Here is a 111822-nt window from a genome sequence, read left to right as displayed (position 1 = left end):
AATCGCTGCCGCATGAGCTTCGAGCTCGAAGCCCTGCCGGGCCATGCGCTGCTCGCGGAGCTTGCGCCCGAAGCCATGCCGCGCCTGGGTTCGCAGGACATCTGGGTGGCCCTGCCGCCGCAGAGCCTGCAGGTGTTCGCCTGAGATGGCCGCGCCCATGACCCTGCCGCTCACTCACGGCAACGACAGGCCACGCAACGGCGTCGCCCTGGGGGACCGACTGTTCGTCGTCGGTGGCAAGAGCCTGTTGCTGGGCCTGCTGGTGCTGGCGGTGCTGCTGCCGTTGCTGGCGATCTTCTGGCGTGGCTTCAGCGCTGAAGCCGGGCAGGGCGGGGGGCTGCTCGCCGCCCGCGAACTGTTTGCCAGCGCGAACTTCCACTGGTTGCTCGGCAACAGCCTGTCGGTAGCTCTCACCGTTGCCGCCATCGTTGTGCCGCTGGCCTATCTGTTCGCCTATGCCTTGCAACGCACGCTGATCCCGGCCAAGGGGGTGTGGCGCGGCATTTCGCTGTTGCCGTTGCTGGCGCCGTCGATGCTGCCGGCGATCGCGCTGGTCTATCTGTTCGGTAACCAGGGCCTGCTGCGCGGGCTGCTCAGCGACAACATCTACGGTTTCTGGGGCATCGTGCTTGGCGAGGCCATCTACACCTTCCCCCATGCGTTGATGATCCTGCTCTCGGCGCTGTCACTGGCCGACGCACGGCTGTTCGATGCCGCTTCGAGCATGGGCGCGGGGCCGGTCCGGGCATTCTTCAGCATCACCTGGCCGGCCACGCGTCAGGCGGTGTTCGCGGCGTTCTGCCTGGTGTTCACTCTGACCATCACCGACTTCGGCGTGCCGGTAGTGGTCGGTGGTGATTACCAGGTGCTGGCGCTGGAAGCCTACAAGGCAGTGGTCGGCCAGCAGCAGTTCGGCCGCGGTGCGCTGATCGGCATGGTGCTGCTGGTGCCGGCGCTGCTCAGTTTTGCCGTGGATGCCTGGCTGCGCCGCCGCCAGGGCGAGGCCATGAGCGGTCGCGCCCAGGTGTTCGAACCCAAGCCTTCGAAGCTGCGTGATGGCTGCTACCTGGCCATCGTGTTGCTGGTGTGCGCAGCGCTGCTGGCGGTGATCGGCATGGCGGTGTACTCGTCGCTGGTCAAGTTCTGGCCGTACAACCTGTCGCTGTCGCTCAAGCACTACATGTTCGAAGACACCGCTGGCGGCGGCTGGCTGGCCTATCGCAACAGCGTGACCATGGCCATCGGCACCGCGCTGATCGGCAGCGTGGTGATCTTCACCGGTGCCTACCTCATGGAGAAGACCCAAGGCCAGCGCCTGCTCAATCAACTGCTGCGCCTGCTCAGCTTCATCCCCATGGCGGTGCCCGGCCTGGTGCTGGGCCTGGGCTATGTGTTCTTCTTCAACCTCAACGGCAACCCGTTGCACGTGTTCTACGGCAGCATGGCGCTGCTGGTGGTGTGCACCATCGCCCACTACCTGACCACCGCGCAGATGACCGCCACCACCGCCCTGCGCCAGCTCGACGGTGAGTTCGAAGCCGCCGCGCTGTCGCTCAAGGCGCCGCTGTACAAGCACTTCGTGCGGGTCACCGTGCCGATCTGCCTGCCGGCGCTGCTGGACATCATCCGCTACCTGTTCGTCTCGGCGATGACCACGGTGTCGGCGGCGATCTTCCTCTACAGCCCCGACACCATCCTCGCCGCCGTTGCCGTGCTGAACATGGATGACGCCGGCAACGTTGGCGGCGCCGCTGCCATGTCGACCCTGATCCTCTTGACCAGCGCCGCCGCCTCCCTGCTGTTGGCCGGTGCTTCGCGCGGCCTGCTGCGCCGCTCCCAGGCCTGGCGCCAACGCGCCCCCGGCCATTGACCGACTGCCCACACCGATAGGAACCGCATCATGTTCAAGCCCCTCGCACTTGCCGCTGCCGTATCCGCCGTGTTCAGCCTGCAGGCTTCGGCCGCGACCCAGCTGACCGTCTACACCGCCCTGGAGGCCGAGCAGCTCAAGAGCTACAAGCAGGCCTTCGAGAAGGCCAACCCGGACATCGAGATCAAATGGGTGCGCGACTCCACCGGCATCATCACCGCCAAGCTGCTGGCCGAAAAAGAGCGCCCACAGGCTGACGCCGTGTGGGGCCTGGCGGCCTCCAGCCTGGCCATCCTCGACCAGAGCGGCATGCTCGAAGCCTATGCGCCGAAGGATCTGGGCAAGATCTCGCCCAACTACCGCGACGCCGCCAATCCGCCGGCCTGGGTAGGCATGGACGTGTGGGCCGCGACGATCTGCTTCAATACCGTCGAGGCCGAGAAGCAGGGCCTGAGCAAGCCGGTGAGCTGGCAGGACCTGACCAAGCCTGAGTACAAGGGCAAGATCGTCATGCCCAACCCGGCCTCGTCCGGTACGGGCTTCCTCGATGTGAGCGCCTGGCTGCAGACATACGGCGAGCCTCAGGGCTGGGCCTACATGGACGCACTGCACCAGAACATCGGCCAGTACGTTCATTCCGGCTCCAAGCCATGCAAGCTGGCGGCGGCAGGTGAATTCCCGATCGGCATCTCGTTCGAGTACCCGGCCGTGCAGCTCAAGCGCCAGGGCGCACCGCTGGACATCGTCCTGCCCAAGGAGGGCCTGGGCTGGGAGATCGAGGCCACGGCGGTGATCAAGGGCTCGCCGAAAGCCGATGCCGCCAAGCGCCTGGCCGACTTCTCCGCCAGCCCTGCCGCCATGGAGCTGTACAAGGAGAACTTCGCCGTGCTCGCCGCCCCCGGTATCGCCAAGCCGCAGACCGAACTGCCGGCCGACTATGAGCAGCGCCTGATCAAGAACGACTTCGCCTGGGCCTCGAAGAACCGCGACCAGATTCTCGCTGAGTGGCGCAAGCGCTACGACGGCAAGTCGGAGAAAGTCGCCCAGCAGTAAGGCCCTCATCGCGGGGCAAGCCGGCTTCTATACTCAAGCTGCCCCGCGATGGCGTCAGACCAGGCAACGCAGGAGCCCACGCAATGCCAACTTCTTCCCGGATCATCGACGACACCTTCGCCCTGTACGAGCGCCATGGCAACGCCGACTATATCGGCGAGGCCATCACCCAGATCGAGCACATGTCACAGGCAGCCCAGCTGGCCATGGCCGAAGGCTACGACGACGAAGTGATCCTGGCCGCCTTCTTCCATGACATCGGCCACCTGTGCGAGGGCGAGGACATGGGCGGTTATGGCGTCGTCAGCCATGAGCGCATTGGTGCCGAATATTTGCGCCGGTGTGGTTTCAGCGAGCGGCTGGCCAGGCTGGTGCAGTACCACGTCGAGGCCAAGCGCTACCTGACCTTGCGCCAGCCCGGATACTACGACCGTTTGAGTGAAGCCAGCCGACGCACCTTGGCGTACCAGGGTGGGATGATGAACGATGCCGAAGCCGATGCGTTCGAGGCCGACCCGTTGTTCGGGGTCAGCCTGCGCTTGCGCGAGTGGGACGAGATGGCCAAGCGGGTCGGGGTGCCGGTGATTGATATGCAAGTGTTGAAGGCAAAGGCATTGGCCGTGCTCTGAACAATCTGGCGATTCTCCCTGCTGCAAGATCCCGCATTACTTCTCCCGGTCCTTGCACCGTTCCTCTCCCCATACTTCTCCTCCTGGTAGCCCGCTTGTCGTAACGGTGGGTATGGTGTTGATAATTGTCTTTTGGTGGTTATACTAACCACCGATCGGCCGGCCCAAGGAATGGGTGAATGAACAGCCGTGAAATGATTGCTGTGATCGAGGCGGATGGCTGGTATCTGGTGCGCTCCAAAGGCAGCCACCATCATTTCAAGCATCCTGAAAAAGCCGGGCTGGTCACCATCCCGCATCCCAAGAAAGACCTGCTGCCCGCGACTGCGGCCAGCATTCTGCGCCAGGCACGCATCAGCTACGCCAGCTGACGAGGAGACCATCACCATGTTGTTCCCTATCGCGATCCTCCCCGGTGACGACCAGCACGCCTGGGGCGTGGAAGTCCCGGATATCCCCGGCTGCTTTTCGGCGGGCGAAGACCTCGACAACGCCATCGCCATGGCGCGTGAAGCGATCGAAGGCCACCTCGAACTGCTGGCCCAGGACCAGCAGGAAATCCCCAGGGCCAGCAAGGTCGGCGTGCATGCGGCCAATCCCGCCTATGCCGGCTGCACCTGGGCATTGATCGATATCGACATCACCCGCTACCTGGGCAAGGCCGAGAAGCTCAACATCACCTTGCCGGCGTACCTGCTCACCCGCATCGACAGCTACGTACAGAACCACCCGGAGCACAAGAGCCGTTCGGGCTTCCTGGCCGAGGCGGCGCTCAGGATCCTGCAGGGTGACGGCAAATGATCAGGCGATTTTGCCCTTGGGCAATCGCACGCTGACCCGCAACCCGCCCCCTTGGCGGTTCATCAGCTGCAGTTCGCCGCCATGGCTGGCAACGATGCGCTGGGCGATGCTCAGCCCCAGCCCATAGCCGCCAGAGGCCTGGTTGCGTGAGCCCTCGCCGCGCACGAAAGGCTCGGTGACAGTCGCCAGCAAGCCCGGGTCGATGCCCGGGCCGCGATCGTCGATGTGGATGTAAGCATCGGATGGCGTGCTTTCCAGCACCACCGCGACCTCCCTGGCATAGCGCAGGGCATTGACCAACAGGTTTTGCAGGCACCGCTGCAGCAGCAGAGCGTCTACCTGGGCCAGGCCCACCTGGCCATGGATCGGCAAGGGCTCTTCGGCGCTGGCCAAATCCGCGCATTGGCGTGCCACCAGACGGTCGAGGTCGACCGTTTGCAGGTTCTGCTGCTCGCCCGCCCGCAAGTAGTCGAGCACCTGGCCGATCATGCCGTCCATCTGCGCGATGTTCTGGCGCAGGCGTTCCTTGTGTTCGCTGTCCTCCAGCCGTTCCAGGCGCAGGCGCATGCGCGTCAGCGGCGTACGCAGGTCATGGGACACGGCGGCGAGGAAGTAGGCCTTGTCGTTGACCATGCGGATCAGCCGTTGCTGCATGGCATTGAAGGCTTGGGCGGCGTGCCGCACCTCCTCGGGGCCTTCCAGCGGCAACGGCGCCTGCTCCAGATTGCCACCCAGGCCACGGGCGGCATCGGCCAGGCGGCGCAGCGGGCGCAGGCACAAGCGTACCGCCACCAGGCACACCACAAGCACGGCGGCGATGCGCAGGGCATAGACCCGCAGCAGGTAGTCGCTGATCAGCACCCACGCCGACTCGCCGCTCCAGCCCTGCAACTCCTGGCCATCGATGACCAGCCAGTGGCCATCGGCGAGGGGCACGGCAAACTCGATATGCGCCTGGGCGGTGCGCAAGCCGAACAGGCTGCGCCAGACGATAGGCTGGCCCAGTTCGTCAGTGAGCCGGACCTTGAGCAACCTCGGCCGCGCATCGCCCCCCAGTTCATAGGCCAGTGCCTGATGCAGCAACAGCTCGATGCGCCGCCAGCCTCGCCGTTGGTCATGCTCACCCTCGGGCGGCGCTTCGGCGCAACGCAGCTGGTAATGCTTCGGTACCTGGCGTGCCGTGCCATGGCACTCGGCCTGGGCGATCAGGGGCGCGCTGCGCGCCGCGATCAACCGCACCGGCGCTTCCAGCACCTGGGCGAAGCGTACGTCGAACCAGATGCTGCTGGACATCAACTGGATCACCAGGGTGCCACTGATCATGATCAGCAGCAGTTGGCCGAACAGCGTGCGCGGCCACAGCCGGCGAAGCAGTCGCACCTCAGGCGCCCAACGCTTCGCGGGCCAGGCTCAGCAGATAACCTTCGTTGCGGATGGTGAGGATCTGCACGCCTTGGCCTGGTGCCCGGCGCAGTTGTTGGCGCAGGCGGCTGATGCACATGTCTACCGAGCGGTCATCGGGCAGATGGTCGCGGCCGAACGCGCTGCGTGTCAGGTGGTCCCTCGAGACCACGCGGTTGTTGGCGTCCAGCAGTTCACGCAGCACGCGGTAGTCGGAGCGTGGCAGGTTGAAGGCTTGGCCGTCCGGGTGAACGAGCAACCGTTTGACGTGATCGAGACGCAAGCCTGCAAACAGTTGTGCCTCGCTGGTCGACGCCTCGGGTTCTGCCTCCAGGCGCTGGGGGCGTCGCAGCACAGCCTTGATCCGGGCGACCAGTTCGCGCGGCTCGAAGGGTTTGGCCAGGTAATCGTCGGCGCCTACTTCCAGGCCGATGATGCGGTCCAGGGTGCTGCCCCTGGCCGACAGCATCACCACCGCCAAGCCCGGCTGCGCCTGCAACTGCCGGCACAGGCTCAGGCCGTCCTCGCCGGGCAGCATCAGGTCGAGTACCACCAGGTCGACCTTGTGCCGGGCCAGTTGTTCGCGCATCTGCTCGCCGTTGGCGGCGGCACATACCTCGTAGCCGGCTTGCGCCAGGTAATCGCAGAGAAGTTCGCGGATCTCGTCGTCATCGTCGACGACCAGCAAGGTCGTGCTCATGGTTTTGGGGTACCTGTGCAAAGGGGAACCGTGAGGCTCATTACGTTCGATTACATCCCCGTACATGCCGTCCATGGAGCCGAAGGGGCAGATGCCTAGAATCGTAACAAAAAATCATCTGCGAATACGAAGCCTTCCCAAATGGTATGCAAGAGCATCATGACTGACACAACCCCCTTGGTCCGAGGCGGCAGTCGCCTCTCCCCGCTTGCCTTCTTCGTGGCCCTCGGGCTTAGCGGCACCGCCTTCGCTGACGGCCCGGTGCTGGAACTGGGCGCCACCAACATCGACAGCAGTGCGCTGCCGCTGGCTGACGACAGCGGCCAGATCGGCTACACCGTGCAGAACACACGCAGCTCCACGGGCTTGCAGCTGACACCTCGGCAGACGCCACAGTCGGTCACCAGCATTACCCGCCAGCAAATGGAAGACCGTGATATCCACACCCTCGAGCAGGCCCTGGACACCACGCCGGGCGTGAGCATGAGCAAGATGGAAGTGGGCGGGCGCACCGACTTCCGCGCCCGTGGCTACTCGATCAGCAACTGGAAGATCGACGGTTTGCAGTTCCCCGGCGGTTCGGACTTCAGTGGCGGCGGCAACGCGCTGAACATGGACCTGTACGAACGCATCGACATCGTCCGTGGCGCCAACGGCCTGCTCGGTGGCACCGGCGACCCTTCGGCTACCGTCAACCTGATCCGCAAGGCGCCGACCCGGACCTTCGGCGGCAGCGCCTACGCCACCTACGGCAGCTGGGACAAGCGCCGCCTCGGTGCCGACCTGAACCTGCCGCTGTCCGAGGACGGCCGCCTGCGTTCGCGCCTGGTCATGACCCAGCAGGACGCCGGCTCGTTCCGCGACAACCAGTCCGAACGCTCCCGCGCGGCCCTGGCCAACTTCGAATTCGACCTGGACGATGCCACCACCCTGGGTGCCGGCTACCAGTATGAGTACAGCAAAGTGGTCGGCGGCGGCTGGGGCGCCAACATCCCGATCTGGTACGGCGACGGAAGCAAGACCGACCTGCCGCGCAGCACCAACGTGGTACCCAGCTGGAGCTTTGGCGAGTACATCACCCGCACCGCCTTCGGCTCGCTGGCACACCGTTTCGACAACGACTGGAGCCTGGACCTGAAGGTTGCCCAGAGCAGCGGCGAAGCGCTCAACCACCGTGGCCTGGCCAAGGTCAACTCGTCCGGCCGTGGCGTCTACGGCGGCTACTGGAACCAGGACGGCAGCGGCGCGGTGCTCAACGGTCTGCACAGCTCCACCGACACCACCCAGCAATCGGCGCAGATCGACCTGTCCGGCCCATTCCAGCTGTTCGGGCGCACCCATCAGGCGATGGTCGGCTACAACGACAGCCGCACCGTGGCCTGGTCACCGCAGTACACCTGCAGCATGGTAGGCGGCGGCAAGGCAGTGAACAGCGGCGTGGGTTGCCAGTTCCGGGCGAACAATGGCCTGGGGCTGGGCAACTGGCTAGACGGCGTGGACGACGACTACGCCATGCTGGCCTCGAAAACCGGCCTGCACAGCAAGACCACCACCCGTTTGCAGGGCATGTATGCCGCCACCCGCCTGAGCGTCACCGACCCCCTGTCGCTCATCCTCGGTGTGCGCAGCACCGACTATTCGGCCACTACCGTCAGCGTCAACGGTACGCGCAGCAACCAGCAGAACAACGGCATCGTCACCCCTTACCTGGGCGCGGTGTACGACCTCGACGACAACTACTCGCTGTACGCCAGCTACACCGACATCTTCAACCCGCAGACCGAAGAGAGCGCCAGCGGCACCAAGGTCGAGCCGATTCGTGGCCAGAGCTACGAAACCGGGATCAAGGGTGAATGGTTCGATGGTCGCCTGAACGCGTCCGCGGCCTACTTCCGCACCAGGCAGGAAAACAAGGCGGTGATGGATGGCGACCTGCTGACGCCGACCGGCGCCACTGCCTACAAGGCCGGTTCCGGCCAGGAAACCGACGGTATCGACCTGGAAGTCGCCGGCGCCCTGACCCCGAACTGGAACGTCTATGCCGGCTACACCTACCTGCACTTCCGCCGACTGGACAGCGACGGGCGCAGCGACCCCTCGCACCTGTTCAAGGCCTCGACCACTTATCGCCTGTCTGGCCCGCTGGACCGCCTGACCCTGGGCGCTGGCGTGACCGCGCAAAGCAACATCCGCGCGGTGTCCACCCCTGCCGGGCAACCGAGCAACGGCGTCAGCCGCAGCGCAACCGACGTCAACTGGTCGGGCTATGCGATCTGGAACGCCATGGCCAAGTACCAGCTGACCGACGACACCAGCGTCAGCCTCAACGCCAACAACCTGTTCGACAAGCATTACTACACCCGTTACGGGTTCTATGCCGGGGCAATCTATGGCGACCCGCGCAACCTGGCGGTGACGGTGAGCACGGCGTTCTGATGTCTGCGATGAGGCTGGAGCAGGAAGTCCAACCCTGTGGGAGCCGGCTTGTCCGCGAAGGGCTGCATGAGCAGCCCTGGTTGGCAATCAAGCAACTATGTAGGTTCAGGCCAGTGGATAGATGAGGCAGTAACGGACAAGCGCCTGCTCGATGCTTTGCTTCTGCCTCACCACCAGTTCCACGGCCACCACGCGCCCGTCCTCCACGATCTCGTAGAACACGCGATACCCTTCGAGATTGAGTTCTCGGTAATGGATTACGCCTAGCTCGCTGGCCTGAGGGCTGATGGGGTAGGCGATGGGCGCCATCGAGAGCTTTCGCTCAATGGCATCGATCAGCCGTGTGATCGTTTCGAGTGCTGCAGGGGTGCCGTTATAGATAGCCAGATGATGAATCTGGTCCTCAAGGCTTTGGGACGCGGAGTCGGTGAATCGAATACTTGGCTTGACCATGCGCTGTCGCTTAATCCTCGGCGAACTTCCTGGAAAGACGCGCCTTGAGATCGCCCGCAGAGCTATGTTTGCCTTGCGCGTACTCGTGTGACCCCATGGCCAGGAGCTTGATCAGGGCGATGGCTTCGTCGCGACGCTTGCGATCAGCATAGGACTCGATCACATAGGCAGGGGTGCCATTCTGGGTAACCACCATGGGCTCTTCCAGATCGAGATCTGCAGCGTGGCGCTTGAGGTAGCTGATGGTTTCGACTCTCATCTGAGTGTCCTCGAATGCAATGACATGCATCGTAGTCCAAATTCAGACTGAATCAAGACCGTGCGTCAGCGCGCTTCGAGTCACTACTGCTTGTCTTGCTGTAGATCCTGGCGTTCCGATATGGGCTGACCTAGCCGATCTTCGAGCTGTTCCCAATCCTCGCCGAACAACTCCACCGGGTGCATGGTCCGGTCCGCACCATTGCCGCAGGCCAGCGCCTTGGCCGGGCAGTACAGGTCGCAGCCCCAGCAGATCCGTTCGGGATGGCTGGGGTTCGTGGGAAATCGCTTGGCCATGGTCTCCCTCCATGAAGTGGATGCCTGCGCTCAGGCTATGCCGCGCATGGCCAAGTGGCTTGATGCGGATCAATACCGCTAGCGGATCGGCCCAGGTGCCTGCACCTGTTTCATCAGGTCGTCATTCCACTGCCCCTCCACCTGCACATGCGCGGCGGCGCCGAGCATTACCGCCTCGATCAGGTTGTGGTTGAGGTAGGTGTACAGGCCGGGCTGGCGGAAGGTGTACAACGCCGCCCCCGCCGCGCCGCCGGGGATGAACCAGGTCTCCAGGTTGCGCTGCGGCGGGTTGGCGAACTTGCCCGAGGCCCAGACGTAGTCGCCGTGCCCGCCGATCAGGTGCGGGCGGGTATCACGGTTGGCCTGGGAATGAACGATCAGCACGGTCTCGCCCACCTTGGCGGTGAGCGCCTGCTTGCCGGTCAGGGCGCCGACGCTGCCGTTGAACACCACATGGCTGGGCACCAGCCCCTTCATCAGCTGGCTCATGTCACCGAAGCTGGCCATGGGGTTGGCGTAGCGCTTGTACTTGCCGTCCTTGTCGCGGGGGATGTAGTAGTCCTGCTCGCCGATGTACCAGGCCTTGTCGTACTGCAACGGGCGGCCCTCGGGGTCTTTCAGGCCGTCACGGGGCAGCACCATGATCGCGCCGTTCATGCCGCACACCACATGCCAGGGAATCATCGCCCCGCCCGGCGCGCAGTGATACACGAACACCCCGGCACGGTCGGCCTTGAAGCGCAGCACCACCTGCTCGCCCGGCTTCACATGGGTCAACTCACCGCCGCCGAGGGCGCCGGTGGAGGCGTGGAAGTCGATGTTGTGCATCATGCTGTTGCTGGCCGGGTTGACCAGCGTGAGCTCCACGTAGTCGCCCTCGTGCACCACCATCAGCGGGCCGGGCACCGAGCCGTTGAAGGTCATGGCGTGGATATAGGCGCCGGCGCTGTCGACAGCCAGTTCCTTCTCCTCGATGACCATTCGAAACTCGACAATGCGCGGCTTGCCGGGAGCGCGCTGGCTGTGGGGGTGCACCTGCGGCGGCGCCACCAGTTCTACGCTCACCCGCTCCAGTTTCGCCAGGTCAGGCACCGGGTCGGCGGCGGGCGAAGCGGTCGCGGCCTGGGCCAGGCCACTGCCAAGCGCCGAGGCACCGACGCCCAGCAACACAGTGCCGGCAAGCATGCCACGCCGGGTCAGGGACACGCCTTCTTGCTCGTTCATGGGACTTCTCCTTAAGTCGACGAAAGTCGTCGGGCACAGGAATAGCCGCTTTGAAAGTAGGGTTTATTGAGCGAAAACAAGAAGTGGAGAGGGTGGACAATGTGTCGCAGGAGCGGAAACGAAAAAGCCCCGACATTCGTCGAGGCTTTTGAGGATGGTGCGCACCAGGAGTCGAAAAAGTATTTAACTATCTGATTTATAGGTCTTTTATTTTTATGTGATGATTCGTCTATCTCTAAAACTATCCCGGCACCTGGGGCTTTCTAAGCATTGATAGAGGGCGGAAAGCCAGAATGGGAGCGATCACACTCCGTGCATGGCTGCCTCTCATGCGTTCCTAAAACCGGGGGCTCGTGCTCCAACTACGGTAAGCGACAGCCAACGATGAAAGATTACCGTTGCCAGATGGTGGCTGTCGGTCAAAAGCGGACACTTTAGGGCTCCACGCGCCCAATTACTGGCGTTCGGACTCTTATATCTCAAGCACTGAGCACTTCCGCTAATAAAGATCAGCCACCGTGAAGAGGATAATCGCTACTGACTTTTAACTCTAAATGACTGCGGCCATTTCCATAATCTCACTCATGACATCGTCGCTTACATGAAGGGGGAGTTCGTAGTGTTTATATAGTTTGCGCTCTATAGGGAAATCGCCAGGCACCAATCTGGTGTATTGTATTTTTGGCGAAAATTCATTCAGCTGAGGTATTCTCATGGTTTTATAAATAAGGCTTTCGCGGCCTTCAGAAAGTTGCGGAGGGTGCAATAGGTAGGAGCTGATATTATTTAGTAGTTCTTCGTAGTTCTCGTACAGCTTAAACCACGCCAGATGATGAAATTTACCTTCGCGTTTTACTGATATTAATGGAAATGTATTTGAGCTAAAATATCTGGCTAGAATTTGCTCATCCACAACTGGAACACAATTGACGGGGAAGCCAGAATGAATTTTATTGCTGTTTAGTACTACTGGAAGTGACTGGTATTCGATGCTAGGATCATAAGCCCAGCCAAAGGAATCAAATATTTCTTCGATATTGCTTGAGAAGAAAAGAGATTTTCTTTTTGCTTGGTCGGCAGCTCCTTTTAATGTGCTATATGTACGGTGATAGGAGATTGAAGAGTCCGTGGTTACAATGGACTTAGCCTCTCCGATCAATATTACTTTTCCAAGGTTTAAGATTAAATCAATTTCCTCCTCTGCTCCTGATTTAAGTTTTAATCGTTTTGAAAATGCTGAAATAGGATGAGGCAAGAATTTATTAGAGAGCAAATTTTGATTTATCTCAATCAAAGATACCTCTTCGTAATGTGTGCCTTTTATCGTGAGCTCCACTTCAAGCTCTGCAAGCCAATGCTCGACAACTCGAACTAAAACCGGAGATGATAATGCACTGGTTAAAAATATTAATTTGTCGTGTGATACTTCCAGAATCGGATGGCTCCATAAATCCCTGGTCTGGTCGTTGAAAATTATGAAATCTAGTATGAGCTTGGCTTTGGCGTACTTGATTCCTGATGCCTTGATTATCGCCAGTAACAAGTCCTGTTTGCTGGCCTTGGAGCTAAATTCTGCGAGTTTTTTGTGGTTGTAGACACTGTTGTCTTCTGGGTATTTATTTTGGAATTGTTTGGATAACAATATGAGCAGTCTTAAAACATCCAAGGCTTCCTTGATTGAGAAGCCAGCAGGTAGTTGGTTCTCGATAAGACTATCTGGAAAGTCATCAGCTAGGAAAAGTATCTCGCTTTTTATTTTTGAGTTAAAGAATCTTATTTCATCTGAGGCGTGAGTCAATTTAGATATCTTGAGCGATTTTTTCTTTCCAGCTCCCACTGGTAAAATATATTTATCATTATCGTTAAGTTTGACAATGGCTGGATTGCTATGAAGCATAATAGACTGCATGCCAAGTCTGTTTTTGCGCAAGCTTGTTAGCTCATAAGACACCTCTCTATCAGTAGAGAGCTGGCGAATCTCATAAATACTCTGATCGGTATCCTGCACGAAAAACTCGTAGTCCCCCCATAAGAGAGCTTTCCAATATTGATCGTATAAGCCATACAATTGCGAAAGTTCGGCCTCCATTCCAGCGAATTCCAGAATAGAAATAGGAGTTTTTCCAGGCGGAATTAGAGGGCTTTGCTTGATGGCTTTAATGCTTCCCAGGATAGCGAGCTCAACCCCATCAACAGCACCGTGAGCAATTTCCTCTAGTGATATTTCAGACTCATATCGATTTGCTTTGCTCAAAACACTGTGAATATTTTGTCCTGCCCTGATACCTGTTCGCTGTATGCCTTTTAATACTGCGATATCTCGATTGGATATTGCGCTAAGCAACTCTAGGTGTGTTGTTCGCGATATAGCGGGAGCCTTGTCATTGTAAAGTGATGCGAGCACCGCTCGAATTTCGCTGAAAATTGTATGAAAAACCTTACCCGCCTCAAAAAAAAGCTGATCGTGAGCACTATGAGCTTTTACCTTTTCCCATTCCGCCTGCCACAATGCCAATGTAAATTTTCGATCAGTAGGGCCAAGAATTTCTTTAGTTCTTACTTTTTCTTTGAAACTCAGCAATTTTCATATCTCACTATTTAGTTGTAGGTTTCTGTTTGCTTTAGTGTAAAGTACGTCACTATAAATCACCCTGCTTATGCAAACAGTTTTGATTGGCCGATCGCTCCGCTTACGGAGGGCTGCAGTCGGCCCTCTGCAGCCGTTCGCGTTAGGCAGCAACCTGTACCGGCAGCCAATCTAAGATGAATCAACTATTATTCAATCAAACGCTCTTCAATTGCCATGGTTGGGTTAAATGAGATGGAAAAACCACCTAAACTTCCGAAGTCGCTAAGCATATCAAATCCAAGAAGAAGGAGCTTTTCGCCGGTAACATCCGAAATATACATGGTGCGAGAAACGAACCTATTTGCGATGCAAATCTGAGCGTGCCCGCCAATTGTTGATGATGAGGAGTTTTTAATTATTTGCTGCAATGCAATAATCGGCGCTCTACCTTTCCAATATTGCTCTTCTGCGCATATTTTATTTTTGCGTTCAATCTCTTTTCGAACATCCTCCTTCCGGTCTCCCAAAATCACGTATTCTCCACCCGAAACATTTTTCTCTTCAAAACTAATTTTTGCTGGCTGTTCTGGAGAGTTCTTTAGGACATATATTTTAGAGTCGTTGTGTTTTTTGCAGAAGCCGAAAATTACTATTTCACAGCGAGCATTATTCGGATGGTAAGCTCCCATAGCTAGCAGATATTTTTGTGCTATTTTCTGCGTTAATTTAGCAATCTCCTCAATGCTTGGGATTCGCTCTTCAATTGACTTAGATACGTCGCCGCTCTCGTCGTAATAATTCATCTCGGTCAGGTTGTCCAAGCACAACGCCAAGATGTCTTTTACGCTAGTGCCGATGAGTGTGCTGCCCGCAAACCCGTAACAAATACTCAAGATTTTATGAGAATGCGCTCGAGTTACCTTGTCTTCACCCTGATATATATTCACTGGTAGAACAAATAATTTTTGCAGGCTATCCGTCATTGTGCCTGCGTCACTTGAGACCTTAGAGTCTGCAACAGCCCAGAGACCTGGGTACCAATCTTCGTTTTTGTTATTCCAGCATATGATTGAAGTCATTAATCCTCGCGTCCCTTCTTCGATGTGATACCCCATCAACGGCGATGAGCTTCGAAGGGCGAGCCTATCTCGGCACACTCGCTACTGACAATCATCATTGTTGAGTTGATCACGCTGCCTCACAGGATCAATCGAGCGGATTGCTTCCTGTTGCGTAACTGCCCTCCGCATGACCGCTAATGGCCGATTACAGCCGATCATGATTCTCTGGATCAGGTCCTCTTCAAGAGCTTGAAAACCCATGACGTTCCTAGACGTCGAGCTAACAGTCGGGCCGTCAGCACGTAGTAATACTGTGTTGCCTGACTGTGTTCGCTCAAGCGATTCTCAAGGAACCACACCAGATGCTTCTTTTGCCAAGCCCAAGGGTTTTCCCGCTGCCAGCGCTCTGCGATAGCAACCTGAGTCATCTTCGCCTGGCGCACATGGCGTTGCTGCGTTGCGTGCGAACCAATCAGCACGCCAGCCAAGAACAGCTCCATATCGAATGGCTTACTCATGTCCGTCCTCCGATATAGGAGGCGACCACATCGATCCGACGGTGCCCCAGCTCATAGCTGACTTGCTTCCGCGCCTCACGATCAAGGCGTCGATTCAACTGGTAACATTCACCACCGTTGATAGGTGCAAGATGTAGGGTGATCTGCTCGTAGCGCTCACATGCGTACGCGGCTCGTAGCTCATGGAAGCCTTTGAGGTTGTGTGCATGCAGGACGCCCCGCGCAGGGCGGATGATTTCTTGCAGAGCATTCACGTAGCTTTCATGTGGTGCAACCAGGTTGCGGCTGCTTCCGGGCGACACCCGCTGTGCAAATCCAAGCGCGCTTTGAACATATTCGTCCACCGCAATCCAGCGGGGTGCCGAGGCACCGGCGCGGCCACCTTTGGTGCCATCCTGGATGTTGATCTTGCCGTAGGCTTCAGCCTCACGGATAAGCCGTGGCAGGTCAGCCAAGATGGCCTCACGCAAGCGCATGCCGGTGGCTCGCGCCAACAGAATGATCGCTGCAGCCCGCAACTGATGTTGGCGGCAAAGCGCATCGACGATCTGCTTCACCTGCGCACGGTCTTGGCCCTGCGGCACTAAATGCCGGACCCCGGTGCGCTGCATACCCAACGCCTTGCTCGGACTTGGCAACTTAACGTACTGATCACCGCGAAGCGCCGCCATGGTCCTGTTAACGCTGGTTAGCCGATTTTGTGCGGTGCTGACGGCGAGGTCACCGCGCCCGACCATGTCGCGAAGATACGCCGCATAGTCGCCCACCACCTTGCGATCAATCTGCCGCGCATCATTGATACCGGGCCCCTGTTCTGAGCGGCACCACTTCACGAATGCCTGCCACCGATCACAGTGTGCCTTTACCGTGCCGTAGTGGCCGCCGCCAAACATGTCTTTCAGCGCCTGCGGTCCTGCGTAGCTCAGTTGCCTGCCGTAGCCGAAATTGCGGCCATCGCGTCTACCCACCAATGCCATGTCGGTCACCTCATCGTCCGATCTCCGATCCTCGCCCCACGTCATCCCGCCAAGAATGCTGAGTGTTATCAGGGATCAAGGCCCCTGCGACCTGTGGGGAACGTCCACTACGCGGGACTGGCGGCTCCTTACGTCCGGGAGCTAGGGCATCTCATGATCTGGCCTCCTGAACACCGTTGCCGGTGGGCGGGTGGAGGCAGTGCTGGCTGACTAAACCAGCGCCTGAAGATCCTGAGCCGGGTGAACGCAGCAGTGCGATGACCGGGGCATGCCTGACTGTCAGTCAGGTGCAGTCCATTCCTTGGTCTGCGGCACCATCATCTACAGCGCTGTTGCTGGTGACATCGGCGTTTGTCACGCCGATTGTCACGAGGGGGAATGCCGCAAAGCCTTGTGCGATCAGGGCTGCAGCAGTGGTAGAAGTGCCCGTCTCTTTCCAGAAGAAAGAGACGGGCACAGGTTGGCGCAATAGTCGGCCAAGCGGATAGGTTGCTGCAGGGCAGCGAGGTACGGTGTATCTGGCACACGAGCGCCATATGTGTAAGAGCATCCATCACCTGGGTAGTGACCGGGCGAGCTGCCGGATGCGAATCGCCCTTGGGGAGAACCACCGCCAGAGCGGCGTGACCTTTAAGGTTCGGGTCACCTGGGTTGCTGTCATCGACAGCTCTTGCGACTTCCGGTCTACGTCTGTGGACAATATTCGTCAAGCAAAGAGATTTCAGGGATTTAGCGCCTGTGGATAAAACTATCCCCCGGTTGACATCTGTGGTTTTCCACAGACGTACGCTGTGCCAGCAGTTTTTTTCTTAAGTATGGTCCTTTCAAACGGGGCGGCTTTGCAGCCCCGTTTGAAAGGACCCGCGTGGAGGAGCTTCATGCGGTGCTGTGGGTAACTTCACAGCGAGTTGAGGTGGTGTTGCGGCGGGTTACTCGGTCCTCTTGGCACTGCGAAGGCGCGTGACGTTCTCGCCCGTCTGCTTGGCAAACTCATGCGGCGTCACATGGTCCTCACGGTTCGCCTCCAGAAACCGGCTCCACCAGGTCATGATCATCCGGCGCTCTTCGAGGAACTCGGCCTTGTGGGTATAGGCGGCGCGCACGTTGTTGCGCTCCTTGTGGCTCATCTGCCGCTCGATAGCCGTCTCCGACCACAACCCGGACTCGACCAGCGCACTGCACGCCATGGCTCGGAACCCGTGGCCGCAGATATCCACCTTGGTGTCGTAGCCCATCGTCCTGAGCGCGGCATTCACCGTGTTCTCGGACATCGGTTTCCACGGTTTGGCATCCCCCGCGAACACCAGCTCGAACTTGCCGGTGATCGTGTGGATCTGCTCAAGCAAGGCCACTGCCTGCGGCGATAAGGGTACAACGTGAATGTCCCCGGCCATCTTCGTACCTCTTGTGGAAAACGGCACACCGTCCAGCGCCGGGCGGGTGTCGGGGATCTCCCAAATTCCGCGCTTGAGGTCGAACTCATTCCAACGGGCGAAGCGCAGTTCACTGGAGCGTACGAATACATGCAACGACAGCATCACCGTGAGCCGCGTGAGCGGGCGACCTCTGTAATCCTCAATGCATGCCAGTAGCTCTGGCAGCCTCGATAAGGGTAGTGCTGGTCTGTGAGTTACCCGTGGTGTCTTGATCGAGCCATCGAGGTCGTGAGCTGGGTTCGCCGTGATCAGTCGCAGCCGTTTGGCTTCGCGCATGATGCTTTGCAGGTAGTTCTTGACCCTGAGCGCCACGTCGATGGTGCCGCGCTTCGTCACGGCTTCCAGTGGCTGCATGAGGTCGTGGGTGTCCAACTCAACGATTGCTCTGGCACCGATCAAAGGGAACACGTGAGTCCTCAATCGGCTAAGTACAGTCTTGGCGTGGCCGGGCGCCCACTTCGGCACCATGCTCGCATGCCAGTCGAGCGCAACGCTTTCGAAGGTCCGCCCATTGATCACGGCCTGGGTCTTGGTTTGTTGCTTGTACTGGATGGGGTCTATGCCGTTGGCGAGCTGCTGCTTGATCTCGAAACGCTTGCGGCGTGCGTCGCCCAGCCCGACCACCGGATAACTGCCGAGAGCGGTCAGGCCTTCGCGGCCATCGGGTTTAACGTACCTGAGCCGCCAGCCTTTGCGGCCGTTGGGTTGCACAAGCAGGTAAAGACCGTCGCCGTCGAAGAGCTTGTACTCGCGCTCTCTGGGCTTTGCCGTGCGACAGGCGGTATCTGTAAGCGGGGCAGTGGTGCGGGCCATAAGGGTAGTCTCCGATATCGAAACGGACCTCTATCCTTAAAACTACCCTTATTAGCGCTGGCTACCCTCGGAATCCGACGGAACGCCAAAACGAAAAAACCCGCCAGAAGGCGGGTTTTTCGGGGGTTCCAGAGATTTTGAAAGCTTTCTATGGAACCTTGAATGGTGCCGGCACCAGGAATCGAACCCGGGACCTACTGATTACAAGTCAGTTGCTCTACCATCTGAGCTATACCGGCACAGGGGCGTCATTATAGCGATGGATTCGGCGCTGTAAACCACTTCGTTGCATCCAGCGCACAAAACCCTAAGTCACCGAACTGAAAGGAGAATTTTCCTACCAGCCGCGGTGGATGGAGTTGACGCTTGGCTCGGGCTGGCCGGGGTTGAAGAACAGCTTGCCGTTGTCGCAGCCGCGCTTGCGGCAGCTGCCGTCGGCGTTGTGCAGGGGCAGGCCGCGGTCACCGCCCAGCTGCATGCCGGGCATGTTCCAGTTCAACGGGGCCGGCTTGCTGCTTGGCAGGCTGTTGGCGCAGCCGGTCATGGCCAGGGCGAGGGTCAGCAGGGCGAAAGGCTTGGTGTGTTTCACGATGTTCGAGTCCGTTCCGGGATCAGTCTTTGTTCAGGATGCGCTGGATGGTGCCGCCGCAGGCCATGTAGCAGGAGTCGTAATCATTGCCGCAACTGTAGCTGCTCCCCGTATTGAAGGGGTAGCTCGGGTAGTGGCAACTGTGACGCGCTTCCTTCTTGCTCTTGCCGTTCTGGCAGTACTGGTAGGCCCTCATCTCGGCCTGGTACAGCGCACGTTCGCTGTTGTCCTGCAGGCGGGCCATCTGCTGGCAGTGGTTGCGCTCCGTCGAACAGCTGTTGATGCAGTTCATGCCATGCGCGCTGGGCGGTGGTGAGTATCTATAGGTGTAGCTCGGGCCGCAGCCGGTCAGGGCCAAGGCCAGGCAGGCCAGCACGAGGGCGGCCAGACCATTGTGGAAAAGTGCCATGGGTGTTGCAGTCCTTGATCATTCGTCGCTGAACTCCAGCAAATCGCCGGGCTGGCAGTTCAGGGCGCGACACAGCTTCTCCAGGGTCTCGATCTTGAAACCCTTGATCTTGCCGTTCTTCAGCAGCGACAGGTTCGCTTCCGTGATACCGATGATTTCCGCCAGGTCCTTGGAACGCATCTTGTTCCGGGCCATGACGACGTCGAGGCGGATGATTATCGGCATAGGAAGCAGTCAGACATAACAGTTGTGTTCATCGCTGATGGTCTTGGCGTCACGCATGAGCAGCGAGAAGGCACACAGCAGGATGCCTTTCATGATCTCGTAGACAGCCTGCGATGATACACCGATCGAGAAGCTGAAGCTCCTTTCCCCGGCCGGCAGGTCGATGGCCAGGGCCAGGCCTTGCAAGGTGTAGGTCACCGGCCACAGCAGTGGGGTGAAGATGCACAGCAGGCCGACCCACCACAGCAATTTGATATTGGCCGAGGTCCAGGTCTGCCCACGCGAGAGGCGGTGGAAGAACAGGCCGGTCAGGCCGAGGGCCACAACGGAAATCAGCGTGGGAATCATGTCCACCGCCAGTACCAGGCCGACGGCCAGGGGGGATGCCTGGTAGCCGGGTTCGAGCAGGAGCGGCATCTGGTCGCCGTAGGCTTGCAGGTAGCCGTTGAAAATCTCGGGGAAGTCGAAGATGAAGAGCAAGGGCGTGATGGTCAGCTCGACGACCGCGGTTGTCCAGGCCAGGTAGGCGGCGAATGCGCCGATGGTGCGTAGGCGCGAACGCGCATAGGCCACGGATCTACTGTTCATGGGGTGCCTCCGTACAGTGATGAACGGAGCGGATTATTCTTGAATAATTATCGTAAAACAATAATTAATTTTTAGTTTGCCTCGATGGCGACGGTTTGTCGCAGGGGGGGCCTTGCTGGTGATCGCGGGGCAAGCCGGCTCCTGCAAAGACAGCGTGGGGATTATAATTTACGAAGCTTTCAGCAAGCTTTACGGGGGTTTCTTTTGAAAAGTCCATTTTTCCCGAGAAATAATTAGTCTCAACCTATCATTTTGACTAAATCGATCAGCTAAGCTAATCTTGTGTTCATTATGTTGAACAGTAAAGCTTTCAAGCTCCTCTCCTCCTCCCGCCTGGTCTCCCGTGAACGTCACTGGACCGGCGACCTCTAGCGCCACCCTCCCTTTACAGCCGTAAACGTCTCTGTCTGGCGCCGATGCCTGTGCGCTCGGCCGCTGTCGCCCATGGGAGGGCACCATGCGTTCCTGGATCTACCTGATTGTCGCCATCACCTTCGAAGTGATCGGCACGGCGTCGATGAAACTCGCCGCCACTCATTTCCCCGTGATGGGGCATGCCGTCATGTACGTCATGATCTGTCTGTCGTATTTCTTCCTGGCCCTGGCGGTCAAGCGCGTGCCGGTGGGTGTGGCCTACGCGCTGTGGGAAGGTTTCGGTATCGTGCTGATCACCTTGATCAGTGTGCTCTGGCTTGGCGAAAGCCTGGGCTGGACCAAGGCCCTGGGCCTGGCGGTGATGATCGCCGGCATCCTGCTGGTCAAGGCCGGTACCCGCGCCAAGCCCGTCGAGCGTGAAGGGGAGGCCGTGCCATGTTGATTCCATTTGCCTGGCTGGGCCTGGCCATCGTGCTGGAGGTACTGGCCAACCTGCTGCTCAAGTATTCCGACGGTTTCCGCCGCAAAGGCCTGGGCCTGGCCTCGATCCTCTGCGTGCTGGCGGCGTTCACCGCGCTGGCGCAGGCGGTTAAGGACATCGACCTGTCGCTGGCCTACGCCATCTGGGGCGGCTTTGGCATCCTTGCCACCGTGGCCATGGGCTGGGCCTTGTTCGGTCAGCGTCTGGCCGGGCGTGGTTGGTTGGGGCTTGCGTTGCTGCTGGTAGGCATGGGCTTGCTCAAACTGGCTTGACAACTGCCCTTCCAAAGCGCTTGGCAAAATTGCTTATGCACAAGTGGCATTGGCCGCTTGCGCGAAAGGCATGCCGACAGGGGCTACCACCGGTCTTTGCGCAAAGGCCTGTTTTTACTGGCTTTGAGGCCCATGACGGAATAAGCAAAGCAGCGCAAATAGCCCACGGATCCAAGATTTCGCGATTTTCATCACAAGCTTGTACACAGAGTTATCCACAGGCTGTCAACCGCGCTGCGGCGTGGCGTCGCGTTCACCCAGCAACAACAGGTTGCGCGGGGTCAGCGGGTAATCGCAGAACACGCCCAGGCGTACCTTATAGCCTTGCTCCTGCAGGAACAGGGCGCGATCGAGCACCAGCCACATCTCCAGGGGGCGGCGGAACAGGTTGCGTACCTGTTCGAGGTTGCGTACCTGGGCCAGGCGTTGCTGGCCGGCTGCCTCCAGGGCGACCCAGTCGGGTTGGCCGTTGATCGTCAGCTGCTTGAGCTCGGCCAGGTCGCGACAGTAGTGCTCGAAAGGCTTAGCCAGCCAGCTGACCGGCAGCGAAGGAGTGGGCAGGTATTCGTCCACGTCCCGTTGCTGGCGCTGCAGCAGGTCGAACCCGAGGCGGCGGGCCATGGACTGGTCGCGCTGGCGGCGGGTGCGCTGGCTGGAGGTGACTGCTTCGCTCAGCGGCAGGCCCAGGTCTTCCTGGGTCAATGCCAGGGCCGAGGCCTGGGCGTCGCCGGAGAGCGGCTGATAGCGCTTGCCCTGGATGCGGTTGTAGCAGCAGGGCGCGACGGCGATCTGTCGGCATCCCTGCTGGCTTGCCAGTTGCAGCAGCCGCACATGCAGGTCGCCGCAGGCGTGCAGGGCGACCGCGCTCTTGCCGCCATCCAGATGCCGGGCGCTGTCCATGGCCATGACGTCCTGCTGGACATGGGTGGCAGCCAGGTGGTGATGTTCGCTCAGAGCCTTGCCGGCGCTGACCAGCTCGGCGTCGTACTCCAGGCAGGTCAGCTGCTGACCGGGTTGCAGCAGGCGCCTGCCCAGGTGGCCTTTGCCGGAGCACCAGTCGAGCCAGTGCCGCGCAGGCTGGCTGAACGCCAGGCGGCGGCTGAAGGCTTCGATCTGCTGCCACTTGCGGCCGGGGACGTTGACGTCGAGACGGTGGCCGGCGGGGTGCAAGCCGGCATCGGGCAGCTCGCCGACGACGGACAGTGCCTGCGCCTGTGCGGCCAGTTGTGGAAATGGGGCCGGGGCCGCAGGTTGCTCGGGGGCTTCGGCTTGCTCAAGGGTACGTTGGCGCAGCCAGCAGGACAGCTCGGCGTGCTCGTCTTCCCAATCCAGGCGCAAGTGGTTGAACGGGCGCGGGCGCCACAGCTGCTGGTGCTGCAGCAGGAAGTGGTCGAGAGCCTGGAAGCGCTCGAGCAGGTGCTGGTCGTGGAGGTAAGGCGTGGTCGGCATGCAGGCACCGCAGCGCTATCGACAGGGGCCGCCAAGCGGCCCCGATGGTGTTTACAGCCTTAACGCCCTTGGCAGGCATCCACGCGCAGCCAGCGCTCCAACAGCTTGAAGCCCTGCACCAGCACGAACGAGATCAGCAGGTAGAACACCCCGGCGGCAAAGAAGATCTCCACCGGCAGGTAGGTGCGGGCAATGATGGTCCGTGCCATGCCGGTCAATTCCAGCAAGGTCACGGTACTGGCCAGGGCACTGGCCTTGAGCATCAGGATCACTTCGTTGCTGTAGGCCGGCAGGCCGATGCGCGCGGCGCGCGGCAGCATGATGTAGAGCAGCGTCTTGCCCCGCGACATGCCCAGTGCTCGGGCCGCTTCGATCTCGCCCTTGGGGATCGCCTGCAAGGCACCGCGCAGGATCTCGGCGATGTAGGCGGCGGTGTGCAGGGTCATGGTCAGCACCGTGCACCAGAACGGATCGCGCAGATACGGCCACAGCGAGCTGTTGCGCACCACGTCGAACTGGGCCAGGCCGTAGTACACCAGGAACAGCTGCACCAGCAGCGGCGTGCCGCGGAAGAAGAAGATGTAACCGAAGGGCAGGGCGCGCACATACCAGTGTCGCGACGAGCGCGCCACGCCCAGTGGAATGGCCAGGATCAGGCCGGCGATGACGGCGATGGCTACCAGCTCCAGGGTCAGGGTGGCACCCTGGGCCAGGCGTGGCAGCCACTTGATGATGACTTCCCAGTTCATTTATTCGGCCCTCATGAAGCCGCGAGCGGCGCGCTTTTCCAGGAAGTGCATGCCGGTCATGGCAATCACGGTCAGGCCCAGGTAGATGCAGGCGGCCACGGCGTAGAAGGTGAACGGCTCCTTGGTGACGGTCACGCCGATCTGCGCGTGGCGCATGATCTCTTCCAGGCCGATCACCGACACCAGCGCAGTGTCCTTCATCAGGATCATGAACAGGTTGCCCAGGCCCGGCAGGGCGATGCGCCACATCTGCGGGAGGATGATCCGCGACAGGATGCGGCCCTTGGACAGGCCCAGGGCCAGGCCCGCTTCACGATGCCCCTTGGGGATGGCCAGGATCGCGCCGCGGAACACTTCCGTGGCGTAGGCGCCGAAGCACAGGCCGAGGGCGATCACGCCGGCGGTGAAGGCACTGAGCTCCAGGCCAGGCATGTTCAGCAGTTCGCCAAGGCTGTTCATCAGCCCGACGGTGCCAAAGTAGATGAGCAGCACCCAGAGCAGTTCGGGTACGCCGCGCACCAACGTCGAATAAGTACCACCAAGCCATTGCAGCGGCTTGATCGGTGAGGTCTTGGCCAGGGCGCCAAGCAGGCCCAGGACCAGCCCCAGCAGCAAGGCGCAGAGCGCCAGTTTTACGGTCATCAGGGTACCGGCCATCATGGCCGGGCCGAATCCGTGCAGGTCGATATTCATGGGTAATTTTGTTCAAGGGACAGGCATCGCCAGGGCGGCGATGCCTGTCGGGGCGAATCAATAGATGCTGAACGGGAAGTACTTGTCGTTGATCTTCTTGTAGGTACCGTCGGCGACGATTTCCTTCAGTGCGGCATTGAGCTTGTTACGCAGCTCGTTGTCGCCTTTGCGTACTGCGATGCCGACCTTGTCGCTTTCGTTGACCGGTTCGCCCTTGAACTCGTAGTTCTTGCCAGCGTCGGACTTCAACCAGTCGTAGTTGGCGTACTTGTCGGCAAGGATGGCGTCGACACGGCCGGAGGTCAGGTCCAGGTAGGCGTTTTCCTGGTTGTCGTACAGGCTGACCTTGAACTCGCCGTCCATGCCACCGTTGTCGTCCAGCCAGGTCGCGGCCTGGGTGGCGCGCTGTGTGCCGATGGTCTTGCCCTTGAGCGAGGCGCGGTCAGTCTTGAAGTCGGCGCCTTTCTTGGCGATGAACTGCTGCTTGTTCGAGTAGTACGGGTCGGTGAAGTCCACCGCCTGCTTGCGCTCATCGGTGATCGACAGCGACGAGATGATGAAGTCGAACTTCTTCGCGTTCAGCGACGGGATGATGCCGTCCCAGTCGGAGGTGACCACTTCGCATTCGACCTTCATCTTGGCGCACAGGGCGTCGCCGATGTCCTTGTCGAAGCCGACGACCTGGCCGCTGGCATCCTTGTTGTTGAACGGTGGGTAGGCAGCTTCGATACCCATGCGCAGTTTTTCCGCGGCCATGGCGTTGGCCGACATCACCAGCGTGGCAGCAGCTGCCAGGAGGAACTTCTTGTAGGTCTGCATGTATTGCTCCGTTAGCGGTGGCTGGACATGAATTGCTTGCAACGCGCCGAGGTCGGGTTCTCGAAGACCTGCTGCGGCGATCCTTGCTCTTCGACCAGGCCCTGGTGCAGGAAGACCACTTCACTGGACACCTGGCGGGCAAAGTTCATCTCGTGCGTCACCAGCAGCATGGTACGGCCTTCTTCGGCCAGGGCGCGGATGACGTTAAGCACTTCCTGGACCATTTCCGGATCGAGCGCCGAGGTTGGCTCGTCGAACAGGATCACCTTGGGCTTCATGGCCAGGGTACGGGCGATGGCGGCACGTTGTTGCTGGCCACCGGAAAGCTGGGCGGGGTAGCTGTGGCGCTTGTCGAAGATGCCGACCTTGTTCAGCAGCGCCTCGGCATGCTCGATGGCCTCGGCCTTGCTCTGGCCGAGCACGCGGCGCGGCGCCTCGATGATGTTGTCGAGGATCGACATGTGTGGCCACAGGTTGAAATTCTGAAAGACAAAGCCGATCTCGCTGCGCAGGCGGTTGATCTGGCGATTGTCGGCGGCGATCAGGTCGCCGTTTTTCTGCGCCTTGAGCTTGAGGGCTTCACCGGCGACCAGGATCTCGCCCTGGTGCGGGTTCTCCAGCAGGTTGATGCAGCGCAGCAGGGTGGACTTGCCAGAGCCGGACGAGCCGAGGATGGAGATCACGTCACCGTCGCGCGCGGTCAGCGAAATGCCCTTGAGAATTTCCTGCTCGCCATAGCGTTTGTGCAGGTTGCGGATTTCCAGCGCGGGCGTGGCCTGAGCCATTTGCGGTCCTCATGTGTTCGGGTGCGTTCCCAGCTGTTGGCGGCCTTCCTGGCGAGCGCCACGCTAGCATAGCGGCGCAACGGCGGCCAACCGGGTCGCGGGGTGCTCGGGTCGCTGGTGGGACAGTTTGTCGCATCGCTGCAGTGGACTGTCGCCAGGATGTCCGCAATAGCGTTTTGCCCAGCACCGGAGCCTTGATGAAAAAAGGCGCGATGGTGCCAGCTTTGGCCCGGTCTGGGAAGCCGTTTTTAGCCGGGTGGCACTGTGTCGCGGACTAGACGGGGGCAAGGTTGCGCCTGTTGGTTGCGCTTTCTGTTGCGCAGAATTCGTGCGCAGGTGTTACCGAGGAGCACCTTTGGTGCGTTTGTAAGTGGGTATTTCCGTAATCCAGACTTGGCATGGGGTTTTGGTGGCCTTTCGGTCAAAGCTTGGCACAATGCCCTGCAAGCCGCGCCGTTATTGGTGGCAGAAACATTTCAGACGAAAGTCATTCTCAGGTGGCCCGCTTATTGCCCTCTGGAAATCACTGAATGCGGCGTCGCCTATCCACACCCCGGCGCGCTGGCCAGTCATTCGTGTAGTCCACCTCCTTACAAAGGTAGTTTTATGAGCGGTAACAATTCCAATGACCTCGCTCAGGGGCTCAAGCAACGGCATGTGACCATGCTGTCCATCGCCGGCGTGATCGGCGCAGGGCTGTTCGTAGGCTCCGGCCACGCCATCGCCGCCGCCGGCCCCGCCGTGCTGCTGGCCTACGCCGCGGCCGGTACCCTGGTCGTGCTGGTGATGCGCATGCTCGGCGAAATGGCCGTCGCCTCGCCTGACACCGGTTCCTTCTCCACCTACGCCGACCGCGCCATCGGGCGCTGGGCCGGTTTTACCATCGGCTGGCTGTACTGGTGGTTCTGGGTGCTGGTGATTCCGCTGGAGGCCAACGCCGCCGCCGCCATCCTGCATGCCTGGTTCCCCTCGGTGGACCTGTGGGCGTTCTCGTTGATCATTACCCTGGCGCTGACCATCACCAACCTGTTCAGCGTGAAGAACTACGGTGAGTTCGAGTTCTGGTTCGCCCTGCTCAAGGTGCTGGCGATCATCGGCTTCATCGTCGTCGGTTGCACGGCCATGTTCGGCATGGTGCCGAGTAGCCAGATCAGCGGCGTCAGCCACCTGTTCGACACCCAGGGTTTCATGCCCAATGGCCTGGGCGCGGTGCTGGCCGCCATGCTGACCACCATGTTCTCGTTCATGGGGACCGAGATCGTCACCATCGCCGCCGCCGAATCGAAGGATCCGGGCAAGCAGATCAGCCGCGCCACCAACTCGGTGATCTGGCGTATCTGCCTGTTCTACCTGGTGTCGATCTTCCTGGTCGTGGCCATGGTGCCGTGGAACGATCCGGCCCTGGCCGAGAAAGGCTCCTACCAGACTGTCCTCAGCCTGATCGGCGTGCCGAACGCCAAGCTGATCGTCGACATCGTCGTGCTGATCGCCGTGACCAGCTGCCTGAACTCGGCGCTGTACACCTCCTCGCGCATGCTCTTCTCCCTGAGCAAGCGTGGCGACGCCCCGGCGGTTGCCCAGCGCACCACCAAGGCCGGCACCCCGCACTGGGCCGTGCTGCTGTCCACTGCCGCAGCCTTCCTGTGCGTGTTCGCCAACTTCCTGGCCCCGGCCGCAGTGTTCGAGTTCCTGCTGGCCAGCTCCGGTGCTATTGCCTTGCTGGTGTACCTGGTGATCGCCGTGTCGCAACTGCGCATGCGTGCCCAGCGTGAAGCCAGCGGTGAGAAGATCTCGTTCAAGATGTGGCTGTTCCCAGGCCTGACCTGGGCGACCATCGCCTTCATCGTTGCCATTCTGGTGGTGATGGGGCTGCGCGAAGATCATCGTGCCGAGATCATCGCCACGGCAATCCTCAGCATTGGTGTGGTGGCAGCTGGTCTGCTGGTGCACCGCAAGCGTGGCGCTGCTGCGCGTGTGGCGTTGGATAGCTGATCCACAAGTGAAATGAAAAGGCCGCGTCCTGTGAAGGGCGCGGCCTTTTTTGTCTGCACGGGTTGTGGAAGCGGGTGCGGTTCGACTCAGCCGAACTGCTTCTGCTGTTGCTGCTGCTTGGCCACGACCTCCGAGGCGGTGACATAGGCGTCCTGGAACTCGTCGCTCTCCAGCCAGGCCATGGTCGTGTCCTCGTCGGCGCCATCCAGCCATTTGCGGTAGGCGGTGAACACCATGACGATGTAGTCGGTGGCGTGCTCTTCCTTGTGGCCCTTGAGCACCAGCGCCAGCAGCGGGTCGACAAGGAACACCGAGATCATCGGTACCAGGCCGTTTTCCTGGGCTTCCTTCATCTTCTCGAACAGGCTGTTGTAGCTGCCCGATTCCATGGCCTTGTTGAACACCTGCTCGACACTGGCACTGTCGCCAGCGCTGGTCTTGACCGCCTGGCCGCTGCGCACCATGCGGTTCTGCTTGGCCTTGGTGGCGGCGCGCTTGGCGCGTTTCTGTTGCTTGGTGCTGGTGGCCATGGGTGGATCCTTGGGCTGACTGGTAAAGGCGCGTATTGAAGCGTAGTTGCGCGAGAAACCCAAGAGGCCGCCCAGCGGCCCCAAAGTGTTCAGCTCACCAGCGCCGCCGGCTCATCTTCCTCAAACCCCCGCGAAGCCCGCCCGACCAGTAACGGGTCCGGCGCATGCGCCACGCTGTGGTCCTTGCCTGGATAATCCAGCGAGTGCAGGAAGTGACGAATGCAGTTGATCCGCGCGCGCTTCTTGTCGTCCGACTTGATCACCGTCCATGGCGCATCGGCCGTGTCGGTATGGAAGAACATCGCTTCCTTGGCAGCGGTGTAGTCCTCCCACTTGTCCAGCGACTTGATGTCGATGGGTGAGAGTTTCCAGTGCTTGAGCGGGTCGTCGCGGCGGGAGATGAAGCGGCGCAACTGCTCCTCGCGGTTCACCGAGAACCAGAACTTGAACAGCAGGATGCCACTGTTGCACAGCATGCGTTCGAGGTCAGGTGCCTGGCGCATGAACTCCAGGTATTGCAGGGGCGAGCAGAAATCCATCACCTTCTCGACCCCGGCGCGGTTGTACCAGGAGCGATCGAAGAACACCATTTCACCGGCGGTGGGCAGGTGCTGCACATAGCGCTGGAAGTACCACTGGCCCTTTTCCTGCTCGGAGGGCTTCTCCAGTGCCACGATCCGCGCACCGCGCGGGTTCAGGTGTTCCATGAAGCGCTTGATGGTGCCGCCCTTGCCCGCAGCATCACGGCCCTCGAACAGCACGACGATGCGCTGACCGGTTTCCTTCACCCAGTTCTGTACCTTGAGCAGCTCGATCTGCAGGTCGTGCTTGGCCTTCTCGTAGTCCTGGCGGCGCATGCGCGTGCGGTACGGGTAGCTGGCCGGCAGGCGTGCCGAGGTGCTGTCCTCGCTGCTGCCCTTGCGCGCGTTGGCCACTTCCAGAGCGGCGGGCTGCTGGCTGACCTGGGTAATGGTCTCTGGTGCGGCGGCGCTGGCGGCAGGCTTGCGCTGGCGCGGGCGACGGGTGCGAGGGATGGGCTTGGCGCTGCTGTCGGCCTCGGCAGGCGATGGCAGGAGGAGGGTGGCGGATTCTTCGCTCATGGAGGTCCTTGCGGGGTCGTTCGAATGTCCACCTTCCATCCTATGAGCGCATGGCAAGTGGCTTTTTGATATCGATCAACCGGGCATGAAGGAGCTAGAAGAAAAATCGCAGGCAACAAAAAACCCGCACTAGGCGGGTTTCTTGTGTCGCTTCGGGTAACTTTGCAACCACCAGAAGCTGAAGGTGGTGCCCAGAGACGGAGTCGAACCGCCGACACGAGGATTTTCAATCCTCTGCTCTACCGACTGAGCTATCTGGGCGACGGGGTGAATTAAATAGATTTTCTCAGAGGCCGTCAACGACTTTTTCAAAAAAATTTAAATTAATTCCGTCGCTTACGGTTTTCGTGGTCAATTCGAGGGTGGAACGTAGCCTTCAGCCTGGGCGTAATCCTCGCCGGCGAAGAACTTGTCCATCTCGGCCTGGATGAACTTGCGGTCCTCGGCATTCATCATGTTCAGGCGCTTCTCGTTGATCAGCATGGTCTGGTGGTCCTGCCACTCCTTCCAGGCCTTCTGCGAGATGTGCTCGAAGATGTCCTGGCCCTTGGCGCCCGGGTAGGGTGGGCGGTCGAGGCCTGGGAGTTCTTCGTTGTACTTGCGGCACTTCACGGTGCGGGTCATCGCTTCTCTCCTGCAATCAGTTCGTCGGCCGCGCGTTGCAGCAGCTTCTTGACCGGGGCGGCGAGGCCCAGGCGCGGCGGGGTGGCGAGGTTATACCAGAGCCAGTCGGGCTCGGCCACGTGCGCGCCGACGGGGTCGACACGCACCAGCCAAGGCTCGATGGCCAGCTGGAAATGGCTGAAGGTGTGGGTCAGGCCTGCCAGGGCCTGGCTGCCAGCCAGGCGCAGGCCGTGCTGGTAGGCGAGGTCTTCGAGCTGCTCGAGGCTGTCCAGCTCCGGCAGGCTCCACAGGCCGCCCCACAGGCCGGTGGAGGGCCGGCGGTAGAGCAGGATCGCGCCTTCGTGGTTGGTCAGCAGCGGCATCAGGGTCTTGCGCTGGGGCAGGGCCTTGCGCGGCTTGGGCTCGGGGTAGCGGGTCTCTTCGCCGTGCAGATGGGCTTCGCAACCGCGCTGCAACGGGCAGATCAGGCAGCTGGGCTTGCTGCGCGTGCACAGCGTCGCGCCCATGTCCATCATCGCCTGGGTGTAGTGGTTGGCCCGGGTCATCGGCGTGAAGCGCTCGGCGCTGGCCCACAGCTGGTTGGCTACCTTCGGCTCGCCCGGGTAGCCGGCCTGGGCGGTGAAGCGGGCCAGTACGCGCTTGACGTTGCCGTCGAGGATCGGCGCGCGGATGCCCATGCTGATGCTGGCGATGGCCCCGGCGGTGGAGCGGCCGATACCGGGCAGCTCGGTGAGCTGCTCGACGCTGCGCGGAAACTCGCCGCCATGTTGCTCGACGACGATCTTCGCGGCCTTTTGCAGGTTACGGGCACGGGTGTAGTAGCCCAGGCCCGTCCACAGGTGCAGCACCTCGTCCTCCGGCGCCTCGGCCAGCGCCTGCACGGTGGGCAGGGCCTGCATGAAGCGGTCGAAGTAGTTGAGCACGGTGCTGACCTGGGTCTGCTGCAACATGATTTCCGACACCCACACCCGATACGGGGTGATGCCCTGTTGCCAGGGCAGGTCATGCCGACCGTACTGGTCGTACCAGTCCAGCACGGCGCTGGAGAACTGCTGGGGTGTCATCGCTTGAACAGCCCCTTCAATGCATCTTTGAGTTCAGGGCTCACCTTGTCTCCGAGTTTCTCTTCGAGCTTTTCATCGATCTTGTCTTTCAAGCGGTTGCCGGCCAGCTTGGCGGCCACCTTGCCCAGGCCGTCCTGGTCCAGGCGGCAGGCCTTGGCGCCCAGCTCCAGCGGGCCGCGGCAGCGCAGCGGCACTTCGACGCCGACATAGCGCTCGTTGACCTGGCAGGCCGGGTCGGGCATGGCGCGCTGGTCGCCTTCGACGACCACGCCGACGTTGTAGTCCATGCCCAGCACGCGCAGGTCGAGGTCGCCGTGGCCGTTGACGGTCAGGCCTGGGATACGCACCTTGAGGTCTGGGTTGCTGGCCACGCCGTTACGCATTACCAGGCTGCCGCGCAGCTCCTGGAACGGCGTGTCCTTGCCACGGGGTTCGCCGCTGAGTTGCTTGCGGTTGAGGGTGGCGATGGCCTGGCACAGTTGCTGTTCCAGGTTGGCGTTGACCAGCACGCCGTCGTTGATGGTGAAGCTGGCATTGCCATTGAGCGTATCGACCAGCGCCTTCTGGCTGTTGCCGGTGGCGGTGAGGTCGCTGTTCAGGGTCAGCAGGCCCTTGACCGGCGGCGCCTGCTCAGGGGATTCACGCTTGATGAAGTGTTCCACTGGCACGCGGTTGATCTTGGTGTTGACGCCGATCTGCGGCACGGCAGGGCGTACATCCACGGTGCCCTTGGCCTCGAAGGTGCCGTTGTACAGGGCGCCGCGCAGGGTTTGCAGGGTGATCAGGCCGCCTTGGCCGCTGGCGGTCAGCTGCGCATCGCTGATCGGCAGCTTGTCCAGCGTCAGGGCGCCGAACGACAGGTCGGCCTGCAGATCGAGGGCGCGCAGGCGGTCGACCGGCAGCAGCTTGTCGCCGCTCCAGGCAACTTGCGTCGGTGCGTCGGGCAGCGGCGTGGAGCCGGCGCCGGCGACGGCAGTGGCTTCCTGCTGCTTGACCTCGGCCTGGCGCGCTGCGGTGGCACCCTTGGCTTCCTCGCTCTTGGCCGGCAGGTAGCGGTCGGCGTCGAACTTGTCGCCCTTGAGGCGCACGCGCAGGGCCTGCTTGGCGAAGTCTTCCACGGCGACCCGGCCGGTGAAGGTGCTGTCGTCCAGCTTCACCGCCAGGTCTTCGAGGGCGAGGCTGTTCGGCGTGCCTTGCAGGCGGGTGACCAGTTCCAGCTTCTTGAACGCTGCCGCGTCGGCGGTGGCGGGCAGCGGGTGGCCGATACCGTCGAGGAAGGTGCGCAGGTCGAACTGGGCGATGGATAGGCCGCCGCTGACCTGCGGCGTCTTGTCGAGGTCGCGCACGTTCAGCTCGCCCAGGGCACGCAACTGGTTGGCCGAGACCTTCAGGCCGCTCCAGGAGGCGACATTGGCCGCCAGGTCGACCAGCACCTGGCCTTGGGCGGCGAAGGTCATGGTCTTGCCGGCCAGTGGCTCGCCCGAGGTTTCGCCAGACAGGCGCATGTCCTCGAGGTTGTAGCGCTTGAGACGGCGGTCGAAGCGCAGTTCGCCGGTCAGCTCGGTGCGCGCCTTCAGGTTCGGCTGGCTGGCGCTGAGGAAGGCGCTGGCCTTGAGCGGGATGTTCACGCCTTCGTGCACGGGGCCGGTGCTCAACTGAATGCTTTCGGCGCCGTAGGTCTGGCCGGCTTTCTCGTCGGTATAAAGTACGCGGGCGTTGTTGACGGTCAGGCTGTCGATATCGAGCTTGACCGAGCGCTCGCCACTTTCCGGCTTGGCAGGTTCCGTCGCTGAGCGTGCATCGGGCGTGCTCGCCGGTGCGCTGGCGATCGCCGGGTCCGGCAATGGCTTGCCGATGTCTTCCCAGTTGCCATGGCCGTTGGCATCGCGGGTCAGCGTCAGGTTGAGGCCTTCGACCCGCACGTCGCTCATCTGCACTTCACGGCGCAGCAGCGGCAGCACACGTACCGACAGGCCGAGCATCTGCAGGTCGGCGAAAGGCACCTTGGGGTTGTTCAGCGTGGCGATGCTGGCCTCGTGCAGCTCCAGGCCCAGCCACGGGAACAGGCTCCAGCCAATGTCGCCGTTGAGGGTCAGTTCCACGTGGGCCTTGTCGCGGGCCAGCTGGCGGATTTCTTCTTTGTAGTCGTTGGGATCGAAGAGGTGGGTCAGGGCGAAGCCCAGCGCCACGATGATCAGCAACAACCCGAGAAGCCCCAGCCCCAGGATTTTGCCGAACGCTTTCATGGGCGAGTCCTTGTAGTCCGATTATGAATTTCAGCGGCGAGTATAGCGCTGTGGGTATAGGCACTGCGTATCCGACATTTCGACAGTGGGATTGACGGCAGTTCATTTATTGCTTGTCCGGGCCTCATCGCCGGCTTGCCGGCGATGCAGGCGCCACCGATAGTGGATTGATCGTTTCAGTTGACGAAAAAAACACGATATCAGATTGCTTTCATGTCACCCGCTGCTGGTAATCTTGCGCCCGCCCGTGGAGCCCCGCGACCCATTGTCGCGGGTGATGCCTGAAGCGGCCGGGCTGCCTTGCGTGCAGCCATACAGAGCCGTCCACGCGCACAGCCCACCTACAAAAGGATCAATCCATGAACAGCAGTATCACGGCGGGGGCGGCGGCAAGCACGCCGGGCTTCCTGTCGAAGGAGCGCATCATCGCCCGCCCGGGCTTCAACCGCTGGCTGGTGCCGCCGGCGGCCCTGGCCATTCACCTGTGCATCGGCATGGCCTATGGCTTCTCGGTGTTCTGGCTGCCGCTGTCCCAGGCTCTGGGTGTCAGCGCGCCAGTGGCCTGCGCCGCCGACATGGGCTTCGTCGCCCGCCTGTTCAGCGCCGAGTGCGACTGGCCGATCTCCATGCTCAGCTGGATCTACACCCTGTTCTTCGTGTTCCTCGGCTGCTCGGCCGCGGTGCTCGGTGGCTGGCTGGAGCACGCCGGCCCGCGCAAGGCCGGCCTGGTCTCGGCACTGTGCTGGTGCGGCGGCCTGCTGATCTCGGCGATCGGCGTGAAGACCCACCAGCTGTGGCTGATGTGGCTGGGGTCGGGGGTGATCGGCGGGATCGGCCTGGGCCTGGGCTACATTTCGCCGGTCTCGACCCTGATCAAGTGGTTCCCGGACAAGCGCGGCATGGCAACCGGCATGGCGATCATGGGCTTTGGTGGAGGTGCCATGGTGGGCGCTCCTCTGGCCACCGCGCTCATGGGCCACTTCGGCAGCGCGACCGAGGTGGGTGTATGGCAGAGCTTTGTCGCCATGGCCGCGATCTACTTCGTGTTCATGACTGCGGGCGCCCTGACCTACCGCGTGCCGCCAACCGGCTGGAAGCCCGAAGGCTGGACACCGCCGGCGAAGAAAGCCAACGCCATGGTCACCGACCGCCACGTGCATGTGAGCGTGGCCTGGAAAACCCCGCAGTTCGCCCTGGTGTGGCTGGTGCTGTGCCTGAACGTCTCGGCCGGTATCGGCATTCTCGGCATGGCTTCGCCACTGCTGCAGGAAGTGTTCGCCGGCAAGCTGCTGGGCAACGAGCTGACCTTCAGTGAGCTGAATGCCGCGCAGCTGGCGCAAATTGCCGCGATCGCCGCCGGTTTCACCGGTCTGCTGAGCCTGTTCAACATCGGCGGGCGCTTCTTCTGGGCGTCGTTCTCCGACTACATCGGCCGCAAGAACACCTACTTCGCCTTCTTCGCCCTGGGCGTGGGTCTCTACAGCCTGGTGCCGAACATGGGCCACATCGGCAACGTGGCGCTGTTCGTGGCGGCGTTCTGCATCATCCTGTCGATGTACGGCGGCGGCTTCGCCACCGTGCCGGCGTACCTGGCCGACCTGTTCGGCACGCAGATGGTCGGTGCCATCCATGGTCGCCTGCTGACTGCCTGGGCGGCGGCCGGCGTGCTCGGTCCGGTGCTGATCACTTACTTGCGCGAGGCGCAGCTGGCGGCGGGCGTGGAGCGGGCCGCGGCCTACGACATGACCCTGTACATCCTGGCCGGCCTGCTGGTGCTGGGCTTCATCTGCAACATGCTGGTGCGCCCGGTGGCGGACAAGTACTTCATGACCGACGCCGAACTGGCGGCCGAGCGCGCGCTGAGCCATGACAAGGGCGCCGATTCCGCGCGTTCGCTGGAGTGGCACGCGGCGCCGGGCAGCCTGCCGCTGGTGCTGGTGGCCTGGGCGGTGGTGGTGATTCCGCTGGCCTGGGGGGTGTGGATCACCCTGCAGAAGACTGCGGTGCTGTTTCATTGATGGATGACACGGCTGGCTGACTGGCTGGCTTCAAGGGCCCTGTCGCGGGGCAAGTCGCATCGGCGCACCGCGATGGGGTCAACAGAAAAATCTGCTTGTATAGACCTGTAGGTCTCTCCCACCCCCGTAATTACTAGCCCTGCCATATGTCATCCGCGTTTCAAGCTGGCGCGTTCTGGGCCTATAATGGAGCCCTTTTCGCCCAATGATTTTGCGGAGCTGGTGATGGTCGAACGTAAGGCTTCCGTCGAGCGCAATACCCTGGAAACCCAGGTCAAGTGCTCGATCAACCTCGATGGCAGCGGCAAGGCCCGATTTGAAATCGGCGTGCCTTTCCTTGAACACATGCTCGACCAGATCGCCCGGCATGGGCTGATCGACCTGGACATCGAGTGCAAGGGCGACCTGCATATCGACGACCACCATACCGTCGAGGACGTCGGCATCACCCTGGGCATGGCGTTCGCCCAGGCCATCGGCGACAAGAAAGGCATCTTCCGCTACGGCCATGCCTATGTGCCGCTGGACGAGGCCCTGTCGCGCGTGGTCATCGACTTCTCCGGGCGTCCGGGCCTGCAGATGCACGTGCCGTATACCCGCGCCACCGTGGGCGGCTTCGATGTCGACCTGTTCCAGGAGTTCTTCCAGGGCTTCGTCAACCATGCCCTGGTGACCCTGCATATCGACAACCTGCGTGGCCACAACACCCACCACCAGATCGAGACCGTGTTCAAGGCGTTCGGCCGCGCGCTGCGCATGGCCGTTACCCTCGACGAGCGCATGGCCGGGCAGATGCCGTCCACCAAGGGATGCCTGTAAATGCAGACGGTAGCCGTAATCGACTATGGCATGGGCAACCTGCACTCGGTGGCCAAGGCCCTGGAGCATGTGGGCGCCGGCAAGGTGTTGGTGACCAGCGACGCCGCGGTGATTCGTGAAGCCGACCGCGTGGTGTTCCCGGGCGTCGGCGCGATCCGCGACTGCATGGCCGAGATCCGCCGCCTGGGCTTCGACAGCCTGGTGCGCGAAGTCAGCCAGGACCGCCCGTTCCTGGGTATCTGCGTGGGCATGCAGGCGCTGCTCGAGCGCAGCGAGGAAAACGACGGTGTCGACTGCATCGGCTTGTTCCCCGGCCAGGTGCGCTTCTTCGGTAAAGACCTGAAGGAAGACGGCGAGCACCTGAAGGTGCCGCACATGGGCTGGAACGAAGTCGGCCAGACCATCGACCACCCGCTGTGGCATGACATCCCCGACCGTGCGCGTTTCTACTTCGTGCACAGCTACTTCATCGAGGCCGGCAAGCCGGGCCAGGTGGTCGGTCGCGGCCACTACGGCGTCGATTTCGCCGCCGCGCTGGCCGAAGGCTCGCGTTTCGCCGTGCAGTTCCACCCGGAGAAGAGCCATACCCATGGCCTGCAGCTGCTGCAGAACTTCGTCGCCTGGGACGGGCGCTGGTAAATGAGCCGATCGAAGACCAAGGCCCCCGTCATCACCCTGACCCCGGAGCAGGAGCGCGAGGCGCTCGACACGCTCAAGCGCTTCCTCGAAGACCGCTTCGAGCTGGAGCTGGGGTCGTTCGAGGTGGCCGAGGTCCTCGAGCTGTTCAGCAAAGAGATTGCACCCCATTACTACAACAGGGCGATTGCCGATGTTCAGCTGCACCTCAAGGAGCGGTTCGAGAGCATCGAAAGCGACCTGTGGGCGCTCGAGAAGCCCTGAATTCCAACGATTAGACAGGTTCCTCACATGCTGATTATCCCCGCTATCGATCTCAAGGACGGTGCCTGCGTACGCCTGCGCCAAGGCCGCATGGAAGACTCCACGGTATTTTCCGACGACCCGGTGAGCATGGCCGCCAAATGGGTCGAGGGTGGCTGCCGCCGCCTGCACCTGGTCGACCTCAACGGCGCTTTCGAAGGCCAGCCGGTCAACGGTGAAGTGGTCACGGCTATCGCCAAGCGCTACCCGACCCTGCCGATCCAGATCGGCGGTGGCATTCGCTCGCTGGAAACCATCGAGCACTACGTCAAGGCTGGTGTCAGCTACGTGATCATCGGCACCAAGGCGGTCAAGCAGCCTGAGTTCGTCGCCGAAGCGTGCAAGGCGTTCCCTGGCAAGGTCATCGTCGGCCTGGACGCCAAGGACGGCTTCGTCGCCACCGACGGCTGGGCCGAAGTGAGCAGCGTGCAGGTCATCGACCTGGCCAAGCGTTTCGAGGCCGATGGCGTCTCGGCGATCGTCTACACCGACATCGCCAAGGACGGCATGATGCAGGGCTGCAACGTGCCCTTCACCAAGGCCCTGGCCGAAGCCACGCGCATTCCGGTGATCGCCTCGGGCGGCATCCACAACCTGGGCGACATCAAGGCCCTGCTGGACGCCAAGGCACCGGGCATCATCGGCGCCATCACCGGCCGTGCCATCTACGAAGGCACCCTCGACGTCGCCGAGGCCCAGGCCTTCTGCGACAACTACCAAGGCTGAGGAGCGATCATGGCACTGGCCAAGCGCATCATCCCTTGCCTGGACGTGGACAACGGCCGGGTGGTCAAGGGCGTCAAGTTCGAGAACATCCGCGATGCCGGCGACCCGGTGGAGATCGCCCGGCGCTACGATGAGCAGGGCGCCGACGAGATCACCTTCCTCGACATCACCGCCAGCGTCGATGGCCGTGACACCACCCTGCATACCGTCGAGCGCATGGCCAGCCAGGTGTTCATCCCGCTGACCGTGGGTGGTGGCGTGCGTACCGTGCAGGACATCCGCAACCTGCTCAACGCCGGTGCCGACAAGGTGTCGATCAACACCGCCGCGGTGTTCAACCCGGAGTTCGTGGGCGAGGCGGCGGACCGTTTCGGTTCGCAGTGCATCGTCGTTGCCATCGACGCCAAGAAAGTCTCCGGCCCGGGCGAAACCCCGCGCTGGGAGATCTTCACCCACGGCGGGCGCAAGCCTACCGGGCTGGATGCGGTGGAGTGGGCGAAGAAGATGGAAGGCCTGGGGGCTGGCGAGATCCTGCTGACCAGCATGGACCAGGATGGCATGAAGAATGGCTTCGACCTGGGCGTGACCCGCGCCATCAGCGATGCGCTGGGGATTCCGGTGATTGCTTCCGGCGGCGTGGGTAACCTGCAGCACCTGGCCGAAGGCATCCTGGAAGGGCATGCCAGCGCGGTGCTGGCGGCGAGCATCTTCCACTTTGGCGAGTACACGGTACCGGAAGCCAAGGCCTACATGGCTTCGCGCGGTATTGTCGTACGCTGAAAAAATGATTGGGGCCGCAACGCGGCCCCAATTGAATCACCCGTGATTCTTGCCCAGCAAGGCATGGTAAAGCTCGGTATCCCCGAGTATCCCCACTACCTTGTCGTTATCCTGCAGCACCAGCTTGTTGCCGGTCTGGTAACGAATCTGCAGCGCCTCGCGCATGCCGATATCGGCGTGCACCACGGTCGGCCTGCGTTCCAGCAAGCCGACGTCCTGCCCCGGCGCCCAGTTCTGCATGTCCAGGCCATTCTGGCCCTGGCGTGCGCGCTTGAGCGAGCCGCCCTCGCCAAGGTCCAGCCATGAGTCGATGCCAGGGTCCAGGCACACCGAACCGTTGACCCGCCGGCAATTGTCCAGGCTGCGCATCAGGCTGCGGCCGCACAGCACGTTGAGCGGGTTGGTATGGGCAACGAAGGTACGCACGTATTCGTCGGCCGGGTTGAGCACGATCTCTTCCGGCTTGCTGTACTGGATAATGCGTCCGTCCTTCATGATGGCGATGCGGCTGCCCAGTTTCAGCGCCTCGTCCAGGTCGTGGCTGACGAACACGATGGTCTTGCTCAGCTTGCTCTGCAGGGCCAGCAATTCGTCCTGCAGGCCCTGGCGGATCAGCGGGTCGAGGGCCGAGAACGGCTCGTCCATCAGCAGGATGTCAGCGTCCATCGCCAGCGCCCGGGCCAGGCCCACGCGCTGCTGCATGCCACCGGAGAGTTCGTCCGGTTTCTTGTTGCGCCACTGGGTCAGGCCCACCAGCTCGAGCTTTTCATCCACCAGCTTGCGCCGTTCCTTCTCCGGCCGGCCCTGCATTTCCAGGCCGAAGCTGATGTTCTCGCGCACCGTCAGCCAGGGCATCAGGGCGAACTTCTGGAACACCATGGCGATGCGCTTGGTGCGCATCATCTTCAGCTCTGCCGGGGTGCAGTGGGCGATATCGATGTGCTTGCCTTCGTGCTCGACGAACAGCTTGCCGCGGCTCACGGTGTTGAGGCCGTTGATGCAGCGCAGCAGGCTGGACTTGCCCGAACCGGACAGGCCCATGAGCACGCAGATCTCGCCTTTGTTGATGTCCAGGTTGGCCTTTTCGACGCCGACCACCAGGCCCGTCTGCTTGAGGATCTGCTCGCGGGTCTTGCCCTGGTCGAGCAGGGCCAGCGCTTCGCGCGGCTTGCTGGAGAAGATGACGTCGACGTCTTCGAAACGAATGATGCTCATGCCTCACCCCTTACCGGCAGCTCCGGTTGCTTGCAGATACGGTCGAGCATGATCGCCAGCAGCACGATGGCCAGGCCCGCTTCGAAGCCCAGGGAGATATCGGCGGTGTTCAGTGCGTTGACCACGGGTTTGCCCAGGCCGTCGGCGCCGACCAGGGCGGCGATCACCACCATCGACAGCGACAGCATGATGCATTGCGTCACCCCGGCGGCGATGCTCGGCATGGCGTGCGGCAGTTCGATGCGGGTCAGCAACTGGCGGCGCGAGCAGCCGAAGGCCTTGCCGGCGTCCATCAGTTCCTGCGGCACGTCGCAGATACCCAGGTAAGTCAGGCGGATGGGCGCGGCGATGGCAAACACCACGGTGGAGATCAGCCCCGGCACCACGCCCAGGCCGAACAGGGTCAGGGTCGGGATCAGGTAGACGAAGGTGGGCACGGTCTGCATCAAGTCCAGCACCGGGCGCATGGCGGTGTAGAACATCGGCTTGTGCGCGGCGGCGATGCCCAGCGGCACGCCGATGACCACGCAGACCACCGTGGCGAAGGTGACCTGCGCCAGGGTTTCCATGGTTTCCTGCCAGTAGCCCAGGTTGAGGATCAGCAGGAACGACAGGGCGACGAAGACGGTGAGCGCCCACTTGCGCTGGATCAGGTGCGCGAGGCCGGCGAACAGGGCGATTAGCACGAACGGGTTGAACCAGGTCAGGGCGCTGGTGACCCCATGGATCATGAATTCCAGGCCTGCGGCGATGGCGTCGAAGTAGCTGGCGCCATTCTGGGTCAACCATTCGACGAATGAGGCGATGTACTGCCCCAGGGGTATTTTCTGATCGATAAGCATGATAGCGAGCTTCCACCTGCAAAGATTGAAATCAGTCCGGGGTGGGCACGGTCCCACCCCGCGGTGTTGCCATGGCGTCTTGCGTTATTGCGTCAGTTTGGCCTTGGCCGCCTCAAGGCCGGGTTTGCCGTCCACGGTGGTCACGCCGGCGAGCCAGGCGTCGAGCTTGCCGGGGTTGTCCTTCAGCCATTTTTTCGCGGCCGCCTCGGGCTTCATCTTGTCGTCCAGGACATAGCCCATCATGGTGCTTTCATCCTTGAGCTCGAACGACAGGTTCTTCAGCAGCTGACCAACGTTGCCGCATTCCTGGGCGTAGCCCTTGCGGGTGTTGGTCAGCACGGTGGCCTTGCCGAAGTCGGGACCGAAATAGGCATCCCCGCCGGTCAGGTACTGCATCTTGAAGCGGGTGTTCATCGGGTGCGGTTCCCAGCCGAGGAAGACGATCGCGTCTTCACGCTTCTGCGCCCGGTCGACCTGGGCCAGCATGCCCGCCTCGCTGGACTGCACGATCTGGAAGCCGGCGTCCTTCAGGCCGAAGGCGTTGTCGTCGATCATCTTCTGGATGGTGCGGTTGCCGTCGTTGCCAGGCTCGATGCCGTAGATCTTGCCCTTGAGCTCCTGCTTGAACTTGGGAATGTCGGCGAAGTCTTTCAGGCCCTTGTCATACAAGGCCTGGGGCACGGCCAGGGTGTACTTGGCGTTTTCCAGGTTGGCGCGCACGGTCTCGACGGTGCCGGCATCGCGGTACTGCTTGATGTCGTTCTCCATGGTCGGCATCCAGTTGCCGAGAAACACGTCCAGGTCCTTGCCGGTGGCCAGCGACTTGTAGGTCACCGGTACCGAGATCATGGTGGTGTGGGTCTTGTAGCCCAGGGCTTCGAGCACGACGCTGGTGGTCGCGGTGGTGACCGTGATGTCGGTCCAGCCGACATCGGAGAAACGCACCGTTTGACACTGCTCGGGTTCGGCGGCCTGGGCCAGCAGCGGAGCGGACAGCAACGCGACCAGCAACAGCTTGGGTGAACCTTTCATGGATGGACTCCTGTGATTTTATCTTCGGGTTCGCGTGGGCCGCCGGGCGTTCTCAGGGCTCCGGTCGACCAGGCCTGCAGAGGGCAGGATGCGAGGCCGTGCAATACGAGTCGCTTTCGATAATCCTCCAGCGTTCGGCAATCGCCTACTGGTGGCGTCGTATCCAGTACAGGACGGGTCGTATCCAGTACGGACGATGTCGCAACTGGATTTTTCCACCCCCATACCTCGGTTTTTGCGTCGTCCCGCCGCTGGAAAACGGCGCACGAAAGGCCCGTGCAGCGGCGGCGCTGCTGGACAAAAGTACGTCGGTTGCAGACGGCGAAGGGCTGGGCAAAAGCCCGATGATGCGAGCATTCAAGGCGGCTCGACTGTTTCAGCCTAGCAGTTGCTCCGCCCTGCGCCTGGCGCGCAGAGACAAGCCCAGCAAGAGGTGATTCGACAATGGCCATCAGCGTGTTCGACCTGTTCAAGATCGGTGTCGGGCCTTCCAGCTCGCACACCGTCGGCCCCATGCGCGCCGGTGCGCTGTTCGTCCAGGGGCTGCGTGAGCGTGGCGAGTTGGAGCAGGTGCGGCGCATCGAGGTGAGGCTGTATGGCTCGCTGTCGGCCACCGGCGTCGGCCATGGCACCGACAACGCCACGATCATGGGCCTGATGGGCGAATGGCCGGACGCCATCGACCCCAGCCAGATCACCCCACGCATCGCCGACCTGCGCGAAACCAACGTGCTCAAGCTCGACAATCGCCTGCCCATCGATTTCGTCTGGGCCCGCGACATGCTGCTGCTGGACGAGAACTTGCCGTACCACCCCAATGCCATGACCCTGATTGCCGAAAGTGAGGCGGGCGAGTTGCACCGCGACACCTACTACTCGGTGGGCGGCGGTTTCGTGGTCGATGCCGCCCAGGCCGCCAGTGGCGTGCTGGACGCGGACCAGACCGTGCTGCCCTACGACTTCGACAGCGCCGCCGAACTGCTGCGCCTGTGCAAGCAAAACGACCTGCGCGTGTCGCAATTGATGCTGGAGAACGAAAAGGTCTGGCGCAGCGAAGCCGAGATCCGCGCCGGCCTGCTCAAGCTCTGGCAAGCCATGCAGGAGTGCGTGAACAACGGCCTCAAACATGAAGGCATCCTCCCCGGCGGGCTCAATGTGCGTCGCCGCGCCGCCCGCCTGCACCGCAGCCTGCAGGAGCTGGGCAAGCCCAACGTGATCGGCTCGACCATGAGCGCCATGGAGTGGGTCAACCTGTTCGCCCTGGCGGTCAACGAAGAGAACGCCGCTGGCGGGCGCATGGTCACCGCGCCCACCAACGGCGCGGCGGGCATCATCCCGGCGGTGTTGCACTACTACATGCGTTTCTCCGATGCGGTGGATGAGTCCAACGTGGTGGACTTCTTCCTCGGCGCGGCTGCCGTGGGCATCCTGTGCAAGAAGAACGCCTCGATCTCCGGCGCCGAGGTTGGTTGCCAGGGCGAGGTCGGTTCGGCCTGCGCCATGGCTGCCGCGGGCTTGGCCGACGTGCTTGGCGCCACCCCGGCGCAGCTGGAGAACGCCGCCGAGATCGCCCTGGAGCACAATCTCGGCCTGACCTGCGACCCGGTCGGTGGCCTGGTGCAGGTCCCGTGCATCGAGCGCAACGCCATCGCCGCAGTGAAGGCGATCAATGCCGTGCAGATGGCCTTGCGCGGTGATGGCGAACACTTCATCTCGTTGGACCAGGTGATTCGCACCATGCGCGACACCGGCGCCGACATGCACGACAAGTACAAGGAAACCTCCCGTGGGGGGCTGGCGGTCAGCGTCATCGAATGCTGATGCGCCGTTCTGGCCCACACGTGACCGATGCGCCACATTCTGGCGCAGCGGTTGTCATCTACCGGCCGTCGCCTGTCGTTACCAGCAGGTTGGTTGTCGGTGACACTTAAGTCTGTCGCATCTGGGCAACCTTCCCACAAGTGCTACCGAATTGCTCAGGGGTGACGCGCAGAGGCGCTGGCGCGCCTGTTTGCGTTTGACCTGACGCTCATCACCCAGGCCGCTGGAAGGCGCATGCCGACGTCGCTTTTGGGTTTTATTGGATGGGCGTTCAAATTCAGGCATGCCATTTGCGTTGAGATTGGCAAAGCCCCTGCATACGAAACGGGGCCATTACAAGAACAGTGCTCGCCTGAAGCACACCCTGCATTGTGTGAGGAGAAATCGCGATGACGTCGTACACCTCCGGGACCCCAACCCAGAACCGCACAGCACCCCAGTCCATCGGCTTTCTCCTGCTGGACAACTTCACCCTCATTTCCCTGGCATCGGCAGTCGAGCCGCTGCGCATGGCCAACCAGCTGTCCGGTCGCGAGCTGTACCGCTGGCACACTCTGACCGTCGATGGTGGCCAGGTGTGGGCGAGCGACGGCCTGCAGATCACCCCCGACGCGGCCATGCACAGTGCGCCGCCGATGGACACCGTGATTGTCTGCGGTGGCGTTGGCATCCAGCGCACCGTCACCCGCGAGCACGTCACCTGGCTGCAGGCCCAGGCCCGCCAGTCGCGTCGCCTGGGCGCGGTGTGTACCGGCAGCTGGGCGTTGGCCTGCGCCGGGCTGCTAGACGGCTTTGACTGCAGCGTGCACTGGGAATGCCTGGCGGCAATGCAGGAGGCCTACCCGCGGGTGAACATGAGCACCCGCCTGTTCACCCTCGACCGCAACCGCTTTACCAGCTCTGGCGGTACCGCGCCGCTGGACATGATGCTGCACCTGATCAGCCGCGACCACGGCCGCGAGCTGTCGGCGGCGATCTCCGAGATGTTCGTCTACGAGCGCATCCGCAACGAGCAGGATCACCAGCGCGTGCCGCTCAAGCATATGCTCGGCACCAACCAGCCCAAGCTGCAGGAAATCGTCGCGCTGATGGAGGCCAACCTCGAGGAACCTATCGATCTCGACGAACTGGCGGTCTATGTGGCGGTGTCGCGGCGCCAGCTCGAGCGCCTGTTCCAGAAGTACCTGCACTGCTCGCCGTCGCGCTACTACCTCAAGCTGCGGCTGATCCGCGCCCGGCAACTGCTCAAGCAGACGCCGATGTCGATCATCGAGGTGGCCTCGGTGTGCGGGTTCGTCTCCACGCCACACTTCTCCAAGTGCTACCGCGAATACTTCGGCATTCCGCCGCGTGACGAGCGGGTGGGCTCGAACACCACCCAGCAGGTGGCAATGATGCCGATCCCGCAGGCAATGGCGCTGTCGCCCCACAGCGGGCCGATGGCGGCGCTGAGCCAGGCGCGCAATGAGTCGACCTTTGCCAGCGTGCGCCTCTAGACGCAGGCGGATTTGACGAGCTTGTGGGAGCGGGCTTGCCCGGCGATGGTTCAATCGCGGGGCAAGCCCACTCCCACAAATCTTGCGCCCACTTTTTCCGATGCCCTCAAGCGCGCGTGTTGTACTGCGCCAACGCCGGTAACAGCTGCTTGTCGATGGCCTGGCGCACCGCTGGCAGGATCGTCGCGCTGCCGGTGTACATCTGCTCGACCATGCCCTTGAGTGCCCGCGCATTGGGCTCGGTCAGCCCCCGCACCACCACCTCGCAGGCCTGCTCGGCACTGGCGCCGGCCGGAATGTCGAAACCCCGCGAGCGCAGTTGGCCCAGCAGGTCGTCCTGGTCGATCAGATCCGCATGCATCATGGCTGTTGTCCTTTGCTGCTGTTGTTTTAGACCGATTCTGTGGCGCACACGACAGGGCGGCAAGGACAGATTGCCGCAATGGCCGCTTTGGCTAAGAACAGGTCGTTTACGGCTAAATCGAGGGGGCGGGAAGGACGCACACTGAAGCCATTCACGGCACCGAAGGTTTGGTCACCTTCGCTTCATGCACAGTGGATGTTGCTCGCTCTCAATCCCGGATGCTCACGGCTTTCCGGGATTTTTTTTGCTGACTGAAAGCGCCTGGTAATTTTGTCAGTTGCCGGCTGACTGCTTTTGAAGTGTCATTGTGCAACATGTCTTCGAGGCGGATTATTGCCGGGACAACGTTACCACGTAGTAAGAAACAGGTGGCTCTGTAAGATAAAACTATATAGTCGTAGTCAACATAAGGAGAAGGGATATGGCTACATCCATTCATGTAGATAAAGTTGCCCTGGTGAATTTCACCATGGCGGACGGAAAACCCCGGCTTTCTGCTGGGGGCAACTGTCAAACGAACCATGACCTCGGGGCCAATATCTTTATAAAACCCTATAAAGATGATCCCTTACTCTGGAAGGCCTCCCACGGGCGTTTTAATGGCCGTTTCCTTTTTACGCTATTGCAGACTCTAGATGCAGTTGATGATAAAAACAAGTTGACTTTTGTTGCTTCGCCTTCTGAAGACGGAAGACTCGACCCCAGCTCCCCGGAGTCTTTCGAGATGGATCTTGTCATACCGGCTCCGGAAATCAGCAGCACACAAGGGGGAAAGAACACTGCCAGTATATTAGGTACCGGCATTAGTGGAGGCCGGGTGAATGTGACTCTTGATGGCCTGGTATTGCAGTCGATCATCAACAGCAGCGGTGGATGGTCGGCCTCATTCAGTGAAGTCACCGCCGGAACCCATACCGTGACAGCAGTGATCATCGATATTACCAGTACGCTGTCGGATTCTGCACCAGCTACAGACTCCGTGACCGTGACGGAGCCGGTCGTACGTCCCCTGCAAATTCTCTACCCTCCCGAGGCGTGGCCGGTTACGCGGGAGACGGAAGTTCACGGCGTCGCATCGCCTCAAAAAGGGGATGTGCAGGTAAGCCTGAGGGCCGGCGGTGTGGACATCAGCCCTGTTGAGATCGCATCAGTTTCCGCTGCTGGTGACTGGCGCACCAAGGTCAGGGCATCAGAGTTCAGGGGGGAGGATGTTGAAGTGATCGCCAGGCTTCCTGAAACGGGTGAAGAAGTTTCGGTGAAGGTGAAAATGAAAGAGTTTTCGCTTGCCAAGCTCTCACGGGCTGTTCAATATATTAATCGTGATGATAATGATATTATTTATATCCTTATTCAAGGGGTGAGCCGCTGTGATGATGTAATTGAGTATTATGGAAGTTCGCGTGATGATCCGAAGTTGCGCTGGCTTGAGATTGCTACGGCCGACAAAAATGGGTTCTGGGATTATAATCTCTCCCATATGGTGAAGAGACCGGATTTTTTTGTTCGACAGGTGGATGGCAAACGCCTGCTTTTTTTTAAACTTCGCCTTCAGGGAAATAATGAGAACACGAGCGAGGCTTTTCTTCCCTTTGGTAGTGTCGAGGTATTATCGCCCGCGGAAGGCATTCCGGTAACTTCGCCGGTTGTTTTTAGCGGGCGTTATGCATATCGATCTGATACGGTCATTACAATGACACTGCCTGATGGGACGGAAATAGCTATCCCCCCCCACGGAGGATAAAATCAACTGGACTTCTCCTCCGGTGGAACTGCCGCTGGGCTATGCAACTATTTCTTTCATGGTGGACAGTCCGATAACTATCCATGAGCTCGTAAACTTCAGCGTGTTTGTTGTTAATCCAGAAGTAGAGGCTTTATATCTCTGACCTCGATAGGGCAAGGCCGTCGTTCATGCGACGGCCTTGCGTTAAAATCAAGCAAGAGGCAGTCGGATCAGCCTGCCGACGAAAGCGGGGTGGGGAAGTGTCTTGTGGTCTACAAGCAGATTTTCCAAGAGGCTAATGGTTTGTGCACCAAACGCCGCCGACCTGGGGCCCTGCAAGTCCACATGCAGCAGCATCTGCTCACTGGCCGATAACGCATCTTCAACCCCTTCCCGGTGCAGGCTGTGGTACAGGTGCAGGCGTTTCTTGTCGAAGCCGATGATCTGCGTCTGCACCCACACCTCCGTATCGAGTTTCACCTCATGCAGGTAGTTGATGTGTGCCTCCAGGGTGAACAACGAATGCCCGCTCTGCCCCCGTGCGTCGGCATCCAGGCCGATGCGCTCCATCAGCGCATCGGTGGCATAGCTGAAAATCAGCAGGTAATAGGCGTCGCGCAGGTGGCCGTTGTAGTCGACCCACTCGGGCAACACTCGGGTGCGGTAGGTGATCAGGGCGGGCATCGTTTTCTCCTCAGTCGCTGAAGGCCATGCCGTGCTTGGCCTTGCTGGTTTTCACCGCTTCCAGCACCGCCAGCAGGGTGTCGTCACGATAACGCTCCAGCGCGGCGATGCTGCGTTCGCCCAATTGCTCCGAGGTGCCTTCCACCACATCGTCAATCAGCTTGTCCGTCAGTTCCGGCGCTGGCAGGTAGGTCCAGGGTAGCTTCAATGCCGGGCCGAACTGGGCCATGAAGTGGCGCATGCCGGCATCGCCTCCAGCCAGGGTGTAGGTGAGGAACGTACCCATGAACGACCAGCGCAGCCCAGCGCCAAAGCGAATCGCGTCGTCGATCTCGCCGGTGCTGGCGACACCGTCGTTGACCAGGTGCAGGGCTTCGCGCCATAGCGCTTCGAGCAGTCGATCAGCGATGAAACCGGGGACCTCCTTGCGCACATGCAGCGGGCGCATGCCCAGGCTGGTGTAGATGCTTTTCGCAGCTTCGATGGCTTCAGGGCTGGTCTTGCGACCGCCGACGATTTCCACCAGTGGCAGCAGGTAGACCGGGTTGAACGGGTGCCCCACCACGCAGCGTTCGGGGTGGGTCGCCGACTCGTAGAACTCGCTGGGCAGCAGCCCCGAGGTGCTGGAGCCGATGATCGCGTCGGGCTTGGCGGCGGCGCTGATCTTCGCGTGCAGGTCGAGCTTGAGGTCCAGACGTTCGGGGGCGCTTTCCTGGATGAAGTCGGCATCGCGCACACATTCCTCGATGGTGGCCACGAACCTCAGGCGATCCTGCGATGCGTCGAGTGCCAAGCCTTGTTTTTGCAGCGCCGGCCAGGCGTTGGCGATGCGCTTGCGCAGCGCGGCCTCGGCACCGGGGGCCGGGTCCCAGGCAACCACGTCGAGGCCTTGGGCCAGGGCGCGGGCGACCCAGCCGCTGCCGATCACGCCGCTACCCAGCGCGGCGAAAGTCTTGATGTCGGTGATGAAAGGCATATCTGGCTCCTGCGGGGATATTAGCGACGCTTGAGGTTCATCTTTTCCCGGCCTTCAGCCGGGGTGAGCACACGGCCACCCATGCGGGTGATGATCTCTGCGGCCCGCTCGACCAGCTGGCCGTTGCTGGCCAGCACGCCACGGTCCAGGTACAGGTTGTCTTCCAGCCCGACCCGCACGTTGCCGCCAAGCAGCACTGCCTGGGCAGCCATCGGCATCTGCATGCGACCAATGCCGAAACCGGCCCAGGTAACGTCGGCAGGCAGGTTATCGACCATGGCCTTCATGGTGGTGGTGTCGGCCGGAGCGCCCCACGGGATGCCCAGGCACAGCTGGAACAGCGGGTCTTGCAGCAGACCTTCCTTGATCATCTGTTTGGCGAACCACAGGTGGCCGGTGTCGAAGATCTCCAGCTCCGCCTTCACGCCTAGCTCGGTGATGCGCTTGGCGCCAGCACGCAGTTGGGCGGGGGTGGAGACATAGATGGCGTTGCCATCGCCGAAGTTGAGGGTGCCGCAGTCCAGGGTGCAGATCTCCGGCAGCAGCGCTTCGACATGGGCCAGGCGCTCCAGCGGGCCGATCAGGTCGGTGCCCGGGCCGAACTCCATGGGCGATTCGTCGGGACCGATCTCCAGGTCGCCGCCCATGCCGGCGGTGAGATTGACGATGATGTCCACGTCAGCCTCGCGGATGCGTTCCATCACCTCGCGGTAGAGGTTGACGTCGCGGCTGAAGCGGCCGGTCTGCGGGTCGCGAACGTGGCAGTGGACCACCGTGGCGCCGGCCTTGGCGGCTTCGACGGCGGACTCGGCGATCTGTTTTGGCGTGACCGGGACCAGGTGGCTCTTGGCGACCGTGTCGCCGGCACCGGTGAGGGCGCAGGTGATGATGACGTCGTGGTTCATTGATCGGTTCCTCGTGGTGTCTTTGCTGGCCCTATCGCCAGCAAGCCGGCTCCCACAGGGTTGGCGATGAACCCTGGTCGTGTGGACGTCCCGTGGGAGCTGGCTTGCCAGCGATGAGGCGGTGTCAGTTGGCGGTGAGCTTGAGGTTGTCCGCAGCCGGTTTGCCGTCGAAGGTGGTCACCCCGTCAAGCCAGCGGGCCTTGTCCTCGGGGTGGTCCTTGAGCCACTGGCGCGCGGATTCCAGCGCGTCCTTGTGGTCGAGCAGCGGCTGCATCATCCGGCTCTCGTCCTCGGCGCTGAAGCTGAGGTTGGTCAGCAGGCGATGGGCGTTGGGGCAGCGCTGGGCATAGTCCGGCGCGGTCACCGTCCACACCGTGGCGCGGCCCTCGTCCGGGCCGAGGGCGTCCTGGCTGTCGCCGAGGTAGACCATGTCGATGTTCACGTTCATCGGGTGCGGCGCCCAGCCGAAGAACACCACCGCCTCCTTGCGCCGCACGGCGCGGTCGACGGCGGCGAGCATGCCGGCCTCGCTGGACTCGACCAGCTGGAACTTGCCCAGATCGAACTGGTTCTTGCTGATCATCGCCTTGATCTGGGTATTGGCGCCGGAACCGGGCTCGATGCCGTAGAGCTTGCCGCCCAGCTCCTTGTGGAACTTGTGGATGTCGGCAAACGTCTTCAGGCCCTTGTCGGCCAGGTATTTCGGCACGGCGAGGGTGGCGCGGGCATCTTCCAGGCTGGGCTTGTCGAGCACCTTCACCTGGCCGGCCTGGACGAACGGGGTGATGGTCTGGGTCATGATCGGGTTCCAGTACCCGAGGAACATGTCCAGGCGCTTGTCGCGGATGCCGGCGAAGATGATCTGCTGCGAGGCGCTGGTCTGCTTGGTCTGGTAGCCCAGGCCGTCGAGCAGCACCTGGGCCATGGCGCTGGTGGCGATCACATCGGTCCAGTTGACCACGCCCAGGCGCACATCCTTGCAGGCGGCGGGTTCGGCGGCGAAAAGCGGAGTGGCTACGGTAGTGCTGAGCGCGAGGGACAACAGGCTGCGGCGGATAAAGCGATGCATGGTGGCTCTCCATCGGCAGTGCGTATTGTTATCGGATCCGGCCTCTGCGGGCCGTGAGAACACGCTACGCTGGCAGCAGGGTGGAAAATCGCACCCTGGCGACCAACACTTGCACGGAGGCGACCACCTTTGCCGCGGAGCACGCGATGCCGCAAACCATAGACTTCCTGTTGCTGCCAGGCTTCTCCGCCATGGGTTTCATCAGCGCCATCGAGCCACTGCGCGTGGCCAACCGTTTTCGTGGCCCGCTGTACCGTTGGCGTGTGCTGAGCCTGGACGGTGGTGCGGTGCAGGCCAGCAATGGCATGTCGGTGAATGCCGACGGTGCGCTGGGGGAGGGTGAACACGGGCGCCTGCTGCTGCTGGTGGCCGGTTTCGAGCCACTGGCGTGCTATGGGTTGAAGTTGCAGCACATGCTGCGTCGTCTCGACCATGAGGGCGTGGTGCTGGGCGGGATCGACACGGGCGCCATGGTGCTGGCCGAGGCCGGCCTGCTCGATGGTCACCGGGCCACCCTGCATTGGGAGGCACTGGAGGCGTTCAAGGAACGTTATCCACGCCTGCAGGCGACCCAGGAGCTGTTCGAGATCGACCGCCGACGCATCACCTGCGCCGGCGGCACGGCCTCCATCGACCTGATGCTCGATCTGATCGCCCAGGCCCACGGCAGCGAACTGGCGGTGCAGGTGTCCGAGCAGTTCGTGCTCGGGCGCATCCGCCCGCGCCAGGATCACCAGCGCATGGAAATCGCCACGCGCTATGGGTTGCGCAACAAGAAGCTGGTGAAGGTGATCGGCGAGATGGAGCGCAATACCGAGCTGCCACTCAATACTCAGGTGCTGGCCGATGGCGTGCAGGTGACCCGGCGGCAGCTGGAGCGGCTGTTTCGCCTGTACCTGGATGACACGCCCAGTGGCTTCTATCTGCGGCTGAGGCTGGACAAGGCCCGGCAGTTGCTGCGTCAGACCGACATGAGTGTGCTGGAGGTGGGGGTCGCGTGCGGATTCGAATCGGCGTCGTACTTCACCCGCTGTTATCGGGCACGGTTCGAGCGCTGTCCCAGAGAGGATCGACGGCTGGAGGTGCCGTCATGACGCCTGGACCGGGTCGAGCCTCGGCAAGCCTGCTTCCACAGGTGCCGCGTAGCGCGAAACCTGTGGAAGCCGGTGCAGCTTAGCTGTTGGGCAGCAAGCGGCAGGTGATGCTCTTGATGTAGCGGGTCTCGGCGATGGCCGGGTGCACCGGGTGGTCCGGGCCCTGGCCGCCGCGCTCGAGCAGTTGCAGGTTGCGGTCCAGGTGGCGGGCGCTGGTCAGCAGGATGTTGTGCAGGTCGTCCTCGGGCAGGTGCATCGAGCACGAGGCGCTGACCAGGATGCCGTCCTTGGTGAGCATGCGCATGGCCTGTTCGTTGAGGCGGCGGTAGGCGGCCTCGCCGTTCTTCAGGTCTTTCTTGCGTTTGATGAAGGCGGGCGGGTCGGCGATGATCACGTCGAAGCGCTCTTCGGCGGCTTTCAGCTCGCGCAGGGCTTCGAACACGTCGCCTTCGATGCAGGTCAGCTTCTCGCCGATGCCGTTGAGCGCGGCATTGCGCTCGACGCCGTCGAGGGCGAAGCCCGAGGCGTCCACGCAGAACACTTCGCTGGCGCCGAACGCGCCGGCCTGCACGCCCCAGCCACCGATGTAGCTGAACAGGTCGAGCACGCGCTTGCCTTTGACGTAGGGTGCCAGGCGGGCGCGGTTCATGCGGTGGTCGTAGAACCAGCCGGTCTTCTGGCCTTCACGTACCGGGGCTTCGAACTTGACGCCGTTCTCTTCCAGCGCGACCCAGTCCGGCACTTCGCCGTAGACGGTCTCGACATAACGCTCCAGGCCTTCGGCGTCGCGAGCGGCGGAATCGTTCTTGAACAGGATGCCGCTGGGTTTGAGCACCTGAACCAGCGCGGCGATCACCTCGTCCTTGTGCGCTTCCATGGTGGCCGAGGCCAGCTGGACCACGAGGATGTCGAAGAAACGTTCGACCACCAGGCCCGGCAGCAGGTCGGAGTCGCCATACACCAGGCGGTAGCACGGCTTGTCGAACAGGCGCTCGCGCAGCGACAGGGCCACGTTCAGGCGGTGCACCAGCAGCGACTTGTCCAGCGGCAGCTTGGCATCGCGCGACAGCAGGCGGGCGCAGATCAGGTTGTTCGGGCTCATGGCCACCACGCCCAGCGGCTTGCCGTTGGCGGCTTCGAGGATGGCCTGCTGGCCGGCCTTCAGGCCTTGCAGCGGGGTCGCGGCAACATCGACTTCATTGCTGTAGACCCACAGGTGGCCGGCGCGCAGACGGCGGTCGGCATTGGCTTTGAGGCGAAGGCTGGGCAGGGACATGACGTCGCTCCGGGAAAAAAGAGCGGGAGTATACCGTGTTGGCCCCAGGTTCGCTGGTGGGTGCGACCAACTGGTCCGCGCCCACGGCTAAAGAAATTCTTGGATCCAACGATTCACTGATAGTCACCCTGCCGGCGTACAGGGTTAGAATCCCCCGTCCCCAGCGAGAATGCACGAATGTCCCAGGAACTCACCGCCGAACAGATCCAGCAAGCCCTGCAGGGCATCACCATCCCGCCACAGCCGCAGATCATGGTCGACCTGCAGTTCGAGCAGTACATGCCCGACCCGGACCTGGAGACCATCGCCAAGCTGATCGCGCAGGACCCCGGCCTGTCCGGCGCCCTGCTCAAACTGGTCAACTCGGCGCAGTTCGGCCTGGCGAACAAGATCGGCTCGATCCAGCGCGCGGTGAACCTGCTGGGCAGCCGTTCGATCATCAACCTGATCAACGCGCAATCGATCCGGGGCGAGATGAGCGACGAGACCATCGTCACCCTCAACCCGTTCTGGGACACCGCCCAGGACGTGGCCATGACCTGCCTGACCCTGGCCAAGCGCACCGGTATCCAGGCGGTGGACGAGGCCTACACCCTGGGCCTGTTCCACGATTGCGGCGTGCCGCTGATGCACAAGCGCTTCCCCAACTACATGGAAGTGCTGGAAGAATCCTACGCCAAGGCCAATGACGAGGTCCGCGTGGTGGACACCGAGAACCGCGTGTTCAACACCAACCATTCGGTGGTCGGCTACTTCACTGCCAAGTCCTGGCGTCTGCCCGAGCACATCAGCGCGGCCATCGCCAACCACCACAACGCCCTGGCGGTGTTCCGCGACGAATCCTCGCGTAACACCCAGACCCAGCTGAAGAACCTGCTGGCGGTACTGAAGATGTCCGAGCACATCTGCGCTTCGTACCGTGTGCTGGGCAACCAGAGCGTCGATCACGAGTGGAACATGGTGGGGCCGCTGGTGCTGGACTACATCGGCCTGACCGAATACGACTTCGAGCAGCTCAAGCAGAACATCCGCGAAATGGGCGGGCACTGAGCCATGCCGGAGCTGCCAGAGGTCGAGACCACGCGGCGCGGCATCGCGCCCCATCTGCAAGGCCAACGGGTCAGCCGCGTGGTGGTGCGTGACCGGCGCCTGCGCTGGCCGATCCCGGAAGACCTGGACGTGCGCCTGTCGGGGCAGCGCATCGTCAGTGTCGAGCGCCGCGCCAAGTACCTGCTGATCAACGCCGAGGTCGGCACCCTGATCAGCCACCTGGGCATGTCGGGCAACCTGCGCCTGGTCGAGCTGGGCTTGCCGGCGGCCAGGCACGAGCATGTGGACATCGAGCTCGAGTCGGGGCTGATGCTGCGCTACACCGACCCGCGCCGATTCGGGGCGATGCTGTGGAGCCTCGATCCGCTCAACCATGAGCTGCTGATTCGCCTGGGGCCAGAGCCGCTCACCGACCTGTTCGACGGTGAGCGCCTGTTCCAGTTGTCCCGGGGACGGTCGATGGCAGTCAAGCCGTTCATCATGGACAACGCGGTGGTGGTTGGCGTGGGCAACATCTACGCCACCGAAGCCTTGTTCGCGGCCGGGATCGATCCGCGCCGCGAAGCTGGCGGGATTTCGCGGGCGCGCTATCTGAAGCTGGCGATCGAGATCAAACGAGTGTTGGCGGCGGCCATCGAACAGGGCGGGACCACCTTGCGTGACTTCATCGGTGGCGATGGCCAGCCGGGCTACTTCCAGCAGGAGCTGTTCGTGTATGGGCGTCGTGGGCAGCCATGCAAACTGTGCGGCACCGAGCTGCGCGAAGTGAAGCTGGGCCAGCGGGCGAGCGTGTTCTGCCCGAAATGCCAGCGTTGAGTTCCGAGGCCGCGTTGCGGCCTATCGCCGGCAAGCCGGCTCCCACAAGTTGAAAGCATGCTCGGCCCATGTGGGAGCCGGCTTGCCGGCGATAGGGCCGGTACAGGCGAGAGCGGATCAGTCGACGATCGCCGCCCGCCCCACGCCCCGCGGGTCGCTGGCCGCCTCCACAGTCCCGCCAGCCTTGTCCCAATAAAGCACCTGCTGGTTCCCATACTGGCGCCCGACATCCTTCAACCGATACCCACGCCCTTCAAGCTCGGCCTTCTGCCGCACACTGAACGTCCCCGGCTCATGCTCCACCACGTCCGGCAGGTACTGGTGGTGATAGCGCGGTGTCGCCGGCCACTCGGCCACCGGCCGGCCCTCCAGGAACCCCAGCACCGACAGCAGCACCATGCTGGGTATGCGGCTGCCGCCCGGCGTGCCGAAAGTGGCGAGCTGGCTGGGGCTTTCGATGAAGGTCGGGCTCATGCTCGACAAGGGGCGCTTGCCCGCCGCCACCGCATTGGCCTGGCTCCCGGCCAGGCCATAGCTGTTGCTGCCGCCAGGGTCGGCGGCGAAATCGTCCATCTCGTTGTTCAGCACCACCCCGGTCCCCGGCACGCTGAACGCCGCGCCAAACGGCAGGTTGACCGACAGCGTGGCGGACACGGCGTTGCCGTCGCCATCGATCACCGCGAAATGGGTGGTGTGGTCGCCTTCACGCCAGGCGGGTGAGGGCGGCAGCGCGCTGCTGGGGGTGGCCTGGTGCACATCGATACTGTCGGCCAGCCCTGTCAGGTACTGGCGCGCCAGTAGCCGGTTGATCGGGTTGCTCACATAGTCCGGGTCGCCGAGCAGGCCGCGGTCGCGGTAGGCGCGGCGCAGCACTTCGATCACATAGTGGCTGCGTTGCACGGGTTCTGCGCTCTGCCAGGGCAGGCGCTGCAGCATGGCCAGGCTTTGTGCCAGGGCCACGCCGCCGGCCGAGGGCGGCGGGCTGCTGATCAGTTCACGCTGGTCGGCCAGCGGATAACGCAGCGGTTCACGCCACGCCGTACGGTAGCCGGCGAGGTCGTCGAGGGTCCAGATACCGCCGGCCTGGCGCACGCCTTCGACCAGGCGGCGGGCCATCGGGCCACGGTAGAAGCCGTCGCGGCCCTGCTCGGCCATGGCTTGCAGGGTGGCGGCCAATTCGGGTTGGCGGATCACCGTGCCCAGGGCCGGTACTTCATTGCCACTGAGGAACAGCCGTGCGCTTTCGGCATCGTCGCGCAGGGCGCTCAGGCGCATGGTGGCGCGATCGCGATAGATGCGGTCGACGGCGAAGCCCTGGTTGGCCAGGCGGATGGCCGGGGCCAGGCTGTCCTTGAGCGGCAGCTTGCCGTGGGTGCTGGCGAGGTCGGCCAGGGCCTGGGGCAGGCCGGGGATCGCGGCGGCCAGCGGCCCGTTGATCGACAGGCCGGGCTGCACCTTGCCGTCCTTGAGGTACATGTCCGCACGGGCCGCGGCCGGAGCGCGTTCGCGCGCATCGAGGAAGGTATACCGTGGCGTGGCGCCGCTCTCGCGCAGCAGGAAGAAGCCGCCGCCACCCAGGCCCGAGCCATAGGGCTCGACCACGGCCAGCGTGGCGCTGATGGCCACGGCGGCGTCGAAGGCGTTGCCGCCTTGTTGCAGGATCTGTTGCGCCGCCGAGGTCGCCTCGCTGTGCGGGCTGGCGATGGCCGCACGCCCGGGGCCTTGCGCCTGGGCGGCGCAGGCCAGCAGGGCCAGGCAGGCGCCGAGGGCTGCGCGCTGTAACGCCGCGACGAACGGCATCAGGCCTTGCCGGTGATCCGGCGGTACTTGGCCATCAGCTCGTCTTCGGTTTCCGGGTGGGCTTCATCCAGGGGGATGCAGTCTACCGGGCAGACCTGCTGGCACTGTGGCTCGTCGTAGTGGCCCACGCACTGGGTGCACAGGTTCGGGTCGATCACGTAGATCTCTTCGCCTTGCGAGATGGCGGCGTTCGGGCACTCGGGTTCGCAGACGTCGCAGTTGATGCAATCGTCGGTGATGATCAGGGACATGGGGACTCCGGCCTGGGCATCGGGCCCGGGCATGTTTCAAAGCGATGGGCGCAATTGTGCCGGATTCGCGCCCGCAGTGCACGCGGGCGCGACATCGTGACCGCGAGGGTTACTTGCGGAAGCGCTCGGTCAGTGCGTCGGCCACGGCCGGGTGCACGAACTTGCTGATATCACCGCCCAACGCGGCGATTTCCCGGACCAGCGTCGAGGAAATGAACGAATAGCGCTCCGATGGCGTGAGGAACAGGCTCTCGACGTCTGGCGCGAGCTGGCGGTTCATGTTGGCCAGTTGGAACTCGTATTCGAAGTCGGACACGGCACGCAGACCGCGCAGGAACACATTGGCGCCTTTTTCCTTGGCAAAATGCGCCAGCAGCGAGGAGAAGCCGATGACTTCGACATTGGGCAGGTGCTTGGTGACCTCGCGGGCCAGCTCGACCCGCTGTTCCAGGGGGAACAAGGGGTTTTTCTTCGGGCTGGCCGCCACGGCGATGATCACATGGTCGAACAGGCGCGAGGCGCGCTCGACCAGGTCGCCATGGCCTTTGGTAATGGGGTCGAAAGTACCCGGGTACAACACTCGGTTCATCGCGTCATCCTGGCTGGAGTGCGTTGGGGAGTCGGATGGTAGCGCAGCGATTGCGCCCGGCCAAGTCGCGTGGCCGGCTGATGGCACTATAGACAGCGCGGCCATTGGCTGTCATGTGCCGCGTGCCAGGCGGCCGACCAGCGCTTCGCTGAGCAGGGCGGCCAGGGCGTAGACCGACAGCTGCGGGTTGGCGCCGATACTGGTGGGGAACAGCGAACCGTCGTGGATCGACAGGTTCTCCAGCTGGTGATGGCGGCCCAGGCTGTCGCACACGGCCTGACGCGGATCCTCGCCCAGGGCGCAGCCGCCCATGACGTGGGCGCTGCCCAGGCGCATGCGCAGCAGCTCCAGGGGCAGGCCGTCGATCAGTGCCAGGGCTTGCGCCGGGGCGCCGACGTAGCGCGCATCGCCATGCACCGGCATCACCTGACGGGCACCGGCGGCGAACTGGATCTGCGCCATGCTGTGCCAGGCTCGGCGCAGGCCATCGCGCAGGTAGTCGGTGACGGGGTAGTCGAGCACCGGTGAGCCATCGCCACGCAGCTCCACCTGGCCGCCGGGGCTGTCGGGGTGGAAGCCGTCGCGCAGCAGCGCCAGCATCACATGGGTGTGGGGCAGTTCGGCCATGCGCTGGGCATTGTCCTGGCCATGGCCGCCGAGCAGGGTGCTGGCCAGGGCCGGGTGCAACGGTGGTACTTCGAGTTTGTAGCCCACCGGGCCGGTGACACCGTCCTGCCACTGGAACTGGTCGCTGTAGATCGATTGTGGCGCACCGTAGTACGGGTCGATCTTCGCTTCGAACTGTGCGGCGCTGAAGTTGACCAGGTGCAGGAAGGTGCGCTTGCCCAGGCGCTGGTGCGGGTCAGGCGCGTCTGAGCGCAGCAGCAGTGCCGGGCTGTTGATACCACCGCCAGCGAGCACATAGTGGCGGGCGCGTACGCGAATCTGGCGGCCTGTGGGCTGAATACCCCGGGCGTCCAGGGCCTGGCATTGCAAGTGATCGATGCGCTGGCCGTCATGACTGAACCGCTCGGCACGGGCCAGGTAAAGCAGCTCGCCGCCGTGCTCCAGCGTGGCAGGGATGCTGGTGACCAGCATCGACTGCTTGGCGTTGACCGGGCAGCCCATGCCGCAGTAACCCAGGTTCCAGCAGCCGCGCACGTTGCGCGGAATCACCGCCCAGCGGTGACCGAGCGCCTCGCAGCCGCGACGCAACACGTCGTTGTTGGCATTGGGCGGCATCGCCCAGGGACTGATGCCCAGGTGCTGCTCCATGCGCTCGAACCACGGCTTCAGGGTGTCGTTGTCCAGGCCCTTGACCCCATGCTCGCGGGCCCAGTGTTCCAGGGTCTGTGGCGGTGTGCGAAAGCTCGATGTCCAGTTGACCAGGGTGGTGCCGCCCACCGCCCGGCCCTGCAGAATGGTAATGGCGCCGTCTTTGCTCAGACGGCCCAGGCCCTCCTGGTAGAGGTCGGCGTAGGCTTCGTGCTCGAGCAGGTGGAAGTCACTGCTGGTCTTCAGCGGCCCCTCTTCGATCAGCAGCACCTTCAAGCCGGCGGCGCTGAGCCGTTCGGCGGTGGTGGCGCCACCCGCGCCGCTACCGATGACGGCGACGTCGGCTGCGAGGGTCAGGTCCTGTTCCAGGCGCGAGCCGTCGTGGGTGATCCAGCCTCGTTCGAGGCCTAGGCGGAATGGGTCGGGGACGGGCATTTGGCGGTGCTCTTGTCTGGTGTTCAGATCTTTGGTGGGCCGGGGTAGCCGCACGCCGCCCAGGCTTCGGGGCGTTCGTACCAGGCCATCAGCAGCAGTTGCAGCAACGAGGCGTGGCCCTGACGCAGCAGGTTCAACGAGCTGTCGCGCCAGCGTTCGAGGAAGCGTTCAACCTCGGCGCCGGTGGCCTCTGTCCAGCTGCCCCAGACCCCGGTCAGCGGGCCTCGGGTGAGGGGCAGGGTGAGCACATCGAACAGTTGTCGGGTCAGCTTGAGCATGGCAGGCGACAGTGCCGCCAGCTTGTGGTCGAGGCTTTGCAGCACCTGCTCCGTGGAGGCTTGGGTGCCGGCCAGCACGACGGGGATCAGGGCCTGCAACAACGGCAGGTCGTCGTTGCGCAGCGCCTGGTAACCCGTCGACGGCGTCTGCTCGCTGCAGCCGACCAGGCTTGCCGCCCCCAGAAACAGGCTGGCGCCCAGGCCGAAGCGCAGCAGGTCGCGGCGCTGCATCAGCGGATAAACAGCTTGTAGACCAGGCGCTGCAAGGCCTTGCCATAGGGCGGATAGATAACCTTGGCGGCATTGATGCGTTGCTTGGCCAGCACGGCCTTGGCCTTGCTGAAGGTCAGGAAGCCTTCGTGGCCGTGGTAGTGGCCCATGCCCGACGGGCCGATGCCGCCAAATGGAAGGTCATCCTGGGCCACATGCAGCAGGGTGTCGTTGAGGCAGACACCGCCGGAGTGGGTGTCGCGCAGCACCCGGGTCTGCTCGCCACGTTCATAGCCGAAGTAGTAGAGCGCCAGGGGGCGAGGTCGCTGGTTGATGTAGGCCAGGGCCTCGTCCAGGCGGTCGTAGGGCACCACGGGCAGCAATGGGCCGAAAATTTCGTCCTGCATCACCTGCATGCTGTCGTTTACGTCCAGCAGCAGGTGTGGGGGCAGGCGGCGCCCCTGGCGCGGCTCGTCGGGATAGAGGTCGATCACCTGGGCACCCTGCTCGCGGGCATCGTCCAGCAGCCGGTTCAGGCGGCCAAGCTGGCGCTCGTTGATGATCGCGCTGTAGTCGGGGTTGCCAGCGAGCCGCGGATAGAGGCGACGCACGGCATGCCGGTAGGCCTCGGCGAAGGCGTCCAGGCGCTCGCGGGGCACCAGCACGTAGTCGGGGGCGACGCAGGTCTGGCCGGCGTTGAGGGTCTTGCCGAAGGCGATGCGTTCGGCGGCGGTCTCCAGCGGCACGTCGGCCGAGACGATGGCCGGCGACTTGCCGCCCAGCTCCAGGGTCACCGGCGTCAGGTTCTGTGCGGCGGCCAGCATCACATGGCGACCGACGCTGGTGGCGCCGGTGAACAGCAGATGATCGAAGGGCAGGCGGGCAAAAGCCTGGCCGACTTCCACCTCGCCCAGCACCACGCTGACCAGATCATTGGGGAACACGCGCTCGAGCAGGTTCTTGAGGGCCTGGCCACTGGCCGGGGTCGACTCGCTGAGCTTGAGCATCACCCGGTTGCCGGCGGCCAGGGCGCCGGTCAGCGGACCGATGGCGAGAAACAGCGGGTAGTTCCACGGCACGATGATCCCCACCACGCCCAGTGGCTGGTATTGCACCCGGGCGCTGGCTGGTTGGAAGGCCAGGCCGACCTTGCGCCGCGATGGGCGCATCCAGCGGCCCAGCTGTTTCTCTGCATCGCGCAGGCCCATGACCGAGGGCATCAGTTCGGCGAGCAGGGTTTCGTCACGGCTGCGGCCACTGAAGTCGGCATCGATGCTCGTGATCAAGGCCTCCTGGTCCGCCAGCAGCGCCTCGCGCAGGCTTTTCAACCACTGCCGGCGTTGCGTGGCCGGGGGCATCGGGTTGCCGGCGAACGCCTGTCGCTGGGCGTCGAACGTCGCTTGCAGGTCGAGGTCGGATTGCACAGGGGGAAGTACGGCAGGCGAGGTCATGGCGGCTCCGGGGCTGACGAGTGAATAGAGCATATACTCTAATTGGAACCATGGTGCACCATTTTTCACTTGGGCGGCGGTGCACCCGACGGGCTGGAAGCCGTAAGATGGGCCCGATCATTACACGCTGGAGACTGGAGCTGAGCATGGCCCCGCGCATGAAGACCCGAGAGCGCATCGTGCAGAGCAGCCTGGAGCTGTTCAACCAGCAGGGCGAGCGTTGCGTCAGCACCAATCACATTGCCGCGCACATGGAAATCTCGCCCGGCAACCTGTATTACCACTTCCCCAACAAGCAGGCGATCATCGCCGTGCTGTTCAATCAGTACGAAGAACTGGTCGACAGTTTCCTGCGCCCGCCCCAGGGCCGCAGCGCCACCGTCGAAGACAAGCGCTTCTACCTCAAGGCGCTGCTGGCGGCGATGTGGAACTACCGCTTCCTGCACCGCGACCTCGAGCACCTGCTCGACAGCGACCCGGAACTGGCGGCCCGCTACCGGCGTTTCTCGCAGCGCTGCCTGCAGCAGGGGCAGGCCATCTACCGCGGTTTCGTCGAGGCCGGCATCCTGAACATGGACGCCGCGCAGGTCGAGTCGCTGACCATCAACGCCTGGATCGTGCTGACTTCCTGGGTGCGTTTTCTCAGCACCACTCGCGAGCATTCCGCGCACCTGGGTGAAGAAGCGTTCAAGCGCGGCGTCTATCAGGTGGTGGTGCTGGAGCTGGGGTATGTCACCCCGACCGCGCGTGCCGCGGTGCAGGCGCTGTGCGCTGAGTTCCATGTCCCGTTCAACCAGGCCCTGGAGCAGTGATCCGGGGTTTCGAGCCATTCATCAGGAGATTGTCATGCCCCTCGCGCAATTGATCACCCCGCAACAGCTGGCCGAACGCCTGGACGCGCCCGGCCTGGTGATCCTCGACTGCCGCTTTGCCCTGGAAGATGTCGACTACGGTCAACGCAGCTATGCCGAGGGGCATATTGCCGGGGCGCACTTCGCCGACCTCGAACGCGACCTGAGCGGGCCGGTGCTCAAGGGCAGCACAGGCCGCCACCCGCTGCCCGACCCGCAGCGGCTGGTGGAGCGCCTGCGCGAGTGGGGCGTGGACAACGACAGCCAGGTGGTGCTCTACGACGACGGCCCCGGCGCCTTTGCCGCCCGTGCCTGGTGGCTGCTGGCCTGGCTGGGCAAACGCGATGCAGTGTTCATTCTCGATGGCGGCCTGAAGGCCTGGCACGCCGCTCATCTGCCGCTGAGCCTGGACCCGCCGGTACGCCGCGAAGGCAATTTCAGCGGTGAGCCGGACAGGGCGCTGCTGATCGATGCCGCCCACCTGGCCAAGCGCCTGGACGACCCCGCGATGACCTTGATCGACGCTCGTGGCCTGCCGCGTTTCCGTGGCGAGGTCGAGCCGATCGACCCGGTGGCCGGGCATATCCCTGGCGCCCAGTGCGCGGCGTTCACCGACAACCTTGGCGCGGACGGGCGGTTCCTGCCGGCCGACACGCTGAAACAGCGGTTTGCCGAAAAACTGGGGGCCCGGTCGCCGGAGAATCTGGTGGCTTATTGCGGCTCTGGCGTGACCGCGTGCCACAACCTGTTTGCCCTGGCGCTGGCGGGTTATCCGTTGGGGCGGTTGTATGCCGGGTCGTGGAGTGAGTGGATCAATGATCCACAGCGTGGCGTGGCCATCGGCGACTGACGCGCACCGGGTCGCCCGGCTGACTGCACTGGCATTTGGCGTTCGGGGCGATCTCCTTCAGGAGATTGCCCCGTTGAAGCGATAGGTTATGTGAGAGCGGATGTGCCTCACGACAGGGGTGCATAAGGAGAGTTTAAACTTCAATCATCTTGATGGGTTGGTGCTTGGTGCTACCTGGAAATTTTGTCAGTTATGCTCACGCAGGCTCGATGTTAGTCTTATCGCAGAGTGTTTGAACTATAGATGCATCCTGCGGCGGATATGCTCAATGCGGGTCATGATTTACAGTGACCCGAAAGACCACGGAGCACTTGGGGCCGCCTTTGGTATAAGGGATATCATAGATGCCGACGACCCGGCTACTTGCGACTGATCGTCTTAAGACTACGAATTTTACGCTGACTGAAACAGGTGTTTCGGCAGCTGTCTACACGCTCTATGGTTTTCGCAGCGCTGGCCAAGATATTTCGCGTGCCGGATTTATCGGGGTGATACGCGAGCGACGTGTGGGCTGGTATCTGCTTGGAAATGGTCATCGTACTTATAATCCGCGGCTTATGCGTTTCCATTCGCCGGACCGTTTGAGCCCGTTTGGAAAGGGTGGCATCAATGCTTACGCATATTGCACAGGGGATCCGGTGAATTTTTATGACCCCGGTGGCAGGCAGCGTAATGGCGTCGGAGCACTCATCAAGAGCACTCTATCGGTGGGGGTCAATGCTGGAAAGGGCATGCATACTATTGCTACATGGGATAAGAAGACAGCGCTTGGAAAGGCTATAGACGGGAGTCTTGGAGTTTTAGGTACGCTGACTTCGGTTGCGCAGTGGGCGGTGGTTTTCGATGATGTGCTTTACCAGCCATTACATGATATAGGGATTGCTCCTCCTCACGGTATCGTTTCTCACTTTCCAGAATATTTGGGCCATGCGTCGGATGCCATGACCGTTCTCAACTTCCTGAAAGTTGTCCATGACGCCTCTCCGGCCATTGGCAACTATATCAGTCGAGGCGCACGCGGTGCAGGAACGGGAAGGGACGCTGAGCGCGCGGGCGATGCAAGCATACGTTTGACTCCAGGGAGTTACACGGTCAATACCGACTCTGGACCGGTATCATTTACCGTGGCTGAACAGGCAAGTCTGGTACGAACCAACGCGACTTCCAATCGCGCCGACAATGCGGTGGCTGATGACCCTACCGGTCTCGACATACTTTAAGCGTATTGTGCAGAAGTACCCTTGTTGTAGGTGTTTACGAGCTTAGCGCCCGTCAACCAGCCACTGCGGAATCCGCCGTTCCAGGTAATACCCCGGATTGCGCAGGCTGCCATCCACGAATCCCACATGCCCACCCCGGCTGTGCAGTTCGAACTGGGTCCCGGCCGCCAGCTCATTGGCGTTCGGCAGGCTGTGGCCGAACACGAAGGGGTCGTCGCTGGCATGGATGATCAGCGTCGGCGTGCGGTTCTCGCCCAGGTAATAGCGGCTGGAGGCGCGCCGGTAGTAGTCATGGGCATCGCTGAAGCCATTGAGGGGCGCGGTCACCTTGCCATCGAAGTCCCAGAACGTGCGCAGGTTGCGCAGCGAGCCCAGGCCTTCGAGGGTGGCCAGCCCTTCATGGTGGCCCTTGTCGCGGAAGTGCCGTTGCTTGTCCTGCACGTAGGCCAGCATCTCGCGCATGAAATGCGCCTGGTAGACCTTCGAGAAACCCAGGCCGATACGGTCGGCGCACTGGTCCAGGCGAAACGGCACCGACACTGCCACCGCTGCCTCCAGCTGGCTGGCCGCGCCGCTTTCCCCCAGGTACTTGAGCAGCACATTGCCGCCCAGCGAGTAGCCCACGGCATACAGCGGTGCCAGCGGCCGCTGCGCCCGCAGGTGACGGATGGTTTCGGCCAGGTCTTCGCTAGCCCCGGAATGGTAGCTGCGCGCCAGCAGGTTGGGTTCGCCCGAGCAGCCGCGCCAGTTCAGCGCGACACTGGCCCAGCCGCGTGTCTGCAAGGCCAGTTGCAGGCCTTTGACATACGGCGAATTGGACGACCCGGTCAGGCCGTGAAGTACCAGCACCAAGGGCACGTCGGCCTGGTGCGGGCCGTGCCAGTCGAGGTCGAGGAAGTCGCCGTCGGCCAGCCACAGGCGCTCGCGGGTGCGCTCAAGTGCGGGGAGTTTGCGCCACAGCGGCCCCCACAACGTCTGCAAGTGGGGGTTGGACAGGCCGGAAGCCGGGCGGAAGGTGGCGGTGAGGCTGGTCATGCTGGGCGGCTCGTGATGTGCCTGCCTAGAGTGCCATGAAACACCGCCGCCGCGCCTGTGCTATTGGTCGCCAGCCGCACGCTGCCACAGGGCGTAATGCACCTGGCCGGTCTTCTTCTCGCGGTGCAGGCGCCAGTTGCCCGGCATCGGCAGCGAGGAGGGCACGGCTTCGCTTTCGGTGTAGATCCACGCCTGCTCGCGCAGCCACTGGCCCTGCTCCAGCAGGTTGCAGGTATTGGCCAGCAAGTCCTGGTGGAACGGCGGGTCGAGGAACACCACATCGAATTGCTGCTTGGCCGGGCCTTGCAGGTAGCGCAGGGCGTCGGTCTGCAGGATCTGCCCGCGCGGGCAGCGCAACACTTCGAGGTTGTCCTTGAGGTTGCTGGTGGCCGCAGGGTTGCTGTCCAGCGCCACGGCATCCTTCGCGCCACGGGACAGCGCTTCGAGCACCAGGGCGCCGCTGCCGGTGAAGGCATCGAGCACCAGGGCGCCCTCGATATAGGGCGCCAGCCAGTTGAACAGGGTTTCGCGCACGCGGTCTGGGGTCGGGCGCAGGCCTTCGCCTTCCGGCACGGCCAGGCGACGGCTGCGCCATTCGCCGGCGATGATGCGCAACTGGCCGGGGCCCTTGCTGGCGCCCGGGGCCGGGCGCGCGGGAGTGTTGGGTCTTGCCATTAGTGCTCCGGTACGCCGAGCGGCTGCTCGGCGGGTTTGTCAGTGGGGGCCGGCAGCGGTTGCTGCGCCACCTTCGGGCCGACGGTGACGATTACCAGCTTGTCCGCCGCGAGATGCTTGTTCATGGCGGCCTTGACCTGCTCGACGCTCAGCGCCTGGGACTGTTGCATGAAGTCCTCCAGCCAGCTCAGCGGCAGGTTGTAGAAGCCGATCGCGCCCAGCTGCCCGACAATGCTGGCGTTGCTGGCATTGGACAGCGGGAAGCTCCCGGCCAGCTCGCGCTTGGCATCGTCCAGTTCCTGCTGGGTCGGGCCGTTCTTCAGGTAGTCGGCCAGGATATCCTGGACCAGCTTGAGCGTGCCCTCGCTGAGTTCGGCGCGGGTCTGCAGGTTGATCATGAACGGGCCGCGCACCTGCATCGGGCTGAATACCGAGTACACGCCATAGGTCAGGCCGCGCTTCTCGCGGACCTCGCTCATCAGGCGGGTGCCGAAGGCGCCGCCGCCGAGGATCTGGTTGCCCAGCGACAGCGCCGGCCAGTCCGCATCGTTGCGGTCGATACCCAGCTCGGCCAGCATCAGGTGGGTCTGCTTGGACGGGAAGTCGATATGCGTGGTCCCCGGCTTGGGCTCGACAGGCTGCTCCGGCTTGGCCAGTGCCGCGCCCTTGGGCAGGCCAGCGGAGACCTGCGCGGCGATGGCCTCGGCTTCGCCGCGGCTGAGGTCGCCGACCAGGGCGATCACCGCGTTGCCGGCGGCGTAGGCCTTGCCGTGGAAGGTGCGCAGCTGCGCCAAGGTGATGCCCGGGATGGATTCGGCGGTACCGTCGCTGGGGCTGGCATAGGGGTGCTGGCCGTAGAGGTTGGCGAACAACGTCTTGCCGGCGATCTTGCCGGGGTTCTGCTTCTCGTACTCGAAGCCTGCCAGCAACTGGTTCTTGATGCGCTTGAGGGCGTCCTCGGGGAAGGTCGGCTGGCCCACCACCTCGGTGAACAGCTTCAGCGCCGGTTCGCGCTTGTCCGAGGCGCTGAGGCTGCGCAGCGAGGCCACGGCCATGTCGCGGTAGGAGCCGTTGCCGAAGTCAGCGCCCAGGCCTTCGAAGCCTTCGGCGATGGCAGTCACGTCCTTGCCGGCCACGCCCTCGTTGAGCATGGCGTTGGTCAGGGTGGCCAGGCCCGGGGTACCACCGTCCTGGCTGCTGCCGGCGGCGAAGGTCACGCGCAGGTCGAACATCGGCAGCTCGCGGGCCTCGACGAACAGTACGCGGGCGCCTTCGGCGGTGGTCCAGTGCTGGATGTTCAGCTGGCGCCGGCTGGGGGCCTTGCCGTCCAGTTCGGCCAGCGATTGCAGGGTGTTGGCCGGGCGGGCCGCGGCGCCGGCCTGGCCTTGGCTGTCGGACTGGGCAGGGCGAGCCAGCAGCGCGGCGATTGCCACCACCAGCACGATGATCGCCAGGCCGAACAGGGTGTAGCGCGGTGCGCTGCGATCACTCATGAGCGGACTCCTCGGGCAGTACATGGGCAACGCTCAGGCGTTCGCGGGTGAAATAGGTGCGGGCGGCGGCCTGGATGTCCTCCGGGGTCACGCGCTTGAGGTCGTCGAGCTCGCTGTCGATCAGCTTCCAGGACAGGCCGACCGTTTCCAGTTGCCCGATGGTGGTGGCCTGGCTGCTGATCGAGTCGCGGTCGTAGACCAGGCCGGCGATCACCTGGGCGCGCACGCGCTCGAGCTCTTCGGCGGTGGGTGGCGTGGTCTTGAGCTCGTCGAGCAGCTGCCAGATGCCTTTCTCCACTTCGGCCAGGGTCTTTTGCTTCTGCACGTTGGGCGTGGCCGAGATCATGAACAGGCTGTCGCCGCGGGTGAAGGCGTTGTAGCTGGACGAGGCACCGGCAACCAGCTCCTGGCCGCGTTCCAGGCGCGCCGGCATGCGGGCGCTGTAGCCGCCGTCGAGCAGGGCCGAGATCAGCCGCAGGGCGTTGACGCTGCGCGGATCCTTGGCGGTGGCCAGGGCCGGGACATTGAAGCCGTAGATCAGGCTGGGCAATTGCGTGCGCAGGTGCAGGGTGAGCAGGCGCTGGCCTGGCTCGGCCAGTTCCAGCGGCAGTTTGCTCGGCGGCACGGCGCGTTTGGGGATGGGGCCGAAGTACTTCTGCGCCAAGGCCTTGACCTCGTCCGGCTTGACGTCGCCGACCACCACCAGGGTGGCGTTGTTCGGGGCGTACCAGGACTCGTACCAATGACGCAGCTCCTCGACCTTCATGCGCTCGAGGTCGGCCATCCAGCCGATGGTCGGCGTGTGGTAGCCGCTGGCCGGGTAGGCCATGGCGCGGAACAGCTCGAAGGCCTTGGCGTTGGGCTGGTCGTCGGTGCGCAGACGGCGCTCTTCCTTGATCACCTCGATCTCGCGGCTGAACTCGTCGGCCGGCAGGCGCAGGCTGGCCAGGCGGTCGGCTTCGAGCTCCAGGGCCACCGGCAGGCGGTCGCGGGCCAGCACCTGGTAGTAGGCGGTGTAGTCGTCGCTGGTAAAGGCGTTTTCTTCGGCGCCGAGATCGCGCAGGATGCGCGAGGCCTCGCCGGGGCCGATCTTGGCGCTGCCCTTGAACATCATGTGTTCCAGGGCATGGGACAGGCCGGTCTGGCCCGGCGTCTCGTAGCTGGAGCCGACCTTGTACCAGATCTGCGAAACCACCACCGGCGCCCGGTGGTCCTCGCGCACGACAACTTTCAGGCCGTTGTCGAGGATGAATTCGTGGGTGGGTTGCACATCGGCGGCGAAAGCCGCCAGCGGCAGGCACAGGGTGCCGAGCAACAGGCCAGCGGCGCGGCGGGCTAGAGCATTCATACGGTGTTCAACCTGTTCGGCGGCCCGCTTGGGTTTAGCGTCGGCGGGCCAGGAGGTGCTAGGATACTGATCCGGTTGCCTGGCGACCATGCCTGTCGCCGTTCTGGCCCGCAGGCCCTTACGACAAAACGTTGCGCATGAACCCGCTGGCTTCACAGTAGTCTGTTCTGCGTGAGTTAAGAATTCCCGATGCGCCGCTGCTGGCCCATCGCTACCCTGAGATAGCCGTCTTCCATGTTTGGTTCCAACGACGACAAAAAAGCGCCGGCCGCGGCTGGCGAGAAGAAAGGCCTGTTCAGCTGGTTCCGCAAGAAGCCGGAACAACCTGCCGCCGAACAGCCGCAAGCCCCTGCACCGCAAGCGCCCGTCGAGCAGACCGCACCGGCTGCCGAGCCGTTGCAGGCGCCTGTGCCAGAGCCGGTGGTTGCCGCGCCGCAGCCGGAGCCCGTGCCAGAGCCGGTGGTTGTAGCGCCGCAGCCGGAGCCTGTGCCTGAGCCGGTGGTTGCCGCGCCGCAGCCGGAGCCCATGCCAGAGCCGGTGGTTGTAGCGCCGCAGCCGGAGCCCGTGCCTGAGCCGGTGGTTGTAGTGCCGCAGCCGGAGCCCGTGCCAGAACCGGTGGTTGCAACGCTGCAAACGGTCGAGGTCGAAGTAACTGCGGCCCCGGTCAGCAACCTGGTCTTGCCTGTCGCCGAAGAGCCGGTGGCATTGGTCGAGGACCTGGAACCCAAGGCGCCGCCCGTTATCCCAGCCCGACCGCCTGTCGAAACGGTAGCCACTGCCATTACCGCTCCAGCACCGGTTGTCGAAACGGCGCCGGTCGTTGTGCCGGCTCCAGTCGACCCAGAGCCTGTCGTGGTGACTGCCGCCGAGCCGGCCAAGCCTGGTTTCTTCGCCCGCCTCAAGCAGGGCCTGTCGAAGACCAGCGCCAGCATCGGCGAGGGCATGGCCAGCCTGTTCCTCGGCAAGAAGGTCATCGACGACGACCTGCTCGACGAAATCGAGACCCGGCTGCTGACCGCCGACGTCGGTGTCGAGGCCACCTCGACCATCGTCCAGAACCTGACCCAGAAAGTTGCCCGCAAGCAGTTGGCCGACGCCGACGCGCTGTACAAGTCGCTGCAGGAAGAGCTGGCCGCGCTGCTGCGTCCGGTCGAGCAGCCGCTGAAGATCGAGGCGCAGAACAAGCCCTACGTGATCCTGGTGGTTGGCGTGAACGGCGCCGGCAAGACCACCACCATCGGCAAACTGGCGAAGAAGCTGCAGCTCGAAGGCAAGAAAGTCATGCTCGCGGCCGGCGACACCTTCCGCGCCGCCGCGGTGGAGCAGTTGCAGGTGTGGGGCGAGCGCAACCAGATCCCAGTGATCGCCCAGCACACCGGCGCCGACTCGGCTTCGGTGATCTTCGACGCGGTGCAGGCCGCCAAGGCCCGTAATGTCGATGTGCTGATCGCCGACACCGCCGGCCGCCTGCACACCAAGGACAACCTGATGGAAGAGCTGAAGAAGGTCCGTCGGGTCATGGGCAAGCTGGATGTCGAGGCGCCGCACGAGGTGCTGCTGGTGCTCGACGCCGGTACCGGGCAGAACGCCATCAGCCAGGCCAAGTACTTCAACCAGAGCGTCGAGCTGACCGGCCTGGCCCTGACCAAGCTGGATGGTACCGCCAAGGGCGGCGTGATCTTCGCCCTGGCCAAGCAGTTCAACATCCCGATCCGCTTCATCGGTGTGGGCGAGGGTATCGACGACCTGCGCACCTTCGAAGCCGAACCTTTCGTCAAGGCGCTGTTCGCCGAGCGGGAACCTTCATGATCCGATTCGAACAGGTAGCCAAGCGCTATCCCAACGGCCATGTCGGCCTGCACGAACTGAGCTTCCGGGCGCGTCGTGGCGAGTTCCTGTTCGTCACCGGCCATTCCGGCGCCGGCAAGAGCACCTTGCTGCGGCTGCTGCTGGCCATGGAGCGTCCGACCAGCGGCAAGCTGCTGCTGGCCGGGCAGGACCTGGGCCAGATCAGCAACGCGCAGATCCCGTTCCTGCGTCGGCAGATCGGCGTGGTGTTCCAGAACCACCAGTTGCTGTTCGACCGCACGGTGTTCAACAACATCGCGCTGCCGTTGCAGATCCTCGGGCTGTCCAAGGCCGAGATCGCCAAACGCGTCGATTCGGCGCTGGAGCGCGTGTCGCTGAGCGACAAGGGCGAGCTGTTCCCGGCCGACCTGTCCACCGGCCAGCAACAACGGGTCGGCATTGCCAGGGCCATCGTGCATCAGCCGGCCCTGCTGCTGGCGGACGAGCCCACCGGTAACCTCGACCCGCGGCTGGCCGCCGAGATCATGGGCGTGTTCGAGGACATCAACCGCCTGGGCACCACGGTACTGATCGCCAGTCACGACCTGGCGCTGATCGCGCGCATGCGTCACCGCATGCTGACGCTGCAACGCGGCCGCTTGATCGGCGATGGGGAGGCCGGGCAATGAGCACCACACGTACACCAAAGGTTTCCGAGCGCGTTGCGCCGAAAGCCGCCGATCCACAGCCGTCGAAGAAAAAGCGTGGCGATTACGATGACGACGGTCCGGACTTCCGCAGCCTGTTGCACGCCTGGCTGGAAAGCCACCGCGCCAGCCTGGCCGACAGCTTGCGCCGCCTGGGCAAGCAGCCGATCGGCAGTTTCTTCACCTGCCTCGTGATGGCGGTGGCGCTGAGCATGCCCATGGGCCTGTCGTTGTTGCTCAAGAACGTCGAGAAGCTCGGCGGTTCCTGGCAGCGCGCGGCGCAGATCTCGCTGTACCTCAAGCTCGATGCCAGCAGCCGTGATGGCGAGGCCCTGCGTGACGAGATCAAGGGCATGCCTGGCGTCGCCGAGGCCCAATACGTCAGCCGCGAGCAGGCGCTGGAAGAGTTCCAGCAACAGTCAGGCCTCGGCGAGGCGTTGCGCGAACTGCCGGACAACCCACTGCCCGGCGTGGTGGTGGTGACCCCGACCGAGGTCGACAAGCCAGCCCTGGAAGCCCTGCGTCAGCGCCTCTCCGAGCTGCCTCGCGTGGAAGCGGCGCAATTGGACCTGGTATGGGTCGAGCGCCTGGCGGCGATTCTCAAGCTGGGTGACCGGTTCGTCTTCGGCCTGGCGGTGATGCTGATTTCCGCGCTGCTGTTAGTAATCGGTAACACTATTCGTCTACATATCGAAAACCGCCGGGTCGAGATCGAAGTGATCAAGCTCGTCGGTGGCACCGACAGCTACGTACGGCGGCCTTTCCTGTACATGGGCGCGTTGTACGGCCTGGGTGCGGGCGTGCTGGCCTGGGGCATCCTGGCGTTCGGCCTGAACTGGCTGAACGACGCGGTGGTCGGGCTTTCCGGCCTGTATGGCAGTGATTTCGCCCTGGGTGGCGTACCGGCCTCGGATGGCCTTTCACTCTTGATCGGGGCGGTACTGTTGGGGTATATCGGTGCATGGATCGCAGTCGCTCGTCACCTGAACGAGCTTGCACCGCGATAAATGTTTCATGGCCAGTATTGACAAATTTTTCATCCTGGAACTTGTACAACGGTTCCTTGTCTATGCTGGCAGTGCCCAAAAGGCATGAGTCTGTAAGCCGGAGGTACTTGAATGACCAATTCGTTGCAACCTGCCTATGCCCTGGTTCCCGGTGCAAACCTGGAAGCCTATGTGCACACGGTCAACAGCATCCCCTTGCTGACGCCGGAGCAGGAGCGTGAACTGGCCGAGCGTCTCTATTACGAGCAGGATCTCGAGGCCGCTCGGCAAATGGTGATGGCCCACCTGCGTTTCGTCGTACACATCGCGCGTAGCTATGCGGGCTACGGGCTGGCCCAGGCCGACCTGATCCAGGAAGGCAACGTTGGCCTGATGAAGGCGGTAAAGCGCTTCAACCCGGAAATGGGCGTGCGCCTGGTGTCCTTCGCCGTGCACTGGATCAAGGCCGAGATCCACGAGTTCATCCTGCGCAACTGGCGCATCGTCAAGGTGGCCACCACCAAGGCCCAGCGCAAGCTGTTCTTCAACCTGCGCAGCCAGAAGAAACGCCTGGCCTGGTTGAACAACGACGAAGTGCATCGCGTGGCCGAGAGCCTGGGTGTCGAGCCTCGTGAAGTACGTGAGATGGAAAGCCGCCTGAGCGGCCAGGACATGGCCTTCGACCCGGCGGCGGAAGCCGACGACGACAGCGCCTTCCAGTCGCCTGCGCATTATCTGGAAGACCACCGCTACAACCCGGCCGTGCAACTGGAGGACGCTGACTGGAGCGACAACTCCACCAGCAACCTGCATGAAGCGCTGCAGGGCCTGGATGATCGCAGCCGCGACATCCTCTACCAGCGTTGGCTGGCCGAAGAAAAGGCTACGCTGCATGAGCTGGCAGAGAAGTACAGTGTATCGGCCGAGCGTATTCGCCAGCTGGAGAAGAACGCGATGAACAAGGTCAAGGCATTGATCACGATCTGATCGGCGCCCTGGCTGGATTGAAAAGCCGCTGCTCTCGGAAGAGGCAGCGGCTTTTTTGTGTGTTGAAGCTGACTGGGGCCTGGGAGCGGGCCTTAAAGCCTGCGCGAAGCATCCAGTTGCATCAGGTAGCTCGGCCCGCCCAACTGGCTCATCTGCCGGCGGATCCACCCCGCACGGCTTGCCACATAGGCGCTGGGCCGGCTGGCACTCCACTTGATCGGGCTTGGCAGCACGGCCGCGAGCTGTGCGGCCTGTTGTCGCGTCAGGCGGCTGGCATCCACGCCGAAGTGATAACGCGCCGCCGCCTGGGCACCGAACACGCCCTTGCCCCATTCGGCACTGTTCAGATACACCTCGAGTATCCGCTCCTTCGACCAGAACAGCTCGATCAGGGCGGTGAACCAGGCTTCCAGCCCCTTGCGCAGCCAGCTGCGCCCGGACCACAGGAACAGGTTCTTGGCCACCTGCTGGGTCAGCGTGCTGGCGCCGCGCACCTTGCCGCCACGCTCGTTGTAGGCCAGCGCCGCCTGGATCGCGGGGATATCGAAGCCCCAGTGGCTGGCGAACTTCTGGTCTTCGCCGGCGATGACCGCCACCTTGAGCTCGTCGGAGATATCCTCCCACGGCGTCCAGTCACGTTGCAGGTCGATCGGCTCGCCGCTGGCCCATGACTGCACCTTGCGTTCGACCATCAGCGCGGTGCCGGGCGGCGGCACCCAGCGCAACACCAGGACCACGGCGATGCTGCCAGCAGCGAACCAGAGCAGGACGCGGGAAAGGCGGCGAAGAAGGGATGACAGCATGGTGATGGCTTGGCCGGACCGTTGGAACGGGCCATTATACAGACCCCTTCCGAGGAGTCGTCCCATGCTTCGCAGCTTCCTGATGCTCGCCGCGTTCTTCGGCTTTACCGGCGTCGCCCTCGGCGCTTTCGCCGCCCATGGCTTGAAAAGCCGCCTCAGCGCCGACTACCTGGCGATCTTCCATACCGGTGTCACCTACCAACTGGTGCATGCCCTGGCGATCCTTGGCGTGGCGGTGCTGTCGGCGCACTTGCCTGGGCGCCTGGTCGGCTGGGCCGGTGGCTTGTTCGCCGTGGGTATCCTGCTGTTCTCCGGTAGCCTCTACGCCCTCACGCTCAGCGGTCTGGGCAAGCTCGGCATGATCACCCCGCTGGGCGGCCTGTGCTTCCTTGCTGGCTGGCTTTGCCTGGGGCTGGCCGCCTGGCGGCTGGGCTGACCGGTCGGTCCACAATCGCGACTAATGGCGTGTGTCGCCCTTGGGTTGCAGGGCGGATCGGGGCTAGAATGCGGGCCCCCAAAGAACAATGGTGGCCGTGCGCATGCGCATTCAATTGAACGGTGAACCTTACGAACTGCCCGCGGGCGAGAGCGTCGCGGCGCTGCTGGGCCGGCTGGAGCTGGCCGGCCGCCGGGTGGCGGTGGAACTGAACCTGGACATCGTGCCGCGCAGCCAGCACGAGAGCACGCAGCTCAAGGACGGCGACCAGGTCGAGGTGGTCCACGCCATCGGTGGCGGCTAACCGCCCCTGAAACCTCGCCAGCAAAGTCCCGCAATCTTTCCTGAGGAACAACGATGAGCAACGTTCGCAGCGACAAGCCCTTCATCCTGGCCGGGCGCACTTTCCAGTCGCGCCTGCTGGTAGGCACCGGCAAGTACCGTGACATGGAAGAAACCCGCCTGGCCACCGAGGCCTCGGGTGCCGAGATCGTCACCGTTGCCGTGCGCCGTACCAACCTGGGCCAGAACGCGGGCGAGCCGAACCTGCTCGACGTGCTGTCGCCAGACAAGTACACCATCCTGCCGAACACCGCCGGTTGCTTCGATGCGACGGAAGCGGTGCGCACCTGCCGCCTGGCCCGTGAACTGCTCGATGGCCGCAAGTCCCATGAGTCCAGGACGCTGGTGAAGCTGGAAGTGCTGGCCGACCAGAAAACCCTGTTTCCCAATGTGATCGAAACCCTCAAGGCCGCCGAAGTGCTGGTCAAGGAAGGTTTCGACGTGATGGTCTACACCAGCGATGACCCGATCATCGCCCGCCAGCTGGCCGAAGCCGGCTGCATCGCCGTCATGCCGCTGGCCGGCCTGATCGGCACCGGCCTTGGCATCTGCAACCCGTACAACCTGCAGATCATCCTGGAGGAATCCAAGGTGCCGGTGCTGGTCGATGCCGGCGTGGGTACCGCCTCCGACGCCACCATCGCCATGGAAATGGGTTGCGAAGCGGTGCTGATGAACTCGGCCATCGCCCATGCCCAGCAGCCTGTACTGATGGCCGAAGCCATGAAACACGCCATCGTTGCCGGTCGCATGGCCTACCTGGCCGGTCGCATGCCGAAAAAACTCTATGCCAGCGCCTCTTCGCCGCTGGATGGTCTGATCAAGTAAGAGCCCCTGATGACTGAATCGCAAGAAACGCCGATCTCCGAAGACGGCGAAACCCGCCCGCACCGCCGTATCAAGAGCTTCGTGATGCGCGCTGGGCGCATGACCGAAGGCCAGCAGCGCGGCCTGGACCAGGGCGGCCCGCAGTTCATCCTGCCGCTGGCCGACAGCCCGGTGGACTATGACCAGGTGTTCGGCCGTTCGGCGCCGCGTACCCTGGAGATCGGCTTCGGCATGGGCCACTCACTGCTGGAAATGGCCGCCGCTTCGCCCGAGCTGGACTTCATTGGTGTCGAAGTGCACCGCCCGGGTGTCGGCGCGCTGCTCAATGGCGTGCTGACACAGGGGCTGAAGAACCTGCGGGTGTACGACTGCGATGCCATCGAAGTGCTCAACCGCTGCGTGGCGGACAACAGCCTTGACCGTCTGATGCTGTTCTTCCCCGATCCGTGGCACAAGGCGCGTCACCACAAGCGCCGGATCGTTCAGCTGGAGTTCGCCGAGCTGGTGCGCCGCAAACTCAAGCCCAACGGCGTGTTCCACATGGCGACCGACTGGGAGCCCTATGCCGAGTACATGCTGGAAGTGATGAGCGCGGCGCCCGGCTATCGCAACCAGGCGGCTGATGGTACCTACGTGCCACGCCCGGAAGAGCGGCCGATCACCAAGTTCGAGCGTCGCGGCGAGAGGCTAGGGCATGGGGTGTGGGACCTGAAGTTCGAAAAACTGGCTTGATCCTCTCCCTGCCAGAGGTGTCGTTGCGCCTCTGGCCCCTTCCCTGTGCGTAAAGGACTGCGCTTTGAAACATCGTGTTGTGCTGTCGCTGACAGGGCTCGTCCTTGTTGTCTGTCTTGGGATCGCCGACCTGTTGAGTGCGCCCCCACTTTCTTCACAGCAGCACCTGGTACATGCCCAAGCGCTGATGCAGCAGGCCAATGAGCAGCTCAAGGAGCTTGCTGCGGGCGAAGCAAGAGGGGAGGCCGACGACTTTGAGCGCCTTTTGGCAATGAACGTCGCCATTGCCGAGGCGCGTGCTCACATCGATCAGGCAGCTGATGCGGGCGAGGTGCTGGCGCTGTTCTGGCAGTCAGGTCTCCACCCCCTTACTGGCGGGCATGACGAAACGCCGCAGTCAGAGTCTTGTGTTCGCTTGCATCAGGCGGTGGATCAAGGATTCTTGGCAGCGGCGATCGCTTATCAGTACCGGTGCAGGCCCGCGGCTAAGGGTTTTGAGTACACCGCGGAACAGGCCGAGCAATTCCAGGCACTCAGGCGTGCGTTGGAGCGAGACGATCCTTTCCTGTCGCTTTATCCGCAGGTTTTGCGTGAAAGTCGTTGTTCAACCCCGCCAAACGCCTTTTCCGTTCAGCTGCCAGGAGGCCCCCGCTGGTTCTCCGAAGCCGTGGAGGCATCGACACGTTCGCTGACATACGACATGTACAAGGCCGAGGGGTTGTATCTCTTGGCCATGCAGCCTGATTTGGCATTATCCGAGCGTTTGGCGCTGCTGCGTCAGTCGGAAGCCTTGGGTTGCAAAAAAGGGGGGCACTGGAGGCAAAGGCTGGAGTCGGAATTGGCGCGTGAGCGATCCTGATTGTGCTCATGGTGATCGGCTTACGTAAGCTCGCCGGGCTCCCTCAATACCAGAAGCTTCATTTTCAGAACCGTCAGGGACTTCCTGTGTGATCACTTCGACGATGCCCGTTAAGAGGGGAGTCGGGTGAGAAGCCGCCCTGGCCCGCCAGGGCGGCTTTTAGCTGACGCTCACCCCCGCCGATCAGCGACCACGCCGATCAAAACCAGTACCACCAGCAGCACCGGTGCCAGCGCATAGTTGTTGAACTGCCCCAGCCCCTTGACGATCCACGGCGTCGCATAGATCAGCGCCGCACCGCTGCCGATCATCACCAGCAGGGCCATGAACGGCACGCGCAGGGCGCCGGCCAGGCCGCCCAGGCGCCCCTCGACCCAGCCTTTGATGTCGGTGCCGAACAGCACCAGCAGGCAGCCCACCAAGGCCAGCGAAATCTCTGAGAGGTTGCTGCGGCTCCAGCGGGAAACGGTCGAGAGCAGGTCAAGTACCAGGTCCATGGGTCATCCTTAATTCAAGAAGTACTGCAGCAGGTCGTTGAGGAACAGCTGGCCACGCGGTGTGGCTGCCAGCCGATCCGGTTCGACCCGCAAAAGGCCTTTTTGTTCGGCTTCACGGCGGGCTTCGGCCAGTTGTGCAAGAGGCAGGCCGGTACGCAGGTTGAACAGCTCGGCCTCCACGCCGTCGGTGAGGCGCAGCGCGTTCATCAGGAACTCGAAGGGTAGCTCATCGGCCGGCAACAGCTTCTCGCCGGCCTTGAACGGCTTGGCCGGGTTCAGGTAGTCCTTGGGCAGGCGGGTCTTCCAGGTGCGCAGGATGCGCCCGTCCGGGAACGACAGCTTGCCATGGGCGCCGGCGCCGATGCCGATGAAGTCGCCGAAGCGCCAGTAGTTCAGGTTGTGCCGCGCAGCACGACCGGCTTGGGCGTAGGCCGAGACTTCATACTGGCGGTAACCGTGGTCGGCCATCAGCGCCTGGCCGGCTTCCTGGATATCCCAGAGGATGTCGTCCTCGGGCAGCTCAGGCGGCTGGTTCCAGAACACGGTGTTGGGTTCTACCGTCAGTTGGTACCAGGACAGGTGCGTCGGCGCCAGTTCGATGGCCTGGCGCAGGTCGCCCAGGGCGTCGTCGAGCGACTGGTCTGGCAAGCCGTGCATCAGGTCCATGTTGAAGTTGTCGAAGCCCGCGGCGCGGGCCATATCGGCGGCGCGCACCGCTTCGGCGCCATTGTGGATGCGCCCGAGCCTTTCGAGCTTGGCGGGCTGGAAACTCTGCACGCCGATGGATAGCCGGTTGATGCCGGTCTGGCGGTAGGCCTTGAACTTCTCCTGCTCGAAGGTGCCCGGGTTGGCCTCGAGGGTGATCTCGATGTCCGGGGCGAACGGGATGCGTTGCTCGATACCGCGCAGCAGGCGCCCAAGCGCGTCGGCGCTGAACAGGCTCGGGGTGCCGCCGCCAAAGAAGATCGTGCTGATCGGACGGCCCTGGACGGCATGCATTTCCTGGTCGAGGTCGGCGAGCAGGGCGTCGATGTACTCGGCTTCCGGCAGGGTCGGGCCGGCCTGGTGCGAGTTGAAGTCGCAGTACGGGCATTTACGCACGCACCAGGGAATATGGATATAGAGCGACAGCGGCGGGAGTTCGGGAAGGATCAGGCCCGCCGGCTGTACCAACAGCTTTTCGCTCATGCCAGGCCCAGACGCTGACGCAGCAGGGCCATGGCGCGGGCGCGGTGGCTGAGTTGGTTCTTGTCGACAGGGGCCAGGTCGGCGCTGGAGCATTTTCGCTCCGGCACCCAGAACAGCGGGTCGTAGCCGAAGCCGTGTTCGCCGCTGGCCTCGAACAGGATGCTGCCGTGCCACAGGCCTTCGCAGAGGATCGGCAACGGGTCGTCGGCGTGCCGCACCAAGGCCAGAACGCAGACGAACTGTGCGCCGCGCTGGTCTTCAGGCACGTCCTTGAGCGCATCGAGCAACTTGGCGTTGTTCGCCGCGTCGCCCTTGCCGTCGGCATAGCGCGCCGAGTAGATACCCGGCGCGCCGCCGAGGAAGTCCACCGCCAGGCCCGAGTCGTCGGCCAGGGCCGGCAGGCCGGAAATGCGCGCGGCGTTGCGCGCCTTGAGGATGGCGTTCTCGACGAACGACAGGCCGGTCTCCTCTGGCTCAACCTGGCTGAACTCACCAATCGAGCGCAGGTTCACGGACTCGCCGAGCATGGCCTGCAGTTCCTTGAGTTTGCCGGCGTTATGGCTGGCCAATACGAGTTGCTGGAAATTCATCATTCGCCTGGGAACACTTCCTGGTTGAAGCTGAGTTTATTGCTGACGCCGCCGGTCTCGACGTTGAGGTCGAAGGTGACGGTCTCGGCCTGGTCGATCTTGAACTGTGCGATGTAGTACACCGCACCCTGATCGGTAATCTGCTTGAAGGACAACGGACTGCTGCGCCCGGTGAGATCTTTCACTGTGCCGCTGACTATCGCCATCGTGGGTTTGCCGGCCTTGAGCACGGCGATGTTGAGCACGCCCTGGTTCTTGCTGCGGGTCAGGCCCGTGGCGGCAGCGATGTCGGGTTGCAGCATGCTTGAGGTGAAGGCGCTGTAGTGGACCGTCACATCACCGAACACTTCCTTGCGCTCGGGCCTGGCGGCATCGGCAGCCAGTACCGGCAAGGCCAGGCACAGGCTGATCAGAAACAGTGCTAGTCGACGCATGATGCCATTCCTCCGTTGAGGGTCAGACCGCGAGCTGATGCTCCTGCAGGCCCGGGCTGCTGACCCGATAGATACCGATCTCACCTAGAAGATTAGGCCAAAGCCGTCCACCCAACCCGTTACGGTGCAGGTGGTCGACGGCGAGGCGGTCGAGGACCTTGGCCTTGCGCTCATGGCACAGGTTCTCGAAGTCCTCGAAGGTGCAGAAGTGGATGTTCGGTGTGTTGTACCAGGTATACGGCATGAAGTCCGAGACCGGCATGCGACCCTTGGTCGCCAGGTACCAGCGGCAGCGCCAGTGGCCGAAGTTGGGGAAGGTGATGATGCACTGGCGGCCCACCCGCAGCATTTCGTCGAGGATCCGGTCGGGGTACTCCACGGCCTGCAGGGCCTGGGTCATGACCACCACGTCGAAGCTGTTGCTGGCGAAGTTGCCCAGGCCCTTGTCCAGGTCCTGCTCGATCACGTTGACACCCTTGGCCACGCAGGCGGCGATGTTGTCGGCGTCGATCTCCAGGCCGTAGCCGGTGACGTTCTTGCGCTCGCGCAGCGAGGCCAGGAGTTCGCCGTTGCCGCAGCCCAGGTCGAGTACCCGGCTGCCGGCGGGGATCCAGTCTTGGATGATTTCCAGGTCGGCTCTCATGGGGTCCTCAAACGGCGATGCGGTTCATGTAGTTGGCGAAACCCTGCATGTAGCGGGGGGTCGGGATGAGGAAGGCGTCGTGGCCGTATGGCGAGTCGATGTCCAGGTAGCAGACGTTCTTGCGCGCGGCCATCAGGGCGTCGACGATCTCCCGCGAACGGGCCGGCGAGAAGCGCCAGTCGGTGGTGAACGACATGATGCAGTAGTCCGCCGTCACATGGGCCAGGGTCGCCGCCAGGTCACCGCCGTGGGCGGCGGCCGGGTCGTAATAGTCCAGTGCCTTGGTCATCAGCAGGTAGGTGTTGGCGTCGAAGCGCCCGGAGAATTCCTCGCCCTGGTAGCGCAGGTAGCTCTCGACCTGGAATTCGACGCTGTGGAAGTCGTAGTTGAGCTTGTCGCTCTTGAGCTCGCGGCCGAATTTCTCGCCCATCGAGTCGTCGGACAGGTAGGTGATGTGGCCGACCATGCGCGCCAGCATCAGGCCGCGCTTGGGGATCACGCCCTGGTCCTGGAACGAACCACCGTGGAATTCCGGGTCGGTGAGGATGGCCTGGCGCGCCACTTCGTTGAAGGCGATGTTCTGCGCCGACAGCTTGGGCGCCGAGGCGATGTCCACGCAGTGGCGCACCCGATCCGGGTAGGTGATGGTCCATTGCAGCGCCTGCATGCCGCCCAGGCTGCCGCCGACGATGGCGGCCCAGGTGTGGATCCCCAGGCGATCGGCCAGGCGCGCCTGGCTGTGCACCCAGTCTTCCACGGTCAGCACCGGGAAATCGGCGCCGTAGGGCTTGCCGGTGGCCGGATTGAGACTGCTTGGGCCGGTGCTGCCATTGCAACCGCCGAGGTTGTTCAGGCTGACCACGAAGAAACGGTTGGTGTCGATGGGCTTGCCGGGGCCGATGCAGCTGTCCCACCAGCCCGGCTTGCGGTCGGTGGCGGCATGGTAACCAGCGGCATGATGGTGGCCGGACAACGCATGGCAGATCAGCACGGCATTGCTGGCGCTGCTGTTGAGGGTGCCATAGGTTTCGTAGATCAGCTCGTACGAGGCCAGGGCGCGGCCACAGGCCAGGGCCAGCGGTTCATCGAACCGGGCGATCTGCGGTGTTACCAGACCGACGGAATCTTCGGGAAGGACAGTGGACATCGACCCTGCTCACGCTTGACGGAGGCGTAAGTCTAAAGAGCGCTACCCCCAGCGGCAAGCAAAGGCTTGCCGCTGGATGCAGGGTGGGTCAGATCATCCGCCACAGCTCTTGCGGCATGCCGGCGTAGGCTGCCAGCTGGGGCATGAGGAACGACTGGATCACCTGGATGGCGATGAAGGCGAAGATCGGCGAGATGTCCATGCCGCCGAGGTTCGGCACCAGGCGGCGGAACGGCGCCAGCACCGGTTCGCTGATCTGGTAGGCCAGTTCTGCAGCCGGATTATGGCTGTTCGGCGCGACCCAGGAGACGATCACCATGACGATCATTGCCACCCAGAAGATCTTCAGGAACAGCGAGGTGATGCCCAGGATCGACCACATCAGCAGGTGCAGGACGTCACCGAAGGTGCCGTAGGTGACCATCAGCACGAAGGCCATCAACAGCGCCTGGATGATGATCGACAGCAGCAGCGAGGATGTATCCAGGCCAGCGATGCTGGGGACCACGCGGCGCAGCGGCTTGAGCAATGGCTGGGTGGCGCGCACGGCGAACTGGCTCAGCGGGTTGTAGAAGTCGGCCTTGACCAGCTGCAGCACGAAGCGCAGCAGGACGATCACCAGGTACAGGCTGACCAGGGTTTGCACCACGAAGATCGCGGCGCCGGACAGTGCATTCATCAAAAGCTCCTTATTTGCCCAGTTTCTCGGCCAGCTCGGCCGAGCGTTTCGCCGCGGCTTGCAGGGCCTGTTCGACGATGCCCTCGAAGCCGTTGGCCTGGAACGATTTGATCGCCGCTTCCGTGGTGCCGGCCGGCGAGGTCACGCGGCGACGCAGTTCGGCGGCGTCGACGTCGCTGGAAACCGCCATGCGGGCGGCGCCCAAGGCGGTCTGCAGGGTCAGTTGCGAGGCGGTCTCGCGCGGCAGACCGAGTTTTTCGCCGGCAGCGGTCATGGCCTCGATCAGCAGGAAGAAGTACGCCGGGCCGCTTCCGGAAACAGCGGTCACGGCGTCCAGCTGCTGTTCTTCATCAAGCCACAGGGCGGTGCCCACGGCCGACAGCAGTTGTTCGGCCTGGCGGCGTTGTTCCATGGATACTTCCCGGGTCGCATACAAGCCGCTGACGCCTTGGCGCAGCAGCGCCGGGGTGTTCGGCATGCAGCGCACCAGGGGGATCGCGCCCAGCCAAGTCTGCAGGCTGGCGCAGGTGATGCCGGCGGCAATGGAAACCACCAGCTGGCCTGGTTTCAGGTTCGGCTTCAGCGTTTCGCAGACCGCTTTCATGACTTGCGGTTTGACTGCCAGGACGATCACGTCCACGCCATCGATGGCCCGGGCGTTGTCTTCGAAGGCTTCGATGCCGTGCTCGGCAGTGATCCGTGCGCGGGTTTCGGCACCCGGGTCGCTGGCGCGGATCAGCGCGGTGTCCAGGCCCTGGGCGCGCAGGCCGCCAATCAGGCTGGCAGCCATGTTGCCGGCGCCGATAAAGGCAATACGAGTCTTGCTCATGTCGGGTCCTTGTGGGGGAAGGGAGAGTTAAGCATGGATTCAGGCCTGACCGTAGTCGCGGGCGCCGAACAAGGCGGTACCGATGCGGACCCAGGTCGCACCTTGGGCGATGGCGGCTTCCAGGTCATGGCTCATGCCCATTGACAGGGTGTCCAGGCCAAGGCCGAGCTGGGCCTGCAGCTCACGCAGCGTGGCGAAAGCGGCCTCTTGCTCGGCGCGGTCCTCGGTAGGTTCCGGGATCGCCATCAGCCCGCGCAGGCGCAGGCCGGGCAGGGCGTTCACGGCCTGGGCCAGGGCTGGCAGTTCGGCGGGCGAGCAACCGGACTTGCTGGCCTCGCCGCTGACATTCACCTGCAGGCAGATGTTCAGCGGTGGCAGCTCGGCGGGGCGCTGCTCCGAGAGGCGTTGGGCGATCTTCAGGCGGTCCACGGAATGTACCCAGTCGAAGTGCTCGGCGATGGCCTTGGTCTTGTTCGACTGAATGGGGCCGATGAAGTGCCAGATCAAGGGCAGGTCGGAAAGCGCCTGTTGTTTTGTCAGGGCTTCCTGAAGGTAGTTCTCACCCATGTGGCGCAGGCCGGCGGCATGAGCTTCGCGGATGGCGCTGGCGGGCTTGGTCTTGCTCACTGCCAGCAGCTGCACGCTGGCCGGATCACGCCCGGCGGCCCGGGCCGCGCTGTCGATACGGCGGGCAATGACGGAAATATTGTCTGCTAGGGTGGACATGGTTCGTCGCCGACGGCTTTGGGGTCTGCGGCATTCTACCTGCTTGATCGCCGTTGGGGAGTCTCATGGATGTGACCGACCTGCTGGGCCGGGCCGTGGCTGCGGGCGCAAGCGACCTGCACCTGGCCGTGGGCGAGCCGCCGTTGCTGCGCCTGGATGGCGAGTTGCAGCGCATGGCGGTGCCGGTGCTGACCTGCGCAGCTCTGGAACAGGGACTGGCCGACCTGCTCGATGACGGGCAGCGGCGGCAATGGCTGAGCGGTGATGAACTGGACCTGGCGCTGAGCTTGCCCGGCGTGGGGCGCCTGCGCTTGAACCTGTTCCGTCAGCGCAATGGATTGGGCGCAAGCGCGCGCCTGATCCCGGCGCGGGTCCCGAGCCTCGATGAACTTGATCTGAACGATGTGTATCAAGCCGTTGCGCAATGCCGGGATGGCCTGGTGCTGGTGGGCGGGCCGACGGGTAGCGGCAAGTCCAGCACCCTGGCGGCGCTGCTCGATCAGATCAATCGCGAACGTGCGCTACAGGTCATCACCCTTGAAGACCCTGTCGAATTTATCCACAGCGGCCAGGGTTGCCTGGTCAATCAGCGGGAGATCGGCGTGCACAGCCGTGACTTCGCCCAAGGATTGCGCAGTGCCCTGCGCCAGGATCCGGATGTGATCATGGTGGGTGAGTTGCGTGATCTGGAGAGTATCCGCCTGGCATTGCGCGCGGCAGAAACCGGGCATCTGGTGCTGGCAACGGTGCACACCCGCTCGGCGGTGAACAGCATCGACCGGCTGGTCGAGGTGTTCGCGGCCGAGGAGAAGCCGCTGGTGCGCATGATGCTGGCCGAATCACTGCGCCTGGTAGTGGCTCAGGTGCTGGTCAGGCGGGTGGGCGGCGGCAGGGTCGCCGCAAGGGAGGTGCTCATAGCGACGTCGGCGGTGCGCAACCTGATTCGCGAGGGGCGCATGGCACAGGTGCAGTCGGTGATGCAGACGGGGGCGGCATTGGGGATGCAGACGATGGAGGGGGCGATGCGGGCGCTCAGGCAGAAAGGCCTGGTCGATTAGCATTGCTGCCTGCTGGGGCAATCGCGGGGCAAGCCCGCGATTGAGGGCTTAGCGCTTGGCGAGGGCCAGCGCCTGCTGGTTCTTGGGCAGGACGCGCTTGGCTACCACGTAGTGCTTTTGCCAATAAGGTTTTTCCAGGCTGTCGATGCTCACCCGTTTGCCGGTGCGTGGCGCGTGGATGAAGCGATCGTTGCCCAGGTAGATGGCTACGTGATTGACCCGGCGACTCTTGATGTTGAAGAAGATCAGGTCGCCCGGCTTGAGATCGCTCTTGGCCACCTTGACGCCCTGGCCCTGAGCCATTGCGTTGGAGGTGCGCGGCAGGTCGACATCGGCCACATCGTTGAACGCGTACTTGACCAGGCCGCTGCAATCGAAGCCCTTCTTCGGGCTGCTGCCGCCCCAGCGATAGGGTGTGCCAAGTACGTTCACGGCGCGGCTGAGCACTTCGCTGCTCTGCTTGGGTGACATGGCCACGGCCTGCATGCCCACAGCTTGTTGCTGCTTGGCGGCGTTGGCCGGGCGAGCGCGCACGGAACTGCTGCGATACTGGATCGGGGTGCGTTTCACCGTGGCATCGGCATTGGTCGTATAGCCGGTGAATCCGCTGGGAAGTCGTTGCTCACGGTTGGTGGCGTGGGCGGCCAGGGGTAACAAAAGGCAGAGGGTCAGCCATGTCTTGATAAAAGGTGGCATAGATGAAGCTCTTATAAGTGTTGGCGCGCAACTTTATAACAGCTTTTTGATCAAATTCTGATCCGTTGGTCGCTCAAGCACGTACCATATGTCGGGTCAAAGCGAAAAAGTCACATTTTTCCTTAGAAAATTTTCAGCTATCCCACGAGGGCTTCGAATGAATGGTTATCAACAGGGTGCCCCCTCGCACGACACCCATAGCAAGGTTCTCGGCTACCTGCTGTGGATCTTCGGCTTCACCGGCTCGCACCGCTTCTACTACGGCAAGCCGATCACCGGAACCATCTGGTTCTTCACCCTGGGCCTGCTGGGCATAGGCTGGCTGATCGACCTGTTCCTGATCCCGTCGATGGACCGTGAGGCAGACATGCGTTTCGAGTCGGGCGGCGTGGACTACAACCTGGCGTGGATACTCCTGACCTTCCTCGGCATCTTCGGCGTGCATCGGCTGTATCAGGGCAAGTGGATCAGCGCGCTGATCTACCTGTTCACCGGCGGGTTGTTCCTGTTGGGCGTGCTGTATGACTTCTGGACGCTCAACAGCCAGATTTCCCAGGTCAACGCCGAGCGTCGCCGGGTATGAAAAAAGGCCTTGTCGCTGCGAGCGGCAAGGCCTTTTTCGTTACTGACGCCGCTGTTGCAGCAGCAGGTTGCTGAAACCTGCCCCGGCCAGTTGTTTTTGCGCCACGGTCAACTGTTCGCGGTTGCTGAACGGGCCGACCATCACGCGGTACCAGGTCTCTTCCTTCACCGTGCCCGACTCAACCTTGACCGCCTGGCCAAGCAGGATGATCTGCGCACGGACCTTGTCGGCATCGGCCTGCTTGCGGAACGAGCCGGCCTGCAGGAAGAACTGGGTCGTGGCCGCTGGCTTGATCACCGGTGGTGCCGGTGGCGGTGTCTGGCCCAGCAGGGCGGCCTGGGCGCGAGCCGTGTCGATCTTCGCCGCTTCCGCAGGGGTGACCGGCGTGCTTGGCACGGGCGGTTGCGCCGGTACCGGCGGAGTTTTCTCCGGCACGGCCTCGGGCGGCACGATCACTTCCGACTCCGGCAGCAGGGTATAGAAGTCGTACTTCGGCTTCACCGGTTGCTGTGGCGTCGGCGTGGTGGTCTTGCTCGCTTCGGCGACCTTCTCCTGCTTGTGTTGCTCGGGCTTGGTGCGCTTGATATCAGCGCCACCGGGTTCGAGCTTCATCAGGAAGACGATGAACGCCCCCACGGTCAGGCCGACCGCCAGCCACACCCAGCCCGGAATCGGCTGCTTGCTGGCAGGCGGCTGGGAGCGGCTGGCGCCGCGCTTGGGTGCGGGTTTCTTCTTTGCAGCCAACTTACATGCGCTCCAGGGTTTCCAGGCCGAGCAGTTCCAGGCCCTGCTTGAGGGTGCGGCCGGTCAGGGCAGCCAGGCGCAGGCGGCTCTGCTGTTGTTCGGCGGTTTCGGCGGAAAGGATCGGGCAGTTCTCGTAGAAGCTGGAGAACAGGCCGGCGAGGTCGTACAGGTAGGTGCACAGTACGTGAGGCGTGCCTTTTTCAGCGACGTTGTTGAGGATCTCGCCAAACTGCGCCAGGCGCGCGGCCAGGTCCTGCTCGTGCGCTGCCTGCAGGACGATGCTGCCGTCGACTTCGTCGAAGCCCTTGCCAAGCTTGCGGAACACGCCGGCCACGCGGGTGTAGGCGTACAGCAGGTACGGCGCGGTGTTGCCCTCGAAGTTCAACATCAGTTCGAAGTTGAAGCTGTAGTCGCTGGTGCGGTGCTTCGACAGGTCGGCGTACTTGACCGCGCCGATGCCGACCACTTCGCCGATATGGCGCAGCTCGTCCTCGGCCAGCGACGGGTTCTTCTCCTTGACCAGCGCATAGGCGCGGTCCTTGGCCTCGGTGAGCAGGTCGATCAGCTTGACGGTGCCGCCATCGCGGGTCTTGAACGGGCGACCATCGGCGCCGTTCATGGTGCCGAAGCCCATGTGCTCCATCTTCATCGGGTGGCCGACAAAACCTGCGCGGCGGGCCACTTCGAACACCTGGTTGAAGTGCAGGGCCTGGCGCTGGTCAACGAAGTACAGGGCACGGTCGGCCTGCAGCTTGTTGCTGCGGTAGCGCACGGCGGCCAGGTCGGTGGTGGCGTACAGGTAGCCGCCGTCGGCCTTCTGCACGATCACCGGCAGCGGCTCGCCCTCGGCGTTCTTGAATTCCTCGAGGAACACGCACTGGGCGCCCTGGTCCTCGACCAGCAGGCCCTTGGCCTTGAGGTCGGCGACTACGTTGGCCAGGTCGTCGTTGTAGGCGCTTTCGCCCATCACGTCGGCCATGGTCAGCTTGACGTTGAGCAGCTCGTAGGTCTTCTGGCAGTGCGACAGGGAAATGTCCTTGAAGCGCGTCCACAGCGCCAGGCACTCGGGATCACCGGCCTGCAGCTTGACCACCAGCCCGCGGGCGCGGGTGGCGAACTCTTCGGACTCGTCGAAGCGTTTCTTCGCGGCGCGGTAGAAGTTCTCCAGATCCGACAGCTCGTCACTGGTGATCGGGTTTTCCTGGAGGTAGGCCATCAGCATGCCGAACTGGGTACCCCAGTCACCCACGTGGTTCTGGCGGATGACGTCGTCACCGAGGAACTCCAGTACCCGGGCAACGCTGTCGCCGATGATGGTCGAGCGCAGGTGGCCGACGTGCATCTCCTTCGCCAGGTTCGGTGCCGACATGTCGATCACCACCTTTTCTGCCGGGCCGGTCTTGCGCACGCCCAGGTGGCCATCGGCCAGGGCGGCGTCGAGGCGGCCTGCCAGCGCTTCGGTGTTCTGGAAGAAGTTGAGGAAGCCGGGGCCGGCGATCTCAGCCTTGGTGATGTCGGCGCTGGCCGGCAGGGCGGCGATGATCTTCTCGGCCAGGTCGCGCGGCTTCATGCCGGCCGGCTTGGCCAGCATCATGGCAATGTTGCTGGCGAAGTCGCCGTGGGTCTTGTCCCGGGCGTTTTCCACCTGGATCGCCGGCGTCAGCCCTTCAGGCAGCACACCGTCGGCGACGAGTTGGGTGAGGGCTTGCTGGATCAGCTGGCGAATGGTGTCTTTCATGAGGGTCTCTTTTCGACCGCAAGCGCGGTGGAGCGCTTCGATGCGCAGGTGGAAAAACTGGGCATTATCCGTTGCCGGGGGCGGGTTGCCAACCTTTTGGGGCACAGTCCACTGTCGGCGTGGGAGCGGGCTTGCCCCACGCCAACCCTCAAACAGTCAGTAAAGGTCGACCGGATCGACATCCAGCGACCAGCGCACCTGGCGCCCCGACGGCATCTGCTCCAACACTAGCAACCAGGCACTGATCAGTCGATGCAGGGGTGCCCGGGCATTGGCCTGGAGCAATAGTTGCGCACGGAACCTGCCCGCCCGTCGCTCCATGGGGGCCGGTACCGGGCCGAGCAACTCGATGCCATGCAGGCCCTGCTCGGCAAGTATGCGCTCGGCGGCGGCGCAGGCTTCGTCAAGGAAGCCTTCCGCCTGGCCCGGCTTGTGCGCGTCGGCGCGTAGCAGCGCCAGGTGGGCGAACGGCGGCAGCCCGGCCGCACGGCGCTCGCTCAAGGCCTGTTCGGCGAAGGCGAAGTAGCCCTGCTCGGTCAATTGCACCAGCAGTGGGTGATCGGCCAGGTGGGTCTGCACGATGACCTTGCCCGGTTCCTCGGCGCGCCCGGCCCTACCTGCCACCTGGACGATCAGCTGGGCCATGCGTTCGCTGGCGCGGAAGTCGCCGGAGAACAGTCCGCCGTCGGCATCGAGGATCGCGACCAGGGTGACGCGGGGGAAATGGTGCCCCTTGGCCAACATCTGGGTGCCCACCAGGATGCTCGGCTGGCCACGCTGGATGGTGGCGAACAGATTGTGCATGGCGTCCTTGCGCGAGGTGCTGTCGCGGTCCACGCGCAGGATCGGGTAGTCCGGGAACAGCACTTTCAGGCGCTCCTCGGCACGCTCGGTACCGGCGCCCACCGGGCGCAGGTCGACATGGGCGCATTGCGGGCACTGCAGCGGCAGGCGCTCGTCGTAGCCGCAATGGTGGCAGCGCAGCACGGCGGAGCGTTGGTGCACGGTCATGCGCGCATCGCAGCGCGGGCATTCGGAGAGCCAGCCGCAGTCGTGGCACAGCAATGTGGGGGCGAAGCCGCGACGGTTGAGGAACACCAGCACCTGCTGGCCGGCCTCGAGCGTCTGGCGGATGGCCTGCTGCAACGGGCCGCTGATGCCGCTGTCCAGTGGCAGGCTGCGTACGTCCAGGCGCAGGAAGCGGGGCGCCTTGGCGCCGCCGGCGCGCTGGTTCATGCGCAGCAGGCCGTAGCGGCCACTGTGGGCGTTGTGCAGGCTTTCCAGCGACGGTGTGGCCGAGCCCAGCAAGATCGGGATGTTCTCCTGGTGCGCACGCACCACGGCCAGGTCGCGTGCGTGGTAGCGCAGGCCTTCCTGCTGTTTATAGGAGCCGTCGTGCTCTTCGTCGATGATGATCAGGCCCGGGTTCTTCATCGGGGTGAACAGTGCCGAACGGGTGCCGATGATGATGTCCGCATCGCCATCGCGTGCCGCCAGCCAGGCGTCCAGGCGCTCGCGATCACCCACTGCCGAATGCAACAGGGCGATGCGCGCGTTGAAGCGTTGCTCGAAGCGTTGCAGGGTCTGCGGGCCGAGATTGATCTCGGGGATCAGGATAAGGGCCTGCTTGCCGGCTTCGAGCGTTTCGCGAATCAGCTGCAGGTAGACCTCGGTCTTGCCGCTGCCGGTGACGCCGGCCAGCAGGTAGGCGTGGAAGGAGCCGAAGCCCGAGCGCACGGCCTCGAAGGCAGCGCGCTGTTCCTCGTTGAGCGGCAGTTCCGGTTGGGCCAGCCAGTGCTCGTGGCGGGCGGCCGGCAGGTGGCGGCGGACTTCGACTTCCACCAGCTCCTTGGCCAGCAGCAGGTCGAGGCTGTCCTTGTTCAGGCCAAGCTTGCTCAATAGGCTGTGGGCCACGCCGTGAGGGTGCTGCGACAGGGTCTTGAGAGCGTCGCGCTGGCGCGGGGCGCGGGCGATGCGCGGGTCTTCCAGGCGCGCACCGGGCGCGACATGCCAGAAGCGTTCCTGGCGTGCCTCGGCCGGTTCGCCCTGGCGCAGCAGCGTCGGCAGGGCCCAGTTGAGGGTGTCGCCCAGGCTGTGCTGGTAGTACTGGGCCGTCCACAGGCACAGCTTGAACAATGCCGGCGGCAGGGGGGAGACCGGGTCGAGCAGGGCGCTGGCCGGCTTGAGCTTGTCGGCGGGCACTTCGCTGTGCTCGGCGACTTCCACCAGCACCCCGATCATCTCGCGGCGGCCGAACGGCACGCGGATGCGCATGCCGGGTGTCAATGCCTGGCGCGCCATGCTCGCGGGCGCCCGGTAGTCGAACAGGCGACGCAGGGGCGAGGGCAGGGCAAGGCGCAGAATGACGTCGGACACGCGGAAGGTCTCTGGAGGGCGTTTCACAAATCAGGCGAGCCTAGCAGACGACGGTCGGTGCAAGCGACAACTTGCGCTACGGCTGCTCTCTGGTATTATTCGCCGCCTAATTACGTGCGGTATTCAACAATAGGTGTTGGGTGGCGGCACGCAGCTCGAGGAAGTGACCATGAAAGCAGATATTCATCCGAACTACGAAGTAGTTGCAGTCACCTGCAGCTGCGGCAACAAGTTTGAAACTCGTTCGACCATGGGCAGCGTCCTGGCGATCGACGTTTGCAACCTGTGCCACCCGTTCTACACCGGTAAGCAGAAAGTCCTGGACACCGGCGGCCGCGTACAGAAGTTCGCCGATCGCTTCGGCATGTTCGGTGCCAAGAAGTAATCATGCACATGGCGAAGCCTTCGGGGTTCGCGCTGTTGCAAAAGAAGGCGCCCCTTGTGGGCGCCTTTTTTGTGGGCGCGATCTGGCACTTCCCGGCGCTGGCCTTCTGCCCGATGCCCGACAGGGTGCAAGCGGTGGCGGTACGCCAAGTGGTCGACGGCGACACCTTGCGCCTGAGCGATGGACGCAGCGTGCGGCTGATCGGTATCAACGCCCCCGAGATCGGCCACAAGGGGCGCCCCAGCGAACCTTATGCCGAGGCTGCCAAGAAGCGCCTGCAGGCGCTGGTGCAGGCTAGCGATGGCCGTGTCGGGCTGGTTCCGGGCGTCGAACCCAAGGACAAGTACGGCCGTATCCTGGCGCATATCTATGGCCGCACTGGCAACAATCTGGAAGCACAACTGCTCAGCGAGGGCCTGGGCTACCAGATAGCGATTGCACCCAACGTGCAACTGTCGGGCTGCCAGCAGCAGGCCGAGCAGCAGGCGCGCAAGGCCAGGGCAGGGCTGTGGCGACAATCGCCGGTCACGCGTGGGCGCGATGTGCGGCAATCCGGATTCGCGGTGATCGGCGGCAGGATCAACGGGGTCGAGCGCAATCGCGGCGGCATCTGGCTGGAACTTGACGAGGGCGTGGTCCTGCAGGTTCCCGCTCGTCTGCAGCGCCACTTCCCCGCCAGCTTCTTCGCTAACCTCAAGGGACGCCAGGTCGAGGCGCGTGGCTGGGTGCTGGATCGTTCCCGCAAGGGCGGGCTCAAGCCTGGGCAGAGACGCTGGCTGTTGCCATTGACCGATCCGAGCATGTTGGCGCTTGTTTCTGGCTAAATAGTTGTAGACATTTTGCTATTGGATTGTACACACTGGCTCCCGTAAGCCCCGTGGGTTATAGCGTAAAGTCGTAGGCCAAAGGCCTTGACACATAGTGACCGGGCAGTCTTGTCGCCCCCCGGCTCTTTGCGTATCCTCGGCGGTCCGTCAGAACAGTAAATAGCGGAATGCCCATCATGTCAGACCTGAAAACCGCCGCTCTCGAATACCACGCTCAGCCTCGTCCGGGGAAACTGAGCGTCGAGCTCTCCAAGCCAACCGCCACCGCCCGTGACCTTGCCCTGGCCTACAGCCCGGGTGTCGCCGAGCCTGTGCGCGAGATCGGCCGTGATCCGGAGCTGGCCTACAAGTACACCGGCAAGGGCAACCTGGTTGCGGTGATCTCCGATGGCACCGCCATCCTCGGTCTGGGTGACCTCGGCCCACTGGCCTCCAAGCCGGTCATGGAAGGCAAGGGTGTTCTGTTCAAGCGTTTCGCCGGTATCGACGTGTTCGATATCGAAGTCGAGTCGGAGAGCCCGCAAGCCTTCATCGACACCGTTCGCCGCATCTCCATCACCTTCGGCGGCATCAACCTGGAAGACATCAAGGCACCTGAGTGCTTCGAGATCGAGCGCACGCTGATCGAGCAGTGCGACATTCCCGTCTTCCACGATGACCAGCACGGCACCGCGATCGTTACTGCGGCCGGCATGATCAACGCCCTGGAAATCGCCGGCAAGAAGCTCGAAGACGCCAAGATCGTCTGCCTGGGCGCCGGTGCCGCGGCCATCTCCTGCATGAAACTGCTGGTGAGCATGGGTGCCAAGGTCGAGAACATCTTCATGATCGACCGCAGCGGCGTGATTCACGCTGGCCGCGACGACCTGAACCAGTACAAGGCCCAGTTCGCCCACGCCACCGACAAGCGCACCCTGGCTGACGCCCTGGACGGCGCAGACGTGTTCGTCGGCTTGTCCGGCCCGAACCTGCTGAGCGCCGAAGGCCTGAAGTCGATGGCCGCCAACCCGATCGTGTTCGCCTGCTCGAACCCGGACCCGGAAATCGCCCCGGAGCTGGCTCACGCCACCCGCAGCGACGTGATCATGGCCACCGGTCGTTCCGACTACCCTAACCAGGTCAACAACGTACTGGGCTTCCCGTTCATCTTCCGTGGTGCCCTGGACGTTCGCGCCAAGCGCATCAACGAAGAGATGAAGATCGCTGCCGCCATCGCCCTGAAGGACCTGGCCAAGCTGCCGGTGCCGAAGGAAGTCTGCGAAGCCTATGGCGTGCAAGCCCTGGAGTTCGGCCGTGAGTACATCATTCCGAAGCCGCTGGACGCACGCCTGATCACCGTGGTTTCCGATGCCGTGGCCAAGGCCGCCATCGAGTCCGGTGTGGCTACCCTGCCATATCCGAAGCACTACCCGCTCAAGAGCGTGGATGACGTGTTCAACGGCTGATCCAGTCGTAGCGTCATGAAAAGCCCCGGCTCGCAAGAGTCGGGGCTTTTTGTTGGGCGGGGAAAACATCGCGGGGCCTGTCCGTTCCCACAAGCACCTGCCTACGCTCGTGCGTGGGAGCGGGCTTGCCCCGCGATGGGCCGATGGATCAGAACAGATCCATCGGCGCTGCTTCATCTGCCGGCAGCGGGCTGCCCGGTGCTGCACCGTTGCCCAGTTCGTCCGCCGATGGTGGCGAGTCCTCGGCCTTGAACAGTTCGAAATAGGCGTTCGGCGTGCTCGGTGTAGCGGCGCGGCCGCTGATCGGGTCGACGCGCAGGCTGAGGATGCCCTCGGGTTCGGCTGGCGGATGCTCGGGCATACCCTTGAGCGCGGCGCCCATGAAGCTCATCCAGATCGGCAGGGCCACGGTGCCACCGTATTCGCGGCGCCCCAGGGTTTCCGGCTGGTCGAAGCCGACCCATACGGTGGTGACGTAGTCGGCGTTGTAGCCGGAGAACCAGGCATCCTTGGATTCGTTGGTGGTGCCGGTCTTGCCCGCCAGGTCCGAACGGCCGAGGGCCAGGGCGCGACGGCCGGTACCACGCTTGATCACGTCCTGCAGCATGGTGGTGAGAATGTACGAGGTGCGCCCGTCGATGATCTGCTCGGCCACGGCGGGGACCTGGGGTACTTGGGGAGCCGGGGTGATCTGGCCTGCGGCCAGCGGCGCCTCGCCTGGCATCGGGGCGGCGCTGATGGGTGCCTCAGGTGCGGCGAGGCCAACCTGGTCCTGGCTGCCCTGCGGCACGCGTGGCGGGTTGGCGGTGAACAGGGTTTCGCCGTTGCGGCTCTCGACACGCTCGATCAGGTACGGGCTGATCTTGTAGCCGCCGTTGGCGAAGGTGCTCCAGCCGGTGGCGATCTCCATCGGCGTGAGCGTCGCGGTGCCCAGTGCCAGCGACAGGTTGCGCGGCAGGTCCTGCTTGTTGAAGCCGAACTTGGCGATGTAGTCGATGGTGCGATCCACGCCCATGGCTTGCAGCAGGCGGATCGATACGAGGTTGCGCGACTTGTACAACGCCTCGCGCATGCGGATCGGGCCGAGGAAGGTATTGGTGTCGTTCTTCGGGCGCCAAACCTTGTCCAGGTACTCGTCGACGAACACGATCGGGGCGTCGTTGACCAGGCTGGCGGCGGTGTAGCCGTTGTCCAGGGCGGCGCTGTAGACGAATGGCTTGAAGCTCGAGCCTGGCTGGCGCTTGGCCTGCACGGCGCGGTTGTAGTTGCTCTGCTCGAAGGAGAAACCGCCGACCAGAGCGCGGATGGCACCGTTGTAAGGATCGAGGGTGACCAGTGCGCTCTGGGCGCCGGGCACCTGGCTGAACTTGAGCTTGCCATCTTCCAGGCGTTGCAGGCGCACCAGGTCGCCGACCTGGGCCACATCGGCCGCTGATTGCGGCGAGCGCCCCTGCGAGTTGCTGTTGAGATAAGGGCGGGCCCACTTCATGGTGTCCCAGGCGACGCTTTCCTCCAGGCCGCCACGGGTCATCACCTTCAGCCCGGTCTTCTCGACCTGGGTGACGATGGCGGGCTCCAGGCCCCCCAGGGTGCGCTGCTTGCTCAGCTCCTGCAGCCAGGCCGCACGCGTCTTGCCAGGGAAGCGCGCCTCGGGGCCTCGGTAGCCATGACGTTCGTCGTACTCGCTGAGGCCGTTGAGGACCGCGCTGTTGGCCATCTGCTGCATGTCGCTCGGCACTGTGGTGGTGACCCGGAAGCCTTCGGTGTAGGCGTCGCTGCCGTAGCGGCCGACCATCTCGGCGCGGGCCATCTCGGCGACGTACGGCGCATTCACTTCCGGGGTCGGCACATGGTAGCTGGCATTCAGTGGTTCACCGAGGGCGGCCTGGTAGCTGGCCTCGTCGATCTTGCCGAGCTTGTACATGCGCCCGAGGATCCAGTCGCGGCGCTCCTTGGCGCGTACCGGGTTGGCCAGCGGGTTGAAGCGCGAGGGTGCCTTGGGCAGGCCGGCGATCATGGCCATCTGCGCCAGGCTGACGTCGCGAATCGACTTGCCGTAGTACACCTGCGCCGCGGCGTCGATACCGTAGGCACGGTTGCCCAGGTAGATCTTGTTGACGTACAGCTCGAGGATTTCGTCCTTGGTCAGTTCCCGCTCGATCTGCAGGGCCAGGAGAATCTCGTTGGTCTTGCGCGAGAAGCTGCGCTCGCTGGTGAGGAAGAAGTTCTTCGCCACCTGCATGGTGATGGTGCTGCCGCCGCTCTGGATATGCCCGGACTTGACCAGCTGCGAGGCCGCACGCATCAGGCTGCTGGGGTCGACGCCATAGTGATTGAGGAAATTGTCGTCCTCGGCGGACAGAAGCGCCTGGATGAACTGTGGGGGAATTTCCTGGAACTTGATCGGCGAGCGCCGCATCTCGCCGAACTCGGCGATCAGCTTGCCGTCGCTGCTGTAGACCCTCAGGGGGATTTGCAACTGGACGCTTCTGAGCGCGTCGACCGAGGGCAGGCTGGGACTAAGATACAGAAACGCACCGCTCACACCGAGTACGAGCGCGCAGATGACGGCGACGAGAGACCACCAGAAGAACTTCAGCAGGCGTATCAAGGCTTTTGGGTGTCCAGGTTGAGAGTGGATTGCGCGCAGGGCCGGCGGACAGGAAAAACGCTGGCCATTATAAGCATTTTTCGTCCCGCCGGGTGACCGCCCGGGGAGAGCGACGACCGCCTGCGCCGCAAGGGTTCGGGCAGTCAATGACCAGGAAGGAACAGCCATGCTTGGACGCTTTGGCAGGGGCACCGGTTCACTGCTGGGGGTGGAAATAGCCTCCGATGCCATACGAATGCTGCACCTGCGCCGCCAACGTGGCGGTTGTCGGGTGATGGGCTGGGCGCAGGAGCGCCTTGGGGCAGCGCCAGGTAGCTCATTGGGGAGTGACCAGATGGAATACCTGGTCGCGGGTTTGCGGCAGGCCCATGCCCGGTGTCGAACTTCGCAGTGCCGGGCCGCCCTGGCGTTGCCTGCATCGCAGGTCATCTGCAAGGTTTGCCGCCTGCCTGCCGAGTTGCCCGGCCATGCCGTCGAAGCTGCCTTGCTTGCGCAGGCCGAGCAGCTGTTTCCCTTTCCTGTGGAGGACCTTGCCCTGGATTTTCAGGTGCATGGCCCGTGCGCGGAGGATGCCGGGCAGGTCGAGGTGTTGGTGGTGGCCTGTAAGCAAAGTCAGCTCGACCCACTGGAGCGGGTGTTCGCGCAAGCCGGCCTGCAGTTGGTGGCCGTGGAGGTGGACAGTTTCGCGTTGCGGCGGGCGCTGGTGCCTGAACCGCAGGCAGGCGTCACGGCGCTGCTGCGGTTGGAGCCGGACGAAGTGATCCTGCACCGTTGGCAGGGAGGCCGCGTGCCGCATCGGCAGCGCATTGCCTTGCCTTCTATGGAGCGTTGGGCCGAGGCTGTCGATGGGCTCTGGCAGTCGGATATCCAGGGCGCGCTTGAGCAGGTTGTGTTGTTCGGGGCCGGCGCCGATGAGGCTCGAGCGGCAGACTTGTCGGAGCGTCTGGGCGTGAAATGCCATGTCGGTCGCCCGGGCCCTCTGGTCAGCGGTTTCGATGAAACCAGCGTGCCCGCTGCTGCCATGGCCCTGGCCTGTGGCTTGGCAATGGGAGGCCCGGTATGAAAGGGCGACTGAACCTGATGCCCTGGCGCGAACAACGCCGGGCAAGCGCTGTGCGGCGATTCCAGATCACCCTGGTCGGCACGCTTGTGGTGGCGCTGTGCGGGGTGATGTTGCTTGATCGAATGGCGCGGTCGCGTCTGGCCAGGCAGGCGCAGGCTGTCGCCACGCAGCAGGCGGCCGTTGAGCGGTTGGACGCTTCGCTGCGGCAGATCGATAAGTTGCGTGAAGCACGGGATGCGTTGTTGGCCCAGCAAGCGGCGGTGTCTGCGCTGAGCGCCGGGCGGGCGCAGTTGCCTGGGCTGTTTCTCGCACTGGAGCAGGCAATGCCCGAAGGGGCGCGCTTGACCGAGGTGGGCGTGGAGGACGGGCGTCTGCGCCTTGCCGGGTTGGCAGCCTCTGCTTCAGTGGTGGCCAGGCTTATGCGCAGCCTGGAGCAGGTAAAGATGGTGCGGGACCTGGAGCTTGTTCACCTGCGGCGGCATGGCCAGGGCGATGAATTCCTGCTGGCGGCGCGCTTGTTGGCGGGTGAGTCATGAACCGCCTGTGGACCCAGGATTGGCAGGGCCTGGCGGCTCGATCTTGGTTGTTCCGGTGGATGGTGGCAGCAGGGCTGCTGTTTCTGGTGGCTTTCGCGGGTTACTTCGCCCGCCTGCGTGAGCCGCTCAATAGCCATGCCGAGGCAGTCCAGAGGCAGCTGCAGCTACAAAGTGTTCTGGCGGATGGGGCGGGAAAACCTGTCGAGCTGGAGCGAGCGCAGCAGGCTCTGGAGCAAGCCAGGACGGGACTGCAAGCGTTGCGCTGGCGACTGGCCGCGGGAGAGGGCATGAGTGAACTGCTCGACCAGCTGGCCCTGTCGGGCCATGAGCATGGCCTGTCGTTCGAGCGCATCGAAGTAAACGAAGCGCAGCAGGTTGCAGGGTACCGCTTGCAGCCTCTGGAGATCAGTGTGCACGGGCGCTACCCGGCGTTGCGCTTGTGGCTTGAGCAGTGGCTGCAGCAGTTGCGTTTGTTGAGCGTTCCCCAGCTCAGGCTGGCCTTGCAGGAAGAAGGCTCAGGAGTGGTTGGCGCACGGTTGCTGATACATGCCTATCACCCAGGGGAAGAGCTACCCGTGCCGGCTGCGCTGGCGGATGAACCTGCCCAGGCTGCTCTGTCGAAGGCCACGTTCGATCCATTTCAGGCTTGGTTGCCCGCCACACAGGGTAAAGAGCTGCGGCAAATTCCCTTGGCGCGACTGGAAATGGTCGGAAGCCTGTCCCAGTCAGGGCGCCGGCAGGCATTGTTGCGTTCGGCGGGGCACTTGTATCGGGTCGGGCAAGGCGACCGGCTCGGATTGGATGAGGGGGTCGTGGTGGCAATCGATGCCGATCGGCTGGAGGTCCGCGAACGGATCTACATCGGCGGGCGCTGGCAGGCGCGTCCCAGATATCTGGTGCTTGTAAAACGTGAGCAAGGGGAGGTCAAGGATGAGACCGAAGCGATGGTTGAGCGGCGTGGGGTTGATGTTGAGCATCCTGGCGGTGCAGGCAGCGGAGCTTCAGGGTGAGCCGATGTCGCTCGACTTCCAGGATGTCGAGTTGCGCTCGGTGCTTCAGGTCATGGCCGAGCACGCCGGCGTCAACCTGGTTGCCAGTGATTCGGTGCAGGGGCGGATAACCCTGCGCCTGGAGGAGGTGCCCTGGGGCCAGGCCCTCGACCTGGTGCTGCGCAGCAAGGGACTGGGCAGACGCCAGGAGGGCAATGTGCTGCTGATCGCTCCCGTTGCGGAGCTGGCCGGGCGGGCCGGGGGCATGGGCGAGGAGGTGTTGCTGGAACCCTTGCGGCGTGAGCTGATCCCGGTCTTTCATGCCAAGGCCGCCGAGCTGGCGGAACTGTTGCTGGCGAGCCTGGCCGATGACGGCATTCTGACCGGGCGTGGCAGCCTCGGTGTGGATGCGCGGACCAACACGCTGGTGGTCACATTGCCTGGCGAACGGCTTGCCGAGCTGCGCAGGCTGGTGGCGCAGTTGGATGTGCCGGTGCGCCAGGTCATGATCGAGGCGCGTATCGTCGAGGCCAGCGTCGATTACGAGAAGGCCCTGGGCGTGCGATGGGGTGGCCCGTTGTATGGGGTGGACAGTCGGCTGGGCAGCGACCTGTTCGTCGACCTTGGGGTCGAGCGGGCCAATGCCGGGCTCGGCGTGGGGTTGCTGCGCAGCGACATTTTGCTGGACCTGGAACTCAGCGCCATGGAGAAGAGCGGCAATGGCGAGATCATTTCCCAGCCCAAGGTGGTCACCGCCGACAAGGAAACCGCGCGCATACTCAAGGGCACCGAAGTGCCGTATCAGGAGACCACGCGCAGTGGCGCCACTTCCATTTCCTTTCGCGAGGCCTCTCTGTCGCTGGAGGTTACGCCGCAGATCACCCCGGATGGCAAGGTAGTGATGGATGTGCGTGTGACCAAGGACGAGCCCGACTTCATCAATGCGCTGAACGATGTGCCGCCGATCCGCAAGAACGAGGTCACGGCAAAGGTCCGGGTGGCCGATGGGCAGACCATTGTGATTGGCGGCGTGTACTCGACGTCGCAGAACAAAGTGGTCGACAAGGTGCCATTTTTCGGCGATCTGCCGTATGTTGGGCGGCTGTTTCGACGCGATGCATTACAAGAGAAAAAATCCGAGCTGCTGGTCTTCCTGACTCCGCGTATCATGAGTGACCAGGCGATTGCTGTGAGTCGTTGATTCTGTGCGAAATTTGATACTTGTAGGGCCCATGGGCGCTGGAAAAAGCACCATCGGGCGCCTGTTGGCCAAAGAGCTGCGCCTGCTGTTCAAGGATTCCGACAAGGAAATCGAGCTGCGAACCGGCGCCAACATCCCGTGGATCTTCGACAAGGAAGGCGAGCCGGGCTTTCGCGACCGCGAGCAGGCGATGATCGCCGAACTCTGCGCGCTTGATGGCGTGGTCCTGGCGACCGGTGGCGGCGCGGTGATGCGCGACGCCAACCGTGCCGCGCTGCATGCCGGTGGCCGGGTGATCTACCTGCATGCCTCGGTGGAGCAGCAGGTGGGGCGCACCTCCCGTGACCGCAACCGACCGTTGCTGCGCACCGCCAACCCGGAAGCCACCTTGCGTGCCCTGCTTGAAACACGCGACCCGCTCTATCGCGAGATTGCCGACCTGGTGGTGGAAACCGACGAACGGCCACCGCGCATGGTCGTGCTCGACATTCTCGAGCGTCTGCAGAAGTTGCCGCCCCGCTGAGCGGGGTCTATCCTCGGCGACCAACGCCGAGACGGGGTTGAACGTCACCGCGTGGGGCCATAGTGCCACCGCGCCCAAGTACATTGTGGGGATACATGCAGACACTTAAGGTCGACCTGGGCGAGCGTAGCTACCCGATCTACATTGGCGAAGGCCTGCTTGACCAGCCCGAGCTGCTGGCGCCGCACATTGCCGGCCGGCAGGTCGCCATCGTCTCCAACGAGACCGTCGCGCCCCTGTACCTCGAACGCCTGAGCAAGACCCTGGGTGCCTACTCGGTGCTGCCGGTGGTGTTGCCCGACGGCGAGGCCCACAAGAACTGGGAAACCCTGCAACTGATCTTCGATGCCCTGCTGACCGCGCGTCATGACCGGCGCACCACCGTGGTCGCCCTCGGTGGCGGCGTGATCGGTGACATGGCCGGCTTTGCCGCAGCCTGCTACCAGCGTGGGGTCGATTTCATCCAGGTGCCGACCACGCTGCTGTCCCAGGTGGACTCCTCGGTGGGCGGCAAGACCGGCATCAACCACCCGCTGGGCAAGAACATGGTCGGTGCCTTCTACCAGCCCAACGCGGTGCTGATCGACACCACCAGCCTGAAAACCTTGCCCGCGCGTGAGCTGTCCGCCGGTCTCGCCGAGGTCATCAAGTACGGCCTGATCTGCGACAAGCCATTCCTTGCCTGGCTCGAAGACAATATGCAGGCGCTGCGTGCCCTGGACTCCGTCGCCCTGACCGAGGCCATCCGTCGCTCCTGCGCGGCCAAGGCCGCCGTGGTTGGCGCTGATGAGCGCGAATCGGGCGTGCGTGCCACGCTCAACCTTGGCCACACATTCGGCCATGCCATCGAAACACACATGGGTTATGGCGTCTGGCTGCACGGCGAAGCCGTGGCGGCCGGCACGGTCATGGCCCTGGAAATGTCCATGCGCCTGGGCTGGATCGACCAGCCGGCGCGTGATCGCGGAATTCGCCTGCTGCAGGACGCAGGATTGCCGGTGGTGCCACCACAGGAAATGACCCCGGCGCATTTCATGGAGCACATGGCGGTCGACAAGAAAGTGCTCGACGGGCGCCTGCGTCTGGTGCTGCTGCGCCAGCTGGGCGAGGCCGTCGTCACCGACGACTATTCGACAGAGATTCTTCAGGCCACGCTGGCGGCGGATTACCGCGCGATCGTGGCCCAGCTTTGAGGTTGTGACAACGCAATGACCAGTCTGCATGCCGATGAGGCGTTTCTCGATCATTACCAGCTGAGCCACGATCCGTTCGCACCCCGGGTGCCCGGTTTCAAGTTCTTCCCCGCCCAGCGCAAACCAGTGCTTGGCCAGCTGCATCACCTGGCGCGCTACAGCCAGCTGATGCTGGCGGTCACCGGCCCTGTGGGCAGCGGCAAGACCCTGCTGCGCCAGGCCCTGGTGGCCAGCACCAACAAGCAGTCGGTGCAAAGCGTGGTGGTATCCGCCCGTGGCGCCAGTGACGCGGCCAGCGTGCTCGGCCAGGTGGCGCAGTCGCTGGGCGTGGCGCAGCCGGAAGTGCAGGCGATCCTGTCGCAGGTGGTGCAACTGGCGCTGACCGGCCAGGAAGTCTATCTGCTGGTGGACGATGCGGAACAACTGGACGAGTCGGCACTCCAAGCGTTGCTGGAGTTGGCGGCGGGTGTAGCCGAAGGGCGCCCGCACGTGTTCCTGTTCGGCGAGCCTTCGCTGATTGCCGGTTTGGATGAGCTCAATGCCGATGGCGAGCGATTCCACGTCATTGAACTGGCCCCGTACAGCGAGGAAGAAACCCGCGAGTACCTGGAGCAGCGCCTGGAGGGTGCTGGCCGGGGCATCGAGGTGTTCACCGCCGAGCAGATCGTCGACATCCACGAAAACTCCGACGGCTGGCCTGGGAACATCAACCAGGTCGCCCGCGATACCTTGATCGAAGCCATGATCGCCAGCCGTACCACGGTCAAGCGACCATCCATGGGGTTCAAAATGCCTAAGAAACACGTGCTCGCGTTGTCCGCAGTGGTCGTGGTCGCCGTTGGTGCGGCGGTCCTGATGCCCAAGAAAGGCGACAAGGCCCCGGCCGACGCGCCCCCCGCTGCCCAGGCCCAACTGCCCCTGGGCCAGGGCGGCAACGGCGGCGCGCCCGCCATCGAGTTCTCCGGCTCCTCGCAGCCGATGCCGTTGCCGCTGGTCGGTCAGTCGCAGCCGGTGATGCGCGAACCGCTGGCCCAGGCCGCTGGCATGGGTGAAGGTGAAGACGGCGGGCCGGCCGACAACACTGCGCTGCAGCCAGCCACGCCATCGGTTGCCGTGCCGCCGACCGTGACCACCATCGCGCCGCCGCAAGGTGCCACCGCCAGCCCTGCGCCGACTCCGGCCCAGCCGGTGACCAGCGCTCCGGTACAGCCGGTTGCGCCTGCGACAAAACCTGTAGCAACCCAGCCGGCAAAACCGGTTGCACCTGCCAAGCCAGCCCCGGCCCCGACCCAGGTCGCGAGCGCCAAGCCTGCAGCCAAACCCGCCGAGAAACCAGCTGCCGGCGGCGCCGGCAACAGCAGCTGGTACGCGGGCCAGAAGCCCGGTAATTACGTGGTGCAGATCTTCGGCACCAGCTCGGAAGCGTCGGCGCAGTCGTTCGTCAAGGCGCAGGGTGGCGACTATCGCTACTTCAGGAAAAACCTGCAGGGCAAGCCGCTGTACGTGGTGACCTACGGCAACTTCGCCAGCCGCGACGCCGCCGCTGCGGCAATCAAGAACTTGCCAGCCAAGGTCCAGGCTGGTAAACCTTGGCCACGTACCGTGGGCAGCGTCCAACAAGAGCTGGCCACGGCCCGCTGATACCTTCCGGGCGGCATCACCCCGCCGCCCAGTTGCTGAGCGACTTTCTAGCTTTCAACTAGCCTGCTGCGCCCGAGCGCGGCAGGCTTTTCTGTCCCAGACTGCCGGCCACAAGCCCTTTCTTGCAGTCCTGGCTGAAACGCTTCAGACTTCAGTCAAGCCGCTATCACGGCGTACGACTTAAAAACATTCAAAATTGCGACATAAATTTTCAATGGTGAGACATGAAAATTTGTGGGCGTCGCTGTCGCTGTGCAACAATGGTTTTCCATGGCCACCGCAAAAAAGCTGGCATTTGATCGGCGTGGATGGTAAGTGGTTGTTAAAAAAGAGATTTGCCTCCGGTTGAGAGGTGAACCTGGTGAGAAAGTGTCTATGAAAACAGGTCTGTACCATCCCGAAGAATTCAAGGACAACTGTGGTTTCGGCCTGATCGCCCATATGACGGGCGAGCCGAGTCACCACCTTCTGCAAACCGCCATGCAGGCGCTGACCTGCATGACCCACCGCGGCGGCATCAACGCCGACGGCAAGACCGGCGACGGTTGCGGTCTGCTCATGCAGAAGCCCGATCAATTCCTGCGCGCCGTGGCCCAGGAGCACTTCGCCGTCGAGCTGCCCAGGCAGTACGCCGTCGGCATGGTGTTCTTCAACCAGGACCCGGTCAAAGCCGAAGCCGCCCGCGCCAACATGGATCGCGAGATCGTCAACGCCGGCCTCAAGCTGGTGGGTTGGCGCAAGGTGCCGATCGATACCAGCGTCCTTGGCCGCCTGGCACTGGAGCGCCTGCCGCAGATCGAGCAGGTGTTCATCGGCGGCGAAGGCCTGAGCGATCAGGAATTCGCCATCAAGCTGTTCAGTGCCCGTCGCCGTTCGTCCGTGGCCAACGCCCACGACGCCGACCACTACATCTGCAGCTTCTCGCACAAGACCATCATCTACAAAGGCCTGATGATGCCGCGCGATCTCGCGGCGTTCTATCCGGACCTGGGTGACGAGCGCCTGCAGACCGCAATCTGCGTGTTCCACCAGCGCTTCTCCACCAACACCTTGCCGAAGTGGCCGCTGGCGCAGCCCTTCCGCTTCCTCGCCCACAACGGCGAGATCAACACCATCACCGGCAACCGCAACTGGGCCATGGCCCGTCGCACCAAGTTCGCCAATGACCTGATCCCCGACCTTGAAGAGCTCGGCCCGCTGGTCAACCGCGTCGGTTCCGACTCATCCAGCATGGACAACATGCTCGAGCTGATGGTCACTGGCGGCATCGACCTGTTCCGCGGCGTGCGCATGCTGGTACCGCCAGCCTGGCAGAACGTCGAGACCATGGACGCCGACCTGCGCGCCTTCTACGAATACAACTCCATGCATATGGAACCGTGGGATGGTCCGGCCGGTATCGTCATGACCGAAGGCCGCCACGCGGTGTGCCTGCTCGACCGCAACGGCCTGCGCCCGGCGCGTTGGGTGACCACCACCAACGGCTACATCACCATCGCCTCGGAAATCGGCGTGTGGGGCTACCAGCCCGAGGAAGTCCTGGCCAAGGGCCGTGTCGGCCCAGGCCAGATCCTGGCTGTCGATACCGAGACCGGCCAGATCCTCGACACCGACGCCATCGACAACCGCCTGAAGTCGCGCCACCCTTACAAGCGCTGGTTGCGCCAGCACGCCACGCGCATCCAGGCGACCCTGAGCGACGACCAGGGCGTGGCCAGCTACGACGCTGACCAGCTCAAGCAGTACATGAAGATGTTCCAGGTCACCTTCGAGGAGCGTGACCAGGTGCTGCGCCCGCTCGGCGAGCAGGGCCAGGAAGCGGTCGGTTCGATGGGCGACGACACGCCGATGGCCGTGCTGTCCCAGCGCGTGCGTTCGCCGTACGATTTCTTCCGCCAGCAGTTCGCCCAGGTGACCAACCCGCCGATCGACCCGCTGCGCGAAGCGATCGTGATGTCCCTGGAAATCTGCCTGGGCGCCGAGCGCAACATCTTCCAGGAGTCCCCCGAGCATGCCTCGCGGGTGATCCTCAGCTCGCCGGTCATCTCGCCCGCCAAGTGGCGTTCGTTGATGAACCTGGAGCGCGAAGGTTTCGACCGCCAGCTGATCGACCTCAACTATGAGCAAAGCCTCGGCCTTGAGGCGGCCATCCGCAATATCGCCGACCAGGCCGAAGAAGCGGTGCGCGGCGGCAAGACCCAGCTGGTGCTTAGCGACCGCTACATTGCCCCGGGCAAACTGCCGGTACACGCCTCCCTGGCCGTCGGTGCGGTGCACCACCGTCTGACCGAGCAGGGCTTGCGCTGCGACAGCAACATCCTGGTCGAGACCGCCACTGCCCGCGACCCGCACCACTTCGCCGTGCTGCTGGGCTTCGGTGCTTCGGCTGTCTATCCGTACCTGGCCTACGAAGTGCTGGCCGACCTGATCCGCACCGGCGAAGTGCTGGGCGATCTGGACGAAGTGTTCAAGTACTACCGCAAGGGCATCTCCAAGGGCCTGCTGAAGATCCTGTCGAAGATGGGCATCTCCACCATCACCTCTTACCGTGGCGCCCAGCTGTTCGAAGCCATCGGCCTGTCCGAGGAAGTGGTTGGCCTGAGCTTCAAGGGTGTGTCGAGCCGCATTAAGGGTGCGCGTTTCGAAGACCTGGAGAGCGACCAGAAGCTGCTCGCCGCCGAAGCCTGGAGCGCGCGCAAGCCGATCCAGCAAGGTGGCTTGCTCAAGTTCGTCCACGGCGGTGAGTACCACGCCTACAACCCGGACGTGGTCAACACCCTGCAGGCCGCCGTGCAACAGGGCGACTACGCCAAGTTCAAGGAGTACACCACGCTGGTCGACCAGCGTCCGGTGTCGATGATCCGCGACCTGCTGAAAGTGAAGGTGGCCGAACAGGCCCTGCCGTTGGATGAAATCGAGCCGCTGGACGCGATCCTCAAGCGCTTCGACTCCGCTGGTATCTCGCTGGGTGCATTGTCGCCAGAGGCGCACGAAGCCTTGGCCGAGGCCATGAACCGCCTGGGCGCGCGCTCTAACTCCGGCGAGGGCGGTGAAGACCCGGCTCGCTATGGCACCATCAAAAGCTCGAAGATCAAGCAGGTGGCCACCGGCCGCTTTGGCGTGACCCCGGAATACCTGGTCAATGCCGAAGTGCTGCAGATCAAGGTCGCCCAGGGCGCCAAGCCCGGCGAAGGCGGCCAGTTGCCGGGCGGCAAGGTCAACGGCCTTATCGCCAGGCTGCGCTACGCGGTGCCGGGCGTGACCCTGATTTCGCCACCGCCGCACCACGACATCTACTCGATCGAAGACCTGGCCCAGCTGATCTACGACCTCAAGCAGGTCAACCCGCAGGCCCTGGTCTCGGTCAAGCTGGTTGCCGAAGCCGGCGTGGGCACCATCGCCGCCGGCGTGGCCAAGGCCTATGCCGACCTGATCACCATTTCCGGCTACGACGGCGGTACCGGCGCTTCGCCGCTGACCTCGATCAAGTACGCCGGCGCTCCGTGGGAACTGGGCCTGGCTGAAACCCACCAGACCCTGCGCGGCAACGACCTGCGCGGCAAGGTGCGGGTACAGACCGATGGCGGCCTGAAAACCGGCCTGGACGTGATCAAGGCTGCGATCCTCGGCGCCGAGAGCTTCGGCTTCGGCACCGCGCCGATGATCGCCCTGGGCTGCAAGTACCTGCGCATCTGTCACCTGAACAACTGCGCCACCGGCGTGGCCACCCAGAACGACAAGCTGCGCAAGGACCACTACATCGGCACCGTCGACATGGTGATCAACTTCTTCACCTTCGTCGCCGAAGAAACCCGCGAGTGGCTGGCCAAGCTGGGCGTGCGCAGCCTGGGCGAGCTGATCGGCCGTACCGACCTGCTCGATGTGCTGCCGGGCGACACCGAGCGCCAGGGCCACCTCGACCTGTCGCCGCTGCTGGGCAGCTCGCACATTCCGGCCGACAAGCCGCAGTTCTGCCAAGTGGACAAGAACCCGCCGTTCGACCAGGGCGAACTGGCCGAGAAGATGGTCGCCATGGCCCTGCCGGCGATCCGCGACATGGCTGGTGGCGAATTCGCCATGGATATCTGCAACTGCGACCGTTCCATCGGTGCGCGCATCTCTGGCGAAATCGCCAGGCTGCACGGCAACCAGGGCATGGCCGCCGCGCCGATCACCTTCCGCTTCAAGGGCACCGCGGGCCAGAGCTTCGGCGTGTGGAACGCCGGCGGCTTGAACCTGCACCTGGAAGGCGACGCCAACGACTACGTCGGCAAGGGCATGACCGGGGGCAAGGTGACCATCGTGCCACCGGCCGGAAGCCCGTTCGAAACCCAGCACAGCGCCATCGTCGGCAACACATGCCTGTATGGCGCCACCGGCGGCAAGCTGTTCGCCGCTGGCACCGCGGGCGAGCGCTTCGCTGTACGTAACTCCGGCGCCCACGCTGTGGTCGAGGGCACCGGCGATCACTGCTGTGAATACATGACCGGCGGCTTTGTCTGCGTCCTGGGCAAGACCGGTTACAACTTCGGTTCTGGCATGACTGGCGGCTTCGCCTACGTGCTCGACATGGACAACAGCTTCTTCGACAAACTCAACCACGAGCTGGTGGAAATCCAGCGTATCAGTGGTGAGGCGATGGAAGCCTACCGCAGCCACCTGGCGCGGGTCCTGGGCGAGTACGTGGAAGAGACCGGCAGCGAGTGGGGGCGTGAGCTCTCGGAGAACCTGGACGACTACGTGCGGCGCTTCTGGCTGGTCAAGCCGAAGGCGGCCAACCTCAAGCACCTGTTGTCCAGCACCCGTGCCAACCCGCAGTAAGAACAGCTGCAAGTGGCGAGCCCCGTGTGCGGGGTTCGTCGGGCTTACGTGATCGTCTTGCAGCTTGCAGCGTGTAGCTGGCAACTGCGGTAAAGAGGTTTTGAAAAATGGCTGAACGTCTGAGCAACGACTTCCAGTTCATCGAAGTGGGGCGTAAAGACCCCAAGAAAAAGCTGCTGCGCCAGCGCAAGAAGGAGTTCGTCGAGATCTACGAACCCTTCAAACCGCAGCAGTCCGTGGAGCAGGCGCACCGCTGCCTGGGCTGCGGTAACCCGTATTGCGAGTGGAAGTGCCCGGTGCACAACTTCATCCCTAACTGGTTGAAGCTGGTTTCCGAGGGCAACATCCTGGCGGCAGCCGAGCTGTCGCACCAGACCAACACCCTGCCGGAAGTCTGCGGGCGTGTTTGCCCGCAGGATCGCCTGTGCGAGGGTGCCTGCACCTTGAACGACGGCTTCGGCGCGGTAACCATCGGCTCGGTGGAGAAGTACATCACCGACACCGCCTTCGCCATGGGCTGGCGCCCGGACATGTCCAAGGTCAAACCGACCGGCAAGCGTGTCGCCATCATCGGCGCCGGCCCGGCCGGACTGGGCTGCGCCGATGTGCTGGTACGTGCCGGCGTGACTCCGGTGGTGTTCGACCGCAACCCCGAGATTGGTGGTCTGCTGACTTTCGGCATTCCCGAGTTCAAGCTGGAAAAGACCGTGCTGAGCAATCGCCGCGAAGTCTTCACCGGCATGGGCATCGAGTTCCGCCTGAACACTGAGGTAGGCCGCGACATCACCATGGAGCAACTGCTCGCCGAGTACGACGCAGTGTTCATGGGCATGGGCACCTACACCTACATGAAGGGCGGCTTCCCCGGCGAGGACTTGCCGGGCGTGCACGACGCGCTGGACTTCCTGATCGCCAACGTCAACCGCAACCTGGGCTTTGAAAAGTCGCCGGAAGACTTCGTCGACATGCAGGGCAAGAAGGTCGTGGTGCTTGGCGGTGGCGACACCGCGATGGACTGCAACCGCACCTCGATCCGCCAGGGCGCCAAGTCGGTGACCTGTGCCTATCGCCGTGACGAGGCCAACATGCCGGGTTCGCGCAAAGAGGTGAAGAACGCCAAGGAAGAGGGCGTGAAGTTCCTCTACAACCGCCAGCCCATCGCCATCGTCGGCGAGGACAAGGTCGAGGGCGTGAAGGTGGTCGAGACCCGTCTCGGCGAGCCGGATGCCCGTGGTCGCCGCAGCCCCGAGCCAATCCCTGGCTCCGAGGAGATCCTGCCGGCCGACGCCGTGGTGATTGCCTTCGGCTTCCGTCCGAGCCCGGCGCCGTGGTTCGAGCAGTTCGGTATCCAGATGGACAGCCAGGGCCGCGTGGTGGCCCCGGAGAAGGGCAAGTTCAAGCACCAGACCAGCAACCCGAAAGTGTTTGCCGGTGGCGACATGGTGCGTGGTTCGGACCTGGTGGTGACGGCGATCTTCGAAGGGCGTACCGCAGCCGAAGGCATTCTGGATTACCTCGAAGTCTGATCCATCGCATCGCGGGGCAAGTCGGATCGCCGCACCGCCGCTTCGACTTGCCCCGCGATGCTTTTTGTATACAAAAATGCTTGATCCATGGCACCTGATAGACAAAACGCATGGCCATGGCCGTGCCTTTTGCGTCCGCGTCTGAGAAAATGCCCGCACTTTTTTTCCGGATGCCGACATGACTGCCCTGAAGAACGATCGTTTCCTGCGTGCACTGCTCAAGCAACCTGTAGATGTCACCCCGGTATGGATGATGCGCCAGGCCGGCCGCTACCTCCCGGAGTATCGCGCCAGCCGCGCCAAGGCCGGCGACTTCATGAGCCTGTGCATGAACCCGCAGTTCGCCTGCGAGGTCACCCTGCAGCCGCTGGACCGCTACCCGCTGGACGCGGCGATCCTGTTCTCGGACATCCTCACCATCCCCGACGCCATGGGCCAGGGCCTGTACTTCGAGACCGGCGAAGGCCCGCGCTTCAAGAAAGTCATCAGCACCCTGGCCGACATCGAAGCGTTGCCGATCCCCGATCCGCAGAAGGACCTGGGCTACGTGATGGACGCGGTCAGCACCATCCGCCGCGAACTCAATGGCCGCGTGCCGCTGATCGGTTTCTCCGGCAGCCCATGGACCCTGGCCACCTACATGGTGGAAGGTGGTTCGTCCAAGGACTTCCGCAAGATCAAGGCCATGGCCTATGACAACCCGCAGGCCCTGCACCTGCTGCTGGACAAGCTGGCGCAGTCGGTCACCAGCTACCTCAACGGGCAGATCCAGGCGGGCGCCCAGGCGGTGCAGATCTTCGATACCTGGGGTGGCAACCTATCGGCGGCGGCCTACCAGGAGTTCTCCCTGGCCTACATGCGCAAGATCGTCAGCGGCCTGATCCGTGAGCATGAAGGGCGCAAGGTGCCCGTGATCCTGTTCACCAAGAACGGTGGTCTGTGGCTGGAAAGCATCGCCGAGGCCGGCGCCGACGCGTTGGGCCTGGACTGGACCTGCGAGATCGGCGACGCTCGCCGCCGCGTCGGTGACAAGGTCGCGTTGCAGGGCAACATGGACCCGACCGTGCTGTATGCCAACCCTGCGGCCATCCGCAAGGAAGTCGCGCGCATCCTGGCCAGCTACGGCAAGGGCAGCGGCCACGTGTTCAACCTGGGCCATGGCATCACCCCGGAAGTCGACCCGGAGCACGCCGGCGTATTTATCAACGCCGTGCACGAGCTTTCGGCGCAGTACCACCAGTAACCGGTGTGCAACGCAAAAAGCCCGGCCAAGTGCCGGGCTTTTTGTTGTATTAAGTTTCAATTCAGCGATCGTCGGTAATCTGGTGCCATCAAAACGCAAACAGGACCCGATCACCATGAAAGCCCGTTACCTGCCCCTGATCCTCGCCCCACTGTTCAGCACCGCCGCCCTGGCCGCCGGCTACACCGGCCCCGGTGCCCAGTCCGTGACCACGGTGGCTGCCGCCAACGATGCCGCCGACGATACCCCGGTGGTGCTGCAAGGCTACGTGACCAAGAAGATCAACAACGACGACAAGTACGAGTTCAAGGACAACACCGGCACCATCACCGTCGAGATCGACGACGAAGACCTGCCAGCGACGCCGTTCAACGACAAGACCAAGGTCAAGCTGACCGGCGAGGTGGAAAAGCACCTGATGAGCCGTGAGGTGGATGTGGATATCGTCGAGATCATCAACTGATCCAAAGGCCTCATCGCCGCGGGGGGGGGGGGGGGGGGGGGGGGGGGGGGGGGGGGGGGGGGGGGGG

Annotated in this window: 109 protein-coding genes and 2 tRNA genes (1 of these 111 only partly in view); 50 read left to right on the top strand and 61 right to left on the bottom strand. The window is 63.2% G+C overall.

Translation table 11 applies throughout. The features are described from left to right. The 6 genes from ACODS9_RS06500 to ACODS9_RS06475 all read left to right on the top strand — a co-directional run. A protein-coding gene (locus ACODS9_RS06500) for a putative 2-aminoethylphosphonate ABC transporter ATP-binding protein (RefSeq protein WP_489093536.1) crosses the window boundary here: on the top strand, positions 1–144 show its 3' end. Its footprint begins 915 nt before the window's first position; only the last 144 of its 1059 coding nucleotides appear in the window; its start codon lies off the left edge, out of view; it ends in the stop codon at positions 142–144. 1 nt (position 145) lies between these two features. After that, positions 146–1870, top strand: coding sequence for a putative 2-aminoethylphosphonate ABC transporter permease subunit (locus tag ACODS9_RS06495; protein WP_401107212.1), 1725 nt, complete (start codon positions 146–148; stop codon positions 1868–1870). A gap of 30 nt (positions 1871–1900) precedes the next feature. Beyond that, positions 1901–2923, top strand: coding sequence for a putative 2-aminoethylphosphonate ABC transporter substrate-binding protein (locus tag ACODS9_RS06490; RefSeq protein WP_489093535.1), 1023 nt, complete (start codon positions 1901–1903; stop codon positions 2921–2923). An 83-nt stretch (positions 2924–3006) separates the two neighbouring features. After that, entirely contained in the window at positions 3007–3552 is a 546-nt protein-coding gene (locus ACODS9_RS06485) for a phosphonate degradation HD-domain oxygenase (protein WP_489093534.1), read from the top strand. A gap of 179 nt (positions 3553–3731) precedes the next feature. Then, entirely contained in the window at positions 3732–3923 is a 192-nt protein-coding gene (locus ACODS9_RS06480) for a type II toxin-antitoxin system HicA family toxin (RefSeq protein ID WP_102681827.1), read from the top strand. A gap of 16 nt (positions 3924–3939) precedes the next feature. Next, complete coding sequence (locus tag ACODS9_RS06475; RefSeq protein WP_094010983.1) at positions 3940–4353, top strand: type II toxin-antitoxin system HicB family antitoxin; 414 nt, start codon at positions 3940–3942, stop codon at positions 4351–4353. Here ACODS9_RS06475 and ACODS9_RS06470 read toward each other — a convergent pair whose 3' ends face one another. Continuing rightward, a complete protein-coding gene (locus ACODS9_RS06470) occupies positions 4354–5733 on the bottom strand; it encodes an ATP-binding protein (protein WP_489093533.1) in 1380 nt (459 codons plus the stop codon). A 1-nt stretch (position 5734) separates the two neighbouring features. After that, positions 5735–6454 (bottom strand): response regulator, encoded by a 720-nt coding sequence (locus ACODS9_RS06465; RefSeq protein WP_489093532.1) that lies wholly within the window; start codon positions 6452–6454, stop codon positions 5735–5737. A gap of 141 nt (positions 6455–6595) precedes the next feature. Between ACODS9_RS06465 and ACODS9_RS06460 the strand changes: the two genes are divergently transcribed. Further along, positions 6596–8890: a TonB-dependent siderophore receptor gene (locus ACODS9_RS06460; protein ID WP_367857660.1), complete on the top strand. Its 2295-nt coding sequence runs from the start codon at positions 6596–6598 to the stop codon at positions 8888–8890. A 105-nt stretch (positions 8891–8995) separates the two neighbouring features. Here ACODS9_RS06460 and ACODS9_RS06455 read toward each other — a convergent pair whose 3' ends face one another. The 14 genes from ACODS9_RS06455 to ACODS9_RS06390 all read right to left on the bottom strand — a co-directional run bounded on the left by ACODS9_RS06455 (position 8996) and on the right by ACODS9_RS06390 (position 20307). Beyond that, the gene (locus tag ACODS9_RS06455) at positions 8996–9343 is read right to left on the bottom strand and encodes a type II toxin-antitoxin system RelE/ParE family toxin (protein WP_367857661.1); all 348 of its coding nucleotides are present in this window, start codon (positions 9341–9343) and stop codon (positions 8996–8998) included. A gap of 10 nt (positions 9344–9353) precedes the next feature. Then, complete coding sequence (locus ACODS9_RS06450; protein ID WP_367857662.1) at positions 9354–9602, bottom strand: type II toxin-antitoxin system Phd/YefM family antitoxin; 249 nt, start codon at positions 9600–9602, stop codon at positions 9354–9356. An 83-nt stretch (positions 9603–9685) separates the two neighbouring features. Then, positions 9686–9898 carry a DUF3079 domain-containing protein gene (locus ACODS9_RS06445; protein WP_489093531.1) on the bottom strand — a complete coding sequence of 71 codons (213 nt, stop codon included), beginning with the start codon at positions 9896–9898 and terminating at the stop codon, positions 9686–9688. A 78-nt stretch (positions 9899–9976) separates the two neighbouring features. Beyond that, positions 9977–11122, bottom strand: a complete 1146-nt coding sequence (gene nirK / locus ACODS9_RS06440) for a copper-containing nitrite reductase (protein ID WP_489093530.1) — start codon at positions 11120–11122, stop codon at positions 9977–9979. A 550-nt stretch (positions 11123–11672) separates the two neighbouring features. Next, positions 11673–13703 carry a hypothetical protein gene (locus tag ACODS9_RS06435; protein ID WP_242810003.1) on the bottom strand — a complete coding sequence of 677 codons (2031 nt, stop codon included), beginning with the start codon at positions 13701–13703 and terminating at the stop codon, positions 11673–11675. A 194-nt stretch (positions 13704–13897) separates the two neighbouring features. Next, positions 13898–14770 (bottom strand): hypothetical protein, encoded by an 873-nt coding sequence (locus ACODS9_RS06430; RefSeq protein ID WP_489093529.1) that lies wholly within the window; start codon positions 14768–14770, stop codon positions 13898–13900. A gap of 212 nt (positions 14771–14982) precedes the next feature. Continuing rightward, positions 14983–15270, bottom strand: a complete 288-nt coding sequence (locus tag ACODS9_RS06425; RefSeq protein WP_489093528.1) for a hypothetical protein — start codon at positions 15268–15270, stop codon at positions 14983–14985. After that, positions 15267–16247: an integrase domain-containing protein gene (locus ACODS9_RS06420; protein ID WP_489093527.1), complete on the bottom strand. Its 981-nt coding sequence runs from the start codon at positions 16245–16247 to the stop codon at positions 15267–15269. Before ACODS9_RS06420 ends, ACODS9_RS06425 begins: the two co-directional genes overlap by 4 nt. Positions 16248–17176: 929 nt before the next feature. Next, complete coding sequence (locus ACODS9_RS06415) at positions 17177–18496, bottom strand: tyrosine-type recombinase/integrase (protein ID WP_242810006.1); 1320 nt, start codon at positions 18494–18496, stop codon at positions 17177–17179. A 163-nt stretch (positions 18497–18659) separates the two neighbouring features. Continuing rightward, positions 18660–18735, bottom strand: a tRNA-Thr gene (locus tag ACODS9_RS06410). 98 nt (positions 18736–18833) lie between these two features. After that, positions 18834–19085 (bottom strand): hypothetical protein, encoded by a 252-nt coding sequence (locus ACODS9_RS06405; protein ID WP_371918090.1) that lies wholly within the window; start codon positions 19083–19085, stop codon positions 18834–18836. Between the two features lie 22 nt (positions 19086–19107). Beyond that, positions 19108–19494 carry a hypothetical protein gene (locus ACODS9_RS06400; RefSeq protein WP_046853791.1) on the bottom strand — a complete coding sequence of 129 codons (387 nt, stop codon included), beginning with the start codon at positions 19492–19494 and terminating at the stop codon, positions 19108–19110. An 18-nt stretch (positions 19495–19512) separates the two neighbouring features. After that, a complete protein-coding gene (locus ACODS9_RS06395) occupies positions 19513–19719 on the bottom strand; it encodes a helix-turn-helix domain-containing protein (protein ID WP_023629980.1) in 207 nt (68 codons plus the stop codon). A gap of 9 nt (positions 19720–19728) precedes the next feature. After that, complete coding sequence (locus tag ACODS9_RS06390; protein WP_038706991.1) at positions 19729–20307, bottom strand: hypothetical protein; 579 nt, start codon at positions 20305–20307, stop codon at positions 19729–19731. 457 nt (positions 20308–20764) lie between these two features. On the opposite strand from ACODS9_RS06390, the gene ACODS9_RS06385 reads away from it, so the two are divergent. Together ACODS9_RS06385 and mdtI are read left to right on the top strand one after the other, a co-directional pair. After that, positions 20765–21124 carry a multidrug/spermidine efflux SMR transporter subunit MdtJ gene (locus tag ACODS9_RS06385; RefSeq protein WP_023629979.1) on the top strand — a complete coding sequence of 120 codons (360 nt, stop codon included), beginning with the start codon at positions 20765–20767 and terminating at the stop codon, positions 21122–21124. Further along, positions 21118–21435, top strand: coding sequence for a multidrug/spermidine efflux SMR transporter subunit MdtI (gene mdtI, locus ACODS9_RS06380; protein ID WP_023629978.1), 318 nt, complete (start codon positions 21118–21120; stop codon positions 21433–21435). The genes ACODS9_RS06385 and mdtI overlap by 7 nt, the downstream gene beginning before the upstream one ends. Positions 21436–21660: 225 nt before the next feature. Here the strand turns inward: mdtI and ACODS9_RS06375 are convergent, their stop codons facing one another. Genes ACODS9_RS06375 through ACODS9_RS06355 form a run of 5 tightly spaced genes read right to left on the bottom strand, consistent with a single transcriptional unit; the run spans position 21661 to position 25930 of the window. Beyond that, complete coding sequence (locus ACODS9_RS06375; RefSeq protein ID WP_489093526.1) at positions 21661–22884, bottom strand: methyltransferase; 1224 nt, start codon at positions 22882–22884, stop codon at positions 21661–21663. Positions 22885–22943: 59 nt separating this feature from the next. Then, complete coding sequence (locus ACODS9_RS06370; protein ID WP_023630847.1) at positions 22944–23633, bottom strand: ABC transporter permease; 690 nt, start codon at positions 23631–23633, stop codon at positions 22944–22946. Beyond that, positions 23634–24326, bottom strand: a complete 693-nt coding sequence (locus tag ACODS9_RS06365; protein ID WP_023630848.1) for an ABC transporter permease — start codon at positions 24324–24326, stop codon at positions 23634–23636. It lies immediately after the preceding gene. A 57-nt stretch (positions 24327–24383) separates the two neighbouring features. Continuing rightward, entirely contained in the window at positions 24384–25145 is a 762-nt protein-coding gene (locus tag ACODS9_RS06360; RefSeq protein WP_023630849.1) for an ABC transporter substrate-binding protein, read from the bottom strand. An 11-nt stretch (positions 25146–25156) separates the two neighbouring features. Next, complete coding sequence (locus tag ACODS9_RS06355; protein ID WP_046853793.1) at positions 25157–25930, bottom strand: ABC transporter ATP-binding protein; 774 nt, start codon at positions 25928–25930, stop codon at positions 25157–25159. Positions 25931–26536: 606 nt separating this feature from the next. Here ACODS9_RS06355 and gabP point away from each other — a divergent pair. Continuing rightward, complete coding sequence (gene gabP, locus ACODS9_RS06350) at positions 26537–27922, top strand: GABA permease (RefSeq protein ID WP_489093525.1); 1386 nt, start codon at positions 26537–26539, stop codon at positions 27920–27922. An 86-nt stretch (positions 27923–28008) separates the two neighbouring features. On the opposite strand, the gene ACODS9_RS06345 is transcribed toward gabP, so the two are convergent. From ACODS9_RS06345 to ACODS9_RS06320, 6 genes are all read right to left on the bottom strand, one after another. Continuing rightward, positions 28009–28452, bottom strand: a complete 444-nt coding sequence (locus ACODS9_RS06345; protein WP_489093524.1) for a hypothetical protein — start codon at positions 28450–28452, stop codon at positions 28009–28011. Positions 28453–28541: 89 nt separating this feature from the next. Further along, the gene (ppk2, locus tag ACODS9_RS06340; RefSeq protein ID WP_489093523.1) at positions 28542–29552 is read right to left on the bottom strand and encodes a polyphosphate kinase 2; all 1011 of its coding nucleotides are present in this window, start codon (positions 29550–29552) and stop codon (positions 28542–28544) included. A 185-nt stretch (positions 29553–29737) separates the two neighbouring features. Then, positions 29738–29813 (bottom strand) — tRNA-Phe (locus ACODS9_RS06335). A gap of 90 nt (positions 29814–29903) precedes the next feature. Next, complete coding sequence (locus tag ACODS9_RS06330) at positions 29904–30176, bottom strand: oxidative damage protection protein (protein ID WP_011536185.1); 273 nt, start codon at positions 30174–30176, stop codon at positions 29904–29906. After that, on the bottom strand, positions 30173–31240 hold the full coding sequence (mutY, locus tag ACODS9_RS06325) for an A/G-specific adenine glycosylase (protein ID WP_489093522.1): 1068 nt from the start codon (positions 31238–31240) through the stop codon (positions 30173–30175). Before mutY ends, ACODS9_RS06330 begins: the two co-directional genes overlap by 4 nt. Then, positions 31237–33486 carry an AsmA family protein gene (locus ACODS9_RS06320; protein WP_489093521.1) on the bottom strand — a complete coding sequence of 750 codons (2250 nt, stop codon included), beginning with the start codon at positions 33484–33486 and terminating at the stop codon, positions 31237–31239. The genes mutY and ACODS9_RS06320 overlap by 4 nt, the downstream gene beginning before the upstream one ends. A gap of 359 nt (positions 33487–33845) precedes the next feature. Here ACODS9_RS06320 and ACODS9_RS06315 point away from each other — a divergent pair, with 359 nt between their 5' ends. From ACODS9_RS06315 to hisF, 6 genes are all read left to right on the top strand, one after another. Beyond that, the gene (locus ACODS9_RS06315) at positions 33846–35504 is read left to right on the top strand and encodes an OFA family MFS transporter (protein WP_489093520.1); all 1659 of its coding nucleotides are present in this window, start codon (positions 33846–33848) and stop codon (positions 35502–35504) included. Between the two features lie 225 nt (positions 35505–35729). Beyond that, entirely contained in the window at positions 35730–36323 is a 594-nt protein-coding gene (gene hisB, locus ACODS9_RS06310) for an imidazoleglycerol-phosphate dehydratase HisB (RefSeq protein ID WP_028688464.1), read from the top strand. Next, positions 36324–36962 carry an imidazole glycerol phosphate synthase subunit HisH gene (gene hisH, locus ACODS9_RS06305; RefSeq protein ID WP_046853802.1) on the top strand — a complete coding sequence of 213 codons (639 nt, stop codon included), beginning with the start codon at positions 36324–36326 and terminating at the stop codon, positions 36960–36962. After that, entirely contained in the window at positions 36963–37223 is a 261-nt protein-coding gene (locus ACODS9_RS06300; protein ID WP_401107269.1) for a DUF2164 domain-containing protein, read from the top strand. Between the two features lie 27 nt (positions 37224–37250). After that, on the top strand, positions 37251–37988 hold the full coding sequence (hisA, locus tag ACODS9_RS06295; RefSeq protein WP_046853804.1) for a 1-(5-phosphoribosyl)-5-[(5-phosphoribosylamino)methylideneamino]imidazole-4-carboxamide isomerase: 738 nt from the start codon (positions 37251–37253) through the stop codon (positions 37986–37988). Between the two features lie 9 nt (positions 37989–37997). Then, positions 37998–38768, top strand: coding sequence for an imidazole glycerol phosphate synthase subunit HisF (gene hisF, locus ACODS9_RS06290; protein ID WP_489093519.1), 771 nt, complete (start codon positions 37998–38000; stop codon positions 38766–38768). A gap of 36 nt (positions 38769–38804) precedes the next feature. Here hisF and choV read toward each other — a convergent pair whose 3' ends face one another. The 3 genes from choV to ACODS9_RS06275 form a co-directional block, all read right to left on the bottom strand. After that, positions 38805–39983 (bottom strand): choline ABC transporter ATP-binding protein, encoded by a 1179-nt coding sequence (choV, locus tag ACODS9_RS06285; RefSeq protein ID WP_023629857.1) that lies wholly within the window; start codon positions 39981–39983, stop codon positions 38805–38807. Further along, positions 39980–40828: a choline ABC transporter permease subunit gene (choW, locus tag ACODS9_RS06280; RefSeq protein WP_172670914.1), complete on the bottom strand. Its 849-nt coding sequence runs from the start codon at positions 40826–40828 to the stop codon at positions 39980–39982. Before choW ends, choV begins: the two co-directional genes overlap by 4 nt. Before the next feature lie 81 nt (positions 40829–40909). Then, positions 40910–41857, bottom strand: coding sequence for a choline ABC transporter substrate-binding protein (locus ACODS9_RS06275; protein WP_023629855.1), 948 nt, complete (start codon positions 41855–41857; stop codon positions 40910–40912). 444 nt (positions 41858–42301) lie between these two features. Here ACODS9_RS06275 and ACODS9_RS06270 point away from each other — a divergent pair, with 444 nt between their 5' ends. After that, positions 42302–43678 (top strand): L-serine ammonia-lyase, encoded by a 1377-nt coding sequence (locus tag ACODS9_RS06270; protein WP_489093518.1) that lies wholly within the window; start codon positions 42302–42304, stop codon positions 43676–43678. Between the two features lie 389 nt (positions 43679–44067). Then, positions 44068–45174, top strand: a complete 1107-nt coding sequence (gene gbdR, locus ACODS9_RS06265; RefSeq protein ID WP_046853807.1) for a choline metabolism transcriptional regulator GbdR — start codon at positions 44068–44070, stop codon at positions 45172–45174. 106 nt (positions 45175–45280) lie between these two features. Here the strand turns inward: gbdR and ACODS9_RS06260 are convergent, their stop codons facing one another. Next, on the bottom strand, positions 45281–45538 hold the full coding sequence (locus tag ACODS9_RS06260) for a hypothetical protein (protein WP_031315015.1): 258 nt from the start codon (positions 45536–45538) through the stop codon (positions 45281–45283). A gap of 421 nt (positions 45539–45959) precedes the next feature. On the opposite strand from ACODS9_RS06260, the gene ACODS9_RS06255 reads away from it, so the two are divergent. Continuing rightward, on the top strand, positions 45960–47279 hold the full coding sequence (locus tag ACODS9_RS06255; protein WP_489093517.1) for a hypothetical protein: 1320 nt from the start codon (positions 45960–45962) through the stop codon (positions 47277–47279). Between the two features lie 192 nt (positions 47280–47471). Here the strand turns inward: ACODS9_RS06255 and ACODS9_RS06250 are convergent, their stop codons facing one another. From ACODS9_RS06250 to choX, 4 genes are all read right to left on the bottom strand, one after another. Continuing rightward, positions 47472–47945: a thioesterase family protein gene (locus ACODS9_RS06250; protein WP_489093516.1), complete on the bottom strand. Its 474-nt coding sequence runs from the start codon at positions 47943–47945 to the stop codon at positions 47472–47474. A gap of 10 nt (positions 47946–47955) precedes the next feature. Next, positions 47956–48921 carry an L-carnitine dehydrogenase gene (locus ACODS9_RS06245; protein WP_489093515.1) on the bottom strand — a complete coding sequence of 322 codons (966 nt, stop codon included), beginning with the start codon at positions 48919–48921 and terminating at the stop codon, positions 47956–47958. 20 nt (positions 48922–48941) lie between these two features. Next, positions 48942–49826, bottom strand: a complete 885-nt coding sequence (gene cdhC, locus ACODS9_RS06240) for a 3-dehydrocarnitine:acetyl-CoA trimethylamine transferase CdhC (RefSeq protein ID WP_401107283.1) — start codon at positions 49824–49826, stop codon at positions 48942–48944. A gap of 124 nt (positions 49827–49950) precedes the next feature. Further along, the gene (gene choX, locus ACODS9_RS06235) at positions 49951–50895 is read right to left on the bottom strand and encodes a choline ABC transporter substrate-binding protein (RefSeq protein WP_038706982.1); all 945 of its coding nucleotides are present in this window, start codon (positions 50893–50895) and stop codon (positions 49951–49953) included. A 146-nt stretch (positions 50896–51041) separates the two neighbouring features. Here choX and ACODS9_RS06230 point away from each other — a divergent pair, with 146 nt between their 5' ends. After that, positions 51042–51989, top strand: coding sequence for a GlxA family transcriptional regulator (locus tag ACODS9_RS06230; RefSeq protein WP_489093514.1), 948 nt, complete (start codon positions 51042–51044; stop codon positions 51987–51989). Positions 51990–52068: 79 nt separating this feature from the next. Here ACODS9_RS06230 and ACODS9_RS06225 read toward each other — a convergent pair whose 3' ends face one another. Continuing rightward, the gene (locus ACODS9_RS06225; RefSeq protein ID WP_489093513.1) at positions 52069–53265 is read right to left on the bottom strand and encodes a class I SAM-dependent rRNA methyltransferase; all 1197 of its coding nucleotides are present in this window, start codon (positions 53263–53265) and stop codon (positions 52069–52071) included. A 231-nt stretch (positions 53266–53496) separates the two neighbouring features. Between ACODS9_RS06225 and ACODS9_RS06220 the strand changes: the two genes are divergently transcribed. Together ACODS9_RS06220 and mutM are read left to right on the top strand one after the other, a co-directional pair. Then, positions 53497–54315 (top strand): HDOD domain-containing protein, encoded by an 819-nt coding sequence (locus ACODS9_RS06220; RefSeq protein ID WP_172670915.1) that lies wholly within the window; start codon positions 53497–53499, stop codon positions 54313–54315. Positions 54316–54318: 3 nt separating this feature from the next. Next, on the top strand, positions 54319–55131 hold the full coding sequence (mutM, locus tag ACODS9_RS06215; protein ID WP_023631621.1) for a bifunctional DNA-formamidopyrimidine glycosylase/DNA-(apurinic or apyrimidinic site) lyase: 813 nt from the start codon (positions 54319–54321) through the stop codon (positions 55129–55131). A 117-nt stretch (positions 55132–55248) separates the two neighbouring features. Here the strand turns inward: mutM and ggt are convergent, their stop codons facing one another. The 6 genes from ggt to ACODS9_RS06185 all read right to left on the bottom strand — a co-directional run bounded on the left by ggt (position 55249) and on the right by ACODS9_RS06185 (position 61420). Continuing rightward, positions 55249–56931 carry a gamma-glutamyltransferase gene (gene ggt / locus ACODS9_RS06210; RefSeq protein WP_401107291.1) on the bottom strand — a complete coding sequence of 561 codons (1683 nt, stop codon included), beginning with the start codon at positions 56929–56931 and terminating at the stop codon, positions 55249–55251. Beyond that, the gene (locus ACODS9_RS06205; protein WP_011531711.1) at positions 56931–57182 is read right to left on the bottom strand and encodes a YfhL family 4Fe-4S dicluster ferredoxin; all 252 of its coding nucleotides are present in this window, start codon (positions 57180–57182) and stop codon (positions 56931–56933) included. Before ACODS9_RS06205 ends, ggt begins: the two co-directional genes overlap by 1 nt. Before the next feature lie 109 nt (positions 57183–57291). Beyond that, a complete protein-coding gene (gene coaD, locus ACODS9_RS06200) occupies positions 57292–57771 on the bottom strand; it encodes a pantetheine-phosphate adenylyltransferase (RefSeq protein ID WP_023631729.1) in 480 nt (159 codons plus the stop codon). A gap of 111 nt (positions 57772–57882) precedes the next feature. Further along, on the bottom strand, positions 57883–59481 hold the full coding sequence (locus ACODS9_RS06195) for a GMC family oxidoreductase (RefSeq protein WP_489093512.1): 1599 nt from the start codon (positions 59479–59481) through the stop codon (positions 57883–57885). 23 nt (positions 59482–59504) lie between these two features. Beyond that, positions 59505–59990 carry a twin-arginine translocation pathway signal protein gene (locus ACODS9_RS06190; RefSeq protein ID WP_489093511.1) on the bottom strand — a complete coding sequence of 162 codons (486 nt, stop codon included), beginning with the start codon at positions 59988–59990 and terminating at the stop codon, positions 59505–59507. Next, the gene (locus ACODS9_RS06185; RefSeq protein ID WP_489093510.1) at positions 59990–61420 is read right to left on the bottom strand and encodes a coniferyl aldehyde dehydrogenase; all 1431 of its coding nucleotides are present in this window, start codon (positions 61418–61420) and stop codon (positions 59990–59992) included. Before ACODS9_RS06185 ends, ACODS9_RS06190 begins: the two co-directional genes overlap by 1 nt. Before the next feature lie 146 nt (positions 61421–61566). Here ACODS9_RS06185 and ACODS9_RS06180 point away from each other — a divergent pair, with 146 nt between their 5' ends. From ACODS9_RS06180 to ACODS9_RS06170, 3 genes are all read left to right on the top strand, one after another. After that, the gene (locus ACODS9_RS06180; RefSeq protein WP_046853819.1) at positions 61567–62232 is read left to right on the top strand and encodes a TetR/AcrR family transcriptional regulator; all 666 of its coding nucleotides are present in this window, start codon (positions 61567–61569) and stop codon (positions 62230–62232) included. A gap of 34 nt (positions 62233–62266) precedes the next feature. Then, the gene (locus tag ACODS9_RS06175; protein ID WP_489093509.1) at positions 62267–63121 is read left to right on the top strand and encodes a sulfurtransferase; all 855 of its coding nucleotides are present in this window, start codon (positions 62267–62269) and stop codon (positions 63119–63121) included. Between the two features lie 344 nt (positions 63122–63465). Next, positions 63466–64341: an RHS repeat-associated core domain-containing protein gene (locus tag ACODS9_RS06170; protein ID WP_489093508.1), complete on the top strand. Its 876-nt coding sequence runs from the start codon at positions 63466–63468 to the stop codon at positions 64339–64341. 42 nt (positions 64342–64383) lie between these two features. On the opposite strand, the gene ACODS9_RS06165 is transcribed toward ACODS9_RS06170, so the two are convergent. Genes ACODS9_RS06165 through ACODS9_RS06150 form a run of 4 tightly spaced genes read right to left on the bottom strand, consistent with a single transcriptional unit; the run spans position 64384 to position 68892 of the window. Further along, positions 64384–65376 carry a hydrolase gene (locus ACODS9_RS06165; RefSeq protein ID WP_489093507.1) on the bottom strand — a complete coding sequence of 331 codons (993 nt, stop codon included), beginning with the start codon at positions 65374–65376 and terminating at the stop codon, positions 64384–64386. Between the two features lie 60 nt (positions 65377–65436). Then, positions 65437–66051 carry a 16S rRNA (guanine(966)-N(2))-methyltransferase RsmD gene (gene rsmD / locus ACODS9_RS06160; RefSeq protein WP_038706977.1) on the bottom strand — a complete coding sequence of 205 codons (615 nt, stop codon included), beginning with the start codon at positions 66049–66051 and terminating at the stop codon, positions 65437–65439. Further along, on the bottom strand, positions 66051–67544 hold the full coding sequence (locus ACODS9_RS06155) for a M16 family metallopeptidase (protein ID WP_489093506.1): 1494 nt from the start codon (positions 67542–67544) through the stop codon (positions 66051–66053). The genes rsmD and ACODS9_RS06155 overlap by 1 nt, the downstream gene beginning before the upstream one ends. Then, positions 67537–68892: a M16 family metallopeptidase gene (locus ACODS9_RS06150; RefSeq protein ID WP_046853823.1), complete on the bottom strand. Its 1356-nt coding sequence runs from the start codon at positions 68890–68892 to the stop codon at positions 67537–67539. Before ACODS9_RS06150 ends, ACODS9_RS06155 begins: the two co-directional genes overlap by 8 nt. Before the next feature lie 234 nt (positions 68893–69126). Between ACODS9_RS06150 and ftsY the strand changes: the two genes are divergently transcribed. From ftsY to rpoH, 4 genes are all read left to right on the top strand, one after another. Then, positions 69127–70701, top strand: coding sequence for a signal recognition particle-docking protein FtsY (gene ftsY / locus ACODS9_RS06145; protein WP_489093505.1), 1575 nt, complete (start codon positions 69127–69129; stop codon positions 70699–70701). Next, positions 70698–71369, top strand: coding sequence for a cell division ATP-binding protein FtsE (gene ftsE, locus ACODS9_RS06140; protein ID WP_011531723.1), 672 nt, complete (start codon positions 70698–70700; stop codon positions 71367–71369). Before ftsY ends, ftsE begins: the two co-directional genes overlap by 4 nt. Next, positions 71366–72394, top strand: coding sequence for a permease-like cell division protein FtsX (gene ftsX, locus ACODS9_RS06135; RefSeq protein WP_489093504.1), 1029 nt, complete (start codon positions 71366–71368; stop codon positions 72392–72394). Before ftsE ends, ftsX begins: the two co-directional genes overlap by 4 nt. Before the next feature lie 111 nt (positions 72395–72505). After that, positions 72506–73360: an RNA polymerase sigma factor RpoH gene (gene rpoH / locus ACODS9_RS06130; protein ID WP_023630664.1), complete on the top strand. Its 855-nt coding sequence runs from the start codon at positions 72506–72508 to the stop codon at positions 73358–73360. A 92-nt stretch (positions 73361–73452) separates the two neighbouring features. Here the strand turns inward: rpoH and mtgA are convergent, their stop codons facing one another. Continuing rightward, positions 73453–74163, bottom strand: a complete 711-nt coding sequence (gene mtgA, locus ACODS9_RS06125; protein WP_401107315.1) for a monofunctional biosynthetic peptidoglycan transglycosylase — start codon at positions 74161–74163, stop codon at positions 73453–73455. Positions 74164–74227: 64 nt separating this feature from the next. On the opposite strand from mtgA, the gene ACODS9_RS06120 reads away from it, so the two are divergent. The 5 genes from ACODS9_RS06120 (at position 74228) to ACODS9_RS06100 (ending at position 77360) form a co-directional block, all read left to right on the top strand. Further along, positions 74228–74599, top strand: coding sequence for a DUF423 domain-containing protein (locus tag ACODS9_RS06120; protein ID WP_046853826.1), 372 nt, complete (start codon positions 74228–74230; stop codon positions 74597–74599). Positions 74600–74702: 103 nt separating this feature from the next. Continuing rightward, entirely contained in the window at positions 74703–74903 is a 201-nt protein-coding gene (thiS, locus tag ACODS9_RS06115; protein WP_038707614.1) for a sulfur carrier protein ThiS, read from the top strand. Positions 74904–74956: 53 nt separating this feature from the next. Further along, positions 74957–75769, top strand: coding sequence for a thiazole synthase (locus tag ACODS9_RS06110; RefSeq protein ID WP_046853827.1), 813 nt, complete (start codon positions 74957–74959; stop codon positions 75767–75769). 9 nt (positions 75770–75778) lie between these two features. Further along, entirely contained in the window at positions 75779–76501 is a 723-nt protein-coding gene (gene trmB, locus ACODS9_RS06105) for a tRNA (guanosine(46)-N7)-methyltransferase TrmB (RefSeq protein WP_401107318.1), read from the top strand. Between the two features lie 64 nt (positions 76502–76565). Next, positions 76566–77360, top strand: coding sequence for a hypothetical protein (locus tag ACODS9_RS06100; RefSeq protein WP_104444772.1), 795 nt, complete (start codon positions 76566–76568; stop codon positions 77358–77360). Positions 77361–77530: 170 nt separating this feature from the next. Here ACODS9_RS06100 and ACODS9_RS06095 read toward each other — a convergent pair whose 3' ends face one another. The 9 genes from ACODS9_RS06095 to ACODS9_RS06055 all read right to left on the bottom strand — a co-directional run bounded on the left by ACODS9_RS06095 (position 77531) and on the right by ACODS9_RS06055 (position 84093). Next, positions 77531–77857, bottom strand: coding sequence for a DUF3392 family protein (locus ACODS9_RS06095; protein ID WP_011531731.1), 327 nt, complete (start codon positions 77855–77857; stop codon positions 77531–77533). 9 nt (positions 77858–77866) lie between these two features. Further along, positions 77867–79045, bottom strand: coding sequence for a radical SAM family heme chaperone HemW (gene hemW / locus ACODS9_RS06090; RefSeq protein ID WP_489093503.1), 1179 nt, complete (start codon positions 79043–79045; stop codon positions 77867–77869). Further along, entirely contained in the window at positions 79042–79638 is a 597-nt protein-coding gene (gene rdgB, locus ACODS9_RS06085) for an RdgB/HAM1 family non-canonical purine NTP pyrophosphatase (protein ID WP_367857693.1), read from the bottom strand. Before rdgB ends, hemW begins: the two co-directional genes overlap by 4 nt. Next, on the bottom strand, positions 79635–80069 hold the full coding sequence (locus ACODS9_RS06080; RefSeq protein WP_489093502.1) for a DUF4426 domain-containing protein: 435 nt from the start codon (positions 80067–80069) through the stop codon (positions 79635–79637). Before ACODS9_RS06080 ends, rdgB begins: the two co-directional genes overlap by 4 nt. A gap of 22 nt (positions 80070–80091) precedes the next feature. Beyond that, the gene (metW, locus tag ACODS9_RS06075; protein ID WP_110697353.1) at positions 80092–80712 is read right to left on the bottom strand and encodes a methionine biosynthesis protein MetW; all 621 of its coding nucleotides are present in this window, start codon (positions 80710–80712) and stop codon (positions 80092–80094) included. Positions 80713–80719: 7 nt separating this feature from the next. Next, positions 80720–81859, bottom strand: a complete 1140-nt coding sequence (gene metX / locus ACODS9_RS06070) for a homoserine O-succinyltransferase MetX (RefSeq protein WP_094011022.1) — start codon at positions 81857–81859, stop codon at positions 80720–80722. Between the two features lie 88 nt (positions 81860–81947). Then, positions 81948–82538, bottom strand: a complete 591-nt coding sequence (locus tag ACODS9_RS06065) for a YggT family protein (protein ID WP_023630880.1) — start codon at positions 82536–82538, stop codon at positions 81948–81950. A gap of 10 nt (positions 82539–82548) precedes the next feature. Further along, entirely contained in the window at positions 82549–83367 is an 819-nt protein-coding gene (gene proC, locus ACODS9_RS06060) for a pyrroline-5-carboxylate reductase (RefSeq protein ID WP_401107333.1), read from the bottom strand. Positions 83368–83406: 39 nt separating this feature from the next. Continuing rightward, entirely contained in the window at positions 83407–84093 is a 687-nt protein-coding gene (locus tag ACODS9_RS06055; protein WP_367857696.1) for a YggS family pyridoxal phosphate-dependent enzyme, read from the bottom strand. Between the two features lie 65 nt (positions 84094–84158). Between ACODS9_RS06055 and ACODS9_RS06050 the strand changes: the two genes are divergently transcribed. Then, positions 84159–85151, top strand: a complete 993-nt coding sequence (locus tag ACODS9_RS06050; protein ID WP_489093501.1) for a type IV pilus twitching motility protein PilT — start codon at positions 84159–84161, stop codon at positions 85149–85151. Between the two features lie 48 nt (positions 85152–85199). Here ACODS9_RS06050 and ACODS9_RS06045 read toward each other — a convergent pair whose 3' ends face one another. Then, positions 85200–85847 carry a C40 family peptidase gene (locus ACODS9_RS06045; RefSeq protein ID WP_046853837.1) on the bottom strand — a complete coding sequence of 216 codons (648 nt, stop codon included), beginning with the start codon at positions 85845–85847 and terminating at the stop codon, positions 85200–85202. Positions 85848–86004: 157 nt separating this feature from the next. Between ACODS9_RS06045 and ACODS9_RS06040 the strand changes: the two genes are divergently transcribed. Continuing rightward, the gene (locus tag ACODS9_RS06040) at positions 86005–86430 is read left to right on the top strand and encodes an NINE protein (protein WP_023630210.1); all 426 of its coding nucleotides are present in this window, start codon (positions 86005–86007) and stop codon (positions 86428–86430) included. Positions 86431–86469: 39 nt separating this feature from the next. On the opposite strand, the gene ACODS9_RS06035 is transcribed toward ACODS9_RS06040, so the two are convergent. The 3 genes from ACODS9_RS06035 to ACODS9_RS06025 form a co-directional block, all read right to left on the bottom strand. Continuing rightward, positions 86470–87174 carry an SPOR domain-containing protein gene (locus ACODS9_RS06035; RefSeq protein ID WP_023630209.1) on the bottom strand — a complete coding sequence of 235 codons (705 nt, stop codon included), beginning with the start codon at positions 87172–87174 and terminating at the stop codon, positions 86470–86472. 1 nt (position 87175) lies between these two features. After that, positions 87176–88912, bottom strand: a complete 1737-nt coding sequence (gene argS / locus ACODS9_RS06030) for an arginine--tRNA ligase (RefSeq protein WP_489093500.1) — start codon at positions 88910–88912, stop codon at positions 87176–87178. A 156-nt stretch (positions 88913–89068) separates the two neighbouring features. Next, complete coding sequence (locus tag ACODS9_RS06025; protein ID WP_489093499.1) at positions 89069–91288, bottom strand: primosomal protein N'; 2220 nt, start codon at positions 91286–91288, stop codon at positions 89069–89071. A gap of 169 nt (positions 91289–91457) precedes the next feature. Between ACODS9_RS06025 and rpmE the strand changes: the two genes are divergently transcribed. From rpmE to ACODS9_RS06010, 3 genes are all read left to right on the top strand, one after another. Next, on the top strand, positions 91458–91673 hold the full coding sequence (gene rpmE / locus ACODS9_RS06020) for a 50S ribosomal protein L31 (protein ID WP_031315083.1): 216 nt from the start codon (positions 91458–91460) through the stop codon (positions 91671–91673). Between the two features lie 2 nt (positions 91674–91675). After that, positions 91676–92497 carry a thermonuclease family protein gene (locus ACODS9_RS06015; protein ID WP_489093498.1) on the top strand — a complete coding sequence of 274 codons (822 nt, stop codon included), beginning with the start codon at positions 91676–91678 and terminating at the stop codon, positions 92495–92497. A gap of 179 nt (positions 92498–92676) precedes the next feature. After that, positions 92677–93945: a malic enzyme-like NAD(P)-binding protein gene (locus tag ACODS9_RS06010; protein ID WP_046853841.1), complete on the top strand. Its 1269-nt coding sequence runs from the start codon at positions 92677–92679 to the stop codon at positions 93943–93945. Positions 93946–94093: 148 nt separating this feature from the next. On the opposite strand, the gene ACODS9_RS06005 is transcribed toward ACODS9_RS06010, so the two are convergent. Continuing rightward, entirely contained in the window at positions 94094–96553 is a 2460-nt protein-coding gene (locus tag ACODS9_RS06005) for a penicillin-binding protein 1A (protein WP_489093563.1), read from the bottom strand. A gap of 169 nt (positions 96554–96722) precedes the next feature. Between ACODS9_RS06005 and pilM the strand changes: the two genes are divergently transcribed. The 11 genes from pilM to ACODS9_RS05950 all read left to right on the top strand — a co-directional run bounded on the left by pilM (position 96723) and on the right by ACODS9_RS05950 (position 111755). After that, entirely contained in the window at positions 96723–97619 is an 897-nt protein-coding gene (pilM, locus tag ACODS9_RS06000; RefSeq protein ID WP_489093497.1) for a type IV pilus biogenesis protein PilM, read from the top strand. Then, positions 97616–98155 (top strand): PilN domain-containing protein, encoded by a 540-nt coding sequence (locus ACODS9_RS05995; protein ID WP_489093496.1) that lies wholly within the window; start codon positions 97616–97618, stop codon positions 98153–98155. Before pilM ends, ACODS9_RS05995 begins: the two co-directional genes overlap by 4 nt. Then, positions 98152–99165 carry a pilus assembly protein PilP gene (locus ACODS9_RS05990; RefSeq protein WP_489093495.1) on the top strand — a complete coding sequence of 338 codons (1014 nt, stop codon included), beginning with the start codon at positions 98152–98154 and terminating at the stop codon, positions 99163–99165. Before ACODS9_RS05995 ends, ACODS9_RS05990 begins: the two co-directional genes overlap by 4 nt. Beyond that, on the top strand, positions 99122–100345 hold the full coding sequence (locus tag ACODS9_RS05985) for a type IV pilus secretin PilQ (protein WP_367858994.1): 1224 nt from the start codon (positions 99122–99124) through the stop codon (positions 100343–100345). Before ACODS9_RS05990 ends, ACODS9_RS05985 begins: the two co-directional genes overlap by 44 nt. 4 nt (positions 100346–100349) lie before the next feature. Beyond that, positions 100350–100868, top strand: a complete 519-nt coding sequence (gene aroK / locus ACODS9_RS05980) for a shikimate kinase AroK (protein ID WP_038706967.1) — start codon at positions 100350–100352, stop codon at positions 100866–100868. A gap of 95 nt (positions 100869–100963) precedes the next feature. Then, complete coding sequence (aroB, locus tag ACODS9_RS05975; protein WP_023631794.1) at positions 100964–102061, top strand: 3-dehydroquinate synthase; 1098 nt, start codon at positions 100964–100966, stop codon at positions 102059–102061. Positions 102062–102076: 15 nt separating this feature from the next. Beyond that, positions 102077–103702, top strand: a complete 1626-nt coding sequence (locus ACODS9_RS05970) for an AAA family ATPase (protein WP_489093494.1) — start codon at positions 102077–102079, stop codon at positions 103700–103702. 375 nt (positions 103703–104077) lie between these two features. Beyond that, positions 104078–108523, top strand: a complete 4446-nt coding sequence (gene gltB / locus ACODS9_RS05965; RefSeq protein ID WP_489093493.1) for a glutamate synthase large subunit — start codon at positions 104078–104080, stop codon at positions 108521–108523. Positions 108524–108630: 107 nt separating this feature from the next. Continuing rightward, positions 108631–110049: an FAD-dependent oxidoreductase gene (locus ACODS9_RS05960; RefSeq protein WP_046853848.1), complete on the top strand. Its 1419-nt coding sequence runs from the start codon at positions 108631–108633 to the stop codon at positions 110047–110049. 178 nt (positions 110050–110227) lie between these two features. Beyond that, on the top strand, positions 110228–111292 hold the full coding sequence (gene hemE / locus ACODS9_RS05955; protein WP_046853849.1) for a uroporphyrinogen decarboxylase: 1065 nt from the start codon (positions 110228–110230) through the stop codon (positions 111290–111292). A gap of 115 nt (positions 111293–111407) precedes the next feature. Beyond that, positions 111408–111755 (top strand): YgiW/YdeI family stress tolerance OB fold protein, encoded by a 348-nt coding sequence (locus ACODS9_RS05950; protein ID WP_046853850.1) that lies wholly within the window; start codon positions 111408–111410, stop codon positions 111753–111755. The last annotated feature ends 67 nt before the right edge of the window (positions 111756–111822 follow it).

Source organism: Pseudomonas sp. FG36, from assembly GCF_057809275.1.
Note: the sequence above shows the minus strand (reverse complement) of the source record. Positions and strands in the feature narration are given on the sequence as shown.

Bases quoted from the DNA above. Each gene is read 5' to 3' on its own strand.
- ACODS9_RS06495 (WP_401107212.1), top strand. From the start codon at position 146: ATGGCCGCGCCCATGACCCTGCCGCTCACTCACGGCAACGACAGGCCA.
- ACODS9_RS06490 (WP_489093535.1), top strand. From the start codon at position 1,901: ATGTTCAAGCCCCTCGCACTTGCCGCTGCCGTATCCGCCGTGTTCAGC.
- ACODS9_RS06485 (WP_489093534.1), top strand. From the start codon at position 3,007: ATGCCAACTTCTTCCCGGATCATCGACGACACCTTCGCCCTGTACGAG.
- ACODS9_RS06480 (WP_102681827.1), top strand. From the start codon at position 3,732: ATGAACAGCCGTGAAATGATTGCTGTGATCGAGGCGGATGGCTGGTAT.
- ACODS9_RS06475 (WP_094010983.1), top strand. From the start codon at position 3,940: ATGTTGTTCCCTATCGCGATCCTCCCCGGTGACGACCAGCACGCCTGG.
- ACODS9_RS06465 (WP_489093532.1), bottom strand. From the start codon at position 6,454: ATGAGCACGACCTTGCTGGTCGTCGACGATGACGACGAGATCCGCGAA.
- ACODS9_RS06460 (WP_367857660.1), top strand. From the start codon at position 6,596: ATGGTATGCAAGAGCATCATGACTGACACAACCCCCTTGGTCCGAGGC.
- ACODS9_RS06455 (WP_367857661.1), bottom strand. From the start codon at position 9,343: ATGGTCAAGCCAAGTATTCGATTCACCGACTCCGCGTCCCAAAGCCTT.
- ACODS9_RS06450 (WP_367857662.1), bottom strand. From the start codon at position 9,602: ATGAGAGTCGAAACCATCAGCTACCTCAAGCGCCACGCTGCAGATCTC.
- ACODS9_RS06445 (WP_489093531.1), bottom strand. From the start codon at position 9,898: ATGGCCAAGCGATTTCCCACGAACCCCAGCCATCCCGAACGGATCTGC.
- nirK (WP_489093530.1), bottom strand. From the start codon at position 11,122: ATGAACGAGCAAGAAGGCGTGTCCCTGACCCGGCGTGGCATGCTTGCC.
- ACODS9_RS06430 (WP_489093529.1), bottom strand. From the start codon at position 14,770: ATGACTTCAATCATATGCTGGAATAACAAAAACGAAGATTGGTACCCA.
- ACODS9_RS06425 (WP_489093528.1), bottom strand. From the start codon at position 15,270: ATGAGTAAGCCATTCGATATGGAGCTGTTCTTGGCTGGCGTGCTGATT.
- ACODS9_RS06420 (WP_489093527.1), bottom strand. From the start codon at position 16,247: ATGGCATTGGTGGGTAGACGCGATGGCCGCAATTTCGGCTACGGCAGG.
- ACODS9_RS06415 (WP_242810006.1), bottom strand. From the start codon at position 18,496: ATGGCCCGCACCACTGCCCCGCTTACAGATACCGCCTGTCGCACGGCA.
- ACODS9_RS06400 (WP_046853791.1), bottom strand. From the start codon at position 19,494: ATGGCACTTTTCCACAATGGTCTGGCCGCCCTCGTGCTGGCCTGCCTG.
- ACODS9_RS06395 (WP_023629980.1), bottom strand. From the start codon at position 19,719: ATGCCGATAATCATCCGCCTCGACGTCGTCATGGCCCGGAACAAGATG.
- ACODS9_RS06390 (WP_038706991.1), bottom strand. From the start codon at position 20,307: ATGAACAGTAGATCCGTGGCCTATGCGCGTTCGCGCCTACGCACCATC.
- ACODS9_RS06385 (WP_023629979.1), top strand. From the start codon at position 20,765: ATGCGTTCCTGGATCTACCTGATTGTCGCCATCACCTTCGAAGTGATC.
- mdtI (WP_023629978.1), top strand. From the start codon at position 21,118: ATGTTGATTCCATTTGCCTGGCTGGGCCTGGCCATCGTGCTGGAGGTA.
- ACODS9_RS06375 (WP_489093526.1), bottom strand. From the start codon at position 22,884: ATGCCGACCACGCCTTACCTCCACGACCAGCACCTGCTCGAGCGCTTC.
- ACODS9_RS06370 (WP_023630847.1), bottom strand. From the start codon at position 23,633: ATGAACTGGGAAGTCATCATCAAGTGGCTGCCACGCCTGGCCCAGGGT.
- ACODS9_RS06365 (WP_023630848.1), bottom strand. From the start codon at position 24,326: ATGAATATCGACCTGCACGGATTCGGCCCGGCCATGATGGCCGGTACC.
- ACODS9_RS06360 (WP_023630849.1), bottom strand. From the start codon at position 25,145: ATGCAGACCTACAAGAAGTTCCTCCTGGCAGCTGCTGCCACGCTGGTG.
- ACODS9_RS06355 (WP_046853793.1), bottom strand. From the start codon at position 25,930: ATGGCTCAGGCCACGCCCGCGCTGGAAATCCGCAACCTGCACAAACGC.
- gabP (WP_489093525.1), top strand. From the start codon at position 26,537: ATGAGCGGTAACAATTCCAATGACCTCGCTCAGGGGCTCAAGCAACGG.
- ACODS9_RS06345 (WP_489093524.1), bottom strand. From the start codon at position 28,452: ATGGCCACCAGCACCAAGCAACAGAAACGCGCCAAGCGCGCCGCCACC.
- ppk2 (WP_489093523.1), bottom strand. From the start codon at position 29,552: ATGAGCGAAGAATCCGCCACCCTCCTCCTGCCATCGCCTGCCGAGGCC.
- ACODS9_RS06330 (WP_011536185.1), bottom strand. From the start codon at position 30,176: ATGACCCGCACCGTGAAGTGCCGCAAGTACAACGAAGAACTCCCAGGC.
- mutY (WP_489093522.1), bottom strand. From the start codon at position 31,240: ATGACACCCCAGCAGTTCTCCAGCGCCGTGCTGGACTGGTACGACCAG.
- ACODS9_RS06320 (WP_489093521.1), bottom strand. From the start codon at position 33,486: ATGAAAGCGTTCGGCAAAATCCTGGGGCTGGGGCTTCTCGGGTTGTTG.
- ACODS9_RS06315 (WP_489093520.1), top strand. From the start codon at position 33,846: ATGAACAGCAGTATCACGGCGGGGGCGGCGGCAAGCACGCCGGGCTTC.
- hisB (WP_028688464.1), top strand. From the start codon at position 35,730: ATGGTCGAACGTAAGGCTTCCGTCGAGCGCAATACCCTGGAAACCCAG.
- hisH (WP_046853802.1), top strand. From the start codon at position 36,324: ATGCAGACGGTAGCCGTAATCGACTATGGCATGGGCAACCTGCACTCG.
- ACODS9_RS06300 (WP_401107269.1), top strand. From the start codon at position 36,963: ATGAGCCGATCGAAGACCAAGGCCCCCGTCATCACCCTGACCCCGGAG.
- hisA (WP_046853804.1), top strand. From the start codon at position 37,251: ATGCTGATTATCCCCGCTATCGATCTCAAGGACGGTGCCTGCGTACGC.
- hisF (WP_489093519.1), top strand. From the start codon at position 37,998: ATGGCACTGGCCAAGCGCATCATCCCTTGCCTGGACGTGGACAACGGC.
- choV (WP_023629857.1), bottom strand. From the start codon at position 39,983: ATGAGCATCATTCGTTTCGAAGACGTCGACGTCATCTTCTCCAGCAAG.
- ACODS9_RS06275 (WP_023629855.1), bottom strand. From the start codon at position 41,857: ATGAAAGGTTCACCCAAGCTGTTGCTGGTCGCGTTGCTGTCCGCTCCG.
- ACODS9_RS06270 (WP_489093518.1), top strand. From the start codon at position 42,302: ATGGCCATCAGCGTGTTCGACCTGTTCAAGATCGGTGTCGGGCCTTCC.
- gbdR (WP_046853807.1), top strand. From the start codon at position 44,068: ATGACGTCGTACACCTCCGGGACCCCAACCCAGAACCGCACAGCACCC.
- ACODS9_RS06260 (WP_031315015.1), bottom strand. From the start codon at position 45,538: ATGATGCATGCGGATCTGATCGACCAGGACGACCTGCTGGGCCAACTG.
- ACODS9_RS06255 (WP_489093517.1), top strand. From the start codon at position 45,960: ATGGCTACATCCATTCATGTAGATAAAGTTGCCCTGGTGAATTTCACC.
- ACODS9_RS06250 (WP_489093516.1), bottom strand. From the start codon at position 47,945: ATGCCCGCCCTGATCACCTACCGCACCCGAGTGTTGCCCGAGTGGGTC.
- ACODS9_RS06245 (WP_489093515.1), bottom strand. From the start codon at position 48,921: ATGCCTTTCATCACCGACATCAAGACTTTCGCCGCGCTGGGTAGCGGC.
- cdhC (WP_401107283.1), bottom strand. From the start codon at position 49,826: ATGAACCACGACGTCATCATCACCTGCGCCCTCACCGGTGCCGGCGAC.
- choX (WP_038706982.1), bottom strand. From the start codon at position 50,895: ATGCATCGCTTTATCCGCCGCAGCCTGTTGTCCCTCGCGCTCAGCACT.
- ACODS9_RS06230 (WP_489093514.1), top strand. From the start codon at position 51,042: ATGCCGCAAACCATAGACTTCCTGTTGCTGCCAGGCTTCTCCGCCATG.
- ACODS9_RS06225 (WP_489093513.1), bottom strand. From the start codon at position 53,265: ATGTCCCTGCCCAGCCTTCGCCTCAAAGCCAATGCCGACCGCCGTCTG.
- mutM (WP_023631621.1), top strand. From the start codon at position 54,319: ATGCCGGAGCTGCCAGAGGTCGAGACCACGCGGCGCGGCATCGCGCCC.
- ggt (WP_401107291.1), bottom strand. From the start codon at position 56,931: ATGCCGTTCGTCGCGGCGTTACAGCGCGCAGCCCTCGGCGCCTGCCTG.
- ACODS9_RS06205 (WP_011531711.1), bottom strand. From the start codon at position 57,182: ATGTCCCTGATCATCACCGACGATTGCATCAACTGCGACGTCTGCGAA.
- coaD (WP_023631729.1), bottom strand. From the start codon at position 57,771: ATGAACCGAGTGTTGTACCCGGGTACTTTCGACCCCATTACCAAAGGC.
- ACODS9_RS06195 (WP_489093512.1), bottom strand. From the start codon at position 59,481: ATGCCCGTCCCCGACCCATTCCGCCTAGGCCTCGAACGAGGCTGGATC.
- ACODS9_RS06190 (WP_489093511.1), bottom strand. From the start codon at position 59,990: ATGCAGCGCCGCGACCTGCTGCGCTTCGGCCTGGGCGCCAGCCTGTTT.
- ACODS9_RS06185 (WP_489093510.1), bottom strand. From the start codon at position 61,420: ATGACCTCGCCTGCCGTACTTCCCCCTGTGCAATCCGACCTCGACCTG.
- ACODS9_RS06180 (WP_046853819.1), top strand. From the start codon at position 61,567: ATGGCCCCGCGCATGAAGACCCGAGAGCGCATCGTGCAGAGCAGCCTG.
- ACODS9_RS06175 (WP_489093509.1), top strand. From the start codon at position 62,267: ATGCCCCTCGCGCAATTGATCACCCCGCAACAGCTGGCCGAACGCCTG.
- ACODS9_RS06170 (WP_489093508.1), top strand. From the start codon at position 63,466: ATGCCGACGACCCGGCTACTTGCGACTGATCGTCTTAAGACTACGAAT.
- ACODS9_RS06165 (WP_489093507.1), bottom strand. From the start codon at position 65,376: ATGACCAGCCTCACCGCCACCTTCCGCCCGGCTTCCGGCCTGTCCAAC.
- rsmD (WP_038706977.1), bottom strand. From the start codon at position 66,051: ATGGCAAGACCCAACACTCCCGCGCGCCCGGCCCCGGGCGCCAGCAAG.
- ACODS9_RS06155 (WP_489093506.1), bottom strand. From the start codon at position 67,544: ATGAGTGATCGCAGCGCACCGCGCTACACCCTGTTCGGCCTGGCGATC.
- ACODS9_RS06150 (WP_046853823.1), bottom strand. From the start codon at position 68,892: ATGAATGCTCTAGCCCGCCGCGCCGCTGGCCTGTTGCTCGGCACCCTG.
- ftsY (WP_489093505.1), top strand. From the start codon at position 69,127: ATGTTTGGTTCCAACGACGACAAAAAAGCGCCGGCCGCGGCTGGCGAG.
- ftsE (WP_011531723.1), top strand. From the start codon at position 70,698: ATGATCCGATTCGAACAGGTAGCCAAGCGCTATCCCAACGGCCATGTC.
- ftsX (WP_489093504.1), top strand. From the start codon at position 71,366: ATGAGCACCACACGTACACCAAAGGTTTCCGAGCGCGTTGCGCCGAAA.
- rpoH (WP_023630664.1), top strand. From the start codon at position 72,506: ATGACCAATTCGTTGCAACCTGCCTATGCCCTGGTTCCCGGTGCAAAC.
- mtgA (WP_401107315.1), bottom strand. From the start codon at position 74,163: ATGCTGTCATCCCTTCTTCGCCGCCTTTCCCGCGTCCTGCTCTGGTTC.
- ACODS9_RS06120 (WP_046853826.1), top strand. From the start codon at position 74,228: ATGCTTCGCAGCTTCCTGATGCTCGCCGCGTTCTTCGGCTTTACCGGC.
- thiS (WP_038707614.1), top strand. From the start codon at position 74,703: ATGCGCATTCAATTGAACGGTGAACCTTACGAACTGCCCGCGGGCGAG.
- ACODS9_RS06110 (WP_046853827.1), top strand. From the start codon at position 74,957: ATGAGCAACGTTCGCAGCGACAAGCCCTTCATCCTGGCCGGGCGCACT.
- trmB (WP_401107318.1), top strand. From the start codon at position 75,779: ATGACTGAATCGCAAGAAACGCCGATCTCCGAAGACGGCGAAACCCGC.
- ACODS9_RS06095 (WP_011531731.1), bottom strand. From the start codon at position 77,857: ATGGACCTGGTACTTGACCTGCTCTCGACCGTTTCCCGCTGGAGCCGC.
- hemW (WP_489093503.1), bottom strand. From the start codon at position 79,045: ATGAGCGAAAAGCTGTTGGTACAGCCGGCGGGCCTGATCCTTCCCGAA.
- rdgB (WP_367857693.1), bottom strand. From the start codon at position 79,638: ATGATGAATTTCCAGCAACTCGTATTGGCCAGCCATAACGCCGGCAAA.
- ACODS9_RS06080 (WP_489093502.1), bottom strand. From the start codon at position 80,069: ATGCGTCGACTAGCACTGTTTCTGATCAGCCTGTGCCTGGCCTTGCCG.
- metW (WP_110697353.1), bottom strand. From the start codon at position 80,712: ATGAGAGCCGACCTGGAAATCATCCAAGACTGGATCCCCGCCGGCAGC.
- metX (WP_094011022.1), bottom strand. From the start codon at position 81,859: ATGTCCACTGTCCTTCCCGAAGATTCCGTCGGTCTGGTAACACCGCAG.
- ACODS9_RS06065 (WP_023630880.1), bottom strand. From the start codon at position 82,538: ATGAATGCACTGTCCGGCGCCGCGATCTTCGTGGTGCAAACCCTGGTC.
- proC (WP_401107333.1), bottom strand. From the start codon at position 83,367: ATGAGCAAGACTCGTATTGCCTTTATCGGCGCCGGCAACATGGCTGCC.
- ACODS9_RS06055 (WP_367857696.1), bottom strand. From the start codon at position 84,093: ATGTCCACCCTAGCAGACAATATTTCCGTCATTGCCCGCCGTATCGAC.
- ACODS9_RS06050 (WP_489093501.1), top strand. From the start codon at position 84,159: ATGGATGTGACCGACCTGCTGGGCCGGGCCGTGGCTGCGGGCGCAAGC.
- ACODS9_RS06045 (WP_046853837.1), bottom strand. From the start codon at position 85,847: ATGCCACCTTTTATCAAGACATGGCTGACCCTCTGCCTTTTGTTACCC.
- ACODS9_RS06040 (WP_023630210.1), top strand. From the start codon at position 86,005: ATGAATGGTTATCAACAGGGTGCCCCCTCGCACGACACCCATAGCAAG.
- argS (WP_489093500.1), bottom strand. From the start codon at position 88,912: ATGAAAGACACCATTCGCCAGCTGATCCAGCAAGCCCTCACCCAACTC.
- rpmE (WP_031315083.1), top strand. From the start codon at position 91,458: ATGAAAGCAGATATTCATCCGAACTACGAAGTAGTTGCAGTCACCTGC.
- ACODS9_RS06015 (WP_489093498.1), top strand. From the start codon at position 91,676: ATGCACATGGCGAAGCCTTCGGGGTTCGCGCTGTTGCAAAAGAAGGCG.
- ACODS9_RS06010 (WP_046853841.1), top strand. From the start codon at position 92,677: ATGTCAGACCTGAAAACCGCCGCTCTCGAATACCACGCTCAGCCTCGT.
- pilM (WP_489093497.1), top strand. From the start codon at position 96,723: ATGCTTGGACGCTTTGGCAGGGGCACCGGTTCACTGCTGGGGGTGGAA.
- ACODS9_RS05995 (WP_489093496.1), top strand. From the start codon at position 97,616: ATGAAAGGGCGACTGAACCTGATGCCCTGGCGCGAACAACGCCGGGCA.
- ACODS9_RS05990 (WP_489093495.1), top strand. From the start codon at position 98,152: ATGAACCGCCTGTGGACCCAGGATTGGCAGGGCCTGGCGGCTCGATCT.
- ACODS9_RS05985 (WP_367858994.1), top strand. From the start codon at position 99,122: ATGTTGAGCATCCTGGCGGTGCAGGCAGCGGAGCTTCAGGGTGAGCCG.
- aroB (WP_023631794.1), top strand. From the start codon at position 100,964: ATGCAGACACTTAAGGTCGACCTGGGCGAGCGTAGCTACCCGATCTAC.
- ACODS9_RS05970 (WP_489093494.1), top strand. From the start codon at position 102,077: ATGACCAGTCTGCATGCCGATGAGGCGTTTCTCGATCATTACCAGCTG.
- gltB (WP_489093493.1), top strand. From the start codon at position 104,078: ATGAAAACAGGTCTGTACCATCCCGAAGAATTCAAGGACAACTGTGGT.
- ACODS9_RS05960 (WP_046853848.1), top strand. From the start codon at position 108,631: ATGGCTGAACGTCTGAGCAACGACTTCCAGTTCATCGAAGTGGGGCGT.
- hemE (WP_046853849.1), top strand. From the start codon at position 110,228: ATGACTGCCCTGAAGAACGATCGTTTCCTGCGTGCACTGCTCAAGCAA.
- ACODS9_RS05950 (WP_046853850.1), top strand. From the start codon at position 111,408: ATGAAAGCCCGTTACCTGCCCCTGATCCTCGCCCCACTGTTCAGCACC.